The organism is Pseudomonas sp. SM4, assembly GCF_051913165.1.
GTDB lineage: Bacteria > Pseudomonadota > Gammaproteobacteria > Pseudomonadales > Pseudomonadaceae > Aquipseudomonas.
This window is the reverse complement of the sequence record NZ_JBODOE010000004.1, coordinates 113,202-228,544: the sequence shown is the minus strand read 5'-3', so window position 1 is coordinate 228,544 and position 115,343 is coordinate 113,202. Positions and strand designations below refer to the sequence as shown.

General features: G+C 60.6%; 99 protein-coding genes and 2 pseudogenes (2 of these 101 cut by a window edge). 53 read left to right on the top strand and 48 right to left on the bottom strand.

Annotated elements, in window-relative coordinates:
• From ACQ4MY_RS09415 to ACQ4MY_RS09330, 18 genes are all read left to right on the top strand, one after another.
• Positions 1–225 carry the 3' portion of an acyl carrier protein gene (locus tag ACQ4MY_RS09415; protein ID WP_007909503.1) on the top strand. Its footprint begins 30 nt before the window's first position, so 225 of the gene's 255 nt are visible here — the last part of the coding sequence; its start codon lies beyond the left edge, outside the window; the stop codon is at positions 223–225.
• Positions 222–767, top strand: a complete 546-nt coding sequence (locus ACQ4MY_RS09410) for a hypothetical protein (protein WP_158829938.1) — start codon at positions 222–224, stop codon at positions 765–767. Before ACQ4MY_RS09415 ends, ACQ4MY_RS09410 begins: the two co-directional genes overlap by 4 nt.
• Positions 764–2,443 carry an AMP-binding protein gene (locus ACQ4MY_RS09405; RefSeq protein ID WP_440094864.1) on the top strand — a complete coding sequence of 560 codons (1,680 nt, stop codon included), beginning with the start codon at positions 764–766 and terminating at the stop codon, positions 2,441–2,443. Before ACQ4MY_RS09410 ends, ACQ4MY_RS09405 begins: the two co-directional genes overlap by 4 nt.
• Positions 2,444–2,520: 77 nt before the next feature.
• A complete protein-coding gene (locus ACQ4MY_RS09400; RefSeq protein WP_008077609.1) occupies positions 2,521–3,255 on the top strand; it encodes a glycosyltransferase family 2 protein in 735 nt (244 codons plus the stop codon).
• Entirely contained in the window at positions 3,252–4,199 is a 948-nt protein-coding gene (locus ACQ4MY_RS09395; RefSeq protein ID WP_440094863.1) for an LpxL/LpxP family acyltransferase, read from the top strand. Before ACQ4MY_RS09400 ends, ACQ4MY_RS09395 begins: the two co-directional genes overlap by 4 nt.
• The gene (locus ACQ4MY_RS09390) at positions 4,180–5,724 is read left to right on the top strand and encodes an HAL/PAL/TAL family ammonia-lyase (protein WP_440094862.1); all 1,545 of its coding nucleotides are present in this window, start codon (positions 4,180–4,182) and stop codon (positions 5,722–5,724) included. The genes ACQ4MY_RS09395 and ACQ4MY_RS09390 overlap by 20 nt, the downstream gene beginning before the upstream one ends.
• Positions 5,717–6,142, top strand: coding sequence for an acyl-CoA thioesterase (locus tag ACQ4MY_RS09385; protein WP_440094861.1), 426 nt, complete (start codon positions 5,717–5,719; stop codon positions 6,140–6,142). Before ACQ4MY_RS09390 ends, ACQ4MY_RS09385 begins: the two co-directional genes overlap by 8 nt.
• A complete protein-coding gene (locus ACQ4MY_RS09380) occupies positions 6,139–6,741 on the top strand; it encodes an outer membrane lipoprotein carrier protein LolA (protein ID WP_440094860.1) in 603 nt (200 codons plus the stop codon). The genes ACQ4MY_RS09385 and ACQ4MY_RS09380 overlap by 4 nt, the downstream gene beginning before the upstream one ends.
• A complete protein-coding gene (locus ACQ4MY_RS09375; RefSeq protein ID WP_440094859.1) occupies positions 6,725–9,064 on the top strand; it encodes an MMPL family transporter in 2,340 nt (779 codons plus the stop codon). Before ACQ4MY_RS09380 ends, ACQ4MY_RS09375 begins: the two co-directional genes overlap by 17 nt.
• Entirely contained in the window at positions 9,061–10,224 is a 1,164-nt protein-coding gene (locus ACQ4MY_RS09370; protein ID WP_158829929.1) for a sodium:proton antiporter, read from the top strand. The genes ACQ4MY_RS09375 and ACQ4MY_RS09370 overlap by 4 nt, the downstream gene beginning before the upstream one ends.
• Complete coding sequence (locus ACQ4MY_RS09365; protein ID WP_440094858.1) at positions 10,211–11,458, top strand: NAD(P)/FAD-dependent oxidoreductase; 1,248 nt, start codon at positions 10,211–10,213, stop codon at positions 11,456–11,458. The genes ACQ4MY_RS09370 and ACQ4MY_RS09365 overlap by 14 nt, the downstream gene beginning before the upstream one ends.
• Positions 11,455–12,180: a class I SAM-dependent methyltransferase gene (locus ACQ4MY_RS09360; RefSeq protein ID WP_008077224.1), complete on the top strand. Its 726-nt coding sequence runs from the start codon at positions 11,455–11,457 to the stop codon at positions 12,178–12,180. The genes ACQ4MY_RS09365 and ACQ4MY_RS09360 overlap by 4 nt, the downstream gene beginning before the upstream one ends.
• A 155-nt stretch (positions 12,181–12,335) precedes the next feature.
• On the top strand, positions 12,336–12,794 hold the full coding sequence (locus ACQ4MY_RS09355; RefSeq protein WP_440094857.1) for a hypothetical protein: 459 nt from the start codon (positions 12,336–12,338) through the stop codon (positions 12,792–12,794).
• Complete coding sequence (locus ACQ4MY_RS09350) at positions 12,791–13,987, top strand: beta-ketoacyl-[acyl-carrier-protein] synthase family protein (RefSeq protein ID WP_440094856.1); 1,197 nt, start codon at positions 12,791–12,793, stop codon at positions 13,985–13,987. The genes ACQ4MY_RS09355 and ACQ4MY_RS09350 overlap by 4 nt, the downstream gene beginning before the upstream one ends.
• Entirely contained in the window at positions 13,984–14,448 is a 465-nt protein-coding gene (locus ACQ4MY_RS09345) for a hotdog family protein (RefSeq protein ID WP_158829919.1), read from the top strand. Before ACQ4MY_RS09350 ends, ACQ4MY_RS09345 begins: the two co-directional genes overlap by 4 nt.
• On the top strand, positions 14,441–15,169 hold the full coding sequence (gene fabG, locus ACQ4MY_RS09340) for a 3-oxoacyl-ACP reductase FabG (RefSeq protein WP_008077232.1): 729 nt from the start codon (positions 14,441–14,443) through the stop codon (positions 15,167–15,169). The genes ACQ4MY_RS09345 and fabG overlap by 8 nt, the downstream gene beginning before the upstream one ends.
• Positions 15,169–16,404: a beta-ketoacyl-ACP synthase gene (locus ACQ4MY_RS09335; RefSeq protein WP_008077234.1), complete on the top strand. Its 1,236-nt coding sequence runs from the start codon at positions 15,169–15,171 to the stop codon at positions 16,402–16,404. Before fabG ends, ACQ4MY_RS09335 begins: the two co-directional genes overlap by 1 nt.
• Positions 16,405–16,424: 20 nt before the next feature.
• Positions 16,425–16,868: a hypothetical protein gene (locus ACQ4MY_RS09330; protein ID WP_008077235.1), complete on the top strand. Its 444-nt coding sequence runs from the start codon at positions 16,425–16,427 to the stop codon at positions 16,866–16,868.
• Positions 16,869–17,077: 209 nt separating this feature from the next.
• Here the strand turns inward: ACQ4MY_RS09330 and ACQ4MY_RS09325 are convergent, their stop codons facing one another.
• Complete coding sequence (locus tag ACQ4MY_RS09325; protein ID WP_105706014.1) at positions 17,078–17,461, bottom strand: type II toxin-antitoxin system PemK/MazF family toxin; 384 nt, start codon at positions 17,459–17,461, stop codon at positions 17,078–17,080.
• Positions 17,462–17,652: 191 nt separating this feature from the next.
• On the opposite strand from ACQ4MY_RS09325, the gene ACQ4MY_RS09320 reads away from it, so the two are divergent.
• Positions 17,653–18,090 carry a hypothetical protein gene (locus tag ACQ4MY_RS09320; RefSeq protein WP_008077237.1) on the top strand — a complete coding sequence of 146 codons (438 nt, stop codon included), beginning with the start codon at positions 17,653–17,655 and terminating at the stop codon, positions 18,088–18,090.
• Positions 18,091–18,143: 53 nt separating this feature from the next.
• On the opposite strand, the gene ACQ4MY_RS09315 is transcribed toward ACQ4MY_RS09320, so the two are convergent.
• On the bottom strand, positions 18,144–19,040 hold the full coding sequence (locus ACQ4MY_RS09315) for a LysR substrate-binding domain-containing protein (protein ID WP_440094855.1): 897 nt from the start codon (positions 19,038–19,040) through the stop codon (positions 18,144–18,146).
• 166 nt (positions 19,041–19,206) lie between these two features.
• Between ACQ4MY_RS09315 and ACQ4MY_RS09310 the strand changes: the two genes are divergently transcribed.
• Positions 19,207–20,433: an MFS transporter gene (locus ACQ4MY_RS09310; RefSeq protein WP_440095021.1), complete on the top strand. Its 1,227-nt coding sequence runs from the start codon at positions 19,207–19,209 to the stop codon at positions 20,431–20,433.
• A 139-nt stretch (positions 20,434–20,572) separates the two neighbouring features.
• Here ACQ4MY_RS09310 and hemE read toward each other — a convergent pair whose 3' ends face one another.
• The 11 genes from hemE to ACQ4MY_RS09255 all read right to left on the bottom strand — a co-directional run bounded on the left by hemE (position 20,573) and on the right by ACQ4MY_RS09255 (position 36,381).
• Positions 20,573–21,640 (bottom strand): uroporphyrinogen decarboxylase, encoded by a 1,068-nt coding sequence (gene hemE, locus ACQ4MY_RS09305; protein WP_008077242.1) that lies wholly within the window; start codon positions 21,638–21,640, stop codon positions 20,573–20,575.
• Between the two features lie 247 nt (positions 21,641–21,887).
• Complete coding sequence (locus ACQ4MY_RS09300; RefSeq protein WP_007909438.1) at positions 21,888–23,306, bottom strand: FAD-dependent oxidoreductase; 1,419 nt, start codon at positions 23,304–23,306, stop codon at positions 21,888–21,890.
• A gap of 33 nt (positions 23,307–23,339) precedes the next feature.
• On the bottom strand, positions 23,340–27,785 hold the full coding sequence (gltB, locus tag ACQ4MY_RS09295; protein ID WP_440094854.1) for a glutamate synthase large subunit: 4,446 nt from the start codon (positions 27,783–27,785) through the stop codon (positions 23,340–23,342).
• Positions 27,786–28,135: 350 nt separating this feature from the next.
• Complete coding sequence (locus ACQ4MY_RS09290) at positions 28,136–29,725, bottom strand: AAA family ATPase (RefSeq protein ID WP_440094853.1); 1,590 nt, start codon at positions 29,723–29,725, stop codon at positions 28,136–28,138.
• Between the two features lie 10 nt (positions 29,726–29,735).
• Positions 29,736–30,836, bottom strand: a complete 1,101-nt coding sequence (aroB, locus tag ACQ4MY_RS09285) for a 3-dehydroquinate synthase (protein ID WP_008077246.1) — start codon at positions 30,834–30,836, stop codon at positions 29,736–29,738.
• Between the two features lie 152 nt (positions 30,837–30,988).
• A complete protein-coding gene (gene aroK, locus ACQ4MY_RS09280) occupies positions 30,989–31,507 on the bottom strand; it encodes a shikimate kinase AroK (protein WP_045122915.1) in 519 nt (172 codons plus the stop codon).
• Positions 31,508–31,511: 4 nt separating this feature from the next.
• Positions 31,512–33,587, bottom strand: coding sequence for a type IV pilus secretin PilQ (gene pilQ, locus ACQ4MY_RS09275; RefSeq protein ID WP_440094852.1), 2,076 nt, complete (start codon positions 33,585–33,587; stop codon positions 31,512–31,514).
• Between the two features lie 13 nt (positions 33,588–33,600).
• Positions 33,601–34,134, bottom strand: coding sequence for a pilus assembly protein PilP (locus tag ACQ4MY_RS09270; RefSeq protein WP_440094851.1), 534 nt, complete (start codon positions 34,132–34,134; stop codon positions 33,601–33,603).
• A complete protein-coding gene (gene pilO, locus ACQ4MY_RS09265) occupies positions 34,131–34,754 on the bottom strand; it encodes a type 4a pilus biogenesis protein PilO (RefSeq protein ID WP_008077250.1) in 624 nt (207 codons plus the stop codon). Before pilO ends, ACQ4MY_RS09270 begins: the two co-directional genes overlap by 4 nt.
• Entirely contained in the window at positions 34,751–35,317 is a 567-nt protein-coding gene (locus ACQ4MY_RS09260) for a PilN domain-containing protein (protein WP_440094850.1), read from the bottom strand. Before ACQ4MY_RS09260 ends, pilO begins: the two co-directional genes overlap by 4 nt.
• Complete coding sequence (locus ACQ4MY_RS09255; RefSeq protein WP_440094849.1) at positions 35,317–36,381, bottom strand: pilus assembly protein PilM; 1,065 nt, start codon at positions 36,379–36,381, stop codon at positions 35,317–35,319. The genes ACQ4MY_RS09260 and ACQ4MY_RS09255 overlap by 1 nt, the downstream gene beginning before the upstream one ends.
• 215 nt (positions 36,382–36,596) lie before the next feature.
• Here ACQ4MY_RS09255 and ACQ4MY_RS09250 point away from each other — a divergent pair, with 215 nt between their 5' ends.
• Positions 36,597–39,038: a penicillin-binding protein 1A gene (locus ACQ4MY_RS09250; RefSeq protein ID WP_440094848.1), complete on the top strand. Its 2,442-nt coding sequence runs from the start codon at positions 36,597–36,599 to the stop codon at positions 39,036–39,038.
• 335 nt (positions 39,039–39,373) lie between these two features.
• Here ACQ4MY_RS09250 and ACQ4MY_RS09245 read toward each other — a convergent pair whose 3' ends face one another.
• The 3 genes from ACQ4MY_RS09245 to rpmE form a co-directional block, all read right to left on the bottom strand.
• On the bottom strand, positions 39,374–40,642 hold the full coding sequence (locus ACQ4MY_RS09245; protein ID WP_053116645.1) for a malic enzyme-like NAD(P)-binding protein: 1,269 nt from the start codon (positions 40,640–40,642) through the stop codon (positions 39,374–39,376).
• Between the two features lie 183 nt (positions 40,643–40,825).
• Positions 40,826–41,626: a thermonuclease family protein gene (locus ACQ4MY_RS09240; protein ID WP_440094847.1), complete on the bottom strand. Its 801-nt coding sequence runs from the start codon at positions 41,624–41,626 to the stop codon at positions 40,826–40,828.
• A gap of 14 nt (positions 41,627–41,640) precedes the next feature.
• Positions 41,641–41,871, bottom strand: a complete 231-nt coding sequence (gene rpmE, locus ACQ4MY_RS09235) for a 50S ribosomal protein L31 (protein ID WP_008080648.1) — start codon at positions 41,869–41,871, stop codon at positions 41,641–41,643.
• Positions 41,872–42,158: 287 nt separating this feature from the next.
• Here rpmE and ACQ4MY_RS09230 point away from each other — a divergent pair, with 287 nt between their 5' ends.
• On the top strand, positions 42,159–44,378 hold the full coding sequence (locus ACQ4MY_RS09230; protein WP_440094846.1) for a primosomal protein N': 2,220 nt from the start codon (positions 42,159–42,161) through the stop codon (positions 44,376–44,378).
• A gap of 92 nt (positions 44,379–44,470) precedes the next feature.
• On the opposite strand, the gene ACQ4MY_RS09225 is transcribed toward ACQ4MY_RS09230, so the two are convergent.
• Positions 44,471–44,593, bottom strand: a complete 123-nt coding sequence (locus ACQ4MY_RS09225) for a hypothetical protein (protein ID WP_256677627.1) — start codon at positions 44,591–44,593, stop codon at positions 44,471–44,473.
• Here ACQ4MY_RS09225 and argS point away from each other — a divergent pair.
• From argS to ACQ4MY_RS09180, 9 genes are all read left to right on the top strand, one after another.
• The gene (gene argS, locus ACQ4MY_RS09220) at positions 44,592–46,328 is read left to right on the top strand and encodes an arginine--tRNA ligase (RefSeq protein ID WP_440094845.1); all 1,737 of its coding nucleotides are present in this window, start codon (positions 44,592–44,594) and stop codon (positions 46,326–46,328) included. The two genes, ACQ4MY_RS09225 and argS, sit on opposite strands and share 2 nt — an antisense overlap.
• 1 nt (position 46,329) lies before the next feature.
• Entirely contained in the window at positions 46,330–47,046 is a 717-nt protein-coding gene (locus ACQ4MY_RS09215) for an SPOR domain-containing protein (RefSeq protein WP_007909385.1), read from the top strand.
• Between the two features lie 289 nt (positions 47,047–47,335).
• Entirely contained in the window at positions 47,336–47,872 is a 537-nt protein-coding gene (hslV, locus tag ACQ4MY_RS09210; protein WP_003220875.1) for an ATP-dependent protease subunit HslV, read from the top strand.
• Positions 47,873–47,921: 49 nt separating this feature from the next.
• On the top strand, positions 47,922–49,259 hold the full coding sequence (gene hslU, locus ACQ4MY_RS09205) for an ATP-dependent protease ATPase subunit HslU (protein ID WP_008080639.1): 1,338 nt from the start codon (positions 47,922–47,924) through the stop codon (positions 49,257–49,259).
• A gap of 125 nt (positions 49,260–49,384) precedes the next feature.
• Positions 49,385–49,762 (top strand): gamma-butyrobetaine hydroxylase-like domain-containing protein, encoded by a 378-nt coding sequence (locus tag ACQ4MY_RS09200; protein ID WP_008080638.1) that lies wholly within the window; start codon positions 49,385–49,387, stop codon positions 49,760–49,762.
• 258 nt (positions 49,763–50,020) lie between these two features.
• A complete protein-coding gene (gene phaC / locus ACQ4MY_RS09195; protein WP_008080636.1) occupies positions 50,021–51,700 on the top strand; it encodes a class II poly(R)-hydroxyalkanoic acid synthase in 1,680 nt (559 codons plus the stop codon).
• A gap of 140 nt (positions 51,701–51,840) precedes the next feature.
• Positions 51,841–52,695, top strand: a complete 855-nt coding sequence (gene phaZ / locus ACQ4MY_RS09190; RefSeq protein ID WP_008080635.1) for a poly(3-hydroxyalkanoate) depolymerase — start codon at positions 51,841–51,843, stop codon at positions 52,693–52,695.
• 139 nt (positions 52,696–52,834) lie between these two features.
• The gene (gene phaC / locus ACQ4MY_RS09185; RefSeq protein ID WP_440094844.1) at positions 52,835–54,517 is read left to right on the top strand and encodes a class II poly(R)-hydroxyalkanoic acid synthase; all 1,683 of its coding nucleotides are present in this window, start codon (positions 52,835–52,837) and stop codon (positions 54,515–54,517) included.
• A 30-nt stretch (positions 54,518–54,547) separates the two neighbouring features.
• Positions 54,548–55,168 (top strand): TetR/AcrR family transcriptional regulator, encoded by a 621-nt coding sequence (locus tag ACQ4MY_RS09180; protein WP_008080633.1) that lies wholly within the window; start codon positions 54,548–54,550, stop codon positions 55,166–55,168.
• 146 nt (positions 55,169–55,314) lie between these two features.
• Here the strand turns inward: ACQ4MY_RS09180 and ACQ4MY_RS09175 are convergent, their stop codons facing one another.
• The 3 genes from ACQ4MY_RS09175 to ACQ4MY_RS09165 form a co-directional block, all read right to left on the bottom strand.
• Positions 55,315–56,238: a phasin family protein gene (locus ACQ4MY_RS09175; protein WP_414895021.1), complete on the bottom strand. Its 924-nt coding sequence runs from the start codon at positions 56,236–56,238 to the stop codon at positions 55,315–55,317.
• A gap of 10 nt (positions 56,239–56,248) precedes the next feature.
• Entirely contained in the window at positions 56,249–56,671 is a 423-nt protein-coding gene (locus tag ACQ4MY_RS09170) for a phasin family protein (RefSeq protein ID WP_008080629.1), read from the bottom strand.
• A 205-nt stretch (positions 56,672–56,876) separates the two neighbouring features.
• Positions 56,877–57,152, bottom strand: a complete 276-nt coding sequence (locus ACQ4MY_RS09165) for a polyhydroxyalkanoic acid system family protein (protein ID WP_077570393.1) — start codon at positions 57,150–57,152, stop codon at positions 56,877–56,879.
• 166 nt (positions 57,153–57,318) lie between these two features.
• Between ACQ4MY_RS09165 and ubiE the strand changes: the two genes are divergently transcribed.
• The 11 genes and pseudogenes from ubiE to ACQ4MY_RS09110 all read left to right on the top strand — a co-directional run bounded on the left by ubiE (position 57,319) and on the right by ACQ4MY_RS09110 (position 65,558).
• Positions 57,319–58,089 (top strand): bifunctional demethylmenaquinone methyltransferase/2-methoxy-6-polyprenyl-1,4-benzoquinol methylase UbiE, encoded by a 771-nt coding sequence (gene ubiE / locus ACQ4MY_RS09160; RefSeq protein ID WP_008080626.1) that lies wholly within the window; start codon positions 57,319–57,321, stop codon positions 58,087–58,089.
• A complete protein-coding gene (locus ACQ4MY_RS09155) occupies positions 58,089–58,712 on the top strand; it encodes a ubiquinone biosynthesis accessory factor UbiJ (RefSeq protein WP_007909360.1) in 624 nt (207 codons plus the stop codon). The genes ubiE and ACQ4MY_RS09155 overlap by 1 nt, the downstream gene beginning before the upstream one ends.
• Positions 58,709–60,313, top strand: a complete 1,605-nt coding sequence (gene ubiB, locus ACQ4MY_RS09150; protein ID WP_008080624.1) for a ubiquinone biosynthesis regulatory protein kinase UbiB — start codon at positions 58,709–58,711, stop codon at positions 60,311–60,313. Before ACQ4MY_RS09155 ends, ubiB begins: the two co-directional genes overlap by 4 nt.
• Positions 60,314–60,433: 120 nt before the next feature.
• On the top strand, positions 60,434–60,835 hold the full coding sequence (gene hisI / locus ACQ4MY_RS09145; RefSeq protein ID WP_007909357.1) for a phosphoribosyl-AMP cyclohydrolase: 402 nt from the start codon (positions 60,434–60,436) through the stop codon (positions 60,833–60,835).
• The gene (locus ACQ4MY_RS09140) at positions 60,828–61,160 is read left to right on the top strand and encodes a phosphoribosyl-ATP diphosphatase (RefSeq protein WP_003220849.1); all 333 of its coding nucleotides are present in this window, start codon (positions 60,828–60,830) and stop codon (positions 61,158–61,160) included. Before hisI ends, ACQ4MY_RS09140 begins: the two co-directional genes overlap by 8 nt.
• 25 nt (positions 61,161–61,185) lie before the next feature.
• A complete protein-coding gene (locus ACQ4MY_RS09135; protein ID WP_003220847.1) occupies positions 61,186–61,467 on the top strand; it encodes a twin-arginine translocase TatA/TatE family subunit in 282 nt (93 codons plus the stop codon).
• A 10-nt stretch (positions 61,468–61,477) separates the two neighbouring features.
• Complete coding sequence (gene tatB / locus ACQ4MY_RS09130) at positions 61,478–61,945, top strand: Sec-independent protein translocase protein TatB (protein ID WP_440094843.1); 468 nt, start codon at positions 61,478–61,480, stop codon at positions 61,943–61,945.
• A complete protein-coding gene (gene tatC / locus ACQ4MY_RS09125; RefSeq protein WP_008080622.1) occupies positions 61,942–62,733 on the top strand; it encodes a twin-arginine translocase subunit TatC in 792 nt (263 codons plus the stop codon). Before tatB ends, tatC begins: the two co-directional genes overlap by 4 nt.
• On the top strand, positions 62,730–63,437 hold the full coding sequence (locus tag ACQ4MY_RS09120) for a 16S rRNA (uracil(1498)-N(3))-methyltransferase (RefSeq protein ID WP_008080621.1): 708 nt from the start codon (positions 62,730–62,732) through the stop codon (positions 63,435–63,437). Before tatC ends, ACQ4MY_RS09120 begins: the two co-directional genes overlap by 4 nt.
• Positions 63,438–63,548: 111 nt before the next feature.
• Positions 63,549–64,703 (top strand): annotated as a pseudogene (locus ACQ4MY_RS09115) (methyl-accepting chemotaxis protein); the annotation flags it as partial.
• The gene (locus ACQ4MY_RS09110) at positions 64,686–65,558 is read left to right on the top strand and encodes a methyl-accepting chemotaxis protein (protein WP_371262351.1); all 873 of its coding nucleotides are present in this window, start codon (positions 64,686–64,688) and stop codon (positions 65,556–65,558) included. The pseudogene ACQ4MY_RS09115 and the gene ACQ4MY_RS09110, both read left to right, overlap by 18 nt.
• A gap of 155 nt (positions 65,559–65,713) precedes the next feature.
• On the opposite strand, the gene ACQ4MY_RS09105 is transcribed toward ACQ4MY_RS09110, so the two are convergent.
• The 18 genes from ACQ4MY_RS09105 to hutC form a co-directional block, all read right to left on the bottom strand.
• Positions 65,714–66,448 (bottom strand): amino acid ABC transporter ATP-binding protein, encoded by a 735-nt coding sequence (locus ACQ4MY_RS09105; protein ID WP_064117071.1) that lies wholly within the window; start codon positions 66,446–66,448, stop codon positions 65,714–65,716.
• Entirely contained in the window at positions 66,441–67,400 is a 960-nt protein-coding gene (locus tag ACQ4MY_RS09100) for an amino acid ABC transporter permease (RefSeq protein ID WP_034152979.1), read from the bottom strand. The genes ACQ4MY_RS09105 and ACQ4MY_RS09100 overlap by 8 nt, the downstream gene beginning before the upstream one ends.
• Before the next feature lie 138 nt (positions 67,401–67,538).
• Complete coding sequence (locus tag ACQ4MY_RS09095; protein ID WP_440094842.1) at positions 67,539–68,336, bottom strand: transporter substrate-binding domain-containing protein; 798 nt, start codon at positions 68,334–68,336, stop codon at positions 67,539–67,541.
• A gap of 236 nt (positions 68,337–68,572) precedes the next feature.
• Complete coding sequence (mdoH, locus tag ACQ4MY_RS09090) at positions 68,573–71,143, bottom strand: glucans biosynthesis glucosyltransferase MdoH (protein WP_440094841.1); 2,571 nt, start codon at positions 71,141–71,143, stop codon at positions 68,573–68,575.
• A complete protein-coding gene (locus tag ACQ4MY_RS09085; protein WP_008080613.1) occupies positions 71,136–72,947 on the bottom strand; it encodes a glucan biosynthesis protein G in 1,812 nt (603 codons plus the stop codon). Before ACQ4MY_RS09085 ends, mdoH begins: the two co-directional genes overlap by 8 nt.
• Before the next feature lie 432 nt (positions 72,948–73,379).
• Positions 73,380–73,817 carry a D-aminoacyl-tRNA deacylase gene (gene dtd, locus ACQ4MY_RS09080; protein ID WP_008080612.1) on the bottom strand — a complete coding sequence of 146 codons (438 nt, stop codon included), beginning with the start codon at positions 73,815–73,817 and terminating at the stop codon, positions 73,380–73,382.
• Positions 73,814–74,785, bottom strand: a complete 972-nt coding sequence (pip, locus tag ACQ4MY_RS09075) for a prolyl aminopeptidase (RefSeq protein ID WP_008080611.1) — start codon at positions 74,783–74,785, stop codon at positions 73,814–73,816. The genes dtd and pip overlap by 4 nt, the downstream gene beginning before the upstream one ends.
• A 298-nt stretch (positions 74,786–75,083) precedes the next feature.
• Entirely contained in the window at positions 75,084–75,887 is an 804-nt protein-coding gene (gene hutG / locus ACQ4MY_RS09070; protein ID WP_440094840.1) for an N-formylglutamate deformylase, read from the bottom strand.
• A gap of 10 nt (positions 75,888–75,897) precedes the next feature.
• Positions 75,898–77,103, bottom strand: a complete 1,206-nt coding sequence (gene hutI / locus ACQ4MY_RS09065; RefSeq protein ID WP_440094839.1) for an imidazolonepropionase — start codon at positions 77,101–77,103, stop codon at positions 75,898–75,900.
• 130 nt (positions 77,104–77,233) lie between these two features.
• Complete coding sequence (hutH, locus tag ACQ4MY_RS09060) at positions 77,234–78,766, bottom strand: histidine ammonia-lyase (protein WP_440094838.1); 1,533 nt, start codon at positions 78,764–78,766, stop codon at positions 77,234–77,236.
• A gap of 116 nt (positions 78,767–78,882) precedes the next feature.
• Positions 78,883–80,406 carry a histidine ammonia-lyase gene (gene hutH / locus ACQ4MY_RS09055; RefSeq protein WP_440094837.1) on the bottom strand — a complete coding sequence of 508 codons (1,524 nt, stop codon included), beginning with the start codon at positions 80,404–80,406 and terminating at the stop codon, positions 78,883–78,885.
• Positions 80,407–80,594: 188 nt separating this feature from the next.
• Complete coding sequence (locus ACQ4MY_RS09050) at positions 80,595–81,425, bottom strand: quaternary amine ABC transporter ATP-binding protein (RefSeq protein WP_008080602.1); 831 nt, start codon at positions 81,423–81,425, stop codon at positions 80,595–80,597.
• The gene (locus ACQ4MY_RS09045; RefSeq protein ID WP_008080600.1) at positions 81,422–82,273 is read right to left on the bottom strand and encodes an ABC transporter permease; all 852 of its coding nucleotides are present in this window, start codon (positions 82,271–82,273) and stop codon (positions 81,422–81,424) included. The genes ACQ4MY_RS09050 and ACQ4MY_RS09045 overlap by 4 nt, the downstream gene beginning before the upstream one ends.
• 83 nt (positions 82,274–82,356) lie before the next feature.
• Positions 82,357–83,325: an ABC transporter substrate-binding protein gene (locus ACQ4MY_RS09040; protein ID WP_440094836.1), complete on the bottom strand. Its 969-nt coding sequence runs from the start codon at positions 83,323–83,325 to the stop codon at positions 82,357–82,359.
• A gap of 69 nt (positions 83,326–83,394) precedes the next feature.
• A complete protein-coding gene (locus tag ACQ4MY_RS09035; protein WP_159811600.1) occupies positions 83,395–84,867 on the bottom strand; it encodes a purine-cytosine permease family protein in 1,473 nt (490 codons plus the stop codon).
• Positions 84,868–84,989: 122 nt separating this feature from the next.
• Entirely contained in the window at positions 84,990–86,678 is a 1,689-nt protein-coding gene (gene hutU, locus ACQ4MY_RS09030) for a urocanate hydratase (protein WP_064388899.1), read from the bottom strand.
• 480 nt (positions 86,679–87,158) lie between these two features.
• Positions 87,159–87,728: a HutD/Ves family protein gene (locus ACQ4MY_RS09025; protein ID WP_440094835.1), complete on the bottom strand. Its 570-nt coding sequence runs from the start codon at positions 87,726–87,728 to the stop codon at positions 87,159–87,161.
• Complete coding sequence (gene hutC, locus ACQ4MY_RS09020; protein ID WP_163013658.1) at positions 87,725–88,435, bottom strand: histidine utilization repressor; 711 nt, start codon at positions 88,433–88,435, stop codon at positions 87,725–87,727. The genes ACQ4MY_RS09025 and hutC overlap by 4 nt, the downstream gene beginning before the upstream one ends.
• Before the next feature lie 146 nt (positions 88,436–88,581).
• Here hutC and ACQ4MY_RS09015 point away from each other — a divergent pair, with 146 nt between their 5' ends.
• Positions 88,582–89,946, top strand: coding sequence for a formimidoylglutamate deiminase (locus ACQ4MY_RS09015; RefSeq protein ID WP_440094834.1), 1,365 nt, complete (start codon positions 88,582–88,584; stop codon positions 89,944–89,946).
• Between the two features lie 88 nt (positions 89,947–90,034).
• Here ACQ4MY_RS09015 and ACQ4MY_RS09010 read toward each other — a convergent pair whose 3' ends face one another.
• Entirely contained in the window at positions 90,035–90,604 is a 570-nt protein-coding gene (locus ACQ4MY_RS09010) for a lipocalin family protein (protein WP_008080588.1), read from the bottom strand.
• Between the two features lie 30 nt (positions 90,605–90,634).
• Entirely contained in the window at positions 90,635–90,889 is a 255-nt protein-coding gene (locus ACQ4MY_RS09005; RefSeq protein WP_003220802.1) for a hypothetical protein, read from the bottom strand.
• A 281-nt stretch (positions 90,890–91,170) separates the two neighbouring features.
• Between ACQ4MY_RS09005 and ACQ4MY_RS09000 the strand changes: the two are divergent.
• Positions 91,171–92,205 (top strand): annotated as a pseudogene (locus ACQ4MY_RS09000) (HAMP domain-containing protein); the annotation flags it as partial.
• A gap of 93 nt (positions 92,206–92,298) precedes the next feature.
• Positions 92,299–93,063 (top strand): methyl-accepting chemotaxis protein, encoded by a 765-nt coding sequence (locus ACQ4MY_RS08995; RefSeq protein WP_371924604.1) that lies wholly within the window; start codon positions 92,299–92,301, stop codon positions 93,061–93,063.
• A gap of 85 nt (positions 93,064–93,148) precedes the next feature.
• Here the strand turns inward: ACQ4MY_RS08995 and ACQ4MY_RS08990 are convergent, their stop codons facing one another.
• From ACQ4MY_RS08990 to ACQ4MY_RS08970, 5 genes are all read right to left on the bottom strand, one after another.
• Positions 93,149–93,751, bottom strand: a complete 603-nt coding sequence (locus tag ACQ4MY_RS08990) for a DUF924 family protein (protein ID WP_440094833.1) — start codon at positions 93,749–93,751, stop codon at positions 93,149–93,151.
• Positions 93,752–93,754: 3 nt separating this feature from the next.
• On the bottom strand, positions 93,755–94,765 hold the full coding sequence (locus tag ACQ4MY_RS08985) for a class 1 fructose-bisphosphatase (protein ID WP_008080580.1): 1,011 nt from the start codon (positions 94,763–94,765) through the stop codon (positions 93,755–93,757).
• Positions 94,766–95,104: 339 nt separating this feature from the next.
• Entirely contained in the window at positions 95,105–96,469 is a 1,365-nt protein-coding gene (locus tag ACQ4MY_RS08980; RefSeq protein WP_440094832.1) for a DUF3999 domain-containing protein, read from the bottom strand.
• Positions 96,466–100,056 (bottom strand): DUF2339 domain-containing protein, encoded by a 3,591-nt coding sequence (locus ACQ4MY_RS08975; RefSeq protein ID WP_440094831.1) that lies wholly within the window; start codon positions 100,054–100,056, stop codon positions 96,466–96,468. Before ACQ4MY_RS08975 ends, ACQ4MY_RS08980 begins: the two co-directional genes overlap by 4 nt.
• A 155-nt stretch (positions 100,057–100,211) precedes the next feature.
• Positions 100,212–102,662, bottom strand: coding sequence for a glycogen/starch/alpha-glucan phosphorylase (locus ACQ4MY_RS08970; RefSeq protein WP_008080574.1), 2,451 nt, complete (start codon positions 102,660–102,662; stop codon positions 100,212–100,214).
• 260 nt (positions 102,663–102,922) lie between these two features.
• Between ACQ4MY_RS08970 and ACQ4MY_RS08965 the strand changes: the two genes are divergently transcribed.
• Positions 102,923–103,360 carry a YkgJ family cysteine cluster protein gene (locus ACQ4MY_RS08965; RefSeq protein WP_038359983.1) on the top strand — a complete coding sequence of 146 codons (438 nt, stop codon included), beginning with the start codon at positions 102,923–102,925 and terminating at the stop codon, positions 103,358–103,360.
• 219 nt (positions 103,361–103,579) lie between these two features.
• Here the strand turns inward: ACQ4MY_RS08965 and typA are convergent, their stop codons facing one another.
• Both typA and thiI read right to left on the bottom strand, forming a co-directional pair.
• A complete protein-coding gene (gene typA / locus ACQ4MY_RS08960) occupies positions 103,580–105,400 on the bottom strand; it encodes a translational GTPase TypA (protein ID WP_008080572.1) in 1,821 nt (606 codons plus the stop codon).
• Positions 105,401–105,539: 139 nt separating this feature from the next.
• Positions 105,540–106,994 carry a tRNA uracil 4-sulfurtransferase ThiI gene (thiI, locus tag ACQ4MY_RS08955; protein ID WP_440094830.1) on the bottom strand — a complete coding sequence of 485 codons (1,455 nt, stop codon included), beginning with the start codon at positions 106,992–106,994 and terminating at the stop codon, positions 105,540–105,542.
• 328 nt (positions 106,995–107,322) lie between these two features.
• Here thiI and glnA point away from each other — a divergent pair, with 328 nt between their 5' ends.
• The 6 genes from glnA (at position 107,323) to ntrC (ending at position 114,184) form a co-directional block, all read left to right on the top strand.
• A complete protein-coding gene (glnA, locus tag ACQ4MY_RS08950) occupies positions 107,323–108,729 on the top strand; it encodes a type I glutamate--ammonia ligase (RefSeq protein WP_008080570.1) in 1,407 nt (468 codons plus the stop codon).
• 129 nt (positions 108,730–108,858) lie between these two features.
• Positions 108,859–110,202, top strand: coding sequence for a toxin-antitoxin system YwqK family antitoxin (locus ACQ4MY_RS08945; RefSeq protein ID WP_440094829.1), 1,344 nt, complete (start codon positions 108,859–108,861; stop codon positions 110,200–110,202).
• 99 nt (positions 110,203–110,301) lie between these two features.
• Positions 110,302–110,814, top strand: a complete 513-nt coding sequence (locus ACQ4MY_RS08940; protein WP_440094828.1) for a DUF4124 domain-containing protein — start codon at positions 110,302–110,304, stop codon at positions 110,812–110,814.
• On the top strand, positions 110,811–111,434 hold the full coding sequence (locus ACQ4MY_RS08935; RefSeq protein ID WP_440094827.1) for a DUF4124 domain-containing protein: 624 nt from the start codon (positions 110,811–110,813) through the stop codon (positions 111,432–111,434). Before ACQ4MY_RS08940 ends, ACQ4MY_RS08935 begins: the two co-directional genes overlap by 4 nt.
• Before the next feature lie 231 nt (positions 111,435–111,665).
• Complete coding sequence (gene glnL / locus ACQ4MY_RS08930; RefSeq protein ID WP_008080566.1) at positions 111,666–112,751, top strand: nitrogen regulation protein NR(II); 1,086 nt, start codon at positions 111,666–111,668, stop codon at positions 112,749–112,751.
• Positions 112,748–114,184, top strand: coding sequence for a nitrogen regulation protein NR(I) (ntrC, locus tag ACQ4MY_RS08925; protein WP_008080565.1), 1,437 nt, complete (start codon positions 112,748–112,750; stop codon positions 114,182–114,184). Before glnL ends, ntrC begins: the two co-directional genes overlap by 4 nt.
• Positions 114,185–114,689: 505 nt before the next feature.
• Here the strand turns inward: ntrC and ACQ4MY_RS08920 are convergent.
• Positions 114,690–115,130, bottom strand: a complete 441-nt coding sequence (locus ACQ4MY_RS08920) for a hypothetical protein (RefSeq protein ID WP_440094826.1) — start codon at positions 115,128–115,130, stop codon at positions 114,690–114,692.
• Between ACQ4MY_RS08920 and ACQ4MY_RS08915 the strand changes: the two genes are divergently transcribed.
• A protein-coding gene (locus ACQ4MY_RS08915; RefSeq protein ID WP_008080563.1) for a tRNA (cytidine(34)-2'-O)-methyltransferase crosses the window boundary here: on the top strand, positions 115,129–115,343 show its 5' end (the start). It continues 241 nt past the right edge of the window; only the first 215 of its 456 coding nucleotides appear in the window; the start codon lies at positions 115,129–115,131; its stop codon lies off the right edge, out of view. The two genes, ACQ4MY_RS08920 and ACQ4MY_RS08915, sit on opposite strands and share 2 nt — an antisense overlap.

Sequence of the window (115,343 nt, the reverse complement as noted above, 5' to 3'; positions counted from 1 at the left end):
CTGCGCGATGCCCTGGTCGAGCTGTTCGAACTGGATCCGGCCCGTGTGAGTCTGGAGTCCAACCTGTATCAGGATCTGGAAATCGACAGCATCGACGCGGTCGATCTGATCGACCACATCAAACGCCAGACCGGCAAGAAAATCGCCGCCGAAGAATTCAAATCGGTGCGTACCGTCGGTGACGTGGTCGAGGCGGTCTACCGTCTGGTTCAACCCGCCGCATGAGTCGATTGATCGGCCTCGGCCTGCTGCTGGCCGGTCTGCTTTACCCCTTCGCGGTGTATTTCGGCATGGAGCACTTTGCCCCGTGGCAGTTCGGCTTGCTGCTGGGCGGCCTGTGGCTGGCGCGAGCGCTGACCGGCGAGCGCAAACCCGGCAGCTTGTGGATGGCCTGTGTGGCGATTGTCTTCTGCGTGTTGTTGGCGCTGTTCGACAGTCCGCTGTTGCTGCGCTGGTACCCGGTATTGATCAGCGGCTTCATGCTGGCGCTGTTCAGCCTGAGCCTGAAATACGGCCCGCCGATGGTCGAGCGCTTGGCGCGCCTGCGCGAGCCGGAGCTGCCGGACATTGCGATTCGCTATACGCGAAAGGTCACGGTGGCCTGGAGCGTGTTTTTCTTCTGCAACGGTTTGTGCGCCGCCCTCCTGACCCTGTGGGCGCCGCTGAATTGGTGGATGTTGTACACCGGCCTGATCTCCTACGGATTGATCGGCCTGATGTTTGCCATTGAATGGCTGATACGACAACGGGTAAGAGGCCGTACATGAACTGGATAAAACTTGAGCAGTTGTTGCTCAAGGCCCTGCCGGCGCGGGCGATCTGCGCTGCGCCGGCACTCGATCACGCGCAACTGCACGCTCAGGCGCTGAGCGTTGCCGCCGGCCTGCAAGCGCAGGGCGTGAAGCGTTTGGCCGTACACCTGGAAGACGCCGCTGATCTGGCCATTGCCCTGTTGGGCGCGTGGCGCGCAGGCGTTAGCGTGTTATTGCCGTCTGATTTGCAACCGCAGACCCGCCAGCGCTGGTCGAGTGAAGTCGATCTCTGGCTGACTGATCAAGCCGAAGACGCGCAACTGAACGACTTCCAGCAGCCAGCATTGCCCGCTGCGCAACTGAATCTCGATCAATGTCAGCTGAGCCTGTGTACCTCCGGCTCCAGCGGTGAACCCAAGCGTATCGACAAGACCCTGCGCCAGTTGGCTAACGAGGTCGAGGCGCTGGAACAACTCTGGGGTGCGGATCTCGGTGAAGCCTGCATTATCGGCAGCGTCGCCACCCAGCACATCTACGGTCTGCTGTTTCGCGTGTTGTGGCCGCTGTGCGCCGGACGGCCGTTCGTGCGCAAGCAACTGGCATTCCCCGAAGACATGCAGCGCGCCAGCCGTGAACATCCGGCCTTCGCCTGGGTCGCCAGCCCGGCGCTGCTCAAGCGCATGGGCGACAACCTCGACTGGCCCGCGCTGAGCCCCGTGCGCCGGGTGTTTTCCTCCGGCGGCGCGCTGCCGGCAGAAGCCGCGCAGAGCCTGCAGCAACGCCTGCAACAATGGCCGACGGAGATTCTCGGCAGTTCGGAAACCGGCGGTATCGCCTGGCGTCAGGGCGAACAACTGTGGCAGCCGTTCGCCGGTGTTGAACTCAGTCAGGACGCCGACGGTGCACTGCTGATTGCGTCGCCTTATCTACCTGCCGGCCACATCGAACACACCGCCGATGCCGCGCGCATCGCCGCCGACGGTCGTTTCGAGCTGCTCGGACGTCTGGACCGGATCGTCAAACTGGAAGAAAAACGCATCTCCCTGCCAATGCTTGAGCAAGCCCTGGTCGCCCACGCCTGGGTCGCCGAAGCGCGGCTGGGCGTGGTGCAGGAAAATCGTGCATCGCTGGGTGCACTGCTGGTTCTCAGCGAATCAGGCCTGTTTGCCTTGCGTGAACACGGCCGGCGCAGCCTGACTGAAGGCCTGCGCAAGCATTTGAGCCAACACTGTGAAGCGCTGGCCCTGCCACGACGCTGGCGTCTGGTGCGGCAATTGCCGCTGAACAGCCAAGGCAAACTGCCGCAGGCCGAGGTCGAGGCGTTGCTGCTGGCCCCGCGCCCGAAAGCGCCGCAAGTCCTCGAGCAAATCGAAAGCGAAGGCGAGTGGAGCCTGCAACTGAGTGTGCCCCCGGATCTGGCCTACTTTAGCGGCCACTTCCCCGAGGCCCCGGTGCTGCCAGGCGTGGTGCAGGTGGAATGGGCGCTCAATCTTGGGCGGCAATTGCTGAATCTGGGTGGCGCGTTTGCCGGGATGGAAGTGCTGAAATTCCAGCAACTGGTGCGGCCAGGGGATGAAATCCAGCTGCATCTGCGCTTTGATCCGGAGCGCAGCAAGTTGTATTTCGCTTATCGCAATGACACGGCGACATGCTCCAGCGGGCGGATTCTTTTGGATGTAGAGCATGATTGACCTTGGTGAGTGCTGCGCACTCAATCGCGAGCAGGCTCACTGCTACAGGGATCGCGGTTTTCCACAGGAGAACTGTTATGCATAACCCTTGCGCGGTGATTCCGGTTTATAACCACGAAACCGCGATCGGTACGGTGGTCGATGCTCTGCTCGCGCAGGGTCTGCCGTGCATTCTGGTCGACGATGCGAGCACGCCATCCTGTGCGCGTGTACTCGATGCTCTGGCCGAACGCGACAATGTGCATCTGGTGCGTCTTGCTGCCAACCAGGGCAAGGGCGGCGCGGTGATGACCGGGCTGCGTGAGGCCTCGTTGTTGGGGTTCAGCCATGCGTTGCAGGTCGACGCCGACGGTCAACACGACCTGCACGACGTCGCCCGTTTCGTCGAAGAATCCCGAGCTCACCCCGACGCGATGATCTGCGGCTATCCGTTGTTCGACGAGAGCGTGCCGAAAGGCCGTTTGTACGCGCGCTATCTGACCCACGTGATGGTGTGGATCAACACGCTGTCGCTGCAGATCCGCGACTCGATGTGTGGCTTTCGCGTGTACCCGTTGGCGCCGACACTGGCGCTGATCGACACCGCGAAAGTCGGCAAGCGCATGGATTTCGACTCGGACATTCTCGTGCGCCTGGCGTGGCGCAATCAGCCGATGCGCTGGTTGCAGACCAGCGTGCATTACCCGCTGGACGGCGTGTCGCACTTCCGGCTGTTCCACGACAACGCGCTGATTTCGAGCATGCACACGCGCTTGTTCTTCGGCATGCTGCTGCGCTTTCCGGTGATCCTCTGGCGACGGTGGCGAGCATGACCGGCGAAACCGACAAGAAGCACTGGGCCGACCGCGAAGAGCGCGGCAGCTTTCTGCTGATGAAGTTCACCGCGTTCGCCGCCAAAGTCCTCGGCCGCCGTCTGCTCAGTCCGTTGCTGTACGGCATCGTTCTGTACTTTTTCCTGTTCGGCCGCACGGCGCGCCGCAGCGCCTGGCAGTACCAGCGCCGGCTGGCCGCATGGAGCCAGCGCGAAGCATTGCGCCCGAGCCATTGGCGGGTGTTCGCCCAGTTCATGGCCTTCGCCGATTCGATGCTCGACAAGCTCGACGTGTGGAACGGCAAGCTGCGCATCGAACAGATCGAAATCATCGACCCGGCACTGCTGCGCAATCAGTTGCGTGGCAGTCGCGGGCAACTGCTGGTCGGCGCGCACCTGGGCAACCTCGAAGTCTGCCGCGCGCTGGCGGAGATCGGCGAAAAGGTCACGATGAACGTGCTGGTGCACACCAAGCACGCTGAACAATTCAACCGCCTGCTCGGCGAAGCCGGAGCGACCAACCTGCGCCTGATTCAGGTCAGTGAGCTCGACCCGGTGATCATGCTGCAACTGCACGAACGGCTGGAGCGCGGCGAGTGGCTGGCGATTGCCGGCGATCGCGTGCCGCTGCACGGCGGACGCAGTGTCACCGTGGACTTTCTCGGCCACCCGGCACCATTCCCGCAAGGTCCGTGGTTGCTCGCCGGTCTGCTGAAATGCCCGGTCAATCTGTTGCTGTGCCTGAAACAGCCGGACGGCCACTATCGCCTGACCCTCGAACCCTTTGCCGACACCATCGTGTGGAAGCGCAGCGAGCGCGAGCAGGTCATTCATCAGTGGGCCACCCGCTATGCGCAGCGCCTGAGTCACTATTGCCTCGAAGCGCCGCAACAATGGTTCAACTTTTACCCTTTCTGGAAGACCGATGACGACGCCAACCCATGAGCCGGTAACCTTCGGCGAACGCCCATTGCGCATCGAAGACGTGCTGGCCCTGGCCAACCGTCAGGCGCCCGTGCAGTTGCAGAGTGACGCCGACTATCGCGAGCGCATCGCCAAAGGCGCGCGATTCCTCGATTCGCTACTGGACAAGGAAGGCGTGATCTACGGCGTGACCACCGGTTACGGCGATTCCTGCGTGGTCGCGGTGCCGCTGCATCACGTCGAAGCGTTGCCGCGTCATCTCTACACGTTCCACGGTTGCGGCCTCGGCAAACTGCTCGACGCGCAAGCAACCCGCGCGGTGTTGGCGGCGCGTTTGCAGTCGTTGTGCCACGGCGTGTCCGGGGTGCGCGTGGAATTGCTCGAGCGTCTGCACGCATTCCTCGAATACGACATTCTGCCGCTGATTCCTGAAGAAGGTTCGGTCGGCGCCAGCGGCGATCTGACGCCGCTGTCCTACGTCGCCGCCACCCTCTCGGGCGAGCGTGAAGTAATGTTCCGCGGCGAACGCCGCCAGGCTGCCGATGTGCATCGTGAACTCGGTTGGACGCCGCTGGTGCTGCGTCCGAAAGAAGCGCTGGCACTGATGAACGGCACCGCCGTGATGACTGGCCTCGCTTGTCTGGCGTTCGCCCGCGCCGATTACCTGCTGCAACTGGCCACGCGCATCACCGCGCTCAATGTCGTCGCGCTGCAAGGCAATCCGGAGCACTTCGACGAACGTCTGTTCGCCGCCAAACCGCATCCGGGACAAATGCAGGTTGCCGCGTGGCTGCGCAAGGATCTGGCGATCGACGCACCGACCGCGCCACTGCATCGCTTGCAGGATCGCTACTCGCTGCGCTGCGCCCCGCACGTACTCGGTGTGTTGGCCGACAGCCTGAACTGGCTGCGTTCGTTCATCGAAATCGAACTGAACAGCGCCAACGACAACCCGATCATCGACGCCGAAGCCGAGCGCGTTTTGCACGGCGGGCACTTCTACGGCGGGCATATCGCGTTCGCCATGGACAGTCTGAAAAACCTCGTGGCCAACGTCGCCGACCTGTTGGATCGCCAGCTCGCTTTGCTGGTCGACGAGCGCTACAACCACGGTCTGCCGAGTAACTTGTCCGGCGCGCCAGCGGATCGCGCAATGATCAACCACGGCTTCAAAGCCGTGCAGATCGGCACCAGCGCCTGGACCGCCGAAGCGCTGAAAAACACCATGCCGGCCAGCGTGTTCTCGCGCTCCACCGAGTGCCACAACCAGGACAAGGTGAGCATGGGCACCATCGCCGCCCGCGATGCAATCCGTGTGCTGGAACTGACCGAACAGGTCGCCGCCGCCACCCTGCTCGCCGCTAACCAAGGTGTATGGCTTCGCGCGCAGGTCGAAGACGCCCGTCCGCTGCCACCATCGCTGGCAGCGATGCACGAAGAACTCGGAAAAGACTTCCCGCCGGTCATTGAAGACCGCGCACTGGAAGGCGAACTGCGCCTGTGCCTGCAACGCATCGCCGCGCAACACTGGAGGCTGCATGCGTAGCGCCGGAGTACTGCACGCCGACACCGAAATCCTCGTGCCGTTTTTTGACGTCGACACCATGCACGTGGTCTGGCACGGCCATTACGTCAAATACCTCGAAGTCGCGCGCTGTGCGCTGCTGGACAAGATCGGCCACAACTACACGCACATGGTCGAGTCCGGGTTCGCCTGGCCGGTCATCGACCTGCAACTGCGCTATGTGCGCGGCGCGGTGTTCGGTCAACGGCTGAATGTGCGCGCCAATCTGGTCGAGTGGGAAAACCGTCTGAAGATCAATTACCTGATCACCGACCTGGAAACGGGTGAGCGCCTGACCCGTGCCAGCTCTGTGCAGGTCGCCGTCGACGTGAGCAGCCGCGAAATGCAGCTGGCCTCGCCGAAAGTCTTCACCGATGCCGTGGAAAGGATGCTGCGATGAATGTTTTTGTTAAAAGTTTGAGCGTATTGGCGCTGCTGACGATGTCGGCGCTGGCCAACGCCTTTGACCTGCAACAACTCAGCGAGCAACTGGCGAAACCGGACGTAATCCACGGCCAGTTCATCCAGGAAAAACACCTGCGCGCCCTGCCGCAACCGTTGATCAGCAAGGGCAGCTTTGTCCTCGCGAAAAATCACGGCCTGCTCTGGCTGCTGAAAACTCCGCTGCAGCAGGATTACCGCATCAGCGCCAACGGCATCGCCCGCCGCGACGACAACGGCTGGCAAATGTTGCCGAACAAGAGCGCCGGGGCCGAGCAGAACCGCTTGTTCCTTGCCGTGCTGCAAGGCGACAGCAGCGGCCTGCAACGCGACTTCGAACTGGCCCTGAGCGGCGACGCGCAGCAGTGGAAACTCACGCTGACCCCGCGCTCGCTGCTGCTCAAGCAAGTGTTCAAGCAGATCAACATCGAAGGCGGCGCGCTGGTGCAAACCATCGAACTGCTGGAAACCCAGGGCGACAGCACCGTGCTGCGCATGCAGGACAGCACCGCCGGGCAACCATTGAGCGACACGGAGCAACATGACTTTGCCGAGTGAACGCAGGCTGCCCTGGCTGTTTCTGATCCTGCTGCTGGCAGTTGTGGCGCTGGCCGGTTGGCAGTGGCGCGACGGCGCGCCGCTGTCGGCGAACCTGATGGAGCTGGTGCCCGGCACCAATCCTGACGCCCTTGAACTGCGCGCCGAACAGCGCATGCAGGAGCCGCTCAATCGCGAAATGCTGGTGCTGGTCGGCCATGCCGATCGCCAGCAAGCAGTGGCCATGGCGCAGACGCTGGGCGAGCAATGGCAAGCCAGCGGCCTGTTCGAAAAAGTCCAGTGGAACCTGCAAGCGGATCTCCCCGCGCTGCGCACGCAATTGCTGCAAGGGCGATTGGCGATGCTCTCGGCGGATGATCGGCAATTGCTGGTCGAACACCCCGACGTCTTCATTCAGCAGCGCGTACAAGCGTTGTTCGACCCGTTCAACGGCTTTAGCCTGGTGCCGAGTCAGGACGATTGGCTGGGCCTCACCGGGCGTATCCAGAACAGCCAGCCGAAACACGGCGCGGTGCAACTGGACATCGGCAGCGGCGCGTTGATCGCCGACGCCGATGGCAAGAGCTGGGTGTTGCTGCGAGCACGCACCACCGGCAATGCCTTCGACATGAACCTGCCGTTGCAAGTGGCGGCTCTGCTCCAGCACAGCCGTGAACAGGCGGCCAAAGCCGACGTGCAACTGCTCGCTGCCAGTGGCCTGCTGTACGCCGCCAATGGTCAGCAACAAGCGACTCGCGAGATGACCTGGGTCGGCGGCGGCGCCACCGTCGGCATTCTGTTGCTGCTGTTGCTCGCCTTCCGCCGTTGGCGCGTGCTGCTGGCCTTCGTGCCGGTGTTGGTCGGCATGTTGTTCGGCGCAGTCGCTTGCGTGGCGTTGTTCGGGCACATGCATGTGATGACGCTGGTACTCGGCTCAAGCCTGATCGGCGTGGCGGTGGATTACCCGCTGCACTATCTGTCGAAGAGCTGGAGCCTGAAACCCTGGCGCAGCTGGCCGGCGCTGCGCCTGACCTGGGTGGGCCTGACGCTGAGCCTGATCACCAGCGCCATCGGCTACCTGGCGCTGGCCTGGACGCCGTTCCCGGCACTGACGCAGATTGCCGTGTTCTCCGCTGCCGGGCTGCTCGGCGCCTACCTGTCGGCGGTGTGCCTGCTGCCGGCACTGCTGAACAATCTCGAACTGCGCCCGGCGCAATGGCCGCTGCGCCTGGCCGAACGCCTGGTGACGCTGCGCGAAAAACTTCTCGAACATGTGCGTACGCCGGTGCTGCTGGCGTTGTTGATCGCCTTCTGCGCCGGCGGTCTGGTGCAGTTGCAAAGCAAAAACGACATCCGCCAATGGGTCGGTGCACCGCAGCACCTGACCGATGAAGCACAGACCATCGCGCGGATTACCGGCTATCAGCCGACCAGCCAGTTCTTCCTCGTGCGCGCGGCCAACCAGCAACAACTGCTGGAGCGTCAGGCTGCGCTGAGCGAGCGTCTGGAACAGTTGGTCAACCTCGACAAGTTGCAGGGTTATCTGGCCCTCGATCAACTGGTCAGCCCGCCGAGCCAACAGGAGCAAGTGCGCGCCGCGCTGAACAAACTGCCGCAATACTGGCAACCGCTGCTCGACCTCGGCGTGCCGCTCGCGGCGCTGCAAACCGAGCTGCAACAGTTGCAGACGGTGCCCGCCGAAGACATCGACGCCGCACTGGCCGGGCCGCTCGGCGAGCCTTATCGCACCCTCTGGCTCGGCGCGACCGAAGACGGCGTGGCGGCGATGACCAGCCTGCAAGGCTTGAACAACCCGGCCTTGCTGCGGGTGCAGGCGCTGGACTTGCCGGGGGTGATGCTGGTCGATCGGCTCGGCGAACTGAATGAAGTCTTCGCCGCGACACAGATCAGCGCTGCCGAACTGAAACTCGCCTCCTGCGTGCTGATCGTGCTGGTGTTGATCCTGCCGTTCGGCCTCGGTGGCGCGTTGCGCATCGTCGCGCTGCCTCTGCTTGCGGCGCTGTGCAGCCTGGCCAGCCTCGGCTGGCTCGGCCAGCCGCTGACCCTGTTCAGCCTGTTCGGCCTGCTGCTGGTGACGGCGATCAGCGTCGATTACGCCATCCTCATGCGCGAACAGGTCGGCGGCGCGGCGGTCAGTCTGCTGGGCACCTTGCTGGCAGCGCTGACGACATGGTTGTCGTTTGGTTTGCTGGCGGTTTCGAGCACGCCGGCGGTGAGCAACTTCGGCTTGTCGGTCAGCCTCGGCCTGGCCTTCAGCTTCATGCTCGCGCCGTGGGCCGGACGCCAGCCACACGCCGTCAGCGCCACCGAGTCGGCAACATGATGGTCGTTGCGTTCTGGTTACTGGCCTTGGCGTTGTTTGCCGTGGCCACCCGTGTCGGTCGCCACTTCGGTCTGATCCCGATTGTCAGCCAGTTGCTGCTGGCAAGCTTCGGCCTGCCGCTGTTGATGTATTTCTGGATCGAGCCGGGCTGGCAGCTCAGCGGCGCTGCCCTGATCGCGCCAGACTGGCTGAAAAACCTCTACAGCCTGAGTTTTGCCGTGCTGCTCGGGCATATCCTCAGTGACGTGATTGACCTGCGCCTGGATCGCCAGAGCGTGAAAATCGCGCTGCCGAGCTTCGCCGTGCCGTTTGCCTGCGGTGTCGCCGTAGCGGCCTGGCTGTTGCCGGCGCAACCGTGGCTCAACTCGCTGGCGATCGGCCTGGTGTTCGCGATTACCGCGATCCCGGTGCTGTACCTGTATCTGCGCCATATCGACTATCCGCCCGCCGCCACGCGACGGCTGGTGCAGACAGCGATCCTGATCGACCTGACCTGCTGGACCGTGTTCGGCCTCGCTCAGGGCAGTTTGCACCTGAGTAGTCTGTTGCTGCCGCTGGGGCTCGCGTGCGTGCCGCTGTTGCTGCGTGTGGTCGGGGTGCGCCGGCCGCTGACCTACAGCCTCGGTTTTTTCGCCCTGCTGGTGATGGCCGAGCATTACAAGCTCAATGCGTTGATCTTCGGCGTTGGCTATCTGCTGTGCATGGCCGCACTGAAAGTGCCGCTGGTGCTGCCGTTGCCGGCGCGCTGGATGAGCCGTTTGCAGACGTGGATCGCGATCCCGCTGATCCTCACTTTCGGCATCGTCCAGATCGATGTGCACAGCGCCCTCGCCAGCCTCGGCGCACTGCAATGGGCGGCGCTGCTGCTGTTGCCGATCGCCAGTAAACTGCTCGGCAACTGGCTCGGCCTCGGTTGGGCCGGCGCCTCGTTCGAGGGCGCCAGCCGCTGGCGCGAAAGCGTGCTGCTGAACATCCGTGGCCTGAGCGAAATCGTCTTTCTGAATTTATTGCTGCAACAACAACTCATCACCCCGGCGCTGTATTTCGCGCTGATGCTGATGGGTCTGATCGCAACGCTGTTGCCGGCCGTGATCGGCCTGCATCGCGCCCCGCTTAACCTTGAACATCATTTGCCCCGGAGCTCGCGTGCCAATCGTTGAAATGGAATCCCGTCAGGTCGTGATCATCGGCGCCGGCCCCTCCGGCGCCATTGCCGCGGCATTGCTCAAGCGCAAGGGCCACGATGTGCTGGTGATTGAACGCCAACACTTTCCGCGCTTTTCCATTGGTGAAAGCTTGCTCAGCCATTGCCTGGATTTCGTCGAGGAGGCCGGCATGCTCGAGGCCGTCAATGCCGCCGGTTTCCAGCGCAAGACCGGTGCTGCGTTCGCCTGGGGCGAGCGCTACAGTGCGTTCGATTTCAGCGACACCTTCAGCGAAGGCAAGCCGAGTACCTTCCAGGTGCAGCGCGCCGATTTCGACAAGCTGCTGGCGGATCAAGCCGCCCTGCAAGGCGCCGAGATTCGTTATGGCGATGCCATCGTCAGCGTCGATTTCGACCGGACAAAACCGCGCCTCGACGTGCGCCGCGAAGACGGTAGCGAATACCGCGTTGAAGCGGATTTCGTGTTGGATGCCAGCGGTTACGGTCGCGTGCTGTCGCGCCTGCTCGATCTGGAAGCACCGTCGAACTTCCCGGTGCGCCAAGCGGTGTTCACCCACGTCGAAGATCACATCGACCACCCGGCGTTCGACCGCGAAAAAATCCTCGTCACCACCCATCCGGAGCATCGCGATATCTGGTTCTGGACGATCCCGTTCAGCAACGGTCGCTGCTCGGTAGGCGTGGTCGCTGCCGCCGAGCATTTCGCCGGTCGCGATGCCGACCTCGACGCCTGCCTGCGCAGCTTCATTGCCGAAACCCCAAGCCTCGCCGGCGTGCTGAACAACGCCGTGTGGGACACCCCGGCGCGCACCCTCGGCGGCTACGCAGCCAACGTCAAAACCTTGCACGGCCCGGGTTTCGCACTGCTGGGCAACGCCGCGGAATTCCTCGACCCGGTGTTCTCCTCCGGTGTGACCATCGCCATGCGTTCGGCGAGCATGGCGGCGGCGGTACTGCATCGGCAGTTGCAAGGCGAAACGGTCGATTGGCAGAGCGAGTTCGCCGAGCCGCTGAAGCGCGGCGTCGACACGTTCCGCTGCTACGTCGAAGGCTGGTACGCGGGCACCTTTCAGGACGTGATTTTCTACGAGGACAGCCAGGCCGAGATTCGCCGGATGATCTGCTCGATCCTCGCCGGTTACGCCTGGGATGAGCGCAACCCGTTTGTCAGCGAAGCGCGCCGTCGCTTGAAGATGATTTCCGAACTCTGTGCAAAGGACGCCACATGAATTACTTGAGCGACAGCTACGTCGAGGAAACCCGTTTCGGCTTCTGGTTCCTGCGCAGCCATACCTGGCAGCACCATGTCTTGCGCGTGGCGATCAATGACTTGCGCGGGCTGTTCAGCGAAGCGCTGCCGGAGCATCCGGTGCTGCTCGACGCCGGTTGCGGTCAGGGCAAGTCGTTCGCTCATCTGCGCCAGACCTTTGCCCCGCAACGCCTGATCGGCGTTGACGCCGATCCACACAGCCTTGTACTGAGCGGCGAAGAAGCGGCGCGTCAGGGCCTGGACGTCGAACTGATCGGCAGCGATTGCGCGACACTCAATGTCGCGGACGCCAGCGTTGACCTGCTGTTCTGTCACCAGACCTTTCATCATCTGGTCGAGCAGGAACAAGCGCTGGCCGAGTTTTATCGCGTACTCAAACCCGGCGGTTATCTGCTGTTCGCCGAGTCCACCGAGGCTTACATTGATACCTGGGTAATTCGCTGGTTGTTCCGCCATCCGATGCACGTGCAGAAGAGTGCCGCGCAGTACCTTGAGATGATTCGCGGGCAGGGTTTCGAGTTTGCCGAGCAGAACGTCTCGTACCCGTATCTGTGGTGGAGCCGGTCGAAGGATTTTGGCTTGCTGGAGCGGTCTGGATTGCGCAAGCCGAAGCCGTTTGGGCAGCGCGAAGAGACGTTGGTCAACGTCGTGGCGCGCAAGCCGCTTGAGGGCGCTATCTGATGCAACACCGTCAACCTGCACACCTGGAACCTTGGGGGAGCTGGCTTGCCAGCGATTGGGGTGTATCAGTCACCCCCAATGCTCGATGTGCCGCCGCCATCGCTGGCAAGCCAGCTCCCACAGGGTCCAGGGTGTGGCGACTTTTTGTGTTTTGCATGGTGCTTTTATTGAGTGCCTGCGCCAGTCACGCGCCATTGCCAGCAGGCAACCCGACATTGCCCCTGCCCCTGCAACTGCACATCGAGCGCGAGCAAGCCGGGCAACGCCAGGACTGGCTATTGGTGATCCAGCGCGAAGGCCCCGGCATTCGCTGGTCGATGATGGACCCGCTGGGCATTCCCCTGGCGCGTCAGCAACTGATCGACGGGCAATGGCAGGCCGATGGTCTGCTGCCGCCGAACCCGGAGGCCCGGGAATTGTTTGCCGCGCTGCTGTTCGCGCTGACGCCGTCGGGCGAGCTGTTGCGCAACTATCCTGCGGCCGTGCAACAGGGTCAGCAACGCTCCCTGCCAGCACGTTGGGACGTGCGTTATGCACAACCGTCGAGCTTCGAATTGAACCTGCCCCAAGGCCCGCACTATCGCGTTTCTCCGCTGAGTGAATCGACGCCATGACCGCTTACCTGAATGCCCTCGGCGTGATCTGCTCCCTGGGTCGCGACAAGTCGCAAGTCGCACGCCATCTGTTTGCCGGCGACTGCTCGGGCATGCGTCGCGAGTCTGGCTGGGTGCCGGAGCGTGAATTGCCTGTGGCGGCGGTGCGGGGTGAGCTGGCGCCGATTCCCCCGCAACTCGCAGAGCAAAGCAGTCGCAACAATCAACTGCTGCTCGAAGCCGCGTTGCAGATTCGCGATGACATCGACCAGGCGATCCACATGTATGGCCGCGAACGTATCGGCGTGGTGCTTGGCACCAGCACCTCGGGGATCGACGAAGCCAGCCGCGGCCTGGCGCATTTCATTCGCGAACAGCAATTCCCGGCCGAGTACGACTATCGACAACAGGAACTCGGCGCCCCGGCCAACTTCCTCGCCGACTGGCTGCAACTAAGCGGTCCGACCTACGTGATTTCCACGGCGTGCACCTCCAGCGCTCGCGCACTGATGAGCGCCCAGCGCCTGCTCGATCTGGGCCTGTGCGACGCGGTGCTGTGCGGCGGCGTCGACAGCTTGTGCAAACTGACGCTCAACGGTTTCTCGTCGCTGGAGGCGGTATCGGACGAGCGCTGCAATCCGTTCTCGGCCAATCGCAACGGCATCAACATCGGCGAGGCGGCCGTGCTGTTTCTGATGAGCAAACAGCAAGGCGACGGCCCGGCCATCGCCCTGCTCGGCGCGGGCGCCAGCTCCGATGCGCATCACATTTCCGCCCCGGAGCCGAGCGGTCGCGGCGCCCTGCAAGCGATGCAAAAAGCCCTGGGCCGCGCCCGACTGCAGGCCGATCAGATCGACTATCTGAACCTGCACGGCACGGCCACCCAACACAACGACGCCATGGAAAGCCTGGCGGTGGCCGCGCTGTTCCCCGACGGCGTCGCCTGCTCCTCGACCAAACCGCTGACCGGTCATACCCTCGGTGCGGCCGGCGCGCTGGAAGCGGCGTTCTGCTGGCTGAGCCTGAGCGCCGACAACATCGATCACGCCTTGCCGCCGCACGTCTGGGACGGCCAGGCAGACCCCGCTCTGCCACCACTGAAATGGGTGACCGCGAGCCAACGCCTGTCGTCCATTGCACCCCGCTACCTGATGAGCAACTCGTTTGCCTTCGGCGGCAACAACGTCAGCCTGATTATCGGAGACGCCCCATGACTGATTGGCCGCTCGCCGAACTGCTGCCCCACGCCGGCGACATGATCCTGATCGATACGATCCTCAGTTTCGACGATGAGCAGATTTTCACCCGGCTCACCGTCAAGCCTGACGGCCTGTTCAACCTGCCCGACGGCAGTCTGCCGGCCTGGGTCGGCGTCGAGCTGATGGCGCAAAGCGTCGCCGCCTTCGCCGGTTGCCACGCCCGCCAGAAAGGCAATGCGGTGGAGTTGGGTTTCCTGCTCGGCACACGCAAGTTCGAGTGCAACGTCGCCGCGTTTCCCGTGGGCAGCGAGCTGACCATTCATGGCATCCGCTCACTGGAAGACGACAACGGCATGGGCGTTTTCGAATGCCATATCAACGCCCCCGGCATCGCAGCGACTGCCCGGTTGAATGTGTTCCGTCCGCCTGAAGCGGCTGATTATCTTGTGCAAAAAAAGGAGTCGAACGATGACTGAATCCGTACTGGTCACCGGCTCCAGCCGTGGCATCGGCCGCGCCATTGCCCTGCGCCTGGCGCAAGCCGGCCACGACATTGTCCTGCACTGCCGCAGCGGCGTGACTGAGGCGCAAGCGGTGCAGGCTGAAATCCAAGCGCTGGGGCGCCAGGCGCGCATCCTGCAATTCGACGTTGCCGACCGTGCAACCTGCAAAAGCATTCTGGAAGCCGACGTCGAAACCCATGGCGCCTATTACGGCGTGGTGTTGAACGCCGGGCTGACCCGCGACGGCGCATTCCCCGCGCTGAGCGATGACGATTGGGACGTGGTGCTGCGCACCAACCTCGACGGTTTCTACAACGTCCTGCACCCGGTGATGATGCCGATGATCCGTCGTCGCGCCGCCGGTCGCATTGTCTGCATCACTTCCGTCTCGGGGTTGATCGGCAACCGTGGCCAGGTCAACTACAGCGCCTCGAAGGCCGGCGTGATCGGCGCGGCAAAGGCGTTAGCGATCGAGCTGGGCAAGCGCAAAATCACCGTTAACTGCGTCGCGCCCGGTCTGATCGACACCGCAATGCTCGACGAAAACGTGCCGGTGGAAGAACTGATGAAAATGATCCCCGCGCAACGCATGGGCACTCCTGAAGAGGTGGCCAGTGCGGTGAATTTCCTGATGTCGGCGGAAGCCTCGTACATCACCCGCCAGGTCCTGGCGGTCAACGGAGGCTTGTGCTGATGAAGCGCGTCGTCGTCACCGGCATGGCCGGCATCACTTCGCTGGGCAGTGACTGGCAGACCATCGCCGGCAATTTCGCCGCCAACCGCAGCGGCATCCGCCGGATGGACGAGTGGGATCGCTTCAGCGAACTCAATACGCGCCTGGCCGGGCCGATCGATGATTTTGTCGTGCCGGCGCACTGGACGCGCAAACAACTGCGCAGCATGGGCCGGGTGTCACGGCTGGCGGTCGGCGCGGCGGAAAAAGCCCTCGCCGATGCCGGTTTACTCGGCGATGAATCGATCAAGGACGGGCGCATGGGCGTGGCCTGCGGCTCGTCCACCGGCAGCACCGACGAGATCAAGGCCTTCGGCAACATGCTGCTCAACTCGGTGGCCGAGGGGCTTAACGCCAACTCGTACGTACGGATGATGCCGCACACCACCGCTGCGAATATCAGCATCTTCTTCGGCCTCACCGGGCGCCTGATTCCGACGTCCAGCGCCTGCACCAGCGGCAGCCAGGGCATCGGTTATGCCTACGAGGCGATCAAGTTCGGGCGCCTGCCGTTGATGCTCGCCGGCGGTGCCGAAGAGCTCTGCCCGACCGAAGCCATGGTCTTCGACGCGCTGTACGCCACCAGCCTGAAAAACGATGCGCCGCAGACCAGCCCGCGCCCGTACGACAAGGGCCGCGATGGTCTGGTGATCGGTGAAGGTGGCGGCATGCTAGTGCTCGAAGAGCTCGAACACGCCCTCGCCCGCGGTGCGCACATCCACGCCGAGATCGTCGGTTTCGGCAGCAACGCCGACGGCCAGCACACCACCCGCCCGGAGCAAGTGACCATGCGCCGCGCGATGGAGCTGGCGCTGGAAGACGCCGGGCTGACGGCGGACGCGATCGGCTACGTCAACGGTCACGGCACCGCTACAGAACAGGGCGACATTGCCGAAACACTGGCGACCAGCAGCCTGTTCGGCGAGCGCATGCCGATCAGCTCGCAGAAAAGCTTCCTCGGCCACACCCTTGGTGCCTGCGGAGCGCTGGAATCGTGGTTCAGCATCGAAATGCTCAACAGCGACCAGTACGTGCACACGTTCAACCTCGACGAGGTCGACCCGCACTGCGGCAAACTCGATTACCTGCGCGGCGAATTTCGCCAGATGCACCACGACTACGTGATGAACAACAATTTTGCTTTTGGTGGGGTCAACACCTCGTTGATTTTCCGCCGCTGGCCGCAACCGAATTAATCCGGGTCAAGGAGACCTCCATGCACTTCAAGAAACTCGCTGTCGCCACCCTGCTGCTCTGCGCCCTGCCGACCGTCAGCCAGGCCCGTGACACGGCGGTTTACCTGCCGTTCGACAAAGCCGTCGCCGAAGCCACGCGTTCCGGCAAAATCGATGGCAGCGTCAAGTTCTACCTGGCCGGCAACACCCCGGCCGGCAAAGTCAGCGTCATCAGCCCCGGCGCCGTGACCAACAAGAAAACCAACGCCTTCAACAAGTCCGACGCCGAAGCCTGCCAATGGGTTGCACAGTCGGCCATCATCAGCCTGCACCAGGCCGCAAAAAGCGCCGGCGCCAATGCCGTGACCAACATCGTCAGCTTCTACAAGAGCAACGAGCGCAAGGACGCGCAGACCTACGAATGCCACGCCGGCGCGATCATGGCCGGTGTTGCGTTGAAGGGTGATCTGGCCAAGGTTCAGTAACCGCCAGAAACGACAAAGGGCGCCTTTGGGCGCCCTTTCACAAACAGGTTGGCTTGTCATGGCCGATTACCTGTCTGGCTCTGCGATGGCTGGTTGCCCAGGATCCTCAGAGTCTCACAAGCCCCTTACGGGAACCCCCACAGTATTGCCTGAATTGGATTGCCGGACAACGGCTGGCGTTTGGCCTTGCCGTGCCACCCCTGCTGCCATTACAGCCCAAGCGCGAGTCTAACGGCGGCTTTGACCGCAGAAAACTCGTCTATTGCAAGATGTGAAATCAGGTAAACGCGCCGTCCTTCTCGATCCTTGCTTTTTATACGGTCAAGCCGAGAAAGGCTAACTGTCGCCACCATGTCGCACTTTGCCCAGCATGTGGGGCTGGCGCCCTGCAGATGACTTGCGAGTTCAAGGTGGTGACCAAGCATGATATCGGGCGCCGTAGTACTCAGTGGCACGACGGTTACCAACAAGCTGTTAGTCCTGTGTTTACGTATGACAACTACGGGTCTGATCTTGACCATCTCAGGGACTTCATACCCCCTAAAATCACAAATCAGCACACTGCCCTCCTTGGGCTGGTAACGAAGTGGCATCCGTTGCGCTCACTGAAAAGAACCGATTTTGCGCAAAAAACGGAGTTTTCATTAAGGCTGTTCCGTTACTGAAAATGTAAGTTTCGCTACTGACTTCAACCTGCAACCTGAACACGCAGCATCTACACTCCCTCAAACCACATCAGCACCATGCCTGCCCGCGCTTCTCTTTCACCGTCAAGGAGATGACCATGCAAGTGAAAGCTCTGATCGCCGCCACGCTTTTCGCTCTGTTACCGGGCGCCAGCCATGCCACCAACCTCATGTACATGCCGTTCGAAACCGTCGTGTCGGACGCGCTGCGGGCCGGGCGGCTGGATGGCAGTGTGAAGTTTTATCTGGCCGGCAATGGGCCGCAGGGGACTCAGCAGTTGCTGCGCCGGGAGGTGATCAGTGATCTGGGTACCAATGGTTTCAACAAGAGCGATCATGATTCCTGCGAGTGGGTGTTGCAGTCGAACCTGATCAAGTTGCAGGCGGACGCCAAACGGGTCGGGGCGAATGCGGTGGTCAATCTCGTCAGTTATTACGACCAGCATGTGCGCAAGGATCTCAATACGTACGAATGCCGGGCGGGGATTTTTGTCACGCGGGTGGCGTTGAAGGGGGATTTGGTGCGGTTGCCATAACGGCGAGATCAAAAGATCGCAGCCTGCGGCAGCTCCTACAGGGCTGCGATCTTTTAGGCGGACTCGACCTTGCGCGTGAGCAGGTCAACAAACGCCTTGGCCATCGGCGACTTCTGATCCTTGCGCTGCACCAGCCACACCGCCGTCACCGCTTCTGAATCGAGCAATCGCCGATAGACCACGCCATCGATGCGCATCCGCTGATACGACGCCGGCATCACCGACACGCCCAACCCCGCTGCCACCAGGCCGATGATGGTCATCGCCTCCCCAGCCTCTTGCGCAAAGTGGGGGCTGAACCCGGCATCCCGCGCCAGGCTGAGCAATTGCGCATACAACCCGCTGCCGTAACTGCGCGGAAAGAACACGAACGGCTCCAGCGCCAGCGCCGAGAGGAACAGCCCTTCTTCACTGCCCTGCGCCAGCGGATGCTTGGAACCGAGCACCGCGACTAGCGGCTCACGCATCAACTCGACCACGCTCAACGAATCCGGCAATCCCAGCGGGCGCATGATCCCCACCTCGATCGACTGATCAACCAAGGCATCGGCGACCATCGTGCTGCTCATCTCGCGCAGGTTCAGGTGCACCGCTGGAAAGCGTTGGCGAAAGGCAAAAATTGCCTGCGGAATGGTCGAGTTGAACGGTGCCGAGGAGGTGAAGCCGATCTTCAACTCACCCAGTTCACCGAGTTGCGCACGCCGGGCGACGTCCGCTGCTTTATCAACCTGCGCCAGCACCAATCGCGCCTCTTCGAGAAACAATCGGCCAGCCTCGCTCAACTCGACCCGACGATTGGTCCGCTCGAACAGCCGCGCGCCGACTTCTTGCTCCAGCGCCTGAATCTGCTGGCTCAGCGGCGGCTGCGAGATGCCCAGCACTTGTGCGGCGCGGCCGAAGTGCAGTTCTTCGGCGACGGCGATGAAGTAGCGCAGATGACGCAATTCCATGGAAACCCCAATAGGTCGTAAAAGCTCTCAAACAGGTCGAACAATATATTGGATAGAAACATTAGCCAGCTATATGATTTTTTCATTGCCTGCCCGGCCGTGCCCTCCGAGGTCTGAAGTGAAAACTGCTGTTGCGCCCCTAGCCCATGAAGTCCCGCCTGCTGCGGTGGACGATGTCGTCGCCGAACTGCAAGAGATCTACATCGAAAAAGGCACGCCGATGTTCATGCGCACGGTGCTGGCGCTGTTCAGCGGCGGCTTCGCGACGTTCGCGCTGTTGTACTGCGTGCAGCCGATGATGCCGTTGCTGTCGCACGAATATGGGATCAACGCCGCACAGAGCAGCCTGATCCTCTCGGTGGCCACCGGCATGCTCGCCATCGGCCTGCTGATCACCGGGCCGATTTCCGATCGGGTCGGGCGCAAACCGGTGATGGTGACCGCGTTGTTCGCGGCGGCGCTGTGCACCATGGCCAGCGCAATGATGCCGAGCTGGCACGGCGTGCTGATAATGCGCGCGCTGATCGGGCTGTCGCTGAGCGGGCTGGCAGCGGTGGCAATGACTTATCTGAGTGAGGAGATTCACCCGCAACACATCGGCCTGGCGATGGGTTTGTACATCGGCGGCAACGCGATTGGCGGGATGAGCGGGCGCTTGATCACCGGCGTGCTGATCGACTTTGTCAGCTGGCACACGGCGATGCTGGTGATTGGCGGTCTGGCGATGATTGCCGCGGCAGTGTTCTGGAAGATCCTGCCGGAATCACGCAACTTCCGCTCGCGTTCGCTGCATCCGCGCAGCTTGCTCGACGGCTTCACCATGCACTTTCGCGATGCCGGTCTGCCGCTGCTGTTTCTAGAAGCGTTCGTGCTGATGGGCGCGTTTGTCACGCTGTTCAACTACATCGGCTATCGCTTGCTGGCCACGCCGTACAACCTCAATCAGGTGTTTGTGGGCTTGCTGTCGGTTGTGTATCTGTCCGGGATCTACAGCTCGGCGAAAATTGGGTCGCTGGCTGACAAGCTGGGGCGCCGCAAAGTGTTGTGGGCGACCATAGCGCTGATGTTCGCCGGCCTTGCCCTGACGATGTTTACGCCGCTGTTGCTGGTGATTGTCGGCATGTTGATTTTCACCTTTGGCTTCTTCGGCGCGCATTCGGTGGCGAGCAGCTGGATCGGTCGGCGCGCGACCAAGGCCAAAGGGCAGGCGTCGTCGTTATACCTGTTCAGCTATTACGCCGGGTCGAGTATTGCCGGCACGGCGGGCGGGGTGTTCTGGCATATGGGCGGGTGGAACGGGATTGGGTTGTTTATCGGTTCGTTGTTGCTGATCGCGCTGCTGGTGGCGTTGAAACTGGCGAAGTTGCCGCCACTCGGTGGTGTCAAAGCCTGAAAGCAAAAGATCGCAGCCTTCGGCAGCTCCTACATTAATCCCATGTAGGAGCTGCCGAAGGCTGCGATCTTTTGATCTTGAAAAAACGCCCGGCATAAGCCGGGCGTTTTGTTTTCTGTTATTTAGAGCTGTGTGGCGATCACTCGTGATACTGCGCCGACAACTCATGTACTGCGCGCAAAAACGCACCGGCATGTTCCGGATCAACCTCAGGCGTGATGCCATGGCCAAGGTTGAATACGTGACCGCTGCCCTTGCCGTAGCTGGCCAGAATACGTCCGACTTCGGTGCGGATCGCTTCCGGTTTTGCGTAAAGCACGGTCGGGTCCATGTTGCCTTGCAGGGCAACCTTGTCGCCAACGCGGGCGCGGGCGTTGCCGATGTCGCAGGTCCAGTCCAGGCCCAATGCGTCGGCACCAGCCTCGGCGATGCTTTCCAGCCACAGGCCGCCGTTTTTGGTGAAGAGGATTACCGGCACTTTGCGACCGTCGTGTTCGCGGATCAGGCCGCTGACGATTTTCTTCATGTAGGCCAGCGAAAACTCCTGATACGCCGCCGCCGACAGGTTGCCGCCCCAGGTGTCGAAGATCTGCACCGCTTGCGCGCCGGCCATGATCTGGCCGTTGAGGTACGAGGTCACCGACTGCGCCAGTTTATCCAGCAACAGGTGCATGGCTTGCGGGTTGTCGTAGAGCATCGCTTTGGTCTTGCGGAAGTCTTTCGACGAGCCGCCTTCGACCATGTAGGTCGCCAGGGTCCACGGGCTGCCGGAGAAACCGATCAACGGTACACGCCCGTTGAGCTCGCGACGGATGGTGCTGACCGCATCCATCACGTAGCCGAGGTCTTTGTGCGGATCAGGGATCGGCAGGGCTTCGATATCGGCGAGGGTGCTGACGACTTTCTTGAAGCGCGGGCCTTCACCGGTCTCGAAGTACAGGCCTTGGCCCATGGCATCGGGGATGGTGAGGATGTCGGAAAACAGGATCGCCGCGTCCAGTTGTGGATAGCGGTCGAGCGGTTGCATGGTGACTTCGCAGGCGAATTCCGGATTCATGCACAGGCTCATGAAATCACCGGCCTGGGCGCGGCTGGCGCGGTATTCCGGCAGGTAGCGGCCGGCCTGGCGCATCATCCACACCGGGGTGACGTCAACGGGTTGCTTGAGCAGGGCGCGGAGGAAACGGTCGTTCTTCAGGGCAGTCATGTCGGCATCCGGAAAAAAAGTGCGGGCATTTTCTCAGAGCGCGACGCAAAAGGCACGGATGCAGGTCAGCCTTTTGTCTATCGGGTCAATTTATCGTTATAAATACAGATCTTCGCAACACCACAAACAACTGTGGGAGCTGGCTTGCCAGCGATAGCATCACCTCGGTTTGCCTGACAAACCGAGGTGTCTGCATCGCTGGCAAGCCAGCTCCCACAGGTATTGCATTGCAGTCAGCTAGACGGGTTTAGACGCCCAGGTAATCAAGGATCCCTTCGGCAGCATTGCGGCCTTCGAAGATCGCCGTCACCACCAGGTCGGAACCGCGCACCATGTCGCCACCGGCAAAGATTTTCGGGTTGCTGGTCTGGTGCTTGTACTGACCTTGCTCAGGCGCGACAACGCGGCCCTGGCTGTCGGTCTGGATCTCGAACTGTTCGAACCACGGCGCCGGGCTCGGGCGGAAACCGAAGGCGATAACCACGGCGTCGGCCGGGATGATCTCTTCGGAACCCGGGATCGGTTCAGGGCTGCGACGGCCACGGGCGTCCGGTTCGCCGAGACGGGTCTCGACCACTTTGACGCCTTCGACCTTGTCTTCACCGACGATGGCGATCGGCTGGCGGTTGTAGAGGAATTTCACGCCTTCTTCCTTGGCGTTCTTCACCTCTTTGCGCGAGCCGGGCATGTTCGCTTCGTCACGACGATAAGCGCAGGTCACCGATTTGGCGCCCTGACGGATCGACGTGCGGTTGCAGTCCATCGCCGTGTCGCCGCCGCCGAGTACCACAACCTTCTTGCCTTTCATGTCGACGAAATCTTCCGGCGACTTTTCAAAGCCCAGGTTGCGATTGACGTTGGCAATCAGGAAGTCCAGTGCGTCATAAACGCCCGGCAGATCTTCACCGGCAAAACCGCCCTTCATGTAGGTGTAAGTGCCCATGCCCATGAACACCGCATCGTATTCTGCGAGCAGTTGTTCCATGGTCACGTCTTTGCCGACTTCGGTGTTGAGACGGAACTCGATGCCCATGCCAGTGAAAACTTCGCGACGATTGCTCAGCACGGTCTTTTCTAGCTTGAACTCGGGGATGCCGAAGGTCAGCAGACCGCCGATTTCCGGGTTCTTGTCGAACACCACCGGGGTCACGCCGCCGCGTACCAACACGTCGGCACAACCCAGACCCGCCGGGCCTGCGCCGATGATCGCGACACGTTTGCCGGTCGGTTTGACCTTAGACATGTCCGGGCGCCAGCCCATGGCGAACGCGGTGTCGGTGATGTACTTCTCGACCGAACCGATGGTCACCGCACCGAAGCCGTCGTTAAGGGTGCAGGCACCCTCGCACAGACGATCCTGCGGGCACACCCGGCCGCAGACTTCCGGCAGGGTATTGGTCTGGTGCGACAGCTCGGCGGCCTGAAGGATGTTGCCCTCCGCCACCAGCTTCAGCCAGTTCGGAATGAAGTTGTGCACCGGGCACTTCCATTCGCAATACGGGTTGCCGCAGCCCAGGCAGCGGTGGGCCTGATCGGCCGACTGCTGGGGTTTGAACGGTTCGTAGATTTCGACGAACTCTTTCTTGCGTTGACGCAACAGTTTCTTCTTCGGATCTTTGCGCCCGACATCGATGAACTGGAAGTCGTTATTCAGACGTTCAGCCATTGTTAAAACCTCATCAAACTCTTCAGGCGCATATCACTGCGGGTTGGCACGAGTGCTGGAAAGCAACGATTTCAGGTTGGCAGCCTTGGGCTTGACCAGCCAGAAACGGCGCAGGTAGTCATCGAGGTTTTCGGCGAGTTCACGACCCCACTCGCTGTCGGTTTCCGCGACGTACTCGTTCAGCACGTTTTGCAGGTGGCTGCGATAGGCTTCCATCGCCTCGCCGCTGATCCGCTGGATTTCCACCAGTTCGTGGTTGACCCGGTCAACGAAGGTGTTGTCCTGATCGAGCACGTAGGCGAAACCACCGGTCATGCCAGAGCCGAAGTTGTAACCGGTCTTGCCCAGAACGCAGACAAAACCACCGGTCATGTACTCACAGCAGTGATCGCCAGTGCCTTCCACAACCGTATGGGCACCGGAGTTACGCACGGCAAAACGCTCGCCTGCGGTGCCGGCGGCGAACAACTTGCCGCCGGTGGCGCCGTACAGGCAGGTGTTGCCGATGATGGCGCTGTCCTGAGTCTTATAAACGCTGCCCTTCGGCGGCACGATGGTCAGCTTGCCACCGGTCATGCCTTTGCCGACGTAGTCGTTGGCGTCGCCTTCCAGGTACAGGTTCAGACCGCCGGCGTTCCAAACGCCGAAGCTCTGACCGGCAGTGCCTTTGAAGCGGAAGGTGATCGGCGCTTTCGCCATCCCCTGGTTGCCGTGCTTGCGGGCGATTTCGCCGGAGATCCGTGCGCCGATCGAACGGTCGCAGTTGCAGATATCCAGATCGAACTCGGCGCCGCTCATGTCGTTGATCGCCGACGAAGCCATCTCGAGCATTTTCTCGGCCAGCAGGCCTTTGTCGAACGGCGGGTTGCGCTCAACGCCGCAGAACTGCGGCTTGTCCGCCGGGATGTGATCGCTGCCCAACAGCGGCGTCAGGTCCAGGTGATGCTGCTTGGCGGTCTGCCCTTCGAGGATTTCCAGCAGATCGGTACGACCGATCAGCTCTTCGAGGGAGCGCACGCCGAGCTTGGCCAGCCACTCACGGGTTTCTTCGGCGACGTAGGTGAAGAAGTTCACCACCATGTCGACGGTACCGATGTAGTGATCCTTGCGCAGCTTCTCGTTCTGCGTCGCGACGCCGGTGGCGCAGTTGTTCAGGTGGCAGATACGCAGGTATTTGCAGCCCAGCGCGATCATCGGCGCAGTACCGAAGCCGAAGCTTTCAGCGCCGAGAATGGCTGCCTTGATCACGTCGAGGCCGGTTTTCAGGCCACCGTCGGTCTGCACCCGGACTTTGCCGCGCAGGTCGTTGCCGCGCAGGGTCTGGTGGGTTTCGGCGAGGCCGAGTTCCCACGGTGCGCCAGCGTATTTGATCGAGGTCAGCGGCGAAGCACCGGTGCCTCCGTCGTAGCCGGAGATAGTGATCAAGTCCGCATAAGCCTTGGCCACACCGGCGGCGATGGTGCCGACGCCTGCTTCAGCCACCAGCTTCACCGAAACCAGTGCTTTCGGGTTGACCTGTTTCAGGTCGAAAATCAGCTGCGACAAGTCTTCGATCGAATAAATGTCGTGGTGCGGCGGTGGCGAAATCAGGGTTACGCCCGGCACTGCGTAACGCAGCTTGGCGATCAGACCGTTCACTTTACCGCCCGGCAGTTGCCCGCCCTCGCCCGGCTTGGCGCCTTGCGCGACCTTGATCTGCAGCACTTCGGCGTTGACCAGATACTCCGGGGTTACACCGAAACGGCCAGTCGCAACCTGCTTGATTTTCGAGCTCTTGATGGTGCCGTAACGTGCTGGATCCTCACCACCTTCGCCGGAGTTGGAACGCGCACCGAGGCGGTTCATGGCTTCGGCCAGGGCTTCGTGAGCTTCCGGCGACAAGGCGCCCAGCGAGATACCGGCGGAGTCGAAGCGCTTGAGCACCGATTCCAGCGGCTCGATTTCACTGATGTCCAGCGGCGTGTCGAGGGTCTTGACCTTGAACAGGTCGCGGATCATCGACACCGGACGGTTGTCCACCAGCGAGGTGTATTCCTTGAACTTGGCGTAGTCGCCCTGCTGCACGGCGGCTTGCAGGGTGTTGACCACGTCCGGGTTGTACGCGTGATATTCGCCACCGTGGACGAACTTCAGCAGACCGCCCTGCTGGATCGGCTTGCGCGGACTCCAGGCTTCGCTGGCGAGTGCTTTCTGCTCGGCTTCGATGTCGACGAAACGCGCACCCTTGATGCGGCTCGGCACGCCACGGAAGCTCAGGTCGCAGACTTCTTCGGACAGGCCGATGGCTTCGAACAGCTGCGCACCACGGTACGAAGCGATGGTCGAAATGCCCATCTTCGAGAGGATCTTCAGCAGACCTTTGGTGATGCCTTTGCGGTAGTTCTTGAACACCTCATAGAGGTCGCCCAGCACTTCACCGGTCCGGATCAGGTCGCCCAGCACTTCGTACGCGAGGAACGGATAGACCGCCGAGGCGCCGAAACCGATCAGCACCGCAAAGTGATGCGGGTCACGGGCGGTCGCGGTTTCAACAAGGATGTTGGAATCGCAACGCAGGCCTTTTTCAGTCAGTCGGTGGTGCACGGCACCGGTCGCCAGCGAGGCGTGGATCGGCAGCTTGCCCGGGGCGATATGGCGGTCGCTCAGAACGATCTGGGTGCGACCGGCGCGCACGGCTTCTTCAGCCTGATCGGCCACATTGCGGATCGCCGCTTCGAGGCCGACGCTTTCGTCGTAGTTGAGGTCGATGATCTGCCGCTCGAAACCCGGGCGGTCAAGGTTCATCAGCGAGCGCCACTTGGCCGGCGAAATCACTGGCGAGCTGAGGATCACACGCGAGGCGTGTTCCGGCGACTCCTGGAAAATGTTGCGCTCGGCACCGAGGCAGATTTCCAGCGACATCACGATCGCTTCACGCAGCGGGTCGATCGGCGGGTTGGTGACCTGCGCGAACTGCTGGCGGAAATAGTCGTACGGCGTGCGCACGCGCTGCGACAGCACGGCCATCGGCGTGTCGTCGCCCATCGAACCCACGGCTTCGTAGCCTTGTTCGCCGAGCGGACGCAGGACCTGATCGCGCTCCTCGAACGTGACCTGATACATCTTCATGTATTGCTTGAGCTGATCGACGTCGTAAAAAGCCGAACCGTGGTCGTTGTCTTCCATGGTCGCCTGAATGCGCAGGGCATTCTTGCGCAGCCATTGCTTGTACGGATGACGGGACTTCAGACGGTTGTCGATCGCGTCGGTGTCGAGGATCTGCCCGGTTTCGGTGTCCACGGCGAGGATCTGACCCGGGCCGACACGGCCCTTGGCGATCACGTCTTCAGGCTGGTAATTCCAGACGCCGATTTCCGAAGCGACAGTGATGAAACCATTGGTGGTAGTGACCCAGCGTGCCGGGCGCAGACCGTTACGGTCGAGCAGGCATACCGCGTAGCGACCGTCGGTCATCACAACACCAGCCGGGCCGTCCCACGGCTCCATGTGCATCGAGTTGTACTCGTAGAACGCACGCAGATCCGGGTCCATGGTTTCGACGTTCTGCCACGCTGGCGGAATGATCATCCGCACACCACGGAACAGGTCGATGCCACCGGTGACCATCAGCTCGAGCATGTTGTCCATGCTGGAAGAGTCGGAACCGACACGATTGACCAGCGGGCCGAGTTCCTCCAGATCCATCAGATCGTTGGTGAACTTGGTCCGACGGGCCTGTGCCCAGTTGCGATTACCGGTGATGGTGTTGATCTCGCCGTTGTGGGCGAGGAAGCGGAATGGCTGCGCCAGCGGCCATTTCGGCAGGGTGTTGGTGGAGAAGCGCTGGTGGAACACGCAGATCGCGGTTTGCAGGCGCTCGTCACTCAGGTCTGGATAGAACGCGGCCAGATCGGCCGGCATCATCAGGCCTTTATAGATGATGGTCTTGTGCGAAAAGCTGCAGATGTAGTGGTCGGAGTCGACGGCATTGGCCACCGACGAACGACGTCGCGCACTGAACAGCTTCACAGCCATGTCCTGATCGCTCAGGCCTTCGCCGCCGATGTACACCTGCTCGATTTGTGGCAGGCGCTCAAGGGCCAGGCGGCCGAGGACGCTGGTGTCGATCGGCACTTTGCGCCAGCCGATCAACTGCAGGCCTTCAGCGAGGATCTCGCGGTTCATGTTCTCGCGAGCGGCTTCGGCCTTGACCGGGTCCTGGTTGAAGAAAACCATGCCCACCGCATATTGCTTGGGCAGCTCGACGCTGAAGGTTTCCTGGGCAATCGCGCGCAGGAACGCATCAGGCTTCTGAATCAGCAGACCGCAACCGTCACCGGTCTTGCCGTCGGCATTAATCCCACCGCGGTGGGTCATGCAGGTCAGGGCCTCGATGGCCGTTGTCAAAAGGGTATGACTGGGTTCGCCCTGCATATGGGCTATCAGGCCGAAACCGCAGTTATCCTTGAATTCATCTGGTTGGTACAGACCTGCTTTCATAGACACTTTCTCACCAGGCTGCCTCTTTTCGAGGCAAATTTCTTTTCAATTCAACCACTTGCATTCCGCGCCGAACGTACGCCGGCTTAGCGGGGGCAAAAGGGTGGTCATTGTACACAGCGACACAGAGGCTCACAAATTTGACGACGAAATGTCGCAAATTCATGTCGCATTTGTGAAAGGTTTAAAGCGATCTGCTGTGCTAGTCAAAACTTTTTTAATTCTGACTGCAACGACTCAAAGACTACTATGACGCAGACACCACAAGGCACGCGGCCTGTAAAGGCGGCGCGCACTCGTAGAAATTTTGAGGTGCTTGGAGAGGCGGCCTGGGTAAGGCCGCCGAATCTTCAGCGAGTTGTTGCCAGTTCCTGTTGGACGCTGGCGACAGTGCGAGGCCAAGGTTTACCAGCCTGAACCTTCGCTGGCAAGGCCTTGATGGCAGAAACGGCTGCATCACGATTGGCGAAGTTGCCGTAGGTGATCACGTAGAGCGGCTTGCCGTTGAGGACTTTCTTGAAATAACGGTACTCGCCGCCCTGTTCCTTGACGAAGTTTTGCGCGGCCGCTTCGGAACTGGTGCCGAGGATCTGCACCACGTAGTTACCGGTTGGCTGACCGGCGTACCAGCTGCCACCGGCGGCTTTGGCGACGGTCACCGGCTTCTCGGCAGGCTTGGCTGCTGCAACTGGCTTGGCTGGCGCAGGAGCCGGTTTTGCCGCTGGCGCTACCGGAGCAGGCTTGGCAGTGGCAACCTGAGTTGGCGCTGGAGTTGGTTTGGCCGCCGGAACTGGAACCGGTGTCGGTGCAGGACCGGCTGGAACGCCGACTGGAGGCGCCGACGTGGTCACGGTAGGCGGTGTCGCGCTGGAGCCTTCCAGAGGCACACCGTCGTCGCCTTCAGTGATACCGCCAGCCGCTTCAGCCAGCGGGCCGCGCATGACCGGTTGCGAGTTACCGACCAGCGGCAACGGCATCGGTTGCGTATTGCCGGCGAACTCGACGTTCGGCGCGGCGCCATTGGCACCTTGGCCCAATGGCAACTGTGCCTGTTCATTGGCCGGCGCGCCGGTGGTTGGCGCCTTGTTGCGACCCGGCATCAACCAGGCGGCGGCGACCGCGACCACAACGACGGCGGAAATCGCCAATACGTGTTTCTTCGGCATGTTGAACCCCATACTTGGACGCTTGACCGCAGAGCGGCTGGCAATCATGACTTCGATCAGAGCATCGCGAGCGACCTGGTTGATGTTGCCCGGCCAACCCTCGGCACTTTCGTGAATATCAGAGATCTGATCCGCGGTGAAAAGTTCGACACCCCGGCCTGCACCTTCGAGCCGTTGGTCGAGATATTCGCGGGTCTCTTCTTCGGTGTACGGCTGCAATTCGATGACGTGGAAGCGCTCCTCTTCGAGGTGCAAAGCCTCGAGCTGAGCGATCAGCGACGACTCACCGAACAGGAATACGTGCGGTCGACCTTCCGGTGCACCGGCACCCAGCGCCATCAGCGCCTCAAGGGCGGATTCGTCGAGCTGCTCGGCGTCATCCACCAGCAGATAGACTTCCTGGCCGGTCAGCGCGAGTTGCACCACCTGATCCAGAATCGCACCGACCTCGGCCTGGGCCACGTTCAATGCCTGAGCCACTTGGCGCAGCACGCCAGCAGCATCGCCGGCGCCACGGGCGGAAACCACCACGCTTTGCACCGATTGCTTGTTGGTGCTGGCGACCAGCGCCTGACGCAGCAAGGTCTTGCCGCTGCCCTGCGGGCCAGTGACCACCAGCAGCAATTGGCTGTAACGCGCCAGATGATGCAGCTGACCCAGCACCGGTTTGCGCTGGGCCGGGAAGAATTTGAAGCCCGGCACGCGTGGCGCGAAGGGGTCGTGACTTAACTGGAAATGGCCGAGGAACGCCTCGTCGGCATGCAAACTAGTCATCGGAATCTTATTAACCTTTAAGCTGAGCCAGGGCGCGGTAATCCGCTCCCAGCGTGGCCTGTAGAACCTCTTTCGGATAATCGGCGGTCACTACCGCTTCGCCCATCCGGCGCAGCAGCACCAGGCGCAGACGACCGTCGATCACTTTTTTGTCGATTGCCATGTGTTCGAGAAAATCGGCTTCGCTCATCTCTTCCGGCGGTACCACCGGCAGACCGGCGCGCTGGAACAGACGGATGCCGCGATCGCGCTCCTCATCACTGATCCAGCCCAGGCGCGCGGACATTTCCAGCGCCATCACGGTACCGGCCGCGACCGCCTCGCCATGCAGCCAGACACCATAGCCCATGTGGGTCTCGATGGCGTGGCCGAAGGTGTGGCCAAGATTCAGCGTGGCGCGTACCCCGGTTTCCTTCTCATCGGCGCCAACCACCGCAGCCTTGGCCGCGCAGGAACGTTCGATGGCATAAGTCAGGGCTTTCTGATCCAGCGCACGCAGGGCGTCGACGTTGTCTTCGAGCCAGGTCAGGAACGGCTCATCGCAGATCAGGCCGTATTTGATGACTTCTGCCAGACCGGCGGAGAGCTCGCGCTCAGGCAGGGTTTTCAGGGACGCGGTATCGATCAGCACGACGTTCGGCTGATAGAACGCGCCGACCATGTTCTTGCCCAGCGGATGATTGATGCCGGTCTTGCCACCCACCGACGAATCGACCTGGGACAGCAATGTCGTTGGAATCTGGATGAAATCGACGCCGCGCTGGTAACAGGCGGCGGCGAAACCGGCCATGTCGCCGATCACACCGCCGCCGAGGGCGATGACGGTGGTGCGGCGGTCATGACGAGCGGTCAGCAGGCCGTCGAAGATCAGTTGCAGGGTTTCCCAGTTCTTGAAGGCTTCGCCGTCCGGCAACACCACCGAGATCACCGAGAACTGCGCAAGACTGCGGGTCAGACGCTCAAGATAGAGCGGCGCAACGGTCTCGTTGGAGATGATTGCCACCTGCCGCCCGTGGATATGCGGCGCCAGCAGTTCAGGCTGATCCAACAGACCTTCGCCAATATGAATCGGGTAGCTGCGCTCGCCTAGATCGACCTTGAGTGTCTGCATGTGTCCCCACAGTGAAGATGGAAGCAGGCGTCCTGCCCTGAATTATTGGTTATCTGCGGCCTATAGCGGGTATGACGCCGCTCGCACGCCATCCGCCACAACCTCGACGGGCTGTGACAGGACGCCGAGGATAGCGCATTTCGAGCGATGCTTTAACGGGGCGGCAGTTGCGCCAGACGATCGAGAATGTCGAGCACCACCATGCGTGGCGGCCGTTCGTCGGTTTCCACCACCAGATCGGCGATTTCCCGATAAAGCGGATCACGGATCGCCAGCAAATCACGCAGGGTTTTTTCAGGATTGGCGGTGCGCAGCAACGGCCGGTTGCGGTCGCGCGAGGTGCGGCCGACCTGCTGTTCGACGGAGGCGTGCAGATACACCACGCGCCCACCCTCATACAGGGCCTTGCGATTGGCATCGCGCATGACGGCACCACCGCCGGTCGCCAACACCACGCCATCGAACGCGCACAGCTCGGCGATCATCGCCTGCTCACGGTCACGAAAGCCGGGCTCGCCTTCCTTGTCGAAGATCCACGGGATATTGGCGCCCGTGCGCAGTTCAATTTCCTTGTCGGAATCTTTGAACGGCAGGCGCAGCTCTTTGGCCAGCAACCGGCCGATGGTGCTTTTGCCAGCGCCCATCGGTCCTACAAGAATCAAATTTCGCACAGAATCAACGACTCACAGCAATCGCCTGGTTATTCATGATACGTGGTGTGAGAAATACCAGCAGCTCGGATTTTTTCTCCGAAACCACATCACGCCGGAAAAGGCGGCCAAGATACGGCACATCGCCAAGAAATGGCACCTTATCTACGACCTTGCTTTGAGTATTTGAGAAAACGCCGCCAATCACGATGGTTTCGCCGTCATTGACCAGCACCTTGGCGTTGACCTCGTTTTTCTTGATCGGCGGTACATCCTGCACTTTGTTCAAGTAGTCCGGTTCATCCTTGGTGACCTTGACCTCCATGATAATGCGGTTGTCTGGGGTGATCTGCGGGGTGACTTCCAGCGACAGCGAGGCCTCCTTGAACGACACCGAAGTGGCGCCGCTGGAACTGGCTTCCTGATAAGGAATCTCGGTGCCCTTGAGGATTTTCGCGGTCTCCTTGTCGGAAGTGACCACTTTCGGCTGCGAGACGATTTCGCCGTTACCGGTTTTCTCCATCGCCGTCAGTTCAAGATCGAGCAACACGTTGTCGGTGATGAAGGCGATACCGATTCCCGAGGTATTGCCGACCGTACCCATGTCGACGAACGGTGAGTTGGTACTGGTGCTGCCCGGCGTGCCGATGGTTGTCGATGAACCGTTGCTGACCCCGGAGGTGTTCCAGTTGCCCTTGTTCTGGATGGAACCGCCCCAGCGCACGCCCAGGCTCTTGTCGTAATCGACGTTGGCCTCGACGATGCGCGCCTCGATCATCACTTGCCGCACCGGGATATCCAGTTGCGCCACGATCCGCCGCAGCTCATCGAGTCGATCCTGGGTCTGATAGGCAATGATGTTGTTGGTCCGCTCATCGACTGTGATCGAGCCACGTTCATCGATTTTCGTTTCGGCACTGGTGACCGACTGGAACAGCTTGGCGATGTCCGCAGCCTTGGCGTAATTCACTTGCAACAGTTCGCGGCGCAACGGCGCCAGTTCGGCGATCTGTTTCTGCGATTCCAGTTCCTGGCGTTCGCGGGCGGCGATTTCATCGGCCGGCGCTACCAGCAGCACATTGCCGATCTTGCGTTTATCCAGGCCCTTGGTTTTCAGCACCAGATCCAGCGCCTGATCCCACGGCACGTTTTGCAGGCGCAAGGTGATGCCGCCCTGCACCGTGTCGCTGGCGACCAGATTGAGATTGGTGAAGTCGGCGATCAGTTGCAGCACCGAGCGCACGTCGATGTCCTGGAAGTTCAGCGACAGCTTTTCGCCGACATAGCTGTTGCGATCGGCATTGCGCTTTTGCAGATCGTCGACGGTCATCGGCCGCACGCTGACGGTCAGCTTGTTATCCGTCTGGAAGGTCGAATACTCGTACGTGCCACTGGGCTCGACGGTAATTACCGTGCGCTCACCGCTCACGCCGGCATTGACGAATTGCACCGGGGTGGCGAAATCCTTGACGTCGAGACGCACACGCAATTTTTCCGGCAACTGCGTGCGGGCGAAGCTGAGGATGATTTTGCCGTCATGTTCCTGGATGTCCGGGGCGATGGTCGGGTCAGCCAGATCGATGACGACATTGCCTTCGCCCGCCGTGCCGCGCTGGAAATCCACGCCGCGAATGGCTCGTGCTTTCGCTACGGATGCCTTGACCGGCGCTGCTGGCGCCGGGCGCGGTGCAACGGTGGCCGGGCGCGGTGCTGCAACCGGCGCGCCTTGCCCCACCACCACGAACAAATTATTGCCTTCGACCCGCGTGGTGTAAGGCGCAAGCTGTGTGAGGCTGACGATCAGCCGCGTGCGGTCCTTGGCTTCAACCACCGTCGCGGTGCGCGCGTTGCCGCTGCCCAGATCAAGATTCTTGCTCGCCAACTGGCTGGCGACACCCGGCAAATCGAGGGCGATCCGCGCCGGCGATTCGGTGGTGTAGCCCTTGGGCGGTGGCGGCGGGCCGTCGAATGACAGCTTCAACTCGACGCGATCCCCCGGCAACGCCGCCACGTCGAGCGTCTTCAGATTGGCCGCGAGTACCATCGGCGACATCAGCGCTATCCATAGCGAAAAACCGAGGGTGGAGAAAATCCTGTTCATTGTTCGACTTCCACTATGAGTGCTCTTTCAAAGGAATGGTGCGCGGACGCTCCAGCCAGGCGCCTTCGCCGTCGGGGACGATTTCGACGACTTCGACCTGAGTGGCGCTGATGGCGACGATGCGGCCGTCATTGCGTCCCAGGTAATCGCCGACTTTCAGCCGATGCACCCCGCCCGCCCCACGCAATAGCGCAAAGGAGCCGGAAACATTGGAGATCGTGCCGACCATCTCGAACTGCTCGATGTTGAAACCTTCGAGGTATTGCTTGACCCGGTTGGGGTCGGGTTTGACGTTGCGCGAGCCATGCCGCTGCCCGGCCAGATCGACGCGCACCTGCCGCGAAAACGGGCTGCGCAGGTTGGCGGCGCTGTAAGTGAATGTGGGGTAAGACCGGAATGTCGGCGTAGGTTCAATCTTGCCGGCCGGGCGCAGGCGCACTTCATTCATGTAGGCGTCGAGGTCGCTGAAGTCATCGCCACCGCCACCGCCACAGCCATGCAGCACCAGCAAAACCATCGACAAGGCCAGATAACGCATCGGGGTCATTTCGCCAGCCCCTTGTCGTTGTAGCGGTACGTCTTGGCGAGGATGCTCATGCGCAGCTTCGGCCCGCCCTCGGGGTTGGCCGGCGCCAGCTCGAAATCATGCAGGGTGACGATGCGCGGCAGCCCGGCCACACCACTGACGAAGGTGGCGAGGTCGTGATAGGCGCCGGTGACGGTGATCTGAATCGGTAGCTCGATGTAAAACTGCTGGGTGACCTCCGGCAGCAATTTGATTTCTTCGAATTCCAGCCCGCTGCCCAGACCGGTGCGGGTGATGTCTTCGAGCAGGCCCGGCACTTCGGTGTCACTGGGCAATTGCCGCAACAACACGCCGAACGAATTTTCCATCTCTTTCATTTGCTGGGTGTACAGCTCCAGATTGGCCGACAGATGCGCCTTGCTGGCGAACTGTTCCTTGAGCGTGGCCTCCTCTTCTCGCTTGGCCTCGAGCTGGTTCTCCATGTCGCTGATGAAAAAGTTATAGCCAAGCGCCAACACCAGCACCATCAACAGCGCGCCGGCCATGGCCTTCACTGCGGCCGGCCAGGAACCGATATTGCTGGTGTCCAGATCGTTGAAGTCGATGTTGCGCAGACTCTCCAGCCATTCGGACGGCTTCATGGCTCGTCCTCCACAGTCTTCGGCTGGGTCTGACGAACGGTCAATTGAAACACGTTGGCCTGCTCGACCTGGTCGGCCGAGGTCGCTTTCACTTCGTTCAGGCTCGGCGCGTCAAACCAGTCGGAAGCATCAAGATTGCGCATCAACTCGGAAACGCGATTGTTCGATTCGGCAGCACCGCTGATCGACAGGGTTTTGCCGGCCATTTTCACGTCGGTGAAATACACCCCGTCCGGCAACGTGCGCGCCAGTTGATCAAAAATCCGCCCGCTGATCTGCCGGTTGCCCTGCAGGTCCTGGATGATGCGCATGCGTTCGACCAGTTGCTGGCGGCGCGCCTTGAGCTCGCTGATCTGTTTGATCCGTTCGTCGACCACGGCGATCTGCTTGCTGATGTAGTCGTTGCGCGCCATTTGTCGCTCAATGGCGGCACTGATGATCTGATCGGCAATCAACACCGCTCCCACCGAGCCGACCACCACCCCGATCAGCGTCAGCAGGAAGCGTTTGCGCCGCTCCTCTCGGCGCTCTTCGCGCCAGGGTAAAAGGTTGATCCGCGCCATCAGTCGAAACTCCTGAGCGCGAGCCCGCAGGCAATCATCAGGGCCGGCGCGTCGCTCGCCAGGGCCCCGGCGTTGACCTTGCTGCTCAGGGCCATGTCGGAAAACGGGTTGGCGACCTGGGTCGGCGTATTCAGGCGCTGCTCGATCAGCCGGTCCAGCCCGGGCACCGACGCCGTGCCACCGGCCAGCAGAATGTGATCGACCGCGTTGTACTGGCCGGAAGCGAAGAAGAATTGCAGCGAGCGCGACACCTGCTGCACCAAAGCCTCGCGAAACGGCTGCAAGACTTCTCTGATGTAATCGTCGGGCAAACCGCCCTGCTTCTTCGCCAGCCCGGCCTGTTCAACTGTCAGGCCGTAACGACGCTGGATTTCTTCGGTCAGCTGGCGGCCGCCGAACAACTGTTCGCGGGTATAGATGATCCTGCCGTTGTGCAGGACGCTGAGGGTGGTCATGGTCGCGCCGATGTCGACCACGGCGACGGTCAGGCGCTCCTGCGAAGCAGCCAGTTGCGTCGCCAGCAGGCCGAATGAACGCTCCAGCGCGTAGGCCTCGACGTCGACCACCCGCGCCGTCAGCCCGGCCAAGGCGAGTGCCGCCTCACGGACTTCGACGTTTTCCTTGCGACAGGCGGCCAGCAACACGTTGACCCGTTCGGGGTTGCGCGGTGACACGCCCTGGACTTCGAAATCGATGGCGACTTCGTCCAGTGGATAGGGAATGTATTGGTCGGCTTCGATCTTCAGCTGGTTCTCCAGCTCGTCCTCGGACAGCCCGGCGTCCATTTCGATGATCTTGGTGATCACCGCAGAACCGGCCACCGCCACCGCCACGCTTTTAAGCCCGGTGCGCGCCTTGACCAGCACGCGACTCAGGGCCTGGCCCACGCCTTCAAGCTCGGCGATGTTTTTCTCGACCACGGCATTCGCCGGCAATGGCTCCACCGCGTACGCCTCGACCCGGTAGCGATCACCCTGACGGCTCAGTTCCAGCAGCTTCACCGACGTGGAGCTGATGTCGATCCCCAGTAACGTATTGGTCTTTTTATTGAAGAGTCCCAGCACTACCAATTCCCTATGACTTTCCGTGAGTTACGGACTCTGTAATACGCATTGCGTTCCTTCACCCCGTCTTGACAGAAGCGCCAATGACGCCTCCGACGGAAAAGTGCTTATAATGCCCAGCGTTTTTTTCCGCTTTTTACTGCCTGCGCGGGCCGTTCTGTGTGTAACCGGAACCCCGTCGCCAAATTCATTCTTTGCCTGGATGTCCAAACGCCTTGATTCGTCTGCTGAAATTTTTCGGTTGGTCCATCGTCGCCGTTTTCTGCGGACTGCTTTTAGGTCTCAGCGGCGCCTATCTTTACCTTAGTCCGGGTTTGCCGTCTGTGGAGGCCCTGAGAAGCATTCAGTTGCAGATTCCGTTGCGGGTCTACAGCAGCGACAACAAGTTGATCGCAGAATTTGGCGAAATGCGCCGTACGCCGATCCGTTTCGCCGACATTCCACCCAATTTCATTAATGCGTTACTAAGTGCTGAAGACGACAACTTCGCCAACCACTATGGCGTCGATCCGAGCAGCCTGATGCGCGCCGCGACCCAATTGGTCAAGAGCGGGCACATTCAGTCCGGCGGCAGCACCATCACCATGCAGGTGGCGAAGAACTTCTTCCTGACCAGCGAACGCAGCTTCTCGCGCAAAACCACCGAAATTCTGTTGGCCCTGCAGATCGAGCGACAGCTGACCAAGGACGAAATCCTTGAGCTGTACGTGAACAAGATCTATCTGGGTAACCGTGCCTACGGCATCGAGGCGGCGGCGCAGGTGTATTACGGCAAGTCGATCCGTGACGTCAGCCTGGCGCAGATGGCGATGATCGCCGGCCTGCCGAAAGCCCCGTCGCGCTTCAACCCGCTGGCCAACCCGGCGCGCAGTAAAGAACGCCGCGACTGGATCCTCGGGCGCATGTACAAGCTCGGCAAGATCACCGAGGCGGATTACACCGCCGCGATCAACGAGCCGCTGAACGCCAGCTATCACGTGCCGACCCCGGAAGTGAACGCACCGTACATCGCCGAAATGGCCCGTGCCGAAATGGTCGGCCGTTATGGCAGCGACGCTTACACCGAAGGTTTCCGCGTCACCACCACGGTGCCGAGCAACCTGCAGGAAATGGCCAACACCGCGCTGCACGAAGGCTTGATGACCTACGACCAGCGTCACGGCTACCGTGGCCCCGAGTCGCGCCTGCCGGGCAAGACCCGCGAAGCCTGGGCCAGCGAGCTGACCAAGCAACGCACCATCAGCAGCCTGGAGCCGGCCATCGTTACGCAGGTCGACAAGAACGGCCTGCAAGTGCTGACCCGCACCGGCGAAGAGCATGTCGCCTGGGACACCATGAAATGGGCGCGCCCATTCCTTAACACCAACAGCATGGGCGCCGCTCCGCGCCAGCCGTCGGATGTCGCGCAGGTGGGCGACCTGGTTCGCGTGCAGCGTCAGAAGGACAATTCGCTGAAATTCAGCCAGATCCCGCAGGCGCAAGGCGCACTGGTGTCGCTGGATCCGCAGAACGGCGCGATCCGTTCGCTGGTCGGCGGTTTCGCCTTCGAGCAGAGCAACTACAACCGCGCCATGCAGGCCAAGCGTCAGCCGGGTTCGAGCTTCAAGCCGTTCGTCTACAGCGCCGCACTGGATAACGGCTACACCGCTGCCACCCTGGTCAACGATGCGCCGATCGTGTTTGTCGACGAGTACCTGGACAAGGTCTGGCGTCCGAAGAACGACACCAACACCTTCCTTGGCCCGATTCGTTTGCGCGAAGGTTTGTACAAGTCGCGCAACCTGGTGTCGATCCGCCTGTTGCAAGCGATGGGCGTGAGCAAGACCATCGACTACATCACTCGCTTCGGCTTCAACAAACAGGATCTGCCGCCAAACCTGTCGCTGGCACTCGGCACCGCGACGCTGACGCCGATGGAGATTGCTACCGGCTGGAGCACCTTCGCCAACGGCGGCTACAAGATCACCCCGTACATCATCGACAAGGTCGAAAGCCGTAACGGCGACACGCTGTTCGTCGCCAACCCGCCGACCGTACCGCAGGGTGCTGCAGCGACCGACGGCATTGCCGCGCCGCACACCGACTCGATTTCGGTCAATGCCATTCCAGGCGAAGCGCCGGGCACGGCGGCGGCACCGCAGACGCCCGCCGTGGCTGAACGGGTTGTCGATGGCCGCACCACCTACATCCTCAATAGCATGTTGCAAGACGTGATCAAACTCGGCACCGGTCGCCGCGCATTGGCCATGGGCCGTAGCGACATCGCCGGTAAAACCGGTACCACCAACGAATCGAAGGATGCGTGGTTCTCCGGCTACAACGCCGATTACGTGACCACGGTCTGGACCGGGTTCGACCAGCCGGAAAGCCTCGGTCGTCGTGAGTTCGGTGGCACCGTGGCGCTGCCGATCTGGATGAACTACATGTCGGCGGCGCTGAAGGACAAGCCACCGCACGTGCAGCCTGAGCCGGAAGGCTTGCTGAGCCTGCGCGTGGACCCGGTCAGTGGCCGTGCCGCGACGCCGAGCACGCCGGGCGCGTACTTCGAGCTGTTCAAGGCTGAAGACACGCCGCCGTCGGTGAATGAGCTGGGCAATGGCACGGCGCCGGGCAGCCCACTGCCGGCGGATGAGCAGGCACCGATCGATTTGTTCTGATCCAGCGGTATTGAAAAGCCCCGCCTTCGTGAGAAGTGCGGGGCTTTTTATTGCCTGAAGATCAAGAGCCCCTCACCCTAGCCCTCTCCCAGAGGGAGAGGGGACTGACCGTGGAAAATTCACGAGATACACCGACCTGAAAGTGCATCAGCGCCTATGGATTCAACACGATACGTTCAGAACGCTCAAGCATCCCCCAATCAGTCCCCTCTCCCCTTGGGAGAGGGTTAGGGTGAGGGCCCTTGTGGATATGAAATGCGATCCTGAGAACTCCCGAAAACAAAAAAGCCCCGACTCTCACGAGCCGGGGCTTTGGGTTGAAGCGCTACAACGGCTTAGCCGTTGAACACGTCATCCACGCTTTTCAGCGGGTAGTTCTTCGGATACGGCAGGGTCGCCACACCGGTCTCGATCGCAGCTTTGGCCACAGCGTCGGAGATCAGGGTGATCAGGCGCTTGTCCATTGGCTTCGGAATGATGTACTCACGGCCGAATTCCAGCGGAGCACCGCCGTAGGCATCGCACACGTCCTGAGGCACAGGCAGCTTGGCCAGTTCACGCAGGGCGTTGGCGGCAGCCACTTTCATTTCTTCGTTGATGCGCTTGGCGCGAACGTCCAGGGCACCACGGAAAATGAACGGGAAGCCCAGTACGTTGTTGACCTGGTTCGGGTAGTCCGAACGGCCGGTGGCCATGATCACGTCGCTACGGGTAGCGTGCGCCAGTTCCGGGGAGATTTCCGGATCCGGGTTCGAGCACGCGAACACGATCGGGTTGGCCGCCATCGACAGCAGGCCTTCAGCGCTCAGCAGGTTCGGGCCGGACAGGCCAACGAACACGTCAGCACCTTGCAGAGCGTCAGCCAGGCTGCGCTTCTCGGTGGCGTGGGCGAATACCGCTTTGTACTGGTTCAGGTCGTCACGGCCGGAGTGGATCACGCCGGTACGGTCAACCATGAAGATGTTTTCGATGCGAGCGCCCATGCTCACCAGCAGTTTCATGCAGGAGATGGCGGCAGCGCCGGCACCCAGGCAAACGATCTTGGCATCAGCCAGAGTTTTGCCGGCGATTTCCAGGGCGTTGATCATGCCCGCAGCGGTCACGATCGCGGTGCCGTGCTGGTCATCGTGGAATACCGGAATGTCGCACTGCTCGATCAGAGCGCGCTCGATCTCAAAGCACTCAGGCGCCTTGATGTCTTCCAGGTTGATGCCACCGAAGGTGATGGAGATGCGTTTTACGGTGTCGATGAAGGCTTGCGGGCTTTCCGAGTCGACTTCGATGTCGAAAACGTCGATGCCGGCGAAGCGCTTGAACAGCACGCCTTTACCTTCCATCACTGGCTTGGAAGCCAACGGGCCGAGGTTACCCAGGCCGAGAATCGCGGTGCCATCGGAAATGACTGCAACCAGGTTGCCCTTGCCGGTGTATTTGTAGGCCAGTTCAGGATCGCGAGCGATCTCACGCACTGGTTCAGCTACGCCGGGGCTATAAGCCAGCGACAAGTCGCGAGCGGTAGCAGTGGCCTTGGTGAGCTCGACACTCAGCTTCCCTGGACGAGGATTGGCATGATATTCGAGAGCGGCAGTTTTCAGATCAGACATTTTGGCATTCCGCTTTTTACTGTTGGACAGACTGGTCAGCGAGGATACGCGCCTCGCAAAGTCCCCACAAGACTGAGCGGTCACCCCTGTCAAGCGCCCTGCCCTACGACTTTGGGCCAAGAGCCACGGCGCACAAGGGCTGGACTGTTCACAATCGACAGAAAAAATGTCTACAATTTTATTTCAGCGAGTGCTTTGCAACATCGACGAATCTGTCAGTGGAAGCAGCCAACGCGGCTGTCCCTGTTTCAAGCCGCCGCGCCGTGATCGATCGACAATCCAGCCGCGCGCCTCGATCTGCTTGCCCTTCAGCGCTTGCAGGCGGGCATTGTCGAATTGTCCGACCAGATTGGGTGCAACGCGCAATACAAGCGAGCCCTGCAACTCGATCCAGATTCCCCCGCGATTGCGCTGAACCTTGCTCACACGGCCACTGACCACGGCGAAACCCGAGCGCTGGATCTGCTGCGCTTTCAGTACAGGTGTTTGCCGCCAGAGACCTCGACCTGCCTGCCGAGCGCTGCGTTCGGCGGCTTGCTGACAGGCGACAAGATCGACATTCGGTGCCACCGCGACCTGGAAACCCAGGCCATCGGCGAGCATTTGCGCTTCGAGATTGACACCGCTGACACTGTAAATATGCGCGAGCGTACGCCCGTAATTGTCTTTGCCCTGCTTGCCAAGGCGTATACCGACACGTCCGCCACTGGCGTCGATCAGGGCTTGCAGGCGTTGGCGCGACGCCACTGCGAACGGCTCATCACTGCGACCCTGCTTGCCCAGCTCGGGCGTGTTGAGGCCGATCATCCGCACGCTGCGCCCGTCGCTCAGGCGCAAGGTGTCGCCGTCGACCACGCGCTGCACGGCGACACTGGTCAGCCCGGAAGGCACCGGACAGAAAGCTTGCGCGTCTGAAAGCCAAATCGCAGACACAAAAAAGGCGCCCGCAAGGGACGCCTTTTTCAACAGCAAGGAAAAGCCCAACGGGCCCTTCAACCTTACTCTGCAGCAGCTGGAGCTTTCTTGCCGAAAGCGCCAAAACGGTCTGCGAAGCGCTGTACACGACCGCCAGTATCCAGAGTCTTCTGCTTACCGGTGTAGAACGGGTGGCACTCGTTGCATACGTCAGTACCCAGTGGCTTGCACAGGTTCGAACGAGTTTCGAACTTGTTGCCGCAGCTGCAAGTTACTTCGATGGTTTCGTACGCTGGATGGATATCGGCTTTCATGGTGTATTCCTCAGGCTAGCGTGCCGCCACTCAACACTATTGTTGAATACCGCACGTAATTAGGCCGCGGATTCTACCAGACCTTTTCAATCACGCAAGCTGTCACCGAGACCGACCGTCTGCTAGGCTCCCGGCCCAATACGCGATCCCCTGTAGGAGCGAGCCTGCTCGCGATAGCGGTCGGCCATTCAACATTGATGTCGTCTGATACACCGCTATCGCGAGCAGGCTCACTCCTACATTAGGTATGTGCCATGCCCTTGTTCTGCTTATAGAGATCCCCCCGCGTGCCCGACGCCATTCTGCGCCTTGCCTTGCCTTCGCCCCTGCGCCGCCTGTTCGACTATCGAGCGCCGGCCGGCGTGCTGCGCGAGCAATTGCAGCCGGGCATGCGCCTGCGCGTACCGTTCGGTCGACGCGAAATGATCGGGATTCTGGTCGAGGTCACTGACACCAGCGAAGTGCCGGTGGAAAAACTCAAACCGGCGCTGGCCCTGCTCGATACCACGCCGCCGTTGCCACCCGCTCTGTTCAAGCTGTGCCTGTGGACGTCGCAGTATTATCAGCACAGCCTCGGCGACACCCTGAGCTGGGCACTGCCGGTGCTGTTGCGCCAGGGCGAGCTGGCCGAAGCCCGGCAAGAGCGCTTCTGGTCGATCACCCCCGGCGCCAGCCTGGATGACCCGCGCATCGCCCGCGCGCCGCGCCAGCGTGAAGCGCTGGCAACGCTGGCCCAGCACCCGCACGGCGTCGCCCATCAGTTGCTGAGCAAACTGATGTTGAGCAAGGACAGCCTGGATCTGCTGCTGGCCAAAGGTCTGGTGCAGGTCGAGATCCGCCGCCATGCACCGGGCGCGCGCCACGAACACTGGCTGGCGCAGCCGGAGTTGCCGCTGAACAGCGAGCAACGCGCCGCGTATGAGGCGATCCGCGCCGGTTTCGACAGTTATCACGCGTTCCTGCTGGCCGGGGTTACCGGCAGCGGCAAGACCGAAGTTTATCTGCAACTGATCCGCGAAACCCTCGAGGCCGGCAAGCAGGCACTGGTGCTGATCCCGGAGATCAACCTCGGCCCGCAAACGCTGGCGCGTTTCGAACAGCGCTTCAATGCGCGCATCGCCCTGTTGCACTCGGCAGTCAATGATCGCGAGCGCCTCGATGCCTGGCTCGCGGCGCGCGATGGCGAGGCCGACATTATTATCGGCACCCGCTCCGCGCTGTTCACGCCGATGAAAAACCCCGGACTGATCATCATCGATGAAGAGCACGACGGTTCTTATAAGCAGCAGGAAGGCCTGCGCTACCACGCTCGCGACCTGGCGCTGGTACGCGCACGGCAGGAAAACATCCCGATCGTCCTCGGTTCCGCCACGCCGTCGCTGGAAAGCCTGCACAACGCTTACACCGGTCGTTACGGCCTGCTGCGCCTGAACGAGCGCGCCGGTGGCGCCAAGCAACCGCGCTTCCTGCGCCTGGACGTCAAAAGCCGTCCACTGGACAGCGGGATTTCCGGGCCGATGCAGCAAGCCATCGGTCAGACGCTGGCGAATGGGCAACAAGTGCTGGTGTTCCTCAACCGTCGCGGTTTCGCGCCGACGTTGCTCTGCCACGATTGCGGCTGGATGTCCGAGTGTTCGCGTTGCGATGCGCGGATGACCGTGCACCAGCGTTATGGCGAACTGCGCTGCCACCATTGCGGTAACGTCGAGCGCACGCCGCGCCAGTGCCCGAAGTGCCACAAGGTCGATCTGCGACCGGTGGGCGCTGGCACCGAGCGCGCCGAAGAGCGCCTGGCGATTCTGTTCCCGGACTATCCAGTGCTGCGCGTTGACCGCGACAGCACGTCGCGCAAAGACGCGATGAATCAGCTGTTCGCGACGATTCAGAAAGGCCAGCCGTGCATTCTGGTCGGCACGCAGATGCTCGCCAAGGGTCACCACTTTCCCCGGGTGACGCTGGTGTCGATCCTCGATGCCGACGGCGGTTTGTTCTCTGGTGACTTCCGCGCCAGCGAGCGCATGGCGCAGTTGATTGTGCAGGTTGCCGGACGTGCCGGGCGAGCGGAAGAGCCGGGCAAGGTGATTATTCAAACGCACCTGGCTGATCATCCTTTGTTGGTGCAACTGACCGAGCAGGGTTACTTCGCCTTTGCCGAGCAGGCTTTGAGCGAGCGCCGGGCGGCCGGGCTGCCGCCGTTTGCGCACTTGGCGCTGTTGCGCGCCGAAGCGCATAAACCGGGGCAGGCTGAAGGGTTTCTCGATGAGGCGTGCAGCGAAGCCGAGCGCTTGCTGGCCGAACAGAATCTGGGCGGGATTGAATTGCTCGGGCCGGTGCCGGCGCCGATGGAGCGACGGGCCGGGCGTTATCGTGCGCAGCTTTTATTGCAGGCGTCGGCGCGGGCGCCATTGCACCGATTGTTGACCAGTTGGCTGTTGGCGCTGGAGCAGATGCCGAGTGGGCGGGCGGTGCGTTGGTCGCTGGATGTCGATCCTGTCGATTTGTATTAAGGATCAAAAGATCGCAGCCTTCGGCAGCTCCTACATAGGATCTGGGTTTTCCTGTAGGAGTTGCCGAAGGCTGCGATCTTTTGATCTTGATGTCACCACATATCCATAACCTGCCTGCTAAGGTTGGCAAGCCCGTCTTCGCAACGGATAATGCCCAGTTTTTCCACCCGCGCATCGATGCGCCCGCCGCGCTTGCGGTCGAAAGAGAAGACCATGAAAGACACCATTCGCCAGCTGATCCAACAAGCCATCACCCAACTCGTCAACGAAGGTGTGTTGCCTGAAGGCCTGACGCCGGCGATCCAGGTGGAGAACGCCCGCGACAAGACCCACGGCGACTTCGCCAGCAACATCGCGATGATGCTGGCCAAGCCTGCGGGGATGAAGCCGCGCGATCTGGCGGAAAAAATCATCGCCGCGCTGCCGGCTGACGAGAACGTCACCAAAGCCGAAATCGCTGGCCCGGGCTTCATCAACTTCTTCCAGAACACTCAGGCATTGGCCTCGCGTCTCGACGCTGCCTTGGCTGATGCCCATGTTGGCGTGCGCAAGGCTGGCCCGGCGCAACGCACCGTGGTCGACCTGTCGGCACCGAACCTGGCCAAAGAGATGCACGTCGGCCACTTGCGCTCGACCATCATCGGCGACGGCGTGGCCCGCGTCCTCGAATTCCTCGGCGACGAAGTGATCCGTCAGAACCACGTCGGCGACTGGGGTACCCAGTTCGGCATGCTGATGGCTTATTTGCAGGAAAACCCGATCACCAGCGACGAGCTGTCTGACCTGGAAAACTTCTACCGCGCCGCTAAACAACGTTTCGATGAATCCGCAGAATTCGCCGACCGCGCCCGTGGTCTGGTGGTCAAGCTGCAGGCCGGCGATGCCGAGTGCCTGGCGCTGTGGAGCAAGTTCAAGGACATCTCGCTGTCGCACTGCCAGAAGATCTACGAACTGCTCAACGTCAAACTGACTATGGCCGACGTGATGGGCGAAAGCGCCTACAACGACGACCTGATCAACGTGGTCAACGACTTGAAAGCCGCGGGCATGCTGGTCGAGAGCAACGGCGCGCAGTGTGTGTTCCTCGACGAGTTCAAGAACGCCGACGGCGACCCGCTGCCGGTGATCATCGTCAAGGCTGATGGCGGTTACCTGTACGCCACCACTGACCTCGCGGCCGTGCGCTATCGCAGCGGCAAACTGCAAGCCGATCGCGCGCTGTACTTCGTCGACCAGCGTCAAGCCCTGCACTTCCAGCAAGTGTTCGCCGTGGCGCGCAAGGCCGGTTTTGTGACCCATCCGATGGAGATGGAACACATGGGCTTCGGCACCATGAACGGCGCTGATGGCCGTCCGTTCAAGACCCGTGACGGCGGCACCGTGAAGCTGATCGACCTGCTGACCGAAGCGCAGGAACGTGCCTACAACCTGGTCAAAGAAAAGAACCCGACGCTGGCCGAAGACGAACTGCGCAACATCGCCAAAGTCGTCGGCATCGGCGCGGTGAAGTACGCCGACCTGTCGAAGCACCGCACCAGCGACTACAGCTTCAACTTCGACCTGATGCTGAATTTCGAAGGCAACACCGCGCCGTACCTGCTTTACGCTTACACCCGCGTCGCCGGTGTGTTCCGTAAACTGGGCAAGGACTTCAGCGAAGTCGACGGCCAGATCGTCCTCGAAGCGGCGCACGAACAAGAGCTGGCGGCGAAACTGGCGCAGTTCGGCGAAGTGCTGAACAACGTGTCTGACAAAGGCACGCCGCACATTCTCTGCACTTACCTGTACGACGTTGCCGGTCTGTTCTCCAGCTTCTACGAGAACTGCCCGATCCTCGCCGCCGAAACGCCAGCCCAGATGCAGAGTCGTCTGCGCCTGGCCGCGCTGACCGGTCGCACCCTCAAGCAAGGCCTGGAGCTGTTGGGTCTGGAAACTCTGGAGCGTATGTAAGTTGGCTGCCAAGAAAAAACCTGCACCCAAGCGTGGCGCCAGCCGTTACCAAGCTCCTGCAAAGCAACCGATTCCGGGTTGGCTGTGGATGGCCATCGGCCTGACGGTCGGCGCGTTCATCGTGTTTCTGATGAAGCTGGAGCCGGGCAAGGGCAGCGACACGGTCAAGCGTGAGAAGGTCGAACAGGCGCAACAGCAGAAAGCGTCGAAGATCGCCGAGGCCAACAAGACCCCGCCGAGCCCGACGCAACCGGTGAAGCCTAAATACGACTTCTACACCTTGCTGCCGGAATCGGAAGTGATCGTGCCGCCGGACGCCGTGCCGGAGAAGACCTTGCCGACGCCACAAGTGCCGGCCATCCCGACCACGCCGGTGACCCCGGCGGAAGCGGCGAAGATCGACACCGCGCGCGCTCAGGCAGCCTTGGCCGGGATTACCCCGCCGCCAGCGCCACCGGTGAGCAAAGCGGCGCCGGTGACCAAGTTCTTCCTGCAGGCGGGTTCGTTCCGCAAGGAAACCGATGCCGACAAGGTCCGCGCGCAGATCATTCTGCTTGGTCAGGCGGTGGCGGTTGAATCCGGCACGGTGAAGGATGAAACCTGGTATCGCGTGTTGGTCGGCCCGTTCAGCAACCGTGAACAACTGACCACGGCCCAGAAACAACTGGCCGGCGCCGGCTTCAGCAACCTGTTGTTACAACAACGCCAAAGCCGCTGATCCACCGATGGTGGGCACCTCTTCCTGAGGTTGCCCACAAATCCCTGTGGTGAGGGGATTTATCCCCGCTGGGTCGCGAAGCGGCCCTAAAACCAGCAATTACGGTGCATCAGGCACCCAGTGGATGCTGGAATAGCGACTGCTTCGCAGCCGAACGGGGATAAATCCCCTCGCCACAGTCATCACCCTCCGTTCGTCTCTCAGCACCCTCCCCGGTTGAAATCCTCTCCAGCACCCCCATATGAATGGGCATAAGGCACTTTCGCCCCGCTGTGTGGAGACTCTTCCCTTGACCACCATCGTTTCAGTCCGCCGTCACGGCAAAGTCGTCATGGGCGGCGACGGCCAGGTTTCTCTCGGCAATACCGTGATGAAAGGCAACGCGAAAAAAGTTCGTCGCCTGTACCACGGCCAGGTCATCGCCGGTTTTGCCGGTGCCACCGCTGACGCCTTTACCCTCTTCGAACGTTTCGAAGGCCAGCTTGAAAAACATCAGGGCCACCTGATCCGCGCCGCTGTCGAACTCGCCAAAGAATGGCGCACCGACCGCTCCCTGAGCCGCCTCGAAGCCATGCTCGCGGTCGCCAACAAGGACGCCTCGCTGATCATCACCGGCAACGGTGACGTGGTCGAACCCGAGAACGGCCTGATCGCCATGGGTTCCGGCGGCGGCTACGCGCAAGCGGCTGCCAGCGCCCTGCTGAAAAAAACCGACCTGTCGGCCCGGGAAATCGTCGAAACCGCACTGGGCATCGCTGCCGACATCTGCGTATTCACCAACCACACTCAGACCATTGAGGAGCAGGATCTCGCTGAAGAAGCCTGATAAGGCCCCTGTGCCACGGCTTGTTTCTGCTTGAGGACCGCCAATTATTATGTCCATGACTCCCCGCGAAATCGTCCACGAACTCAACCGCCACATCATCGGCCAGGACGATGCCAAGCGCGCCGTCGCGATTGCCCTGCGCAACCGCTGGCGCCGCATGCAGCTGCCTGAAGAGCTGCGCGTTGAAGTGACCCCGAAGAACATCCTGATGATCGGCCCGACCGGTGTCGGTAAAACCGAGATCGCCCGTCGTCTGGCAAAACTGGCCAACGCGCCGTTCATCAAAGTCGAAGCGACCAAGTTCACCGAAGTTGGTTATGTTGGCCGTGACGTCGAATCGATCATCCGTGATCTCGCCGACGCCGCGATCAAGATGCTCCGCGAGCAGGAAATGACCCGCGTGCGCCACCGCGCCGAAGACGCTGCCGAGGATCGCATCCTCGACGCGCTGCTGCCGCCGGCCCGCATGGGTTTCAGCAACGAAGAAGCGCCGAGCTCCGATTCCAACACCCGTCAGCTGTTCCGCAAGCGCCTGCGCGAAGGTCAGCTGGATGACAAGGAAATCGAGATCGAAGTCGCCGAGGTTGCCGGCATCGAAATCGCCACGCCGCCCGGCATGGAAGAGATGACCAACCAGTTGCAGTCGCTGTTCGCCAACATGGGCAAGGGCAAGAAGAAGTCGCGCAAGCTCAAGGTCAAAGAAGCGTTGAAGCTGGTGCGTGATGAAGAAGCCGGGCGTCTGGTCAACGAAGAAGAGCTGAAGGCCAAAGCGCTGGAAGCCGTCGAGCAGCACGGCATCGTGTTCATCGACGAGATCGACAAAGTCGCCAAGCGTGGCAATGTCGGCGGTGCCGATGTTTCCCGCGAAGGCGTACAGCGCGACCTGCTGCCGCTGATCGAAGGCTGCACCGTCAACACCAAACTGGGCATGGTCAAAACCGACCACATCCTGTTCATCGCCTCCGGTGCGTTCCACCTTAGCAAGCCGAGCGATCTGGTACCGGAGCTGCAAGGTCGTCTGCCGATTCGCGTCGAACTCAAGGCCCTGAGCCCGGAAGATTTCGAGCGCATCCTCAGCGAACCGCACGCCTCGCTCACCGAGCAATATTGCGCGCTGCTGAAAACCGAAGGCCTGAACATCCAGTTCCAGCCGGAAGGCATCAAGCGCATCGCCGAGATCGCCTGGCAGGTCAACGAGAAGACCGAGAACATCGGTGCCCGTCGCCTGCACACCCTGCTTGAGCGCTTGCTGGAAGAGGTATCGTTCAGCGCCGGTGATCTGGCCAGCACTCACGATGAGCAGCCGATCCTGATCGACGCGGCGTACGTCAACAGCCACCTCGGCGAATTGGCGCAGAACGAAGACCTGTCCCGTTATATCCTGTAGGTCACCGTCCCTGTAGGAGCTGCCGCAGGCTGCGATCTTTTGACTTGAGTTTTTAAAAAGCAAGATCAAAAGATCGCAGCCTTCGGCAGCTCCTACAGGGTGTTCCTCTAGTCGGATGACCTGCAATGACTACTATTCCTACCGACATCAAACTGCACAAAGCCTCGAAAACCCTGACGCTCACCTACGCGTCCGGCGAGGAATACACCCTGCCCGCCGAATTCCTGCGCGTGCATTCACCCTCCGCCGAGGTCCAGGGCCACGGCAAACCGATCCTGCAATTCGGCAAGCTCAACGTCGGTCTGAGCAAGCTGGAACCGGCCGGTCACTACGCACTGAAACTGACCTTCGACGACGGTCACGACAGCGGCTTGTTCACTTGGGAATATCTCTACGAGCTGGGGCGACGTCATGACGCACTCTGGGCCGATTATCTGGCCGAGCTGAAAGCGGCCGGCAAGACCCGCGATCCGAACGAGTCAGTCGTCAAGCTGATGCTCTAGCCCGTGCCTTGCGCTCATTAGAGGGCATTTTCTAAATTCATCTGTTTGAATGCTCCGCTGTGTGGCCGAGGATCGGCCCGCTTGCGAAAAAAATTAAACTCGGGTAACCAATGGAGCTGGCAAGTTCCCTGCAGTGCTCTACGACTGTAAAGCAGCTATGCAGAATTAACGGTCACCCGAGCAGTAGTACCTGGCATTGGCTGTGGAACTGCACAGCAGAAAACCGGGTACTCGTCTCAGGACAATGGAGCGTCGTAGATGAGTAACAAGAATAACGATGACCTGAAGTACCAAGCCTCGGAAAACACCTTGGGGCTTAATCCCGTCGTTGGGCTGCGCGGAAAGGATCTGCTGGCCTCTGCTCGCATGGTGCTGAAACAGGCCATCAAACAACCGATCCATAGCGTTAAGCACGTCACCCATTTCGGCCTCGAACTGAAGAACGTGCTGTTCGGCAAATCCGAACTGCAACCGGCTGGCGATGACCGTCGCTTCGCTGATCCTGCGTGGAGCCAGAACCCGCTCTACAAACGTTATCTGCAAACCTACCTGGCGTGGCGCAAGGAACTCCACTCCTGGATTGATGACAGCAGCCTCTCCCCCAAAGACATCGCGCGCGGTCACTTCGTCATCAACCTGATGACTGAAGCCATGGCCCCGACCAACACCGCCGCCAACCCGGCTGCGGTCAAACGCTTCTTCGAAACCGGCGGCAAGAGCCTGCTCGACGGCCTCTCGCATCTGGCCAAGGATCTGGTCCACAACGGCGGCATGCCGAGCCAGGTCAACATGGGCGCGTTCGAGGTCGGCAAGAGCCTCGGCGTGACCGAAGGCGCGGTGGTGTTTCGCAACGACGTGCTGGAGCTGATCCAGTACAGGCCGATCACCGAGCAAGTCCACGAGCGCCCTTTGCTGGTGGTGCCGCCGCAGATCAACAAGTTCTACGTATTCGATTTGAGCCCGGACAAGAGTCTGGCGCGCTTCTGCCTGCGTAATAACGTGCAGACGTTCATCGTCAGCTGGCGCAACCCGACCAAGGCGCAGCGCGAGTGGGGCCTGTCGACGTATATCGATGCGCTGAAAGAAGCGGTCGACGTGGTCACCGCGATCACCGGCAGCAAAGACATCAACATGCTCGGCGCCTGCTCCGGTGGCATTACCTGCACCGCCCTGCTTGGCCACTACGCGGCGATCGGCGAGAAGAAGGTCAATGCCCTCACGCTGCTGGTGAGTGTGCTCGACACGACGCTGGACAGCGACGTCGCCCTGTTTGTCGACGAGCAGACCCTGGAGACCGCCAAACGTCACTCGTACCAGGCCGGTGTGCTCGAAGGCAAAGACATGGCCAAGGTCTTCGCGTGGATGCGCCCCAACGATCTGATCTGGAACTACTGGGTCAACAACTACCTGCTCGGCAACGAGCCGCCGGTGTTCGACATCCTGTTCTGGAACAACGACACCACAAGGTTGCCAGCGGCGTTCCACGGTGACCTGATCGAGATGTTCAAAAACAACCCACTGATCCGCCCGAATGCACTGGAAGTGTGCGGCACACCGATCGACCTCAAGCAGGTCACCGCCGACATCTTCTCGCTGGCTGGCACCAACGACCACATCACGCCGTGGAAGTCCTGCTACAAGTCGGCGCAATTGTTCGGTGGCAAGGTGGAGTTCGTGCTGTCGAGCAGCGGGCACATCCAGAGCATCCTCAATCCGCCGGGCAACCCGAAATCGCGTTACATGACCGGCGAAGAGATGGCCGCGAATGCCGATGACTGGCAGGAAAACTCGACCAAGCACACCGATTCCTGGTGGCTGCACTGGCAGGCGTGGCAGGCCGAACGCTCGGGCAACCTGAAAAAGGCCCCGTTGAAACTGGGCAACAAGGCACACCCGGCCGGAGAAGCTTCGCCGGGCACTTACGTACACGAGCGGTAACTGACACCACCCCTCCCTGTAGGAGCTGCCGAAGGCTGCGATCTTTTGACTTTTGATTTTTAAACAACAAGATCAAAAGATCGCAGCCTTCGGCAGCTCCTACATGGGGGTGGTGAATTTAAATCCACAGGGCCTGACGCATGCCGCAACCGTTCATATTCCGTACCGTCGATCTGGATGGTCAAACCATCCGCACGGCGGTGCGCCCCGGCAAGCCTCACTTGACGCCCTTGCTGATTTTCAACGGCATCGGTGCCAACCTGGAGCTGGTGTTTCCGTTTGTCGCGGCGCTGGATCCGGATCTGGAAGTGATCGCCTTCGACGTCCCCGGTGTCGGCGGCTCTTCCACGCCTAATCGGCCGTACCGCTTTCCCGGCCTGGCCAAGCTGACCGCGCGGATGCTCGATTACCTCGACTACGGCCAGGTCAACGTCATCGGCGTGTCGTGGGGTGGTGCGCTGGCGCAGCAATTCGCCTACGACTACCCCGAACGCTGCAAGAAACTGGTGCTGGCGGCGACTGCGGCCGGTGCGGTGATGGTGCCGGGCAAACCGAAAGTGCTGTGGATGATGGCCAGCCCGCGGCGCTACATTCAGCCTTCGCACGTGATTCGGATCGCGCCGCTGATCTACGGCGGCTCGTTCCGCCGCGACCCGACGCTGGCGGCCAGCCACGCGGCGAAAGTGCGTTCGGCCGGCAAGCTCGGTTATTACTGGCAGCTGTTCGCAGGCTTGGGCTGGACGAGCATTCACTGGCTGCACAAGATCCATCAGCCGACGCTGGTGCTGGCCGGTGACGACGATCCGCTTATCCCGCTGATCAACATGCGCATGCTCGCCTGGCGCATTCCCAACGCGCAGTTGCACATCATCGATGACGGCCATCTGTTCCTGATCACCCGCGCCGAAGCCGTGGCGCCGATCATCATGAAATTCCTCCAGGAGGAACGGCAGCGCGCGGTGATGCACCCGCATCCGACACCGCTCGGCGGTTGACCCCGGCGGCAGGCTTTATGCACGGCTTAAGCAAAGAGTGCGCGGCAGGACGCCGCGCAGGCAGTAACCCGTAACAGCGTCTATGGTGTTCTGGTTCGGTGAATGTGTTTTTGACCTGAAGACGAAGGAGTGTTGAGTCATGCGCGAAAAACCAGCGACGGGCGTAGTGCCCAGCCCCGCCGTGTTCATCAATGCACAAAGTGCGATCACCGGCCTGCGCGGCCGGGACCTGATCTCGACCTTGCGCAGCGTCGCCGCCCATGGCCTGCGCAACCCGATTCACAGCGCGAAGCACGCCTTGAAACTCGGCGGCCAACTGGGCCGCGTCTTGCTCGGCGACACCCTGCACCCGACCAATCCGAACGACAGCCGTTTTGCCGATCCGGCATGGAGCCTCAATCCGTTTTACCGGCGCAGCTTGCAGGCGTATCTGGCCTGGCAGAAGCAGGTCAAAAGCTGGATCGACGACAGCGACATGAACCCGCAAGACCGCGCCCGCGCGCACTTCGCCTTCACCCTGCTCAATGACGCCGTGGCGCCGTCCAATACGTTGCTCAATCCGCTGGCAATCAAAGAGCTGTTCAACTCCGGCGGCCACAGCCTGGTGCGCGGCCTCAGCCATTTGTTCGATGACTTGCTGCACAACGATGGCTTGCCCCGGCAAGTAACCAAGCAGGCTTTTGAAGTCGGTAAAACCGTGGCGACTACTACCGGCTCGGTGGTGTTTCGCAACGAGATGCTGGAGCTGATCCAGTACAAGCCGATGAGCGAAAAACAGTACGCCAAGCCGCTGCTAGTGGTGCCGCCGCAAATCAACAAGTACTACATTTTCGACCTCAGCCCGCACAACAGCTTCGTCCAGTACGCGCTGAAAAACGGCTTGCAGACGTTCATGATCAGTTGGCGCAACCCGGATGTACGCCATCGCGAATGGGGCCTGTCGACGTATGTCGAGGCGGTGGAAGAGGCGATGAACATCTGCCGGGCGATCACTGGCGCCCGCGAGGTCAATCTGATGGGCGCTTGCGCCGGTGGGCTGACCATCGCCGCCCTGCAAGGGCATCTGCAGGCCAAACGGCAACTGCGGCGGGTCTCCAGCGCGACCTATCTGGTCAGCCTGCTCGACAGTGAAATCGAAACCTCGGCCACGCTGTTCGCCGATGAGCAAACCCTCGAAGCGGCCAAGCGCCGCTCGTATCAAAAAGGCGTGCTCGACGGTCGTGACATGGCCAAGGTCTTCGCGTGGATGCGCCCCAACGATTTGATCTGGAGCTACTTCGTCAACAACTACCTGTTGGGCAAAGAGCCGCCGGCCTTCGACATCCTCTACTGGAACAACGACAACACCCGCCTGCCCGCCGCGTTTCACGGCGACTTGCTGGACTTCTTCAAGCACAACCCGCTGACCCATCCGGGCGGGCTGGAAGTGTGCGGCACGCCGATTGACCTGCAGAAAGTTACCGTCGACAGCTTCAGCGTCGCCGGCATGAACGACCACATTACCCCGTGGGACGCGGTGTATCGCTCGACCTTGCTGCTCGGTGGCGAGCGACGTTTCGTGCTGTCCAACAGCGGCCATGTGCAGAGCATTCTCAACCCGCCGAGCAACCCGAAAGCCGCGTATGTCGAGAACGGCAAGATGAGCAGCGACCCGCGCGCCTGGTACTACGACGCCAAACACGTCGACGGCAGCTGGTGGCCACAGTGGCTGGAATGGATTCAACAGCGATCCGGCGCCCAGCACGAAACTTCATTCACCCTCGGCAACCCGAACTATCCACCGATGGAGGCAGCGCCCGGTACCTACGTGCGCGTGCGCTGACGCTTAACCGAACTTTTCTAAGAAGACTGGATGAAAACCCGCGACCGGATTCTCGAATGTGCTTTGCAATTGTTCAACGAAAAGGGTGAGCCGAACGTCTCCACCATGGAAGTTGCCAACGAAATGGGCATCAGCCCCGGCAACCTCTACTACCACTTTCATGGCAAGGAACCGTTGATTCTCGGGTTGTTCGAACGCTTCCAGAATGAACTGGCGCCGCTGCTGGATCCGCCGTCCGACGTGGAGTTGGCGCCGGAGGATTACTGGCTGTTTTTGCATTTGATCGTCGAGCGGCTGGCGCAGTACCGCTTTCTGTTTCAGGACCTGTCGAACCTGGCCGGGCGGCTGCCGAAACTGGCCAAGGGCATTCGTCATCTGCTCAATGCACTGAAGCGCACGCTGGCGTCGTTGCTGGCGCGGTTGAAGGCGGCGGGGCAGTTGGTCAGCGATACCCAGGCGTTGGGGCAACTGGTCGAGCAGATCACCATGACGCTGCTGTTTTCGCTGGATTATCAGCGGATTCTGGACCGTGAAGGTGAGGTTCGTTTGGTCGTGTACCAGATCATGATGTTGGTGGCACCGCACCTGCTGCCGCCGGTAAAAGTCGCCACCGAACGTATGGCCCTGCAATACCTCGAAGACCACGAGTAACCCGGAATCAAAAGATCGCAGCCTTCGGCAGCTCCTACAGGGGGAATGTGTACCTCTGTAGGAGCTGCCGAAGGCTGCGATCTTTTGATCTTCAAACAAAAACGCCCGACCTTCACAGGCCGGGCGCTTTATTTTGCCCTGATGAATCAGGACTGACTGGTTGGCGTCGACGGCGTCGATGCAACAGTCGGGGTTGCGACTGGAGTCGGTGCGGCGGCGGAGTTCGACGCGCTCACCGGAGCTGCCGGGGTGGCCGGCTTGGCTGCAGCAGGTGCTGCTGGCTTCGGCGCGGCGGCTTTCGCAGCAGCTGGTTTTTTCACAGCAGGCTTCTTCGCCGCAGCCGGTTTGGCCGCAGGCTTGGCAGCCGGTTTGGCGGCAGCGGTTTTCGCTGCTGGCTTGGCCGCTGGTTTCGCTGCAGTTTTAGCTGCAGGTTTAGCGGCCGGTTTGGCAGCGGCTTTGGCGGCAACCGGTTTGGCTGCGGCTTTTGCTGCTGGCTTGGCGGCGGCCGTTTTCGCAGCAGGCTTGGCCGCTGCTTTTGCTGCGGGTTTAGCCGCCGCTTTGGCCAGAGGCTTGGCAGCGGATTTTGCCGCTGGTTTGGCCGCTGCGGTTTTGGCTGCCGGTTTTGCTGCTGCGGTTTTCGCCGCCACAGGCTGAGCTTTCAGACCGGTCAGTTTTTCGATCTGTTTGGTCAGTGTGTCGACCTTGCTGTTGAGCGCTTTGACTTCATTGCGGCTCGGTACACCGAGGCGCGAAATCGCGCTGTTCAGGCGCTTGTCGAAAGCCCCTTCCAGCTCGTCCCACTTGCCCAGTGCGCGATCTTTCACGCCGCTGATGCGCGACTTGGCCGACGAAGCGGAATCCTTGGCGGCATCGACTTTTTTGCCGACTGCAGACTTGGTGAGCTTCTCGGCTTTCTCGCCGTCTTTGACCAATGTATCGAAGAGCTTGCTGCCGTCAGTGTCGATCTTCGAGTACACGCCTAAACCAGCCAGCCAGATTTTGCGGGAGTAGTCTTCGACTTTCCCGATCCACGAGCTGCCTTCTTTATCGGTGTTCTTTTTACCAGCCATCCCGTTCTCCTTAAGATTTACGCGCGACGCGTTCGAGCAATGCCGTCAGCTCATCGAGCTTAGCAGAGAGTGTCTCAACGTCATGTTTAGACGGAATGCCGATACGATTCAAGGCGCTTGCGACACGGGAGTCGAACGCCTTCTCGACCTTGTCGAGTTGAACTTCGACGCGACCTTTGAAAGAACTCACTTCACCCTTGGCTTCATCGATCTCGGCGTTGGCCGCTTCGAGCTTTTCGGTGACGGCTTTTTTGCCTTTCTTTTCAACAGTTTGACCAGCTTTGATCAGCTCTTGAAAGTAGTCGCTGCCCTCTTGGCCGACCTTGGCGTAGGCACCCAGGCCTGCCAGCCAGATCTTGCGGGCATAGGATTTGACGTCGCTCAGAGCAGTTGTCGAAGCGTCGATTTTTTTCTTCAAAATAACTTTGGCCATGGTGCACCTCACGCGCAGAAGGTTTGAGGAACTGCCCGGACAAGTGTCGGGCTCAGGCACAAAGTAGGCAGAAAAATTAGAAACGGCACCCTAACAACTGACATGAATCGGTGGTGCCTGAATGAAAAGATCGCAGCCTTCGGCAGCTCCTACAGGGGAATGTGTACCTCTGTAGGAGCTGCCGAAGGCTGCGATCTTTTGATGTTCAGACCAACGCTTTGTCGAGGGCTTTTTCGATTTCGGCTTTGATCATGCCGCTCATGGCCGACATCATGATGCCCAGTTCAACGTCGACCTTGATCGAATCGTCCGCCACATGCACCGCGCCTTTCACGCCCGAACGTTTGAGGTTCAGGGTGTCGCCCGACCATTGCGGCTCCAGGCCATATTGCTCGGAGAGTTTTTGCGCCAGCTTGTCGGCCTTCTCGCGGGCGGCTTCCTTGCCCAGGTTGTGGGCACGTTCAACAGTGATTTTGGCCATTGATTGACTCCTGCTTTTTGAATGGGGCGAAAAAGATATGTCGGTAAATCTTGACCGCCGCTGCGGCAAATCGTCCCGAAGGTTGCCCATCTTACCTTTAGCCATTCCAAGACAAAGCATGGCTTGGGGATTAGAATGTCGCGCATTCTCTTTTGGTGACAGCGATATGACTGATCAGCGCAAAGGCAGCGATGCCGAACCCACCACTCACTTCGGCTTCAAAAACGTTCCGGAAAGCCAGAAAGCGGAAAAAGTCGCTGAGGTTTTCCACTCGGTAGCCGCCAAGTACGACCTGATGAACGACCTTCTGTCGGGCGGCATGCACCGTTTGTGGAAGCGTTTCGCGATCGAACTGTCGGGCGTGCGCAGCGGTAACCGCGTGCTGGACATCGCCGGCGGTACTGGCGATCTGACCAAAAAATTCTCGCACCTGGTCGGCCCGACCGGTCAGGTGGTCCTGGCTGACATCAACGAATCGATGCTCAAGGTCGGTCGTGACCGCCTGCTCGACCTGGGTGTCGCCGGCAACGTCGAATTCGTTCAGGCGGACGCGGAAAAACTGCCGTTCCCGGACAACCATTTCGACTGCGTGACCATCGCCTTCGGCCTGCGCAACGTGACGCATAAAGAAGACGCCCTGCGCTCGATGCTGCGCGTGCTCAAGCCCGGCGGTCGTTTGCTGGTGCTGGAATTCTCCAAGCCGACCAACGCATTGATGTCGAAAGCCTACGACGCCTACTCGTTCGCCTTCATGCCGCTGATGGGCAAGCTGATCACCAATGACTCGGAAAGCTATCGCTATCTGGCCGAATCGATCCGCATGCACCCGAATCAGGAAACCCTGAAGTCGATGATGGTCGACGCCGGTTTCGACCGCGTGACCTATCACAACATGACCGCAGGCATCGTCGCCCTGCACCGCGGCATCAAGCCCTGATGTTGCTCACCGGGCTGCTCGCCAGCGTTGAACTCGGCCTTAACCGGGTGCTGCGTCTCGACAGCACGGCGCTGCCGCGGCTGGCGCATTTGACCGGCAAGGTAATTGCCGTCGACTGCCGCAGCCCGGCGCTGCAACTGTTCATCCTGCCGAGCGACGAAGGTCTGATGCTGGCCTCGCACTGGGAAACCGGTGTCGACTGCACCCTGCGTGCGCCGGCTTCGAGCCTGATCAAACTGGCCGTGAGCAAAGACAAGACCGCGGTGCTGCACGCCCCGGAAGTCGAGCTCGATGGCGACAGCGGCGTGCTGCTGGAGCTGGCCGGCGTGCTGCAGGATCTTGAGCTGGACTGGGAGTACGAACTCTCGCGCTGGCTCGGCCCGGTCGCCACGCAACTGGTCGGTGGCCATCTGCGCAGTCGCGCACGCTGGTATCAACAAGGATTTGCCAGCCTCAACCAGAATCTCGCCGAATACCTCGCCGAAGAATCGCGCACCCTCGTCGGGCAGCGCGAAGCCGAAGCACGGTTCAGCGAACTGGACCGGATCAAACTTGATCTGGAACGTCTCGAGGCGCGTTTCGAGCGCCTTTCCCGATCCCTCGACCCAAGCGATAACGCATGAAGCTGCTTGCCGTCCGCCGTCTGTTGCGCATCCAGCGCGTCGTGATCCGCTACCGCCTCGATGACCTGCTGTTCGATCTGCCGCTGCCCTGGTTCCTCCTGGCGCTGCGCTATGTGCTGCCATGGCGCTGGTTCCCGCGCAAGCCGCTGGATCTGAGCCGGGGCGCGCGTTTGCGTCTGGCGTTGCAGGATCTCGGGCCGATTTTCATCAAGTTCGGGCAGATTCTCTCGACCCGCCGCGATTTGCTGCCGGAAGACATCGCCGATGAGCTGATGCGCTTGCAGGATCGCGTGCCGCCGTTCGATTCACAGCTGTCGATCAAGTTGATCGAAGAACAGCTGGGCAAGAAGATCAGCGACGTGTTCAGCCGCTTCGACGTCGAACCGCTGGCCTCGGCCTCGGTGGCGCAGGTGCATGCCGCGCAGCTGAAAACTGGCGAAGAAGTGGTGGTCAAGGTGATCCGCCCGGGCCTGAAACCGATCATCGCGCAGGATCTGGCGTGGCTGTTCATCCTTGCCCGCGCGGCTGAAAAACTGTCTGCCGACGCGCGTCTGCTGCACCCGGTCGACGTGGTGCAGGACTACGAAAAAACCATCTACGACGAACTCGATCTGCTGCGCGAGGCGGCCAACGCCAGCCAGTTGAAGCGCAACTTCGAAGGTTCGCCGCTGCTGTACGTGCCGCAAGTCTATTGGGACTGGTGCCGGCCGAAAGTGCTGGTGATGGAGCGCATCTACGGCATTCAGGTCACCGATCTGGCGACCCTCGCCGATCAGCGCACCGACATGAAAATGCTCGCCGAGCGTGGCGTGGAGATCTTCTTCACCCAAGTGTTCCGCGACAGTTTTTTCCACGCCGACATGCACCCGGGCAACATTTTCGTCAGCACCGTCAACCCGTGGAGCCCGCAATACATCGCGATCGACTGCGGCATCGTCGGCAGCCTGACCCCGGAAGACCAGGATTATCTGGCGCGCAACCTGTTCGCCTTCTTCAAGCGTGACTACCGTCGCGTGGCGCAGTTGCACATCGATTCGGGCTGGGTGCCGGCAGAAACCAAACTCAACGAATTCGAAGCGGCAATCCGTACGGTGTGCGAACCGATCTTCGAAAAACCGTTAAAAGATATTTCATTTGGCCAGGTGCTGATGCGCCTGTTCCAGACCGCACGCCGCTTCAACATGGAAGTGCAGCCGCAACTGGTGCTGCTGCAAAAGACCCTGCTGAACATCGAAGGTCTTGGCCGTCAGCTGTATCCGGATCTGGATCTGTGGAACACCGCGCAGCCGTTTCTGGAGCGCTGGATGCGCGAGCGCGTCAGCCCGAAAGCCTTGCTCGGCAACGTGCAGAGCCAGTTTGAACAGTTGCCGCACCTGGCCAACATGGCCCGCGATCTGCTCGAACGCATGTCCCAGCCGCATGCCTACGACCCGCCGCCGCCATGGCACAAACGCAAGGACGACTGGTTCCTGCGCCTGCTCGGTTGCGCGCATCTGGCCGGCGGGGTGATCCTCGCCATCGGTGGCCCGCTAAACGAATTGGGGCATTGGCCAGCCGGAATCATGGTGGCCGTGGGCTTGTATCTGGTCGTTCGCCGATAGCACGAATCAGCTGCAAGTTATAAGCTGCGAGCTGCAAGCCTGACGATACTGGAACACCGCAATCTGCTTTTACTTGCAGCTTGAAGCTCAAAGCTTGTAGCTGCGTTTCGGGAATTGAAGATGAAAAACTGGCTGGACGAGATCAAGTGGGACGCTGATGGCCTGGTGCCGGCGATTGCCCAGGATCACAAGACCGGACGCGTGCTGATGATGGCCTGGATGAACCGCGAAGCGCTCGAACTGACCGCTGCGGAAAACCGTGCAATCTACTGGTCACGTTCGCGTGGCAAGCTGTGGCGCAAGGGCGAAGAGTCCGGCCATGTGCAGACCTTGCATGAGATGCGTCTGGACTGTGACGCCGACGTGATCATCCTGATGGTTGAACAGATCGGCGACATCGCTTGCCATACCGGCCGTCAAAGCTGCTTTTACCGTGTCTTCGAAAACGGCGACTGGAAGACAGTCGACCCGGTCCTGAAAGACCCGCACGCTATCTATTCTGCAGGACACAAACATGAGTGACACCCTGACCCGCCTCGCTCAGGTACTTGAAGAGCGCAAAGGCGCAGCCGCCGACAGCTCCTATGTAGCTAGTCTGTATCACAAGGGTTTGAACAAGATTCTGGAGAAAGTCGGCGAAGAGTCGGTCGAAACCATTATTGCCGCCAAGGATGCCGCCATCAGCGGCGACTGCAGCGACGTGATTTACGAGACCGCCGACCTGTGGTTCCACAGCATGGTCATGCTCGCCCAACTGGGGCAGCATCCGCAGGCTGTGCTCGATGAACTGGATCGCCGCTTCGGCCTGTCCGGACACGTCGAGAAAGCCTCGCGTCCGTCCGCCTGAACAATTTTTAGAGAGGAACAGCAACATGGGCATTTTTGACTGGAAACACTGGATCGTCATTCTGGTAGTCGTGGTGTTGGTGTTCGGCACCAAGAAACTGAAAAACCTCGGCACTGACGTTGGCGAGTCGATCAAAGGCTTCCGCAAAGCCATGAACGACGATGAAAAACCCGCCGCTGATCCAACCGTGACGCCTGCGCAGCCAGTGCCACCGGTGCAGCCGCAAGCCACCGCTCAGGCCAACCCGCCGCACACCATCGATGTGCAGGCGCAGAAAGTCGAAGAGCCGATCCGCAAAGACGTGTGAGCACTGACTAATGTTTGGTATCAGCTTCTCTGAACTGCTGCTCGTCGGCCTCGTTGCCCTGCTGGTGCTGGGCCCCGAGCGTCTGCCGGGCGCTGCGCGCACCGCTGGCCTGTGGGTCGGACGACTGAAGCGCAGCTTCAACGCGATCAAACAGGAAGTTGAACGTGAAATCGGTGCCGACGAGATTCGTCGGCAACTGCACAACGAGCACATTCTGTCGCTGGAGCAGGAAGCGCGGAAGATTTTCAGCCCGGTTCAGCAAGAGCCGACGCCGGTTGAGCATGTAGGTCAGCAGACGATTCATGCGCCGACTGCACCTGTTGTGCCTGCTCCGACACCTGCACCTGCTGCCGTTGTAGCACCGACAGAACCGGCGCCAGTCGTTGTCGCGGAACAGTCTGTTGAACACGTTGCGCCAAACGCCGCGCCGATCACCCCAGCGCCTCAAGACTCCACTCTGCCGCCGCGAGCCCCATGAGCGATCTCCCCGAAAACGACCAGCACATGCCGCTGGTTTCGCACCTCACCGAGTTGCGCACCCGCCTGCTGCGTTGTGTGGCGGCGATCTTCATTATCTTCGCCGGGTTGTTCGCCTTCACCCAGCAGATCTACACCTTCGTCTCGACGCCGCTGCGCCAGTACCTGCCGGTCGGCGCGACGATGATTGCCACGGATGTGTCGTCGCCGTTCCTGACGCCACTGAAGCTGACGATGATGGTCTCGCTGTTCCTTGCGATCCCGGTGATCCTGCATCAGATCTGGGGCTTCATCGCGCCAGGCCTGTACAAGCATGAAAAACGCATCGCGGTGCCGCTGCTGGTGTCGAGCATCCTGCTGTTCTACACCGGCATGGCGTTCGCCTATTACTTCGTGTTCCCGCTGATCTTCAAATTCTTCGCCGCTGCCACCCCGGCCGGCGTGGAAATGATGACCGACATCGCCAGCTACCTCGATTTCGTCATGACGCTGTTCTTCGCCTTCGGCGTAGCGTTCGAGATCCCGGTGGCCGTGGTGCTGCTGGTGTGGATCGGCGTGGTCGACGTCAAATACCTGAAGAAGATCCGCCCGTACGTGATCATCGGCTGCTTCGTGGTTGGCATGATCCTGACGCCGCCGGACATCTTCTCGCAGACGCTGCTGGCCGTGCCGATGTGGATGCTGTTTGAAATCGGCATTCTGTTCGGTGGTTTGATCAGCAAGCGCGAACGCCCGGAAGAAACCCCGGCCGACGACCACAACGACCAGCCGCCAGCGACCCAGGCATGAACCTGCTGTTGCTCGAAGAGGCCGATTTCATTGCGGCCGACCGCGTGGTGCTGCGTGATCGTCGCCTGACCCATATGCAGGAAGTTCACCGCTCGGAAGTCGGTGACAGCCTGCGCGTCGGGCGCATCAACGGGCTGATGGGTTCGGCCGAGTTGCTGCGCCTGGAAGCGGGTGAAGCCGAACTGCGCGTGACCCTCGATCAGCCGCCACCGGCCAAACTGCCGTTGACTCTCGTGCTGGCGCTGCCGCGTCCGAAAATGCTCCGCCGGGTGTTTCAGACCGTGGCGACCATGGGCGTGTCGAAGGTGATTCTGGTCAACAGCTATCGGGTCGAAAAAAGCTTCTGGCAGACACCGTTTCTTGAGCCTGAGGCGATTCGCGAAAACTTGATCCTCGGCCTCGAACAGGCCCGCGATACCGTGTTGCCGGAAATCATCATCGAAAAGCGCTTCAAGCCTTTCGTTGAAGACCGACTGCCGGCGATTACCGAAGGCACTCTCGGTCTGGTCGGCCACCCCGGTAACTATCCGCCGTGCCCGCGCGCCCTCAGCGAACCGGTCACCCTGGCCATCGGCCCCGAAGGCGGCTGGATTCCCTACGAGATCGACCTGCTGGGCAAGTCCGGCCTGCAACCGGTGCAACTCGGCGAGCGCATCCTGCGCGTCGAAACCGCCGTCACCGCCCTCCTCGCCCGCCTCTTTTAAGCGTCGCCCAATCCCCGGTAGGAGCTGCCGAAGGCTGCGATCTTTTGATGTTGTTTTTTAGAAGCAAGATCAAAAGATCGCAGCCTCGTTTCACTCGACAGCTCCTACAGGATGGCGGCGCCTCGGATAAATGGTGTTACAGATTGCCATCACTCGGCCGATACCCTCCCCATAAGTCCAATTAGTGGGTCGGGGAGTGGTCGCATGTACCGTTGGTTAGCCGAGAATCTTGGAAACGTCAGCGTCAAACGCAAGCTGGGTATTGGTTTCGGCCTGGTGCTGTTGCTGACGCTGTTGATCACCTTCACCGGCTGGACCGGCATGAACGGCATCATCAGCCGCGGTGACAAACTGGGGTTCATCTCCAGCCTCAATGAGCTGACCAAGGACTTGCGCATTGCGCGGTTCGAATATGACACCCGCCGTGGCGAACAAGGCCCTGGCGCGGTCAACGAGTTGCTGAATAAACTCGACAGCGGTCTGCAAACCGCCCGCAGCCTGATCGAACAACCGTCCGATGCCGCCATGGTTGATCAGCAACTGGCCGCCGTCGCCGAGTACAAACGCGCTTTTGCCGACATGGCCCAGGCCACCGTGCAACGTGAAGACGCGCGCAGCAAGCTCGGCGCCAGTGCCGACAACGCCGTGGCCAAGGTCGCCGAAGTGGAAAAATCCCTGCTGCAGGGCGACAGCGTCGCGCAATTCAACAGCGTGATCGAGCTGAGCAAACTGCTGCAACAGGCGCGTTATCAGGTTCGCGGCTACACCTACAGCGGCAAGGCTGAAGCCGAGCAACCGGCGCTGGACGCCATCGACAGCGCTCTGAAAAACCTCGAGAGCCTGCCGGCGAAACTGCCGGAACAGCACATCGCCAACCTGCAACAGGCCACTGACTCGATCAAGGCCTATCGCGCGGCGGTCGCTCAGTTCCGCGACTCCCAGGTCACCAACGCCAAGTCCCTCGCGCGAATGTCAGCGCAAGGCGACATCCTGATCGACCTCAGCAAGAAGCTCACCGCCTCGCAGACCATCGTGCGCGACACCGACGCCGCCCACGCCAAAAACATGCTGCTGATTGCCACTGCGCTAGCCCTAGCGTTCGGCCTGCTCGCTGCGTGGGCAATCACTCGCCAGATCATCATCCCGCTGCACCAGACCCTGAAAGTCGCCGAGCGCGTGGCCGCTGGCGACCTGACCCACAACCTTATCTCCCTGCGCCGCGACGAACTCGGGCAGTTGCAACGCTCGATGCAGAGCATGACCCAAGGCCTGCGCGAGTTGATCGGCGGCATCAGCGATGGCGTCACCCAGATCGCCAGCGCTGCTGAGGAACTCTCGGCCGTGACCGAGCAGACCAGCGCCGGGGTCAACAATCAGAAAATCGAGACCGATCAGGTCGCCACCGCCATGAACGAAATGGCTGCCACCGTGCAGGAAGTCGCGCGCAACGCCGAGGAAGCCTCCGAAGCGGCCGTGGCTGCCGACCAACAGGCCCGTGAAGGCGACAAAGTCGTCGGCGAAGCCATCGCGCAGATCGAGCGTCTGGCCGTTGAAGTCGGTCACTCCACCGAAGCCATGGGCGAGCTCAAGCGCGAAAGCGACAAGATCGGCAGCGTCCTCGACGTGATCAAATCCGTGGCCCAGCAAACCAACCTGCTGGCCCTCAACGCGGCCATCGAAGCGGCGCGTGCCGGTGAAGCCGGGCGTGGTTTCGCCGTGGTCGCCGACGAAGTGCGCAGCCTCGCCCAGCGCACGCAGAAGTCCACCGAAGAGATCGAAGAGCTGATCGTCGGCTTACAGAACGGCACTCAGCAAGTCGCAACGATCATGGACAACAGCCGCACCCTGACTGACAGCAGCGTCGAGCTGACCCGTCGCGCCGGTGGTTCGCTGGAGAGCATCACGCGCACCGTGTCGGCGATTCAGGCGATGAACCAGCAGATTGCCGCGGCGGCCGAGCAGCAGAGCGCGGTGGCGGAAGAGATCAACCGTAGCGTGCTGAATGTGCGGGACGTGTCGGATCAGACGTCGGCGGCGAGTGAAGAGACGGCGGCGTCCAGCGTTGAGCTGGCGCGGTTGGGGACGCACTTGCAGATGCTGGTGGGGCGATTCAAGGTTTGAGGTGATTCATCCACCTCGGTTCGCTTGGAACCGGGGTGATGCTATCGCTGGCAAGCCAGCTCCCACAGTGAATTAGCTGAACACAAACTTTGTGATCGACTACAAACCCTGTGGGAGCTGGCTTGCCAGCGATGGCGTCCGAGAGGACGCCGCAGTTACAGAACCTGGCGCAGGAAGGCCTGAGCCCTCGGGTCCTTCGGTGCATCGAAGAACTCTGCCGGCGCGGCATCTTCGAGCAATTTGCCGTGATCGAAAAACAACACGCGATCCGCCACTTCCCGAGCAAAACCCATCTCGTGCGTGACGCAGACCATGGTCATGCCTTCCACGGCCAGGTTCTTCATCACGTCCAGCACCTCACCGACCATTTCCGGGTCGAGCGCCGAGGTCGGCTCGTCAAACAACATCACCTTCGGCTCCATCGCCAGCGCCCGGGCAATTGCCACGCGCTGTTGCTGACCGCCCGACAGGCGTGACGGAAACTCGTTGGCCTTCTGTGCAATACCGACTTTCTGCAGCAACTCCATCGCCTTGGCCTCGCGCTCTTTCTTACCGCGCTTGCGCACGACTTTCTGCGCCAGACAGAGGTTTTCCAGCACGGTCATGTGCGGAAACAGGTTGAAATGCTGAAAGACCATGCCGACTTCGCGGCGGTAGGCGTTGACGTCGGTTTTCGGGTCAGCCAGTTGCAGGCCGTCGATGCTCACCGAGCCGGAGTCGAACTCCTCCAGGCCATTGAGGCAACGCAAGAAGGTCGACTTGCCGGACCCCGACGGGCCGATCACCACCAGCACTTCGCCCTTGGCCACCGTGGTGCTGACGTTATCCACCGCGCGCACCACTTGGCCACGGGTGTCGAAGACTTTTACCAGTTCGCGGACTTCAATCACTTTGCGCGAGCCTCCGCTCAAGCCGGCTGGCGATTTTCGACAGCGGCAGGTTGATCAACAGGTACAGGCCGGCGACGCAGAACAGAATTTCGAACGGCGAGAACGAGGTGGTGATGACTTCACGGCCACTTTTCAGCAGTTCGGTGATGGCGATCACCGACACCAGCGAGGTGTCCTTGACCAGACTGATGAACTGCCCGGCCAGCGGCGGCAGCACGCGTTTCAGCGCTTGCGGCAGCACCACGTGGCGCATCGACTGGCCGGCACTCAGACCGAGCGAACGTGCCGCTTCGTTCTGGCCACGGGCAATCGACTGCACGCCGGAACGGATGATCTCAGCCACGTAGGCACCGGTGAACAGCGACAGCGCAGCGATCCCGGCGAATTCGCGGGACAGGTTCATCACCGTGCCGATGAAGAAGTAGAAAATGAAAATCTGCACCAACAGCGGCGTGCCGCGTACCAGTTCGACGTAGATGGTCGAGAGGTCGCGCAAGGTCGGGTTGTTGGACAGACGGCACAGGCCGGTGACCAGGCCGATCAGCAATCCCAGAATCCCCGACACCACCGACAACCAAAGCGTCGTCCACAGGCCCCACAACAGCGGCCCTGCCGCCCAATGGCGAGTGACACCCACGACGTCGCCTTCGGCCACATCGTCGCCCTGAGCGAATTGCAGGCTGTTCTCGTCGACAGTCAGGTGCTGCTCGTCACCGGCGTCGTTGCGCAGGGTGACTTGCGCGCTGCTGCCCTTGCGCACGAGTTCAGTGACGGTGGAAATGTCCGTGGCACGCTGGGTTTCTTCAGCCTGATAGGCGAAGTACTGCGGCACGCGGTTCCAGCGCCATTCGTAGGACATCAGCGACGTCGCGTAATACAACGCGCCGGCGAGGCCGACCAGCACCAGCACGGTGAGGACGTGCCAGGGCCATTGGGCTTTTTTCTGTTTCATTGCAGGTTCTCGGATGATCGTTCCCACGCTCTGCGTGGGAATGCCGCTCGGGACGCTCTGCGTCCCTGCCTGATCGTGACGCGGAGCGTCACAGGATGCGTTCCCACGCAGAGCGTGGGAACGATCAGCAGATGCACGTTATTCCATGTCCTTGAGCCACTCGGTGCTCTTGAACCACTTGTCATGGATGCGATCGTAGGTGCCGTCTTCGTGGATCTGGTGCAGGAAGTTGTTGATGAAGTTGATGCTGTCGTAATCGCCCTTCTTCAGACCAAACGCCAATGGCTCGTAGGTGAACGGCTTTTCGAGGAACACCAGTTTGCCGGCGCCGACCTTGGTCACCGCAACAACGTTGTACGGCGCGTCGTAGATGAAGGCGTCAGCCTTGCCGTTGACCACATCGAGCACGGCTTCCTGCTCGTTGTCGTAGCCGTGGTACTTGGCTTTGGAGATCAGCTTCTTGGCAACCATTTCACCGGTGGTACCGAGCTTGGAGGTGATGCGGTAGTCCGCGGTGTTCAGGTCTTTGTAGGACTTGATGGTGCCTTCCAGCTCTTTGCGGATCAGCAAGGTCTGGCCGACAACGATGAATGGTTCGCTGAAGTTCAGGCGCAGGTTGCGCTCCTGAGTCAGGGTCATGCCGCTGCCGATCATGTCGAATTTGTCAGTCATCAGCGCCGGGATGATGCCGTCGTAACCGGTGGAAACCAGCTCCAGTTTGACGCCCATGGCCTTGGACATGGCTTTGAGGATGTCGACTTCGAAGCCGATGATTTCGCCGCGCTTGTTGGTCATTTCGAATGGCATATAGGTCGGATCCATACCGACTTTCAACGTGCCACGCTTGACCGCGTCATCGATTGCGCCAGCCTGGGCCGCATTGACTGCAACCAGTGCCGTGACGCCGACCAGCAGCATCGACAGATACTTCTTCATCTTCAAGTCCCCAAAACCATTGCGTTTGCGGCGCGAAAACCAACAGAGACGGGCAAAAAAGCCCGGGTGCGCCAATTCGGGGACGGATGCTAACGCACTCGTCCGTTTGCACAAGGTTTTTTGCCGGGAATTGTTGTTACGGGGAGGGATTGAAAAGCAAAAGATCGCAGCCTCCGGCAGCTCCTACAGGTGTTCACATAATCCTGTAGGAGCTGCCGAAGGCTGCGATCTTTTTATCAGGCCGGTTGCGCCTGCAGACTCACCGGTTGCAACGGCAGCAACGGCGCATGCGGATCGGCTTTCACCGAAGCGCGCCAGGCATCCAGCCACTCGGCGTGACCTTCCGCCCAGACCTGCTCATGCAAACGGGCCAGGGCAACAGGGTCGCTCAGCAGTTGCAGACGATCATGGTTGTTCAGCCCGGCCGGGCCGACCTTGATCGCGTGACGCACACGCTCCTGACGCAGCCACTCGATCGGCTCGGCCTGACCGTGACGCGAGGTCGCCAGCGAGCACGCCAAAGCGTTCTGCTGCGGATCGACCACCGCGCGGACGAAGCCGTCGTTTAGAGCGTGGTAACGATTTTCGTGGGTGTACTGATCGGTCGCCAGCAGCGCCTGTGGCGGATTGTATTCCTCAGGGATGAGGAACAGGCTCTCGTCACGGGATTTCAGGCCCAGGCCGACACGGCTGGAGATCACCGACACCGGGATCGACAGCATCAGCGAACCGACGATCGGCACCAGCCACCAGAGGAAGCTCGGGTTCAGCCAGATCACCAGCAGCGCCCAGCAGAAACCCAGCAAAGTTTGCGGGCCGTGGCGTTTGACCGCTTCGCTCCAAGGCGTCGAGTCGTCGTCACGTTGCGGCGAGTTCCAGGTCGCAGCCCAGCCGAGGAACGCGGCCAGCACGAAACGCGTGTGGAAAATCATCCGCACCGGCGCCAGCAGCATGGAGAACAACATCTCCAGCAGCATCGACAGGGTCACCTTGAACTTGCCGCCGAACTCTTTCGCGCCCTTGGCCCAGATCAGGATGATGCTCAACAGTTTCGGCAGGAACAGCAGCACGATGGTCGTCGAGAACAGCGCGATCGCCTTGTCCGGGTGCCATTGTGGCCACAGCGGATAGAGCTGACGCGGTTCAAGGAAGTACTGCGGCTCCATCAGCGTGTTCACCGCCAACAGCGCGGTCGACAACACGAGGAAGAAGAACCACAACGGCGCCGACAGGTACGACATCACGCCGGTGAGGAACACCGCGCGGTGCACCGGGTGCATGCCTTTGACCAGGAACAGACGGAAGTTCATCAGGTTGCCGTGGCACCAGCGACGGTCACGCTTGAGTTCGTCGAGCAGGTTCGGCGGCAGTTCTTCGTAGCTGCCCGGCAAATCGTAGGCAATCCACACGCCCCAACCGGCACGGCGCATCAGCGCGGCTTCAACGAAGTCGTGAGACAGGATCGCACCGGAGAACGCCCCTTTACCTGGCAACGGCGCCAGGGCGCAGTGGTCGATAAACGGCTTCATGCGGATGATCGCGTTGTGACCCCAGTAGTGGGATTCACCCAACTGCCAGAAGTGCAGACCGGCAGTAAACAGCGGGCCGTACACGCGGGTCGCGAACTGCTGCATGCGCGCATACAGGGTGTCCATGCCCGACGCACGCGGCGCGGTCTGGATGATCCCGGCATCCGGCGTGGCTTCCATCAAGCGCACCAGACTGGTCAGGCACTCGCCGCTCATCACCGAGTCAGCGTCGAGCACGACCATGTACTTATAGTCACCGCCCCAACGACGGCAGAAGTCGTCGAGGTTACCGCTCTTGCGTTTTACCCGACGGCGGCGGCGGCGATAGAAGATTTTGCCGAAACCTTTGGCTTCACGGCAGACGTCCAGCCAGGCCTGTTGCTCGGCGACACAGATGTCGGTGTCATTACTGTCGCTGAGGACGAAGAAGTCGAAGCGATCCAGATCACCGGTGGCAGCGACCGATTCGAACGTAGCGCGCAGACCGGCGAAAACACGCGGTACGTCCTCGTTGCAGATCGGCATCACCAACGCGGTACGCGCGTCTTTGGCAATCGGCTCGTTGCCCGCACTTTTGCCGGAGATACGGTATTTATCGTGACCGGTGAGCAACTCGAGGAAGCCCATCAGCGCCGTCCAGAAACCGGCCGACACCCAGCAGAACAGAATCCCGAACAGAATCAGGATGCTGGTTTGCAGCGCATACGGCAGCACTTGCGTGGCGGTTTGCAGCAGCGGCTGGTGCAGGACTTCGTCGAGATCGACGAACGACCAGCCCTGGTACGGCATGATGCCTTTCATGTACCAGCCAGCGACGATGGTCTGGCCGAGCATCAGCACCAGCAGAATGTAGCGGCGAATCGAACCGACGGTACGCCAGCGCGCGGCCGGCAGAACGTTTTCGTCCTTCGGCGGCTGTGGCGGGTTGGTGCGACCGGTCATGCGGCGCCAGCCACGCACCAGAATATTGGTGCGCCACGGCTCCGGTACCACCTTGGTGCGGCGGATCGGCGGCGTCGCCTTCAGGCTGACGCGACCGCTGGCGTCGAGCACCAGCATCTCCGCTTCTTCCAGCTGTTCGGCAGTGCTCAGGACCAGGCGCTTGCCCACCGAAGCCTGGGCGGCCTCGGCAGGTGCGTCGAAGGTTGAAGACGACAGGCGTTCATGCAGCTCGCTGAACGACTGGCAGCCCGCGAGTTCCGCGCGCTGCTCGTCGGTCATCGGCAGATGCGCCAGATACTCGGAAAGAGTCTCTGGCTGTACTTGAGAGTTACTCATCGGCAGGCAACTGATAGCTCCAGGTCTCGGTCAGGACTTCTTCAGTCGGTGCCGATTCCGGTGTGGCTGGGGCCGCGTCGGCAGCAACTGGCTGCTTGGCGTCTTTGTTGGCCTTGTCCTTGGCATCTGCAGCTGGCTTGGCGTCGGCCTGTTTGGCCTCGGCAGCCTTGGCTTCCTTGTCGAGTTTCTCTTGTTGCTTGGCGGCAACCTTGTCGGCCTTGGCGACGGACGAGTTGGACGCCGGCACCGATTTCGCCAGATCAGCAGTCACGACTGGCTGAACCAGGGCGGCACGCATCTCGGTCGACTTGCTCGCGTCCTTGATTTTCATCCGCAGGGTCAAGCGCCAGCCTTTGGTTTCCGGGTTGTAGCGCACGCTGTTTTCGACCAGTTCGGCGTTGTCGCCAACACTGACCTGACTGCGCACGTCGGCATCCGGGGTCAGCGCGGCCAGCGATGGACCTTCGAAGTCGACCAGATACGCAACGCTGCCGTCCGGCTGACGGATCAGGTTCGATTGCTTGACGTCACCGGTCGAACGCAGAGTCTGCGAAACCCAGGCGCTGTCCGGCGCATGAATCGCCGCTTCGTCCATGGTCCAGTGCATGCGGTAAGCGAAGTCCAGTGGCTGGCCCGGCTCCGGCATTTTTTCCGGGCTCCAGAACGCAACGATGTTGTCGTTGGTTTCGTCAGCGGTCGGAATCTCTACCAGATCAACGGTGCCCTTGCCCCACTCGCCCTTCGGCTCGATCCAGGCGCTTGGGCGCTTGTCGTAGCGATCGTCGAGGTCTTCGTAGTGGCTGAAGTCGCGGCCACGTTGCAGCAGACCGAAACCACGCGGGTTCTCGATGCTGAAGTTGCTCACGGCCAGGTGTTTCGGGTTGTTCAACGGGCGCCAGATCCACTCGCCATTGCCGGCATGGATCGACAGACCGCTGGAGTCGTGCAGTTCACGACGGTAGTTGAGGACTTTCGACGGCTGGTTGGCGCCGAACAGGAACATGCTGGTCAGCGGCGCGATGCCCAGTTTGCCAACCTTGTCACGCAGGAACATCTGCGCCTTGACGTCGACAATGGTGTCGCTGCCCGGACGCAGGATCAGGCGGTAGGCACCGGTGGCGCGCGGCGAATCGAGCAACGCGAAGATCACCAGATGCTTGTCGCCCGGCTTCGGCTGTTGAATCCAGAACTCGCGGAAACGCGGGAATTCTTCGCCCGACGGCAGCGCGGTATCAATCGCCAGACCACGCGCCGAGAGGCCGTAGGTGTGGCCCTTGCCGACAACGCGGAAGTAACTCGCGCCGAGCATGGTCATGATTTCGTCTTGCTTGTCGGCCTTGTTGATCGGGTACAGCACACGGAAACCGGCATAACCCAGTTGTTCGGTGGCTTTCGGATCGAATTTCAGGTCGCCGAAATCGAAGCGTGTCGGATCGTATTTGATCTCTTCGACGGTGTTCGCGGTGATTTCGTTGATTTTCACCGGCGTATCGAAGTGCATACCCTGGTGATAGAAGGAAAGTTTGAACGGGGTCTTCTGATCAGCCCACTCAGCCTTTTCGGTGAGGAAGCGGATTTTCTGATAGTCCGCGAACTTCATGTCGCGGAACTCGTTCGGCAGATTGCTGCGCGGGGCTTCGAACTTCTGCCCGGCCAGTTCTTTAGCTTTCGCCGATACATCGTCAAGATTGAACGCCCAAAGCTGGCCGGCGCTGAGCAGGCACAGGAGCGCCGAGCCCGCTACCAGAGCACTTCGCACGCGTTTGGCAGACAATTTTGCTGCATTACAGGGACTAACAATCACGAGCAACCCTCGCCGAAAACAGATCAAAAAACCAACGGCCAGCAAGCCGTCTGTGTGGCCATTTTTGTCAGCTTATTTCGGTTCCAGGGAGTCAGATACTGCGTTGCTGCTCCTCCCCATAGCAAGCTATGAGTCGTCGCAGCGCCTTGTCTCTGACTCCCTGGCCCTCGAAATAATGCTGGCAAAAATGGCCGTACAGACCGCTCATACCAGGTTGGCGAGCATTGTTCCGACTCCGCTGGGGCAAAATGATTCCCCAATCGGATCCGGACAAGTCTCTACCTAAGTCAAAATGGACCAACGAACGCTGATCCCCGTAGCGCGCGATTATCTAGTAGCCCGCATGACAACGCATCAGGGGTAACAAAGTATTTATCGCGAAAAATGCCTGTTTTCAGTCGAAATGCCCTTAAAAAGATGTTTCAAGCGCTTTCAAGTCTGTAACAGGAAGGTTACCGGTCCATCATTGACCAGGTGCACCTGCATATCCGCGCCGAATCTACCTGATGCCACAGTGCCATGCACCTGTTTCGCTTGGCTTAATAGATAGTCGAATAATTCCTCGCCCAGCGCCGGAGGGGCGGCGCTCGAGAAACTCGGTCGCAACCCGCTTTTGGTGTCGGCAGCCAGGGTGAACTGAGAGACCAGCAGCAACCCGCCACCAACATCGGCGAGGGACAGATTCATCTTGCCCTCGGCGTCGCTGAATACCCGATAGTTAAGCAGCTTATGCAGAAGTTTGTCGGCGCTGGCACGCGTGTCGTCGGGTTCTACCGCCACCAGCACCAGCAAACCTTGATCGACCGCCCCGACTACCTCACCCGCGACTTCAACACGCGCACCGCGAACGCGCTGTAAAAGCCCCTTCATGCTTCTTCGGGCGGCAGGTCGAGCAGACGCCGGGCCATGTTGCCCGCCGCACGCACCAGTGCATCGGTGATGCCCGGTTCGGAAGCGGCGTGGCCGGCATCGCGGATCACCTGCAGTTCGCTGTTCGGCCACGCTTGATGCAATTCCCAGGCATTGTCGAGCGGGCAGATCACGTCATAACGACCGTGAATGATCACGCCCGGCAGATGGGCGATCTTGCCCATGTCACGAATCAGCTGGTTCGGCTCCAGGAAAGCATTATTGGTGAAGTAGTGGCACTCGATCCGCGCAATCGACAGCGCGCGTTGCGGCTCGGAGAAGCGATCGACCACCAGCGGGTTCGGTCGCAGTGTTGCGGTGCGCCCTTCCCACGTCGACCAGGCTTTGGCCGCGTGCATCTGCGCGATCTGGTCGTTGCCGGTCAGGCGTTTGTGGAAAGCGCTGAGCAGGTCGTCGCGCTCGTCCAGCGGAATCGGTGCGATGTAGTCCTGCCAGTAATCGGGGAACAGACGGCTGGCGCCAGCCTGATAGAACCACTCGATTTCCTGCGGACGGCAGAGAAAGATCCCACGAAGAATCAGACCGTGGACACGCTCAGGGTGGGTTTGCGCGTAGGCCAGCGCCAGGGTCGAACCCCACGAACCGCCGAACAGCACCCATTTGTCGATGCCCAGGTGTTTGCGGATGCGCTCAAGGTCGGCGACCAAATCCCAGGTGGTGTTGTTTTCCAGGCTGGCGTGCGGCGTGGAGCGCCCGCAACCGCGCTGGTCGAAGGTGACAATGCGATAGAGGTTCGGATCGAAATAGCGACGGCTTTGTGCGTCGCAACCGGCGCCGGGGCCGCCGTGGATGAACACAACCGGCAAACCCTCCGGTGAACCGCTTTCGTCGACATACAGCGTATGGGTGTCATCGACAGCCAGATCGTGCCGGGCGTGAGGTTTGATCTGCGGAAACAAAGTCTGCATTGCGCGCTCCGTAAAGGATCGAGGTCATCCCTGGGGGGACATCTATTATTCTGCCGTTGGGCATCATAAACCCGATTTACGTCAATGAGCATGCTCAGGACATGAATCAAAACTCGCTCCTTTGTAGGAGCTGCCGAAGGCTGCGATCTTGATCGTTCCCACGCTCCGCGTGGGAATGCAGCCCGTGATGCTCCGCATCACTGGACGCGGAGCGTCCCAAGAGGCATTCCCACGCAGAGCGTGGGAACGATCAAGAAGATCAAAAGATCGCAGCCTTCGGCAGCTCCTACAGGGTGAGTCAGCCGCGGTAGTGTTTTTCGCCCCAGGCCAGATAGTGCTGCAGCAATTCCTTGAGTACCACCCGCGTTGGCTCGGCCAGGTCGGGGCGATAGCGGAACGGTTCGAACTCTTCCATGTAGGTGCTCTGGCACAACTCCAGCTGCACCGCGTGGATGTTCTCGGCCGGGTTGCCGTATTGGCGGGTGATGTGGCCGCCCTTGAAGCGGCCGTTGAGCACGTGGCTGTAATCGTCATGGCGCGCGCAGATGGCTTCCAGTTGCGTAGCGAGTTGCGGATCGCAACTGGCACCGTTGAACGTGCCAAGGTTGAAATCCGGCAGTTTGCCGTCGAACAGGTGCGGAATGATCGAGCGAATCGAGTGCGCATCGAACAACAGCGCATAACCGAACTCGGCCTTCAGCCGTGCCAGCTCTTGCTGAAGGGTGCGGTGATACGGCGTCCAGATTTGCTCCAGATATGTCGCACGCTGTTCTTTCGAAGGTTCGTGCCCTTCGCGGAACAACGCAATGCCATCGAACAGCGTCGCCGGGTACAGCCCGGTAGTGGCGCCGGTGTACAGCGGTTTATCGTCGGACGGTCGATTGAGGTCGATGACGAAGCGCGAGTACTCGGCAGCCAAAGTACTGGCGCCCAGTTCTTCAGCGAAATCGTACAGCTGCGGAATGTGCCAGTCGGTGTCCGGCAGGCTTTTCGCGTCCGCGATCAATCCGGCCTCGACCACCGGGGTCAAGCGCAGGCCCGCATGCGGCATGCTGATCAGCAACGGCACGCGGCCTTGTTTGAAATTCAGAACCTTATCCACAACCGCTCTCCTACAGATTTGATTCGACGCCGTGACGCACGACGCGTTTGTCCAGATCACCACCCAGCCAATAGGCCAGGTCCGCCGGACGATCGATGTGCCAGGCGACGAAATCCGCAACCTTGCCGACTTCCAGCGAACCATGGGTGTCGGCCATGCCCAGTGCTTGCGCGGCGTGAATGGTGGCGCCGGCCAAGGCTTCTTCCGGGGTCATGCGGAAACAGGTGCAAGCCATGTTCAACATCAGCCGCAACGACAGCGCCGGCGAGGTGCCGGGGTTGAGGTCACTGGCGATGGCGATCTTCACTTTGTGTTTGCGCAGGGCGTCCATCGGCGGCAACTGGGTTTCGCGCAGAAAGTAGAACGCGCCCGGCAGCAGCACTGCGACGGTGTCGGCTGCAGCCATGGCGATGGCGTCGGCCTCGTCCATGAACTCCAGATGATCGGCGGACAACGCCTTATAGCGCGCAGCAAGACTGGAGCCGTGCAGCGACGACAATTGCTCGGCGTGCAGCTTCACCGGCAAACCGAGTTTTTGTGCGGCGATGAACACGCGCTCGACTTGCTCCGGCGAGAACGCCAGGTATTCGCAGAAGGCATCCACGGCATCGACCAGGCCTTCGGCAGCCAGTGCGGGCAGCATTTCCTTGCAGATCAGCTCGATGTATTCGTCGGCGCGATCCTTGTATTCCGGCGGCAACGCGTGGGCGGCCAGACAGGTGCTGCGTACGCTGATCGGCAGCTCTTTCTGCAGACGACGGATGACCCGGAGGATCTTGCGCTCGTTGACCAGATCGAGACCGTAGCCGGATTTCATTTCGACCGTGGTCACGCCGTCGCGCATCAGGCTTTTCAGACGTTTGGCGGCGCTGGCGAACAGCTCGTCTTCAGTGGCTTCGCGCGTCGCGCGCACGGTGCTGGCGATGCCGCCGCCGGACGCTGCGATCTCCGCATAGCTGACGCCTTGCAGGCGTTTTTCGAATTCACCGCTGCGGTTGCCACCGAACACCGTGTGGGTGTGGCAGTCGATCAGGCCGGGAGTGACCCACGCGCCTTGCAGGTCATTGACCGCCGGGTATTCGCCGGACGGCAATTGCTTGCGCGGGCCGATCCACTCGATGAGCGCACCGGACGTCACGATGGCCGCATCCTCGATGATCGAGTAGACGCCTTGCGCCATGGTTGCGACGTGGCAGTGTTGCCAGAGGGTTTTCATCCCAAATCCTCGTCTTGTGATCGTTCCCACGCTCTGCGTGGGAATGCAGCCCGTGACGCTCCGCGTCACTGGACGCGGAGCGTCCCTTGAGGCATTCCCACGCGGAGCGTGGGAACGATCAGTGGGTGGGTTAAAGGCTAGGCAAAAGCTTCGCCGGAACCAGATCGGTCAGGCAGCGCGAAGCCAACAGCTCAGTCGCCGCATTGATGTCCGGCGCAAAGAAGCGGTCCTTCTCGTAAAACGGCACTTCCTTGCGCAAAATCGCCCGCGCCTGCTCCAGCTTCGCCGAAGTCTTCAGGCCGTTACGCAAATCCAGCCCCTGCACCGCCGCCAGCCATTCCACCGCGAGAATCCCGCGGGTGTTTTCGGCCATTTCCCACAGACGTTTGCCGGCCGCAGGCGCCATGGAAACGTGGTCTTCCTGGTTGGCCGAAGTCGGCAGACTGTCCACCGAATGCGGATGGGACAGCGCTTTGTTCTCACTGGCCAAAGCAGCAGCGGTCACCTGAGCGATCATGAACCCGGAGTTCACCCCGCCATTGGCCACCAGGAACGGCGGCAGCTGCGACATGTGCTTGTCCATCATCAGCGAGATGCGGCGTTCGCTCAGCGAACCGATTTCGGCGATGGCCAACGCCATGTTGTCAGCAGCCATGGCCACCGGTTCGGCGTGGAAGTTACCGCCGGAAATCACGTCGCCCTCAGCGGCGAAGACCAGCGGGTTATCAGAAACGGCGTTGGCTTCAACCGCGAGCACTTCAGCAGCCTGACGGAACTGGGTCAGGCAAGCGCCCATGACTTGCGGCTGGCAGCGCAGCGAGTAAGGGTCCTGCACCTTCTCGCAGTTCTGGTGCGAATCGGACACTTCGCTACGCTCACCGAGCAGATCACGGTAAGCCGCAGCGGCGTCGATCTGACCTTTCTGGCCACGCGCGGCGTGAATGCGTGCGTCGAACGGCGAGCGCGAACCCAGTACAGCTTCAACGGTAAGGCCGCCCAGCGCCAAAGCACCGGCAAACAGGTCTTCACCTTCAAACAGACCACGCAATGCAAACGCGGTGGAAACCTGCGTGCCGTTGAGCAGCGCCAGACCTTCTTTAGCCGCTAAAGTCAGCGGCGTCAGGCCGGCGACTTTCAGCGCTTCAACAGCCTCCATCCACTCACCCTTGTAGCGCGCCTTGCCCTCGCCCAGCAGCACCAGCGACATATGCGCCAACGGCGCCAGATCGCCTGACGCGCCCACCGAACCTTTCAGCGGAATGTGCGGATAGACCTCGGCATTGATCAGCGCGATCAGCGCATCGATCACCACACGGCGAATGCCGGAAAAGCCACGGCTGAGGCTGTTGACCTTGAGCACCATGATCAAACGCACCAGCTCATCGCTGATCGGCACGCCAACACCGGCAGCGTGGGACAACACCAGCGAGCGCTGCAGGTTTTCCAGGTCTTCGCTGGCAATGCGCGTCGAGGCCAGCAGGCCGAAACCGGTGTTGATGCCGTAGGCGGTGCGGTTCTCGGCGAGGATCTGTTCAACGCAAGCGACGCTGGCTTCGATCTGCGCCGAGGCGCTGTTGTCGAGCGTCAGCTTGACCGGGTTCTGGTAGACGTCACGCAGTTGGGCCAGGCTCAGTTGGCCGGGAATCAGGTTCAGCGCAGTCATTTTGTGCTCCTTTTGAGAGTTTGTTATTAACTCGCCAGACGCTCCGGAGATGTCCGTTGTCCGTCGCGTCTCGCCTTTTGGGGAGTCGCGCCTTGGCACGCTGGCGTGGGTATTTTTCAGTGCAAATTCGGTAAAACGTTGTGCAGCAGATTCGGCGCTTTCAACACGCTCGCAGCGGCGGCGATATCCGGCGCCAGCCAGCGATCCTGATCGTAGGCCGGGACTTTTTCGCGCAGCAGTCGCCAAGCGACATCGGTGCCCGCGCCGAAGCGTTGTTCCTTGAGGAATTCAAACGCCTGCGCCGCCAGCAGGTATTCGATGGCGAGGATCTGCGTGCAGTTTTCCAGCGCGCGATGCAGCTTGAGCGCGGCATTGGTGCCCATGCTCAAGTGGTCTTCCTGCAGACCCGAAGTGATGTAGTTGTCGAGCACCGCCGGTTGCGCCAATTGACGGTTTTCCGCACACAGCGACGCGGCGACGTACTGGACGATCATCATCCCCGAGTTCACTCCCGGATTGGCCACCAGAAACGCCGGCAGACCGCTGACGTGCGGGTTGACCAGACGATCGAGTCGACGCTCGGCAATCGAGCCGATTTCGGCCATGGCAATCGCCAGCAAATCGGCCGCCATCGCCACCGATTGGCCGTGCGGGTTGGCTTGCGACATCACCCGGAAGTTGTCCGGCGTACCCAGCAACAGCGGGTTATCGGTGCAGCCATTGAGTTCAGCTTCGACCTGTTTGATCGCATGATCGAGTTGATCGCGCGCGGCACCGTGTACCTGCGGGATCGAGCGGATACTCAGCGCATCCTGAGTGCGAATGCCTTTGCTCGACGCAATCACTTCACTGCCATCGAGCAATGCGCGCAGATTGATGCCGACCTGCTGCATGCCCGGGTGCGGTTTCAACGCGATGATCTCGGCGTCGAACGCGTCGATCTGGCCGCGCTGGGCTTCAAAACTCATTGCGCCGATGACATCGGCCCATTGCACCAGACGCGTGGCATCGGCAATCGCCAGACAGCTGAGGCCGGTCATGCACGGCGTGCCGTTGACCAGGCACAAGCCGTCTTTTGCGCCGAGCTGCACCGGTTGCAGGCCTTCCTCGGCCAACGCTTGTTGTGCGCAAATAATCTGCCCGCGATAGCTGACATTGCCGACGCCGAGCAGCGTGATGCCAATGTGCGCCATGTGCGTCAGGTAACCGACCGAGCCTTGCGACGGCACTTGCGGGGTGATGCCACGATTGAGCAGCGCCAGCAGCGCTTCGACGACGCGGCGATGAATGCCGGATTTGCCGTGGCTGTAGTTGTGAATGGCGGCGCAGATGATCGCGCGGGTCTGCTCGTCGGCGAGTACCGGGCCGACGCCGCAGGCATGGCTGAGCAAGGTGTTGCGCGAGAGCTGGCTGAGTTGTTGGTCTTTCAGGGAAACGTTGGACAAACCGCCCAGACCGGTGTTGACGCCATAGGCACGCTCGCCGCTTTCGACGATGCGCTGGACGATGCCTTGCGCATTTTCGATGCGCGCCCAGGTGTCGCTCGACAATTCGAGATGCGCGCCGTGACGGGCGACGGCGACCACGTCCTGCCAACGCAAGGGGCTGCCGGTGATAACGATTTTTTCAGCCTGGGACATCTAAAACCTCAACCTTAATATTGATGCAGCTTCACCGGCCTCATCGCTGGCAAGCCAGCTCCCACAGGATCTTCAGTGTTCACACAATCTCTGTAGGAACTGGGCCTGCCAGCCCTCATTGTTCACACAACCCCTGTGGGAGCTGGCTTGCCAGCGATAGGGCCAGTCAGTGCACTGCATAATTCAGATCAAACCACCGCAGCACGCCGCTGAACGAATCGGTCAACGTACTCATCCGCCGGCGAATGCAGGATCTCTCTCGGCGTGCCGACCTGAATCAACTTCCCATCCTTGAGAATCGCAATCCGGTTACCAATGCGCACCGCCTCATCAAGGTCGTGGGTGATAAACACGATGGTCTTGTGCAACGTCTTTTGCAGCTCCAGCAACTGGTCCTGCATCTCCGCGCGGATCAGCGGATCCAGCGCACTGAACGCTTCGTCCATCAGGATGATGTCGGTGTCTGCCGCCAAGGCGCGGGCCAGACCAACACGCTGACGCATGCCGCCGGAGAGCTGGTGCGGGTATTTGTTTTCGTAGCCCTTCAGGCCCACGGTGTTGATCCAGTGCAGCGCACGTTCCGCGCACATTTGCTTGCTCTCGCCGCGCACCTTCAGGCCGTAGGCGACGTTGTCGAGTACGCTCTTGTGCGGCAACAGGCCGAAGCTCTGGAACACCATGCTGATCTTGTGCCGGCGAAATTCGCGCAGGGCATCCATGTCGTATTGCAGGATGTCCACACCGTCGACGAGGATCGCGCCGCTGGTGGGGTCGATCAGCCGATTGAAATGACGCACCAACGTCGACTTGCCGGAGCCGGACAGACCCATGATCACGAAGATTTCGCCGGTGCCGATGCTCAGCGACAGATCGTTCACGCCGACCACGCAACCGGTCTCGCTCAGCACCTGATCCTTGGTCTTGCCCTGGCCGACCATCGCCAGTGCGTCCTTGGCGCGGTTGCCGAAAATCTTGAAGACGTTTTTGACTTCGATCTTGCTCACGGTTGCGTTGCTCATTTGCTCACCTCATGCCGTGGCCGACCGTACGCCTGAGTAATGCGGTCGATGACCACTGCGAGAATCACGATCGCCAGACCGGCCTCAAGGCCACGTCCGACGTTGAGGGTCTGAATCCCCACCAGCACATCTTCACCCAGGCCTCGGGCGCCGATCATCGAGGCGATCACCACCATCGACAGGGCCATCATGGTGGTCTGGTTGATCCCGGCCATGATGCTCGGCAGGGCCAGTGGCAATTGCACACCGAACAGTTGCTGCCAGCGGTTGGCGCCGAACGCGTTGATCGCTTCCATCACTTCGCCGTCGACCTGACGAATGCCCAGATCAGTCAGGCGAATCAACGGCGGCGCGGCGTAGATCACCGTGGCGAAAATCGCCGGCACCTTGCCCAGGCCGAACAACATCAGCACCGGAATCAGGTACACGAAACTTGGCATGGTTTGCATGATGTCGAGCAGCGGCATCAGCACCGAACGCAGGCGATTGCTGCGTGCCGAAAGAATCCCCAGCGGGATGCCGATCAGCACCGAAATGATCGTCGCGACCATCATCAGCGCCAGTGTCTGCATGAGTTTGTCCCACAGGCCGACCGCGCCGACGAGGAACAACAAACCGACGATGACCGCAGTGGTCACCACTTTGCGCGTGGCGTGCCAGGCGATCACACCGACGATCGCCAGCATCAGCCACCACGGCGCTGCGCGCAGCATGCCTTCGAGGTTGACGATGGCCCACAGCAGGGTGTCGGAGATATGGCGGAACACATCACCGTAGTTGGTGACCAGCGAATCGACCCAACCGTTGACCCAGTCGGCGATGGAAAAGGTAAAGCTCTCGGGAAACATAAGCGGCTCTCAATCAGAAATCTCAATCAAGCGTTTACGGCATATCTCCCGGCCTGCCTCGCGGTTAGCCGGGAGGTATCGACCTACAGCGCCGCGTCGATTTTCTTGGCAGCGTCGTCACTGACCCACGCATGCCAGACCTCAGGATGTTCCTTGAGGAAGATTTTCGCCAGTTTCGGCGACTCGATACGTTCCTTGGCCATGCGTCCCAGGTTCTGGTTCAGCAGGTCGATCGGCAGGTTGACCTTTTCCAGCACGGCGACCAGTTCCGGGGCTTCGTCGTGGAAGGTCTTGGACAGGCCGACCTTGATGCTCACAGACTTGTCGACGCCGGGTTTTTCTTCGAGTTTGACCAGGTCAACCTGGCCCATCAGCGGGGTTGGCGACCAGTAGTAGAACAGGATCGGCTCGCCACGCTTGTAGCTCGACAGCACCGCCGCATCCAGCGCCGGGCCGGTGCCTGGACGGAAGTTGGTGTAGCTGCTTTCGAGGCCGTAGCTTTTGAGCATTTCGCTGTTATCCAGCTCGCAGGTCCAGCCGGCCGGGCAGTTGTAGAAACGGCCCTTGGAAGGCTCTTCGGCGTCTTTGAACACGGCGGCGTATTTGCCCAGGTCAGCGATGTTTTTCAAGTCCGGGGCTTTCGGTTCCAGCTTCCGTTTGGCATCGCCTTCGATCACGTAGCGCGGCACGTACCAGCCTTCGACAGCGCCCACCACAGGTGCGCCGACACCGACGACCTTGCCGGCCTTCTCGGCCTTGTTCCAGACCTCGCTGCGGCCGACCCACTCTTCGGCGAACACTTGAATATCGTTGCTGCTCAGGGCGTTTTCCATGGTGATGGAGTTGCCCGGCAAACTGTCGGTCTTGCAGTCGTAGCCTTTCTCCAGCACCACTTGCAGGACGTCGGTCAGGAGCATGCCGCTTTCCCAGTTCAGCCCGGCGAATTTCACCGGTTTGCCCGATTCGCACCAGCCGGCGGCTTGCGTCGCGCCGGCACTGGCCAGCAGGCCCATGGACAGCAATGTGGTCAGCAGGGTCTTGTTCGATTTCATTGTTGTGACGCTCCTAATCATGAATTGGCTTACGGCAGTCAAGAGGCATCCAGCCCTGTCCACGTCCAATCAGGCCTGCGCCGCAGCGCGACCGGCCCCGCTTGTTTTAGGTTGTACAACGCTGTTCTGCTCGACCGGCAGAATCAGTTGATCGGGCACCGCGCTGTGCCATTTTTTTGCGCACACGTAGTAGACGACGGCCGGCAGCACCAGGCCGATGATCCAGGAAATATCCACATCACCGAGGGCCGCCACCAGTGGGCCGGTGTAGAACTTGGTGGAGATGAACGGCAACTGCACCAGCACACCGAACACGTAGACGCTGATGCCGAGCAAATTCCAGCGACCGTAGCGACCGTTCGGATCGGCCAGCGCCGGTACGTCGTAACGCTCACGGGTGATGCAGTAGTAGTCGACCAGATTGATCGCGCTCCACGGGGTGAAGAAGGCGAGCAGGAACAGGATGAAAGACTTGAACGCACCGAGGAACGAGTGCTGACCGAGCAGCGCGATCAGGGTCGCCGCGCCAACGATCACCAGCACGAACACCAGACGCTGCATACGCGTAACGGTCAGGTGACCTTTGAAACCACTGATGATGGTCGCGATGCACATGAAGCTGCCGTAGGAGTTCAGCGTCGAGATGGTCACCTTGCCGAATGCGATGCTGAAGTACAGCAGCGCAGCGGTGGCACCGGTGCCACCCAGACCGACGATGTAGGCAACTTCGTGACCGGCGAACTGGCCGTTGGCCGAAGCCGCCGCGAACACGCCGAGGATCATCGCCACCTGCGCGCCGACCACTGAACCGGCACCGGCGGCGAAGAAGGTTTTGACCGCCGAGGTATTGCTCGGCAGGTAACGGGAATAGTCAGCCACGTAAGGGCCAAACGCGATCTGCCAGGAGGCCGCGAGCGACACCGCGAGCAGGAAGCTGCTCCAACTGAAATGACGGATTTGCAGGAGTGCGCCGACGTCGGTCTGGCTCATCAGACGCCAGAACAGGAAGACGAAAGCGATCACGCCAATGACGCTGGCGACACGGCCGATCCAGTGGATCACCCGATAACCGAGCACCGTGACTACCACGATCACGCTGGCGAAAATCAGGATGCCGACGCTGTCGCTGACGTTAAACAACTGACCCAACGCTTGGCCGGAAAGTACGGTGCCGGTCGCGGTGAAACCCAGGTACATCAGGCACACCAACACGATTGGAATCGCCGCGCCATACACGCCGAACTGCACACGGCTGGAGATCATCTGCGGCAGGCCGAGTTTCGGCCCTTGCGCGGCGTGCAGCGCCATCACCCCGCCGCCGAGCAATTGACCGATCAACAGACCGATCAACGACCAGAACACATCACCCCCGAGCACCACGGCCAAAGCCCCGGTGACAATCGCAGTGATTTGCAGGTTGGCGCCCATCCACAGGGTGAATTGGCTGAACAGACGACCGTGTCTTTCCGCTTCCGGGATGTAGTCAATCGAACGCCTTTCGATCAACGGTTTGTTGCTTGCACGATCGGTGTTGACAGCCATGATTCAACCTCTGTGGATTGTTAGATTCTCTGTAGGAGCTGCCGCAGGCTGCGATCTTTTGATCTTGAAAAACCAACATCAAAAGATCGCAGCCTGCGGCAGCTCCTACAGGGCTTTTGCATTTATTTGCCGGTAATCATCGGCAGGTTCAGGCCCTGTTCCTTGGCGCAGTCGATGGCGATCTGGTAACCGGCATCGGCGTGGCGCATAACGCCAGTGGCCGGGTCGTTGTGCAGTACACGGGCAATGCGCTCGGCCGCTTCGTCCGTACCGTCGCAGACAATCACCATGCCCGAGTGCTGCGAAAAGCCCATGCCGACGCCGCCGCCGTGGTGCAGGGAAACCCAGGTCGCGCCGCTCGCGGTATTGAGCAGAGCGTTGAGCAGGGGCCAGTCGGAAACGGCGTCGGAGCCGTCCTGCATCGATTCGGTTTCACGGTTGGGGCTAGCCACCGAGCCGGAGTCGAGGTGGTCGCGACCGATGACGATCGGCGCCGACAGCTCACCGCTGCGCACCATCTCGTTGAAGGCCAGACCGAGCTTGGCGCGCAGGCCCAGGCCGACCCAGCAGATACGTGCCGGCAGACCCTGGAAGCTGATGCGCTCGCGGGCCATGTCCAGCCAGTTGTGCAGGTGCGCGTCGTCGGGGATCAGCTCTTTGACCTTGGCGTCGGTTTTGTAGATGTCTTGCGGATCGCCCGACAGTGCCGCCCAACGGAACGGGCCGATGCCACGGCAGAACAGCGGACGGATGTAAGCCGGTACGAAGCCCGGGAAGTCGAACGCGTTTTCGACGCCCTCTTCCTGTGCCATCTGACGGATGTTGTTGCCGTAGTCGAAGGTCGGAATGCCTTGCTTCTGAAATTCCAGCATGGCTTTGACGTGCACGGCCATCGACTGCTTGGCGGCTTTGATTACGGCGGCGGGCTCGGTCTTGGCGCGGGCGCGGTATTCGTCCCAGGTCCAGCCGGCAGGCAGGTAACCGTTGAGCGGGTCGTGGGCGCTGGTCTGGTCGGTGACCATGTCCGGGCGCACGCCGCGCTTGACCAGTTCCGGCAGGATTTCTGCAGCGTTACCCAGCAGCGCGATGGAGATCGCTTTGCCTTCTTTGGTGTATTTGTCGATGCGCGCCAGGGCGTCGTCGAGGTCTTTGGCTTGCTCGTCGACGTAGCGGCTTTTCAGGCGGAAATCGATGCTCACTTGTTGGCATTCGATGTTCAGCGAGCAAGCGCCGGCCAGGGTTGCCGCCAGCGGTTGTGCGCCGCCCATGCCACCGAGGCCAGCGGTCAACACCCACTTGCCGGTGAGGTTATCGTTGTAGTGCTGGCGACCGGCTTCAACGAAGGTTTCGTAGGTGCCTTGAACGATGCCCTGGCTGCCGATGTAGATCCAGCTGCCGGCGGTCATCTGGCCGTACATGGCCAGGCCTTTGGCGTCGAGTTCGTTGAAGTGCTCCCAGCTCGCCCAGTGCGGGACGAGGTTGGAGTTGGCGATCAGTACGCGCGGGGCATTGCTGTGGGTTTTGAACACGCCGACCGGCTTGCCGGATTGCACCAGCAGGGTCTCGTCGTCATTCAGGTTGGTCAGGCTTTCGACGATTTTGTCGTAGCACTCCCAGTTACGCGCGGCGCGACCGATACCACCGTAAACCACCAGTTCTTTCGGGTTCTCGGCGACTTCCGGGTCGAGGTTGTTCATCAGCATGCGCAGCGGCGCTTCGGTCAGCCAGCTCTTGGCGGTCAGCTTGTTGCCGCGGGCGGCACGGATTTCAACATTGCGAACCTTGGTAGGTTTCTGGGTATTGTCAGTCACGAAAAAGACTCCTCAGCGATCAATTCAAACCAACCCTGGCAGTGGGCAAGCAGCCTGCGCGCTTCGCTGCGCGACAAGCGAATCAGTGGACGCTGCGGAGAGCCTCGAACGACTCATACGCATACGTCTTTACTTGTACATACAAGCATATGCAATCGAGCGGCCAACTTGCTGGTGGGGTGTTCAAGAAAAAATGCGGACAGGGCTGGAGAGCGCCTGAAACAAGGGTTCAGGCGTGGATGAAATATTTCGAGGGTATTGATGGAAGGGATTGGGGATTTTTTCGAAAGCGAGGTTTTGCGCCACGCTGGGGCGTTCGGTAACAAGTTGGTGCGCATTGGGGAACAGGAGTGGGATGGCTGTTGTGGTGAGGGGATTTATCCCCGATGGGTCGCGAAGCGGCCCCATTTACAATTAAGAAGAAGTGGGGCTGCTGCGCAGCCCATCGGGGATAAATCCCCTCGCCACAGGGGGTTGTGTTCAGTTTTGGAGGAGTTCGATTACGCAGCAAGGGTCATTGGTGGATATTTCGATCAGGCCACTGTTACCGTCCAGTTGCAGGCAATCATGGCGACCGAGTTGCGACGCAGTGTCACCGACCTGCACTTCCAGTAACTCACTGACACTGAACACCAATACCGTCCCCGCCGAGCTGAAGAATCGCTGCTCACCGTCCAACCACTGCAACCGCGCGCTGTAACGCTGCGGCGCATAGATCAGGTTGAAGTCGCGAATCGCACCGCCGAGCAGCGTGCACGACACCTGGCTTTCACCGCTGAAGGCAAACGGGTCGAGCGGTAACAGCGGCCGCGTATCGTCGCCGTCGACGCACAGGGTCATGCCGTCACCCTGCAATACGGTGATCACCCGCTGATAACCGGCGAAGGTCGAAAAACCACCGGACTCGGCGATGTCGGCAATCGACAGGCGCCAGCCGAAACCATCCAGCCCGGCACCGGCATCACGGGTTATTTCCTCAGTGCTGCCGCCGCCGTTTTTCCACGGCATGCGCGGGTAGCCTTCCGCGCGTAAAACCTTCACTTCACTCATTTATGAAAGCGTCCTTCCAGACGATGACGAGAACCCGGGTGAATCAATCGTGCAGCGGTCACCGGTTGACGCCCCGACCACGTGCGGCGACGAATCAGCAAGCAAGGCTCACCCTTCTCAATCTGCAGCAACTTGCACTCGGACGGCTCGGCCAGAATCGCTTCAACCACGTGCTCGCCCTCGGTCAGCGGAGCCACTTGGTTCAGGTAGGCGTAAGGCGTTTGCAGGGTGAAGTCCTGCTTGAGGTATTCCGGCGCGACCAGCGCGTTGACGAAACGGTCTTCGATTTGCACCGGAATGTCGTTTTCGTAATGCACGATCAGCGAGTGGAAGACTTTCTGCCCTTCACGCATGTCCAGCGCCAGTGCGCGCTCGGAACCGGCGGCCTCTTCTTCGAGGGTGATCACCTGGCAGGTGTGGCGATGGCCACGGGAGGCGATTTCGTCGGCGATGTTATGCACTTCGAACAGCGCGGACTGGCTCTTCGGTTCGGCGACAAACGTGCCGACGCCTTGCATGCGCACCAACAGACCGTCGGCGGTCATCTCGCGCAGGGCGCGGTTGATGGTCATGCGGCTGAAACCGAGTTGATTGACCAACTCGCTTTCGGACGGCACGCGGTAGTGCGGCGGCCAGTTTCCGCTGTCGATCTGCTGGGTGATCATCTGTTTGACGCGGGCGTACAAGGGCGCCGGACTGTCGCCCATGTTCGCGGCCAACGGGGAGACTGGAGGCGGAGTCGGCACGGTTGATCCCTGTTCTTTGGATGAAAGTGGCTAGCTTGCCGGAGTTTACCGGGCAGGCAAACGTCTGTATATGTATATACAAATAACACACGATGGGGTGCTGAACCATGTCCGCCTTCTTTGCCGAACGCGCGCTGCTGCCTAACGGATGGGCCAACAATGTACGTCTTGAGGTCAGCGCCGAGGGCCTGCTGACCCAAATCCAGGCCGATTCCACCGCAGATGGCGCCGAGCGACTAAGCGGGCCGTTGTTGCCGGGGATGCCCAATCTGCACTCGCATGCTTTCCAGCGGGCGATGGCGGGGCTGGCTGAAGTGGCCGGCAATCCGAACGACAGTTTCTGGACCTGGCGCGATCTGATGTATCGGCTCGTCGGAAAAATCAGCCCGGATCAGCTCGGCGTGATCGCTCGTCAGCTGTACATCGAAATGCTCAAGGCCGGTTACACCTCTGTCGCCGAATTTCATTACGTGCACCACGACAGCAATGGCCAGCCTTACGCCGATCCGGCTGAGCTGGCGTTGCGCATCAGTCAGGCCGCAAGCGAAAGCGGCATCGGTTTGACCCTGTTGCCGGTGCTTTACAGCCACTCCGGATTTGGTGGCCAGACGCCCAACGATGGCCAGCGTCGCTTCATCAACAGCACCGAAAACTACCTGAATCTGCAGTCACGCTTGCAGCCAATGTTGGCGCAGCAAAAGGCGCAATCGCTGGGCCTGTGTTTCCACTCGTTGCGCGCGGTGACGCCGCAGCAGATCAGCGAAGTATTGGCGGCCAGCGACAAGCAATGCCCGATTCACATCCACATCGCCGAACAGCAGAAAGAGGTCGACGACTGCCTGAGCTGGAGCGGTCGGCGTCCTCTGCAATGGCTTTACGAGAACACCGAAGTCGATCAGCGCTGGTGCCTGGTTCATGCGACCCATGCCAATCCGGAAGAGGTCACACTGATGGCCAAGAGTCGCGCCATCGCCGGTCTGTGCCTGACCACTGAAGCCAACCTGGGCGACGGGATTTTCCCGGCGGTGGATTTTCTCGCGCAGGGTGGACGCATGGGTATTGGTTCCGACAGCCATGTGTCGCTCAGTGTGGTGGAGGAATTGCGCTGGCTGGAATACGGCCAGCGTCTGCGTGATCAGCGGCGTAATCGTTTGTATGGCGCGGATCAGCCGATGGTCGGGCGCACGCTGTATGACGCGGCGCTGGATGGAGGTGCGCAGGCGTTGGGGCAGCCGATTGGTGCGCTGGAGGTTGGCAAACGTGCCGACTGGATTGTGCTCGACGGCAACGATCCGTATCTGGCGACGGCCAATGGCGACGGGATTTTGAATCGCTGGTTGTTTGCCGGTGGCGATCGGCAGGTGCGTGATGTGCTGGTCAATGGCCAGTGGGTGGTGCGTGATGGCCGGCATGCTGGCGAAGAAGAAAGTGCACGCGCCTTCACCCAGGTTCTGCGCGACCTCCTCGGCTAGAAAAGCAAAAGATCGCAGCCTTCGGCAGCTCCTACAGGGTGAACACTTTCCCATGTAGGAGCTGCCGGAGGCTGCGATCTTTTCGCTCTTAATTCGAAGTCTTGGCCATCTGCCGATCCGACGCTCGCCAGATCAGTCGCGTGGTGTCATAGCCCTGCTGACGCGCCTTGCTCAGCAGCTCCTCGCGCACCACACCGTTGACGGTCGGCGTGCGCGACAGCAACCACATGTACTTGCGACTCGGGTCGCCGACGATGGCGGTCTTGTAGTCATCGCTGACGTACAGCACCCAGTACTCGCCTTTCGCCACACCCGGAATCAGGCGTGAGAACCAGGTATCGAATTCGACCCAGAGCTTGTCGGTCTTGCCCGGCACCTGTGGAGACGCCGTGCCCTTCACTTCTTCCCACTGCCATTGCGGGGTCAGGCAGCGATTGAGCACCGCGACATTGCCGTCAGGCTTGAGGGTGTAATGGGCTTCGGATTGCGCGCAATTGCGCTGGAAGTACATCGGCAAACGCGCCAGCTCGTACCATGTGCCCTGATAGCGCTTGAGATTGACGCTGTTGACGGTTTTCGGCGCCAACGGGTCGACGCCGGAAGTGGCGCAGCCGGCCAGTACCAGGCCGGCAAAAAGGATCAGCAATAACCGCTTCATTTTTCTTCTCCGTGGGCGCGAAGCCCCGGTTTACTTCAGGCCTTGGCCGGAAAACATCAGCACTTTGTCACCGGCGTACTGCACGCTGATAAAGCTGTTCTTGTCGCCCCAGGTGCAACTGGACATGCCGAGCGCGCCCGAGCAATCAGTCGGTTTGCCGAGCAGTGTCTCGACTTCGGCCTTGGCCATGCCGGCCGAGAGCTTCGAGTAGTTTTCCTGATTGACCTTGCTGCATGCGGCCAACAGCACGCAAAACGTCAGAAGGGCGATAGATCGCAACGACATGGTGTAACTCCTGGAACGAGGGGGGATGGCATGGTGCCAACCAGAAGCTTAGAAGAGAAAACCCTCATCTGGTTCCGTGGCCGGACGGCTATTTATTAGCCCGCCCGTCCGGCTTTTGCCGATAAATCAGACACTTTGTAGGGCTATTGGGCATTTCGTCGCATTTCGCAAAAGACGCCTAATCTTTGGCGCGCCGCGGTCGAAATAAGAGCAGCGCAAAGCCCCCGAGTGTGGCAAATTGCCGCCCTTTCTTGACCAGCCCCTTCGCGGTAGCTCATTCGATGACCAGAAACATGAAATTCAGCCACAAGATCTTGTTGGCGGCCGCCCTCGTGGTGGCCGTTGCGTTCGCCTGTTTCATTTTCTTCAACGACTATCGGCAGCGCGAAGCCCTGAGCAGCAGCACCGAAGCGTCGATGCAGGAACTGGGCAGCCTGACCACCAGCAACATCCAGACCTGGCTGGAAAGCCGCATTCAATTGCTGCAATCGCTGTCGCAGCAAGTGGCTGTCGACGGCAATGCCCCGGCCAGCCTGAAGCGCATCATCGACCTGCCCGCCTACACCGGCAATTTCCAGCTCAGCTATTTCGGCGGTGCCGACGGCGTGATGTTCTCGGTACCGGCCGGCAACCGCGCACCGGATTACGATCCACGCGCACGCGGCTGGTACAAAGCCGCCAACAGCGCGCAACAGACCATCGTCACCGAACCGTACATCGCCGCCTCCTCGGGCAAACTGGTGATCACCGTCGCCACTCCAGTACAACGTCAGGGCCAGATGCTCGGCGTCGCCGGTGCCGACATCGACCTGACCAGCGTCAGCGCGATCATCAACTCGCTGAACTTCGGCGGCCATGGTCATGCCTTCATTGTCAGTGCCGACGGCAAGATCCTGATCCACCCGGACAGCAAACTGGTACTCAAGACTCTCGCCGAGGCCTACCCGAACGGTGCGCCGAAAGTCAGCCCGGGCCTGAAAGAAGTCGAGTTCGACGGCAAGACTCAGTTGATCTCCTTCACCCGCGTCAACGGCGTGCCGTCGGCCGACTGGTACGTGGCGCTGGTGCTGGACAAAGACACCGCGTTCGCCATGCTCAGCGAATTCCGCACCTCGGCGCTGATCGCGATGATCATCGCGGTGGTGATCATCATCGCCCTGCTTGGCATGCTCATCCGCGTGTTGATGCAACCGCTGCTGACCATGGGCCGCGCCATGCACGACATCGCCGAAGGTGAAGGCGACCTGACCAAACGCCTGGTGATTCACGGCAACGATGAATTCGGCGCGCTGGGCACCTCGTTCAACCGTTTCGTCGAACGTATTCACACCTCGATTCGCGAAGTGTCCTCGGCCACCGGCCAGGTCAACGAAGTCGCCCTGCGCGTGGTCGCGGCATCGAACTCGTCGATGTACAACTCCGACCAGCAATCCAGCCGTACCAACAGCGTCGCTGCCGCGATCAACCAGCTCGGCGCCGCCGCTCAGGAAATCGCCCAGAACGCCGCACTCGCCTCGCAGCATTCGAGCGATGCGCGCAGCCTCGCGGTCGACGGTCAGCAAGTAGTGGATAAAACCATTCAGGCCATGCAGCAGCTGTCGGCGAAGATCAGCGATTCGTGCGGCAACATCGAAACCCTGAACGCCAACACGGTGAACATCGGCCAGATTCTCGAAGTGATCACCAGCATTTCCCAGCAGACCAATTTGCTCGCGCTCAACGCCGCGATCGAAGCGGCGCGTGCCGGTGAGGCCGGTCGTGGTTTTGCCGTGGTTGCCGATGAGGTACGCAACCTCGCGCACCGCACCCAGGATTCGGCGCAGCAAGTGCAGAAGATGATCGAAGAGCTGCAAGTCGGCGCGCGTCAGGCGGTCAGCATCATGACCGAGAGCCAGCGCGAGAGCGAAAGCAGCGTCGGCATCGCCAACCAGGCCGGCGAGCGCTTGGGCAGCGTGACTCAGCGTATCGGCGAGATCGACGGGATGAACCAGTCGGTGGCGACCGCGACTGAAGAGCAGACGGCAGTGGTCGAGTCGATCAATGTCGATATCAACGAGATCAACACGCTGAATCAGGAAGGTGTGGAGAACTTGCAGGCAACGTTGCGCGCATGCTCGGATCTGGAGCAGCAGGCGGCGCGTCTGAAGCAATTGGTCGGTAGTTTCCGCATTTAAGGATCAAAAGATCGCAGCCTGCGGCAGCTCCTACATAGATCGAGTTCACTGTAGGAGCTGCCGTAGGCTGCGATCTTTTTTGGGATCAGAACCGCGAACCCGGTTCGGAAAGAAACACCAACTCCTCCGCCGTAGACTCCCGCCCCAACACCGCATTGCGATGCGGAAACCGGCCAAACCGCGCAATCACTTTCTGATGCCGCTCGGCATAATCCAGATTATCGGCAAACACCGCCCGCTGCGCTTCCGGCTGTTCAGCCACCAGTTCGATAAATCGGGAAACCGCTTCGTTCTGCACCGCGAGGTTTTCGCAGTGTTCGAACACCAGATAAATGAACACTCGCTGGATCGGTTTCAACTGCCGATCAAAATCCGCCGCAATGCCTTGGGCGACGAGTTTCTGCGCGCGCAGATCACCGGAAAACGCTTTGGGGGTGTCGCGATAGATCATTCGCGGCAGTTGATCGAGCAGTAACACCAGCGCCAGCCAACCTTCGGGACGTTGCGTCCACTCGGTCAATTCGCCGGCCAGGGCCTGATCGACAAAGACCCCGAAACGCGTCTGCGCTTCGAGGTCTTGGCTGTCTCGCTTACCGAACCACAACTTGCCCTTGTCAGCCGATATCTCGTCCGGTGATTCGGCTTGTCCGAACCACCAATCGAGCAACGGCTGCCAGGGCGCGGTCATGGTTTATTCCTTGTGGTAGGCCGTCGCGCGTGCGACTTCTTCTTTCGAGCCGAGGAACACCGCTACACGCTGGTGCAGGCCTTCCGGCTGGATGTCGAGAATGCGCTGATGACCGTCGGTGGACGCGCCGCCCGCCTGTTCCACGAGGAACGACATCGGGTTGGCTTCGTACATCAGACGCAGTTTGCCTGGCTTGGATGGCTCACGGCTGTCGCGCGGGTACATGAACAGACCGCCACGGGTCAGGATACGGTGTACGTCGGCAACCATCGCCGCGACCCAACGCATGTTGTAGTTCTTCTTCAGCGGACCTTCTTCACCGGCCAGCAGCTCGCCCACGTAACGTTGTACCGGGGCTTCCCAGTGACGCTGGTTGGACATGTTGATGGCGAATTCCTGGGTCGATTCAGGAATGGTGATGTTTTCGTGAGTCAGCACGAAGCTGCCCATTTCACGGTCCAGGGTGAAACCTTTGACGCCGTCGCCCAAGGTCAGGATCAGCATGGTCTGTGGACCGTAGATCGCGTAACCGGCGGCTACTTGCTGGGTGCCTGGCTGCAGGAAGGCTTTCTCGTTCAGCGGCTCGTTCTGGCTCAGGTATTCGTTCGGGCAACGCAGTACCGAGAAGATGGTGCCGACCGGGGCGTTGATGTCGATGTTCGACGAACCGTCCAGTGGGTCGAATACCAGCAGGTACGCGCCTTTCGGGTATTTGCCCGGAATCTGGTAGGCATTGTCCATTTCTTCGGACGCCATGCCGGCCAGGTGACCGCCCCATTCGTTGGCTTCGAGCAGGATCTCGTTGGAGATCACGTCGAGCTTCTTCTGCACTTCGCCTTGCACGTTTTCGGTGCCCATGCTGCCCAGAACACCACCCAGGGCGCCTTTGGACACGGCGTGGTTGATCTCCTTGCAGGCACGCGCCACCACTTCGATCAGGAAACGCAGATCGGCAGGAGTGTTATTGCTGCGGGTCTGCTCAATCAAATAGCGACTCAGGGTAACGCGGGACATGGACGGCTCCGGTGGAATGGGGGGCTAAAAACCCGCGCAGTTTACAGGGAGTCTGAAAACGTAGCGAGCGAAGACGCCCGGTAACGTGCGTTGGGGTGTAATTGCCTGCATGAGACGTGATTGTCGGTGGAGAGTTCAGGTAGCGGGTTTAGCGTAGACCGGTTCGGGACGGATGGTGGTTGAGTGATAGCGGCGGTTTGAGGATTTTTGTTGATTGATCGGCCGTCATCGCTGGCAAGCCAGCTCCCACAAAGACTTCGGTCGTTCATCTATTTTGTGTACACCAAATAACCTGTGGGAGCTGGCTTGCCAGCGATTGGCGCGCAGCGCCAGCCATTCTCAGGTGTTGGTTGGAGGCTTGCGCAACAAGCTAAACGCCATCGCCCCCAAAAACACCACACTCAACAACAACACTGCCCACAACCCGATCTTCTTCCAATTGGTCTGCGCCACCGCCGCTGTGGTCGCCGTCGATGTCTGCGTACCAACCGCTTCACCCTGCACCGACGCCTTGCCCAACGACGCCAGCTTCTGCGGCTTGAAATCCGGAATCAGTGTCGCCAACGGCAGATTAGCCGTCTTCACCGTCGCATTGCCCAACGCCAGACTGTACGGCCCCTCGCCCCGCGCGAGGAAAATCACCTGCGTTGCGCGCACCGCATATTTCACGCTCGGCGCCTGCGCGCCCAGACCACCGCCGCGTTCATCGACCGTCAGCTTCAACTGCTGCACGGTCTGCCCGTAGAGCTGCAATTCGTTCTGCACCACGTCCTGGCCGTTCTGCGTCAGGCGATAGAGCAAGCCGTTGCTCAGTTCCTGCCACGGCAGACTGCTTTCACGTCGCCCCGCCAATATCGCCGGCGCCAGACTGTTTGGCTGCTTCAGTTCCACCTGCACACGCTCAACGTTCAGCCCCATCGGCAACTGCCAGGTGTATTCCCCGGCCTTGGTGCTGCTGCCGGCCAATGCCTGCGACCAGACCAATGGCAGCGGTAGATCGCGTGGATCACTGCTTTTCAGCTGTGCCGCTGTCAGGATCGGTGCCGAATTCGGCGACTCCCACAGCAACCGCACATAACGCGCCGATTGCCCCGGCAACGTCACTTCGTGCTGCTCGATGCGCTCATCGGAAAAGGTCAGCCGCGCCACCTGCCCTTCGCCCCACGGCTGCCAGTGCTGCAAGTCGTCGCTGGCTTCGATGCTGAACCGCTGAAAGCCATCGCGTTCGCTGGTCCAGTCGAGGATCAATTGCTGCAACGGCGCCTTGATCGCGCTGGCATCGAGCAGCCAGCCGCGCAGCACTTCTTCACCCGCCTCCAACTGGCTGGACGGTTGCACTTCGACCAGCGTGCCGTTGGTGGTCGATTGCACGCGCACGTTCGGCGCGCGTTCGCTGGCGTCAGCGGCGGTGTACAGCGGGAACCATTTCACCTCGTGCAACTTACCGTCGTCGCGGGTCTGCGCCGACTCGCGCGCCAAGGCGTAAGCCTGTGGTTCACCGGCGGCGTTGAACACGCGCAGGTCGCTGAGGTCGGTCTGGCGTGCCTGCAATTGCACGCTCAGCGGCAGTTCAAGGCGATACCACGGGCCGTTGCCGCTGACCGCCAGCGGCACCTGCGTGGCGAAGTCCGCCGGCTTTTCCTGGGCACTGGCCACCATCACCACGCCCAACGCCAACCAACCCAGATTTCGCATGCGACTCAAGATGAAACTCCTTCGGTGTCCGCGGCCGGTGTGTCCGCCGCCGGTTCCGCCTCGACGCGTTTGGGTGGCAGCGGCGCGAAATAGCCAACCACCAGCAGCAACACGCCGACGCCGATAAACGAGACGATCCGGGCAAGGCCGCCACGGTTGCTCAGTTCGACAAAAATCAGTTTGGCCACCACCAGCGCAATCAGCGCGGCGCCAATCAGCCACACTTCGCGGCGATGGCGCAGATGCCCGCCGATCATCAAACCGAGCGCCATCAGCGTCCAGACAATCGATAATCCGGCCTGCACCAGCATCGACGCGAGCAGCGTATCCAGCTCGAACGGAATCCCCGCCCAATGGTGCGCGGCGCGAGTGACCAACGCGGTGCAGAAGGCGAACAGCGAAACCCCGGCGATCAGTTGCGTGGCGTAATCGGCATAGTCCTGACGAATCGACAATTGCGAAATCGCACTGCGCGACCACACGTAAACGCCGAACAACGCGAACAGCAGGCCCAATTCCAAAGGGTTGAGTAAAGGCACATACGGCAGCGGTTCGGCGTTGCCATCGCTGATGCCATTGGCCAACCAGAACCACGCGAGCATCAGCACCGCCAACGGCGCAGCAGCGTACAAGCGGTATTCGCGAGCAAACGCTGCGACCGGCCACGGCCAAGAGCGCGGGGCCGCTGCCAGCAACAGATAAACGCTCGGTAGAATCGCCCAGCCCAGCCAGCGCCAGGCGTTGTATTGCTCGGACAACAACAGCAGGCCGTAGCGCAATTCCAACGCCAGTACGCCGATCAGCAGCCAACAGCCGAGCACATGCGCCGTACTCAAGGCCCGCGCCGGCAGCATCGGCGCCAAGCGTCGCAGACTGAAGAAATGCACGGCGAATACCGCCGCCCACGCCAGCCAACCGAAATCCGCCGCCGGGTGATAACGCGAATGCCAGGCCCCGAGCAGCACCAGCGCCGCAGCCGGAATCAACAAGGTGCACAGCAGACCCAGTGCCGGCCATTTCAAGCGCAGCGACAGCAACGTCCACAGCGCCACGCTGACGGCGGCAACCAAAAGCAGCAACGTGCCTTGCAAATTCGGCGAGGCAAACCGCAGCACTTCACTGACCCACGCCAGCGTCCACCAACCGGCGCCCCACACCAGCAAGACTTCGGACAAGCGCTGCAAACTCAATGCATCGAATGCCGAGGCATGATTGCCCAGTTGCAGGCGCCACGCTCCGATCATTGCCGCCAGCCCCAGCACCAGCGGCGTCCAGAATCCGCCGTGGGCCAGCGGTCTCAGCCCTTCGCTGGACAGCGGCCCAAGCAACTCGGGACCGGCCAGTAAAAACGCCGCGCCGCCAATCACCTGCAACAGCAGACCGAAAACAAAGCTCACGCGCTGCTTGAGGTACAGGCTCAACCAGATGATCAGCAAACCACTCGCCGCCCACACCGCGCTCGCCGTTTGCCACGGCAGCACAAACAACACCGCCAGATTGATCAGCACCAACCCGGCCAGCAGCACCACCGACAGACCGCGCAGCAGACGCACGTCACTGCGCACCATTTCATCGCGAGCGGCCAACAGCATGCCGGCGATCAACGCCAGACCGATCAGCGAAGCACTGAGCAAACCGCTCCAGCCAGCGCTGAACACTGCGGCGGAATCTTCCCCCGCACCTTGCAGACGCAGCAGAAACAACGCGCCACCCAACAACTGCACGGCAAACGCGGTGAACAGGAACGTCCTGGACTGAATCCGCAGGCCGACAAACAACGTCGCCAACCCGGCCAGCGCCCAACTGATCGCCGTGCCCTGGATGAAGAAGAACAACGGCGCCAGCAAGTAGAGGAACGTCAGGCCCAGGCACGCCAGCACTGGCAGGCCTTGGCGCTCCCAAGGCGATGCCTGTTCCGGGGCAGCTTTGCGCAGTTGATAGAAACTGAATAGCAGCGCAATGCCGAGCATCAACGCACCCAGCGGAGCACCGTCGAGCAAACTGCTTTCGCCGACGCGCAATTGGCTGAGGAATGCCAACGCCGAGCCCAGTTGCAGCAGCAACGCAAAGGCCCGCGCGAACGGTCGATGCTGACGCAAGCCGAGCCAGAAAATCCCCGCGCCTTCCACCGCCCACGCCGCCGACGTCCAGCGTGCATCCAGCCCCAGCGGAATCGCCAGACTGGCGAAAATCACCCCGAGCGCCAGACAGGTTTCACCCAGCAGCACCGCGCGACCACCCATCAACACTTTGGCCAGTGCCATGTAGATCATGCCGAGTGCCAGCGCACTGAACGCGGCGGCAAATTCCAGATGCTGTACCAGTGCGAACTGCAAACCGAAACCGATGATCGGCGGGCCGAACAGCATCGTCCCGTCGACGTAGTCGCCCTTGCGCGCCGACCAGTGCAGTAACGCCTCGCGATCGCCGTCCGCCGGGGCATCGGGCATGTCGAGCAACTTGCGCCGGGCAAACAACAGGCCGATAGCCAGGTACATCAGGAAGAACAGAATCAGGAACGGCTCGGTGCTCCACAACAGCTCTGGCGTATACGAGCGCAAGCCCCAGGCGAAACCGATGCCGAAGGTGCCGACGAAGCCGATCAGGTTGAGCAGGCGCCAGGCCTTGAACCAGGCGATGGTGAGAATGCCGGCGTTGAGCAGCGCGAAATAACTGAACAGCGCGACGTGGTTGCCGGCGCCGGTCGAGGTCAGGATTGGTGCGGCGAATCCGCCCAATGCCGCTGCGGCTGCCAATCCCAAAGCATCCTGAGTGATCGCCAGAATCGCCGAGAACACCGTCACCGCGACCAACAAACCAAGCGCAGCGGAAGGATCGAGCAGCGGATGCAAACGCATCGCCGCGAACACCGTCAGGTACAACACCGCGATCCCGGTGCCTTGCAGCATCAAGGCGTAATTGCTGTTGCGTTTGCGCAGCCACCAACCGAGTGCGAGCAGGCCCAGCGCAGCCGCCGCCACGCCGGCATAACGCAACTCGATTGGCACGACCATGCCTTCAGTGGCGTAGCGCAGCAGGAACGCCAGACCGAAAAACAGCAACACCACGCCAACGCGCAGCACGGTGTTGCCGCCGAACAGCCAGTTACGCGCAGCACTGATGCCGCGTTCGATGAGATTAGGGCCACGGGGTGCGGCAGGCTGTTGCAGTTCGCGCGGCGCCGGTTCGGCGCGCCAGACATCGTCCGGCAAGGGTTGGCTGGCCTGATTGGCCACGGCAGCAATCGGTTCGAGGTCGGGCGGCAGCTCCCAGACCAGCTCCGGCGCAGGGGCCGGTTCGACGATGCCGACGGGGTCTACGACAGGCTCGGCGACAGGTTCCACCGTTGGCGGTGGCGGTGGCACCGCATGCGACGGTGAGCCTTCGAGCAGAAACAGACGCTGGGCGACACCCTGCAGAGCCTCCTTCAGCTGTTCATATTGCTGCTGTTGCTCAGCCATTTGTGAGCCGAGCCGCGTGATGCGGATCGTCTGCCCGATCGCCAGTCCCAGCAGCGCGCCCAACAGCGCATCACTGAGCGACTCGTCGAGCAGCCAGCCGAGCACCAACCCGATCAACATGAACATCCATTGCATGGTCGATATCCCTAAGCGCGAAGGCCAATCCGGGAAGATTAGCGCAGCCTGACCCAAAAAGATCGCAGCCTGCGGCAGCTCCTACATATGCCTGTAGGAGCTGCCGCAGGCTGCGATCTTTTCTGGCGCGCGATTATATCGAGCCGAGCGGAAAGTTACTCCAGTGCTTTCCAGATCTCCGTGGCGTACTCACGAATCGTCCGGTCCGACGAGAACCAGCCCATCCGCGAAGTGTTCAGCACCGCCGAACGCCACCAGTTATTGGCGTCATGCCAGTGCGCTTCAACGCGCTTCTGCGCTTCCCAATACGAGTCGAAATCAGCGCAGACCAGGAAGCGGTCGTAATCCACCAGCGAATCGATCAACCCGGTGTAGCGCGAGGTGTCATCCGGCGAGAACACCCCACTGCGGATCGCTTGCAGCACATCGTTCAGACGATGCGACGCAGCAATATCCGGCAAGGCGCTGAACTCGTGGTTCTGTTTACGCGCCTCGACCTGCTGCGCGCTGAGGCCGAAGATGAACATGTGCTCGGCACCGATGCGCTCACACATTTCCACGTTGGCGCCGTCGAGGGTACCGATGGTCAGCGCGCCGTTGAGGCCGAACTTCATGTTGCTGGTGCCCGAGGCCTCGAAACCGGCAGTGGAGATCTGCTCGGACAAGTCCGCCGCCGGAATAATGCTCTCCGCCAGGCTGACGTTGTAGTTGGGCAGGAACACCACCTTCAACAAGCCGCGCACAGTCGGGTCGTTATTCACCACCCGCGCGATATCGTTGGTCAGCTTGATGATCAGTTTCGCTTGGTGATAACTCGCCGCCGCTTTACCGGCAAAGATTTTCACCCGTGGCACCCAGTCGACTTCCGGCTCGGCGCGAATTGCCTGGTACAGCGCCACGGTGTGCAGCAGGTTGAGCAACTGGCGCTTGTATTCGTGGATCCGTTTGACCTGCACGTCGAACATCGCTGCCGGGTTGACCGCGATGCCCAGGCGTTCATGAATCAGATAGGCCAGCGCCTTTTTGCTGTGCAGCCGTTGCTCGGCGAAAGCTTTGCGGAACGCGGGTTTCTCGGCGAACGGTTCGAGATCGAGCAAGCGCTCTTCAGGGTTATCCAACAAATCCGGGCCGAGCGCATCGACCAGCATCGAGGTCAGTTCCGAGTTGGCCTGATACAGCCAGCGGCGGAAAGTAATGCCGTTGGTTTTGTTGTTGATCCGCTCCGGGTAGAGCTTGTGCAGTTCGGCGAACACGGTTTTACGCATCAACTGTGTGTGCAACCCGGACACGCCATTGACGCTGTGCGAACCGAGGAACGCGAGGTTGCCCATGCGCACCCGGCGACCGTTGTCTTCTTCGATCAGCGACACGGCACGGAGCACGTCGAAATCGTGAATGCCTTTGGCGCGCAGCGAATCGATGTGCTGGGCATTGATCAGGTAAATGATCTGCATGTGCCGTGGCAGCATGCGTTCCATCAGACCCACCGGCCAGGTTTCCAGCGCTTCCGGCAACAACGTGTGGTTGGTGTACGACAGCGTGTCGACCGTCACTTGCCACGCCGCGTCCCATGCCACGTCGTAGACATCGACCAATTGCCGCATCAGTTCGGCAACGGCAATCGATGGGTGGGTGTCGTTGAGCTGGATCGCGGCGTGATCGCCGAGGGTCAGCACCGAGGTGTGCATGTTGCGGTGACGGCGCAGCAGATCCTGCAGCGAGGCGGCGACGAAGAAATATTCCTGACGCAGGCGCAGCTCTTGCCCCGCTTCGGTGCTGTCCGCCGGGTAAAGCACGCGGGAGATACTCTCGGCGCGCGCCACTTCGGCGACGGCGCCCAAGTGGTCACCGGCGTTGAAGCGCTCCAGGTGCAAATCTTCCATGGCGCGGGCACGCCACAGGCGCAGGGTATTGACGCTTGCCCCGCGCCAGCCCACCACCGGCGTGTCGTAGGCAATCGCGCGGACGGTTTCTGCCGGCGACCAGACTTGTTTGGATTTGCCGGAAACGTCGGTGACCGTTTCGACGCTCCCGCCGAAGCCGATGGAGTAGACGACCTCTGGCCGCTCAAACTCCCACGGGTTACCGAAATCCAGCCAGTGCTCGGTCTGCTCCTGTTGCCAGCCATCGACGATGGCCTGGCGGAACAAGCCGTGCTCATAACGAATGCCGTAACCGTGGCCGGCGATGCCGAGGGTCGACATGCTTTCCATGAAGCACGCCGCCAGACGACCGAGGCCGCCGTTGCCGAGCGCCGCATCGGGCTCCAGCAGGCGGATGCGTTCCAGATCGACACCGAGTTCGGTCAACGCTTCACGGGCAACATCGAGCAGGCCGAGGTTGCTCAGGCTGTCGTAGAGCAAACGGCCGATGAGGAATTCCAGCGAGAGGTAGTACACCCGTTTCTGGCCTTTGCGGTAGATCTGCCGGGTGTGGTCCATCCAGTGTTCGACCATGTGATCACGCGCAGCCAATGCGATGGCTTCGAACCAGTCATGGTCGAAGGCGTGATCGGGGTCTTTGCCCACCGCGTAGGTGAGTTTGGTCAGGACGGCGTCGCGGAATGCGGCCACCTCTGCTTCGCGAACTAGTGGTTCTTGAGTCATCAATGGGACCTCGAGCGAGCGGGGAATTGTCTGAGCCTAGACGGTCTGACCGACGGTCGAGGCTCTGGTTCGGCAGTATTTCCTGAGACTGTGAGATGGCCCGGCATTACCCTGGCGGATGAGCTAATGAATGCAGGGGCCGTGCCGAATTGTCCGGCAATGTGCCTGCACGCAGAAAAAATCTGGCGAAAGGTTGTTCAAAAATCCACCAGTCCCGGTATGATCGCGCGCCCTGATGCACACACGCCTGGTAACTCCCGATGATGAAGCCCAACCTGATTGCCGCCGCCGAGATCGATCGTCTCGATACGTGGGCAAAATACTCAGCCCCGATGTGCGGTTCCTGCGTGTCCAGCTGCTGCACGCTGCCGGTTGAGGTGAAGATCAAGGATCTGGTGCGCATCGGTGTGGTCGACGAGTTCGAACTCGGTGACCCGCCGAAGAACATCGCCAAGCGTTTGCAAAAGGAAGGCCTGGTCGAGCGCTTCAACCAGAAGTCCGGCATCTTCACCCTGCAGCGCATGAGCAACAACGATTGCTACTACCTGGATCGTAAGAGCCGCCTGTGCACCATTTATGACAAGCGCCCGGATACCTGCCGCAATCACCCGAAGATCGGGCCGCGTCCGGGGTATTGCGCTTACAAGCCGAAGGAAGTGGTGCGCGAGCAGAATTTCCGCGCGATCGAGAAGTTTTGATCGGCCCTGCGATTTTCAGCGGCTGATCGGCCGCCTTCGCTGGCAAGCCAGCTCCCACAATGATTGTGGTTGTACACATATTTTATATACGACCCAAAACCCTGTGGGAGCTGGCTTGCCAGCGATGGGGCCAGCACCAATACCGCCTGAACCCCAGACAAACAAAAACGCCCCCGGTCTCGCGACCGGGGGCGTTTTCATTCAGCCTGAACTAATGACTCAGTTCTTGGCTTTCTTGGCAGCGCGGGTACGCTCGCTTTCGTCCAGGATCTTCTTGCGAAGACGGATGGACTTAGGAGTTACTTCGCACAGCTCGTCTTCCTGGATGTATTCCAGAGCCTGTTCCAGAGTGAACTTCACTGGTGGAACCAGAGCGATGGTTTCGTCTTTACCCGAAGCACGCATGTTGTCGAGCTTCTTGCCCTTGGTAGGGTTAACGCCCAGGTCGTTGTCGCGGCTGTTCTGACCAACGATTTGACCGTTGTAGATCTCTTGACCGTGTTCTACGAACAGCTTGCCACGAGCCTGCAGGGTTTCCAGCGAGTAGGTCAGTGCCTTACCGGTTTCAACCGAAACCAGAACGCCGTTCTGACGGCCGGACATGTGGCCCGACTTGACGGTGTCGTAGCGATCGAAGATCGAGGTCAGGATGCCAGCACCGTTGGTCAGGGTCAGGAACTGGTTACGGAAACCGATCAGACCGCGAGCAGGGATGTTGTATTCCAGACGAACACGGCCCTTGCCATCAGGAACCATGTTGCTCAGGTCGCCCTTACGCAGACCCATCTCTTCCATCACCTTGCCCTGAGCTTCTTCAGGGATGTCGATGGTGACGTTTTCGAACGGCTCTTGCTTGACGCCGTCAACTTCACGAATGATCACTTCAGGACGGCCCAGGGCCAGCTCGAAGCCTTCGCGACGCATGGTTTCGATCAGTACCGAGAGGTGCAGCTCACCACGGCCGGAAACCTTGAACTTGTCAGCGGAGTCGCCTTCTTCAACGCGCAGTGCAACGTTGTACAGCAGCTCTTTGTCCAGACGGTCCTTGATGTTACGGGACGTCACGAACTTGCCTTCTTTACCGCAGAATGGCGAGTCGTTTACCTGGAAGGTCATCGAAACGGTTGGCTCGTCAACGGTCAGAGGCTTCATCGCCTCGACGGTGTCCGGGTGGCACAGGGTGTCGGAGATGAACAGCGAGTCCATACCGCTGATGCACACGATATCGCCTGCTGCAGCTTCTTCAACGTCGATGCGGTGCAGACCGTGGTGACCCATCAGTTTCAGGATACGGCCGTTACGGCGCTTGCCGTCGGCACCGATCGCCACAACCGGGGTGTTCGGCTTGACGCGACCACGAGCGATACGGCCAACGCCGATAACACCCAGGAAGCTGTTGTAGTCCAGAGCGGAAATCTGCATCTGGAACGCGCCATCACGGTCAACGGCCGGAGGCGGAACGTGGTCGACTACCGCTTGGTACAGCGGGGTCATGTCTTCCGCCATGGCGGTGTGATCCAGACCGGCAATGCCGTTCAGGGCCGAAGCGTAAACAACCTGGAAGTCCAGTTGTTCTTCGGTAGCACCGAGGTTGTCGAACAGGTCGAAGATCTGGTCCAGAACCCAGTCCGGACGCGCGCCTGGACGGTCAACCTTGTTGATTACCACGATCGGACGCAGGCCGGCTTCGAAAGCCTTCTTGGTCACGAAACGGGTTTGCGGCATAGGGCCGTCTTGAGCGTCAACCAGCAGCAGAACGGAGTCAACCATCGACATTACGCGTTCAACTTCGCCGCCGAAGTCGGCGTGGCCCGGGGTGTCCACGATGTTGATGTGGTAGCCGTTCCAGTTGATGGCGGTGTTTTTCGCCAGAATGGTAATACCGCGCTCTTTTTCCTGGTCGTTGGAGTCCATCACGCGCTCGTCGTTGAGCTCGTTGCGCTCCAGAGTGCCGGATTGACGCAGGAGTTTGTCTACCAGGGTGGTTTTACCATGGTCAACGTGGGCAATGATGGCGATGTTACGTAGATTTTCGATCACTTGTGTATCTCGATCAGAGGATTCGGTTTGCTGACAAGTCTTGGCAGCGATTAGCAGTAGTGTCCGGCATGGCCGTTACAGCTTGACGGCGGTGTCGGGGGGCCGGTGACGCAGGCCACAGGCAAACAGCCCCGGGCACTTAGCTCGGTCGATAAACGCGCACATTGGCATGCCCCTCACTGAGCAAATGGTGAGCATGCAGGCGACTCATCACGCCTTTGTCGCAATACAGCAGGTACTGGCGAGTCGGATCCAGCTCCTTGAAACGAGCGTTCACTGCGTAGAACGGCATCGTCTGTACTTCTACGCCAGCGAGTTCCAGCGGCTCATCCTCGGCGGCATCCGGGTGACGGATGTCGATCACGATCTGGCCGGCCAGTGCTTCGCTGACTTCTTCAATCTGTACGTCCTGGCCCAATTCGTCGATCACCCGATCGATCGGCACCAGTTTGGCGTTTTCGAGCGCACGCTCGAGCACCGCCATGTCGAATTCTTTCTCTTCGTGTTCAACGCGACCGCGTTTGGCGGCGGTCTTCGGGTTGACCGAAATGACCCCGCAGTATTCCGGCATGTGCCGGGCAAAATCGGCGGTGCCGATCTCGTTGGCCGTGTCGATGATGTCCTGCTTGTGCGCCACGATCAGCGGACGCAGGACCAGTTTGTCGGTCACGCAGTCGATCACCGACAGGTTCGGCAGCGTCTGGCTCGACACCTGGGAGATCGCCTCGCCAGTGACCAGCGCCTCGATCTGCAGGCGGTCGGCGATGTTGGAGGCCGCGCGCAACATCATACGCTTCAATACGACGCCCATATGACTGTTATCGACTTTGCCGAGAATTTCGCCCAACACTTCTTCGAACGGAACACTGACAAATAGCACGCGTTGCGAGCTGCCGTACTTCTTCCAGATGAAATGCGCGACTTCCATCACGCCCAATTCATGGGCACGACCGCCCAGATTGAAGAAACAGAAGTGGGTCATCAGGCCGCGACGAATGATCTGGTAGGCCGCAACGGTCGAGTCAAAGCCGCCGGACATCAATACCAGCGTCTGCTCCAATGCACCGAGCGGATAGCCGCCGATGCCGTTGTGCTGGCTGTGAATCACAAACAACCGTTTGTCGCGAACTTCGATACGGACTTCGATTTCCGGCGCTTTCAGGTCGATTCCGGCGGCACCGCACTCACGGCGCAGCTTGCTGCCGACGTATTTTTCGACGTCCATCGAGCTGAAGGGGTGCTTGCCGGCACGCTTGCAGCGCACCGAGAAAATCTTCCCGGCCAGCGCCGCGCCGTAGTGCTCTTTGCACTTCTCGGTGATGTCGTCGAAGTCGCCCAGCGGGTACTCGTCGATCTGCAAAAAGTGCGCGATGCCCGGCATGCAGGTCAGGCGCTCAGCCATCTCTTTCAAGGCTTTGGCGTCGGTAATGCGGGTTTCCAGCTCGAGATTGTCCCACACACCGTTCACCACCACGGCCGGGTCCAGGTCGCGGAGCACGGTGCGGATGTTCTTGGCCAACTGGCGGATGAATTTCGTCCGGACAGGTCGGCTTTTGATGGTGATCTCGGGGAAGACTTTTACGATTAGTTTCATGAAAACAGCGCGCGAACGGCCAGCCGAAAAAGGGGGGCGCGGATTATAGCGGAAATTGCTCAAGGTTTAACCAGTTAATGTGCAGAAGGTTTTGCATGCACCAAAACGGGTCATTTTCGATTTATAACGCTACATTAGAGGGCGAGATTTTCCGCTTTCAGGCGCGTAGCACCTTAATAAGCGTGAATTTGGGGCAAAAAACCCATGCTGGGGCACTGGCATGCAATTTGCTCCCTTGTGAGGCAGGTTGCCTTGGCAGAGTATTCGCGCCGGCATCAACCAAATTCAAGGGCATCCACTACCAAGCCCGAAGCCACCCGGAGGACATATGTCGAAGACGGTTCAACTCATCAAAGATCATGACGTCAAGTGGATTGATCTGCGCTTCACGGACACCAAAGGTACTCAGCACCACGTGACCATGCCGGCCCGCGATGCTTTGGACGACGACTTCTTCGAAGTCGGCAAAATGTTCGACGGTTCCTCCATCGCTGGCTGGAAAGGCATCGAAGCCTCCGACATGATCCTGATGCCGGTTGACGAAACGGCCGTTCTCGACCCGTTCACCGAAGACGCCACCCTGATCCTGGTGTGCGACATCATCGAACCTTCGAGCATGCAAGGCTACGATCGCGACCCACGTGCGATCGCCAAGCGCGCCGAAGAACACCTGAAAGCCACCGGTATCGGTGACACCGTGTTCGCCGGTCCAGAGCCAGAATTCTTCATCTTTGACTCGGTGAAATTCAAGTCGGACATTTCCGGCTCGATGTTCAAGATCTACTCCGAGCAAGGTTCGTGGATGTCCGACCAGGACATCGAAGGCGGCAACAAGGGTCACCGTCCAGGCGTCAAAGGCGGCTACTTCCCGGTTCCACCGTTCGACCACGACCACGAAATCCGTACCTCCATGTGCAACGCACTGGAAGAAATGGGCCTGACCGTCGAAGTTCACCACCACGAAGTGGCGACTGCCGGCCAGAACGAAATCGGCGTCAAGTTCAACACCCTGGTGAAGAAAGCCGACGAAACCCAAACCCTGAAATACGTTGTGCACAACGTTGCTGACGCTTACGGCCGCACCGCGACCTTCATGCCGAAGCCACTGTACGGCGACAACGGTTCGGGCATGCACGTACACATGTCGATCTGGAAAGACGGCAAGAACACCTTCGCAGGTGAAGGCTATGCCGGCCTGTCCGATACCGCTCTGTACTTCATCGGCGGCATCATCAAGCACGGTAAGGCCCTGAACGGCTTCACCAACCCGGCGACCAACTCCTACAAGCGTCTGGTACCAGGCTTCGAAGCTCCAGTGATGCTGGCCTACTCGGCTCGCAACCGCTCCGCTTCGATCCGTATTCCTTACGTGTCGAGCCCGAAAGCCCGCCGTATCGAAGCCCGCTTCCCGGATCCGGCTGCCAACCCGTACCTGGCCTTTGCAGCACTGCTGATGGCCGGTCTGGACGGTATCCAGAACAAGATCCACCCTGGCGACGCTGCTGACAAAAACCTGTACGACCTGCCGCCTGAAGAGGCGAAAGAGATCCCACAAGTTTGCGGCAGCCTGAAAGAAGCCCTGGAAGAGCTGGACAAGGGCCGCGCGTTCCTGACCAAGGGCGGCGTATTCTCCGACGACTTCATCGACGCTTACATCGCGCTGAAATCGGAAGAAGAAATCAAGGTTCGCACCTTCGTACACCCACTGGAATATGAGCTGTACTACAGCTGCTGATCCGGTAGCGCCGCGCTACGCGGCGTGACAAAAAGAGGCCTCCTTCGGGAGGCCTTTTTTGTGCGCGCGCATCCATGGATAATCCGCCGCCTCAGCGCCCGTTACCGGCGCCTTGACGAAGGGATTCGCATGAAGTGGTTATGGGCCATCGCCCTGACGGCCAGCCTCGCCTGCCAAACGGCCGGAGCGGCAGCGTTCTATGAAAACAAAACCCTGGCACATCCGTTGATCGAGGGTTTGCAGGAAAGCTCGGCGACGCTGGCGTTCATCAAGGAAGCGGGGGGCGTCAAAGGTTATTACTGCATTTGCAATATGCCCAATGCCGAACCCCGTTTGCTCGACGATTTCGGCCAGGCGACCATCGAATCGGTTTTCCTCATGTCGCTCGACAGTGAGGACCCGACCCGCTTTGTGCTGTTCCAACAGAACGAGCAATACCGAATCTACGCCTACAAGTACAACGACAACGATCACCTCTACAGCCGCGTCACGCGTCTGCAGCCAGCGCTGGATCGCATTACCGCAGGCCAGAAACACCTCGATGCCCTGACCATCAAGAAAGCCCTGAGCCGAAACACCCCGCTGAACTATCGCTTCTACTACGAAGAGTCCGGCGTACCGGAGTTCGACCAACTCGATTTCAGCCAAGGGACACTGGTGAGCTATTACGGCCAGTACTACGACCCCCTGAGCAATCCCACACCGGACGACGAACCGTACTTCTACAAGAAAACCTATCAGGAAAAAGACGGTCGGTTTCTCACTGTTACCTTCTGGCGTTGGCTCGATGCCACCCTCGTCGAGGGTAACCGCACGCTCTACAACTATCAGGTCAGACGTATTGCCTGGGAAACCGCTCCGCTTAAATTTACCGGCAGCGAGGACGGCCAATCGGTGTCTTATGACTCCGGATCGATCTCGGCCAAAGGTGCCTACAAGCAGGGCGTACGTACCGGCCCGTGGTCTATTTCCAAAGACGAGAAATATTCGGCGTCCGGTCACTTTGCAGAGGGTAAACGGGAGGGGCAATGGAGTATTTACCAGGACGGGCAGACGCTGGACGGCGAGTACCACAATGATTTGCGCGAAGGCCGCTGGCAGCTTTCCAACTACGACGAGATGGAATGGGTCGCCACCGGATTCCAGACCTATGTCCATGGTCAACTCAACGGCCCGAGCGAACTGACCATCGCCGGCAACACCGAGCGCGGCAATAATGTCGACGACAAGCGCCAAGGCCCGTGGGAAACCAAAGCAGGAAACGGCGACTACACGAATGACCTGCAAAGCGGCCCGTGGACACTCAAGACTGACAACGGACACACTCAAACCGTGAACTTCGTCGCCGGCAAAAAAGAAGGCGAGCTGCGCGATTTCGACGCCAATGGTGTGTTGACCTACATCGAGCATTACAAGGCGGGCGTCCTGTCCGGCAGTCGCGAGAGCGTGCTTGCGGCGGGCACCTCACGATAGGGCCGGGGCCATTTGTGTGAGCTGATGTTGAGGCGGTTGGGCTTACCGCCGCCTCTGGCCTATGCTGCAAGCCAATCTCACTGTTGATCGGTTGCATCCATGGGTCGTGGTTTTCTATTCCTCCTGCTGGTGATCGCCCTGCCCGTCGCGGCGCAGATCTACAAGTACACCGACGCCAACGGCCACACGGTGTACAGCGATCACTCGCCGGACGGTGTGCAGGCGCAACCGGTGGACTTGCCGCCGCTCAATCGGGTCGAGCCGCAAGCGCCGAGCGCACCGGCCGCGCCTGAGCCCGGCACTCGTGAACCTGCGCGCAATGCCTACGACATTCTTGAACTGGCCGGCCTGCCCACTGAAGAAGCCTTGCGCGCCAACAACGGCACCTTCACTGTCAATGTGCTGATCAAACCGCGTCTGCAGGCGCCGCATCAATTACGGCTGGTGCTCGACGATGAACCGTACGGTCAGCCGAGCAACGTGCCAATCCTGCAGTTGGTGAATGTTGACCGGGGTGAGCATCGACTGGCCGTCCAGGTCATCGACGGGCAAACAATCGTTCAGCAAAGCCCGCCCGTGGCCTTCACTGTGCAGCGAGTACACAAGCCATGATTCGCGCGTGGCTGGTCGCCGCTTTGGCCCTGATGACGCTGCAAGCCTCGGCAGAGGTCTTTACCTACGTCGATGCGCAGGGCAATCGCGTCTACACCGACCAGCCACGCGGCAATGCCAAGCGTGTGCCCATCGCCACCAGCAATCGCATGTCGGCCAATCCAACGGCCGCCGCGCCGATCACCACGGCGAAGAAATCCCCGGAACAACCGCCGTTCCACTACGACATGCTGCGTATTCTGGTGCCCGAACCCGATGCCACGATTCGCAGCAGCGCCGGTGAAGTCATCGTCAGCGTCACCAGCGAACCGGGCCTGCAAAAAGGGCATCGTTATCGGCTGTTGCTGGATGGTCAGGCCACTGGCGAGCCCGGCCTGACGCCAGTCTTCCCGCTGAGCAATATCGATCGTGGCAGCCACAACCTTTCGGTGGAAATCCTCGACGCCGAAGGGCGGACGGTCGAGCGCACCGCTAACCAACCCTTCCACATGCTGCGCATCTCCCTTGCGCAGAAACGCCAGGTCAAACCGTGCGTTGCCGACGATTACGGGGTTCGCCCGGAATGTCCGCTCAAAGACAAACCCGAAGAGCCGAAAAACCCCTTCCTGCGTTTCTTCTAACGCCGCTCAGCTTTGCGCACTATATTGGTGCAATAGGCTGCACCGTACTCATATTCCAACCCATTTTGGTTCGAAACTTCCCGCTCGCGCTGGCCGAATGCCACGCAAACGAGCGTCAAACGCCCGTTTCAGGCGTCGAACGCTTCTTTTCAGAGCCTTGGTTTGGTTTTTGCATTTTCCCGATACCGACGCTTGCTTGTTGCGCACGCTCCGCCCCCAAAAGAGGCTCCGATGACCATTAGCGACGCAATCCACCGTTTGCTGCTCGACAACCTGACCACCGCCACCATCCTGCTCGACGCCGAATTGCGCCTCGAGTACATGAACCCGGCGGCGGAGATGCTGCTCGCCATCAGCGGGCAGCGCAGCCATGGGCAGTTCATCAGCGAGCTGTTCACCGAATCCACCGAGGCGCTGAATTCCCTGCGCCAGGCCGTGGAACAGGCGCACCCGTTCACCAAACGCGAAGCGATGCTCACCGCCCTCACCGGCCAGACGTTGACCGTGGATTACGCGGTGACGCCGATCCTCAGTAATGGCGCGACCATGCTTCTGCTGGAAGTCCACCCGCGTGACCGCTTGCTGCGGATCACCAAGGAAGAGGCGCAAATCTCCAAACAGGAAACCAGCAAAATGCTGGTGCGCGGCCTCGCCCACGAGATCAAGAATCCGCTGGGCGGCATCCGTGGCGCCGCGCAATTGCTGGCCCGCGAACTGCCGGAAGACAGTCTGCGTGACTACACCAATGTGATCATTGAAGAGGCCGACCGTCTGCGTAATCTGGTCGATCGCATGCTCGGTTCGAACAAGCTGCCGTCGCTGGCAATGTGCAACATTCACGAGGTACTGGAACGCGTCGGCCATCTGGTCGAGGCCGAAAGTCAGGGCTGCATCACCTTGGTGCGCGATTACGACCCAAGCATTCCCGACGTGTTGATCGACCGCGAGCAAATGATTCAGGCCGTGCTGAACATCGTGCGCAACGCGATGCAGGCAATCAGCAGCCAGAACGAGCTGCGCCTGGGCCGCATCAGCCTGCGCACCCGCGCCATGCGCCAGTTCACCATCGGCCACGTCCGCCATCGTCTGGTGACCAAGATCGAGATCATCGACAACGGCCCGGGGATCCCCGCGGAACTTCAGGAAACCATTTTCTTTCCCATGGTCAGCGGACGCCCGGACGGTACCGGGCTCGGCCTGGCCATTACCCAGAACATCATCAGCCAGCACCAGGGCCTGATCGAGTGTGACAGCCATCCAGGCCACACCACCTTCTCGATCTTTCTGCCACTGGAACAAGGAGCCACATCGACATGAGCCGTAGTGAAACCGTGTGGATCGTCGATGACGACCGTTCTATCCGTTGGGTGCTGGAAAAGGCCTTGCAGCAGGAAGGCATGACCACCCAGAGCTTCGACAGCGCTGATGGCGTAATGAGTCGCCTGGCCCGTCAGCAGCCTGACGTGATCATTTCCGACATTCGTATGCCAGGTGCCAGCGGCCTGGACTTGTTGGCGCGGATTCGCGAGCAGCACCCACGGTTGCCGGTCATCATCATGACCGCTCACTCCGATCTGGACAGCGCTGTTGCCTCGTATCAGGGCGGCGCATTCGAATACCTGCCCAAGCCGTTCGATGTAGACGAGGCGGTGTCGCTGGTCAAACGTGCGAATCAGCACGCGCAAGAACAGCAAGGCCTGGAAGTTGTACCGGCGCTGACCCGCACCCCGGAAATCATCGGCGAAGCGCCGGCGATGCAGGAAGTGTTTCGCGCCATCGGGCGCTTGAGCCACTCCAACATCACCGTGTTGATCAACGGTGAATCGGGTACTGGTAAAGAACTGGTCGCCCACGCCCTGCACCGCCACAGCCCACGCGCGGCCTCGCCGTTCATTGCGCTGAACATGGCGGCGATCCCCAAGGATCTGATGGAATCCGAGCTGTTCGGTCACGAGAAAGGCGCGTTCACCGGCGCGGCGAATCTGCGTCGCGGCCGCTTTGAGCAGGCTGACGGCGGCACGCTGTTCCTCGATGAAATCGGTGACATGCCGGCGGATACGCAAACCCGTTTGCTGCGCGTTTTGGCCGACGGCGAGTTCTACCGCGTCGGCGGGCATGTGCCGGTCAAGGTCGATGTGCGCATCATCGCCGCGACTCACCAGAATCTGGAAACCCTGGTGCACGCCGGCAAATTCCGTGAGGATTTGTTCCATCGCCTCAATGTGATCCGCATCCACATCCCGCGCCTGTCGGACCGTCGCGAAGACATTCCGACCCTGGCCAAGCATTTCCTCAGCCGCGCCGCGCAGGAACTGGCGGTCGAACCGAAACTGCTGAAAAGCGAGACCGAGGAATACCTGAAAAACCTGCCGTGGGGCGGCAACGTACGTCAGTTGGAGAATACCTGCCGCTGGATCACCGTAATGGCGTCCGGACGCGAAGTGCACATCAGCGACCTGCCGCCAGAGCTGCTCAACCTGCCGCAGGACTCGGCACCCGTGACCAACTGGGAGCAGGCGCTGCGCCAGTGGGCCGACCAAGCCTTGGCGCGTGGCCAGTCGAGTTTGCTCGACAGCGCGGTGCCGGCGTTTGAGCGGATCATGATCGAGACGGCGCTGAAGCACACGGCCGGGCGTCGGCGTGATGCCGCGGTGTTGCTGGGTTGGGGGCGTAATACCCTGACACGCAAGATCAAGGAATTGGGGATGAAGGTTGATGGTGCGGATGATGATGAGGGGGATGAGGGTTAACTCGGCACTCTAGTCGTCCGCGAAAAGATCGCAGCCTGCGGCAGCTCCTACATTGAACCCATGTAGGAGCTGCCGCAGGCTGCGATCTTTTTGTTTGCGTGCACCGCCAAAAGGCACGACGACCCGCAATCGGGCATAACAACAGGATCAAAAAAAACCCAAACAGAACTCGAAAAACAACCGTCCAAAACCACGAAAGCCCCGAATCCCGGGGCTTTCGCGTTTCTCATCAGCTTTTTTGTTTCAACAAATTAAAACCTGGCACGCGCCCTGCAATACCTCTCACAGGTGATTCGTTTCACCACCCGTTTCGGGGACCTTGGTACAGGCAGGCCGGGGATTCCCCTCTTTACATCGGGCTCACACCGCAACGCGGCGAGCTCACCCTTTTGGGGCTCTTGGTACAGGCAGGCCGGGGGTTCCCTCTTTACACCGGACCGACGCGTCACGCGAAGTCCATCCCGTTTTGGGAACCCTGATACAGGCAGGTCAGGGATTCCCGCTTTTATTGCTCCCTCAGATGAATCTCCAGGCGCCAGCGGTCATCGACCGCACTGCCGGCCCAGTCACCCTGCAGCGGCCGCGCCGCCAGCACCGTCAGCAACAACCCACCGTCACTCGCTCGCGTCCGCCAATTGACGTCTTTGCCGTTGAGTTTGAGCTGGCCCCTCTGCGCCGGCCCCTCAGCCTGGAACAGCAGCGCCACCGTGCCGTCGATGACTTCGCCATGCAGCTTCGGCTCGTTGTTGAACCACACCACCAAACCGCCGTCAGTCACCTCGATCTGCTGCAACACCGCCGGATCGGGCGTGGTCAGGCGACCGATCATCAAGCCGATCATCAAGCCGACAATCGCCAGCGAACCGATAACCCGCGGGAATAGTTTCGAACGGTTGTCCACAGGCGGCGTAGAATGCCGCTCATCTTTACCTTCGGAGCCGTGCATGTTTCACGTCATCCTTTTTCAACCAGAAATTCCGCCGAATACCGGCAACGTTATCAGGCTGTGCGCCAACAGCGGCTGCCACCTGCATTTGATCGAACCGTTGGGTTTCGAGATGGACGACAAGCGCTTGCGCCGTGCCGGTCTCGATTACCACGAATATGCCACGCTGCAGCGTCACGCCGATCTCGCCAGTTGCCTGGCAAGCATCGGTAA

Bases quoted from the DNA above. Each gene is read 5' to 3' on its own strand.
- ACQ4MY_RS09270 (WP_440094851.1), bottom strand. From the start codon at position 34,134: ATGACCCCGATGCGTTATCTGGCCTTGTCGATGGTTTTGCTGGTGCTG.
- ACQ4MY_RS09350 (WP_440094856.1), top strand. From the start codon at position 12,791: ATGACCGCTTACCTGAATGCCCTCGGCGTGATCTGCTCCCTGGGTCGC.
- ACQ4MY_RS09170 (WP_008080629.1), bottom strand. From the start codon at position 56,671: ATGGCCAAAGTTATTTTGAAGAAAAAAATCGACGCTTCGACAACTGCT.
- ACQ4MY_RS08975 (WP_440094831.1), bottom strand. From the start codon at position 100,056: ATGCAATGGATGTTCATGTTGATCGGGTTGGTGCTCGGCTGGCTGCTC.
- gltB (WP_440094854.1), bottom strand. From the start codon at position 27,785: ATGAAAGCAGGTCTGTACCAACCAGATGAATTCAAGGATAACTGCGGT.
- ACQ4MY_RS09300 (WP_007909438.1), bottom strand. From the start codon at position 23,306: ATGGCTGAACGTCTGAATAACGACTTCCAGTTCATCGATGTCGGGCGC.
- ACQ4MY_RS09040 (WP_440094836.1), bottom strand. From the start codon at position 83,325: ATGAAATCGAACAAGACCCTGCTGACCACATTGCTGTCCATGGGCCTG.
- ACQ4MY_RS09120 (WP_008080621.1), top strand. From the start codon at position 62,730: ATGAACCTGCTGTTGCTCGAAGAGGCCGATTTCATTGCGGCCGACCGC.
- ACQ4MY_RS09165 (WP_077570393.1), bottom strand. From the start codon at position 57,152: ATGGCCAAAATCACTGTTGAACGTGCCCACAACCTGGGCAAGGAAGCC.
- phaZ (WP_008080635.1), top strand. From the start codon at position 51,841: ATGCCGCAACCGTTCATATTCCGTACCGTCGATCTGGATGGTCAAACC.
- ACQ4MY_RS09015 (WP_440094834.1), top strand. From the start codon at position 88,582: ATGTCCGCCTTCTTTGCCGAACGCGCGCTGCTGCCTAACGGATGGGCC.
- ACQ4MY_RS09035 (WP_159811600.1), bottom strand. From the start codon at position 84,867: ATGGCTGTCAACACCGATCGTGCAAGCAACAAACCGTTGATCGAAAGG.
- ACQ4MY_RS08985 (WP_008080580.1), bottom strand. From the start codon at position 94,765: ATGTCCCGCGTTACCCTGAGTCGCTATTTGATTGAGCAGACCCGCAGC.
- ACQ4MY_RS09175 (WP_414895021.1), bottom strand. From the start codon at position 56,238: ATGGCTGGTAAAAAGAACACCGATAAAGAAGGCAGCTCGTGGATCGGG.
- ACQ4MY_RS09100 (WP_034152979.1), bottom strand. From the start codon at position 67,400: ATGAAACAGAAAAAAGCCCAATGGCCCTGGCACGTCCTCACCGTGCTG.
- ACQ4MY_RS09355 (WP_440094857.1), top strand. From the start codon at position 12,336: ATGGTGCTTTTATTGAGTGCCTGCGCCAGTCACGCGCCATTGCCAGCA.
- ACQ4MY_RS09375 (WP_440094859.1), top strand. From the start codon at position 6,725: ATGACTTTGCCGAGTGAACGCAGGCTGCCCTGGCTGTTTCTGATCCTG.
- ACQ4MY_RS09260 (WP_440094850.1), bottom strand. From the start codon at position 35,317: ATGGCGCGGATCAACCTTTTACCCTGGCGCGAAGAGCGCCGAGAGGAG.
- ACQ4MY_RS08970 (WP_008080574.1), bottom strand. From the start codon at position 102,662: ATGACTCAAGAACCACTAGTTCGCGAAGCAGAGGTGGCCGCATTCCGC.
- ACQ4MY_RS09395 (WP_440094863.1), top strand. From the start codon at position 3,252: ATGACCGGCGAAACCGACAAGAAGCACTGGGCCGACCGCGAAGAGCGC.
- pilQ (WP_440094852.1), bottom strand. From the start codon at position 33,587: ATGAACAGGATTTTCTCCACCCTCGGTTTTTCGCTATGGATAGCGCTG.
- ACQ4MY_RS09405 (WP_440094864.1), top strand. From the start codon at position 764: ATGAACTGGATAAAACTTGAGCAGTTGTTGCTCAAGGCCCTGCCGGCG.
- ACQ4MY_RS09290 (WP_440094853.1), bottom strand. From the start codon at position 29,725: ATGACTAGTTTGCATGCCGACGAGGCGTTCCTCGGCCATTTCCAGTTA.
- ACQ4MY_RS09400 (WP_008077609.1), top strand. From the start codon at position 2,521: ATGCATAACCCTTGCGCGGTGATTCCGGTTTATAACCACGAAACCGCG.
- ACQ4MY_RS09045 (WP_008080600.1), bottom strand. From the start codon at position 82,273: ATGTTTCCCGAGAGCTTTACCTTTTCCATCGCCGACTGGGTCAACGGT.
- ACQ4MY_RS09005 (WP_003220802.1), bottom strand. From the start codon at position 90,889: ATGTCGTTGCGATCTATCGCCCTTCTGACGTTTTGCGTGCTGTTGGCC.
- ubiB (WP_008080624.1), top strand. From the start codon at position 58,709: ATGAAGCTGCTTGCCGTCCGCCGTCTGTTGCGCATCCAGCGCGTCGTG.
- ACQ4MY_RS09010 (WP_008080588.1), bottom strand. From the start codon at position 90,604: ATGAAGCGGTTATTGCTGATCCTTTTTGCCGGCCTGGTACTGGCCGGC.
- ubiE (WP_008080626.1), top strand. From the start codon at position 57,319: ATGACTGATCAGCGCAAAGGCAGCGATGCCGAACCCACCACTCACTTC.
- glnL (WP_008080566.1), top strand. From the start codon at position 111,666: ATGACCATTAGCGACGCAATCCACCGTTTGCTGCTCGACAACCTGACC.
- thiI (WP_440094830.1), bottom strand. From the start codon at position 106,994: ATGAAACTAATCGTAAAAGTCTTCCCCGAGATCACCATCAAAAGCCGA.
- ACQ4MY_RS09095 (WP_440094842.1), bottom strand. From the start codon at position 68,336: ATGAAGAAGTATCTGTCGATGCTGCTGGTCGGCGTCACGGCACTGGTT.
- ACQ4MY_RS09225 (WP_256677627.1), bottom strand. From the start codon at position 44,593: ATGGTCTTCTCTTTCGACCGCAAGCGCGGCGGGCGCATCGATGCGCGG.
- hisI (WP_007909357.1), top strand. From the start codon at position 60,434: ATGAAAAACTGGCTGGACGAGATCAAGTGGGACGCTGATGGCCTGGTG.
- ACQ4MY_RS08990 (WP_440094833.1), bottom strand. From the start codon at position 93,751: ATGACCGCGCCCTGGCAGCCGTTGCTCGATTGGTGGTTCGGACAAGCC.
- mdoH (WP_440094841.1), bottom strand. From the start codon at position 71,143: ATGAGTAACTCTCAAGTACAGCCAGAGACTCTTTCCGAGTATCTGGCG.
- rpmE (WP_008080648.1), bottom strand. From the start codon at position 41,871: ATGAAAGCCGATATCCATCCAGCGTACGAAACCATCGAAGTAACTTGC.
- ACQ4MY_RS08945 (WP_440094829.1), top strand. From the start codon at position 108,859: ATGAAGTGGTTATGGGCCATCGCCCTGACGGCCAGCCTCGCCTGCCAA.
- ACQ4MY_RS09380 (WP_440094860.1), top strand. From the start codon at position 6,139: ATGAATGTTTTTGTTAAAAGTTTGAGCGTATTGGCGCTGCTGACGATG.
- pip (WP_008080611.1), bottom strand. From the start codon at position 74,785: ATGCAGACTTTGTTTCCGCAGATCAAACCTCACGCCCGGCACGATCTG.
- tatB (WP_440094843.1), top strand. From the start codon at position 61,478: ATGTTTGGTATCAGCTTCTCTGAACTGCTGCTCGTCGGCCTCGTTGCC.
- ACQ4MY_RS09155 (WP_007909360.1), top strand. From the start codon at position 58,089: ATGTTGCTCACCGGGCTGCTCGCCAGCGTTGAACTCGGCCTTAACCGG.
- argS (WP_440094845.1), top strand. From the start codon at position 44,592: ATGAAAGACACCATTCGCCAGCTGATCCAACAAGCCATCACCCAACTC.
- ACQ4MY_RS09135 (WP_003220847.1), top strand. From the start codon at position 61,186: ATGGGCATTTTTGACTGGAAACACTGGATCGTCATTCTGGTAGTCGTG.
- ACQ4MY_RS09025 (WP_440094835.1), bottom strand. From the start codon at position 87,728: ATGAGTGAAGTGAAGGTTTTACGCGCGGAAGGCTACCCGCGCATGCCG.
- ACQ4MY_RS09330 (WP_008077235.1), top strand. From the start codon at position 16,425: ATGCACTTCAAGAAACTCGCTGTCGCCACCCTGCTGCTCTGCGCCCTG.
- glnA (WP_008080570.1), top strand. From the start codon at position 107,323: ATGTCGAAGACGGTTCAACTCATCAAAGATCATGACGTCAAGTGGATT.
- ACQ4MY_RS09140 (WP_003220849.1), top strand. From the start codon at position 60,828: ATGAGTGACACCCTGACCCGCCTCGCTCAGGTACTTGAAGAGCGCAAA.
- ACQ4MY_RS09325 (WP_105706014.1), bottom strand. From the start codon at position 17,461: ATGCCACTTCGTTACCAGCCCAAGGAGGGCAGTGTGCTGATTTGTGAT.
- fabG (WP_008077232.1), top strand. From the start codon at position 14,441: ATGACTGAATCCGTACTGGTCACCGGCTCCAGCCGTGGCATCGGCCGC.
- ACQ4MY_RS09110 (WP_371262351.1), top strand. From the start codon at position 64,686: ATGCAGAGCATGACCCAAGGCCTGCGCGAGTTGATCGGCGGCATCAGC.
- hslU (WP_008080639.1), top strand. From the start codon at position 47,922: ATGTCCATGACTCCCCGCGAAATCGTCCACGAACTCAACCGCCACATC.
- ACQ4MY_RS08995 (WP_371924604.1), top strand. From the start codon at position 92,299: ATGTACAACTCCGACCAGCAATCCAGCCGTACCAACAGCGTCGCTGCC.
- ACQ4MY_RS09315 (WP_440094855.1), bottom strand. From the start codon at position 19,040: ATGGAATTGCGTCATCTGCGCTACTTCATCGCCGTCGCCGAAGAACTG.
- phaC (WP_008080636.1), top strand. From the start codon at position 50,021: ATGAGTAACAAGAATAACGATGACCTGAAGTACCAAGCCTCGGAAAAC.
- ACQ4MY_RS09180 (WP_008080633.1), top strand. From the start codon at position 54,548: ATGAAAACCCGCGACCGGATTCTCGAATGTGCTTTGCAATTGTTCAAC.
- ACQ4MY_RS08920 (WP_440094826.1), bottom strand. From the start codon at position 115,130: ATGCACGGCTCCGAAGGTAAAGATGAGCGGCATTCTACGCCGCCTGTG.
- ACQ4MY_RS09360 (WP_008077224.1), top strand. From the start codon at position 11,455: ATGAATTACTTGAGCGACAGCTACGTCGAGGAAACCCGTTTCGGCTTC.
- tatC (WP_008080622.1), top strand. From the start codon at position 61,942: ATGAGCGATCTCCCCGAAAACGACCAGCACATGCCGCTGGTTTCGCAC.
- ntrC (WP_008080565.1), top strand. From the start codon at position 112,748: ATGAGCCGTAGTGAAACCGTGTGGATCGTCGATGACGACCGTTCTATC.
- ACQ4MY_RS09410 (WP_158829938.1), top strand. From the start codon at position 222: ATGAGTCGATTGATCGGCCTCGGCCTGCTGCTGGCCGGTCTGCTTTAC.
- ACQ4MY_RS09245 (WP_053116645.1), bottom strand. From the start codon at position 40,642: ATGTCTGATCTGAAAACTGCCGCTCTCGAATATCATGCCAATCCTCGT.
- phaC (WP_440094844.1), top strand. From the start codon at position 52,835: ATGCGCGAAAAACCAGCGACGGGCGTAGTGCCCAGCCCCGCCGTGTTC.
- dtd (WP_008080612.1), bottom strand. From the start codon at position 73,817: ATGAAGGGGCTTTTACAGCGCGTTCGCGGTGCGCGTGTTGAAGTCGCG.
- ACQ4MY_RS08940 (WP_440094828.1), top strand. From the start codon at position 110,302: ATGGGTCGTGGTTTTCTATTCCTCCTGCTGGTGATCGCCCTGCCCGTC.
- ACQ4MY_RS08965 (WP_038359983.1), top strand. From the start codon at position 102,923: ATGATGAAGCCCAACCTGATTGCCGCCGCCGAGATCGATCGTCTCGAT.
- hutH (WP_440094838.1), bottom strand. From the start codon at position 78,766: ATGACTGCGCTGAACCTGATTCCCGGCCAACTGAGCCTGGCCCAACTG.
- ACQ4MY_RS09345 (WP_158829919.1), top strand. From the start codon at position 13,984: ATGACTGATTGGCCGCTCGCCGAACTGCTGCCCCACGCCGGCGACATG.
- ACQ4MY_RS08935 (WP_440094827.1), top strand. From the start codon at position 110,811: ATGATTCGCGCGTGGCTGGTCGCCGCTTTGGCCCTGATGACGCTGCAA.
- ACQ4MY_RS09390 (WP_440094862.1), top strand. From the start codon at position 4,180: ATGACGACGCCAACCCATGAGCCGGTAACCTTCGGCGAACGCCCATTG.
- ACQ4MY_RS09050 (WP_008080602.1), bottom strand. From the start codon at position 81,425: ATGAGCAACGCAACCGTGAGCAAGATCGAAGTCAAAAACGTCTTCAAG.
- ACQ4MY_RS09370 (WP_158829929.1), top strand. From the start codon at position 9,061: ATGATGGTCGTTGCGTTCTGGTTACTGGCCTTGGCGTTGTTTGCCGTG.
- ACQ4MY_RS09385 (WP_440094861.1), top strand. From the start codon at position 5,717: ATGCGTAGCGCCGGAGTACTGCACGCCGACACCGAAATCCTCGTGCCG.
- hutI (WP_440094839.1), bottom strand. From the start codon at position 77,103: ATGAAAACCCTCTGGCAACACTGCCACGTCGCAACCATGGCGCAAGGC.
- hutH (WP_440094837.1), bottom strand. From the start codon at position 80,406: ATGTCCCAGGCTGAAAAAATCGTTATCACCGGCAGCCCCTTGCGTTGG.
- ACQ4MY_RS09335 (WP_008077234.1), top strand. From the start codon at position 15,169: ATGAAGCGCGTCGTCGTCACCGGCATGGCCGGCATCACTTCGCTGGGC.
- hutC (WP_163013658.1), bottom strand. From the start codon at position 88,435: ATGGGCGACAGTCCGGCGCCCTTGTACGCCCGCGTCAAACAGATGATC.
- aroB (WP_008077246.1), bottom strand. From the start codon at position 30,836: ATGCAGACACTCAAGGTCGATCTAGGCGAGCGCAGCTACCCGATTCAT.
- ACQ4MY_RS09320 (WP_008077237.1), top strand. From the start codon at position 17,653: ATGCAAGTGAAAGCTCTGATCGCCGCCACGCTTTTCGCTCTGTTACCG.
- hemE (WP_008077242.1), bottom strand. From the start codon at position 21,640: ATGACTGCCCTGAAGAACGACCGTTTCCTCCGCGCCCTGCTCAAGCAA.
- pilO (WP_008077250.1), bottom strand. From the start codon at position 34,754: ATGAAGCCGTCCGAATGGCTGGAGAGTCTGCGCAACATCGACTTCAAC.
- ACQ4MY_RS09200 (WP_008080638.1), top strand. From the start codon at position 49,385: ATGACTACTATTCCTACCGACATCAAACTGCACAAAGCCTCGAAAACC.